Below are 113887 nucleotides of genomic sequence, written 5' to 3' on the forward strand. Positions count from 1 at the left end.
AAGTGGACGGGTTCCCGGCACGATTGGAAGAGCGCCATGACTCAGTTCGCACTGCTTTACCCAGAACGATTCAACATTGGAGTCTGAATCTCAACCCGCCTCACACACTAAATTCCGGATACCTCCCGCCGGTCAAGCTCGCGGCGCATCCCGTGTCGCCGCGTACGGGCCGCGTGCATGTGCCCGATGGCTACATGCCGCGGGAGAAGCCGCAAGCCGCCGATCCTCCCCGAGCGGAAACGACGGCCGCTCCTGTCGGTGGTTACCGGCTCACCTGACACACACCGCCCGCACCGCCTCCCGACTTCACATCCCCGTCGCACGGTTCGTCCTTGCAGCGGTCCTGCCGACATTTCCGGCAAGGCCGTCGCACGTCCCTTTCCTGGAGAACACCATGCGATATCCATTGCAGCACGCCGACCAGGCCGCCGTGACGCGGCGGCCATCCGAACCCGAACCGCACGTACCCGTGCCTCGAACGAATGGCGAGGAGGGGTGAGCCATGAGCACTGAAGCACTGACCCCGCTGCTGCGGCAGCTTGCGGAGAAGCGACTCGGACGGCCTCTCGAGCCCGAAGAACAGGCGTTGCTCGAGCGGCTGCCGAGCCGGCAGGGGAACCCGCCGCCGCCCGCCGGCGGCCCGGCCGCGCAGGCGGGCGCCGCGAAGCCGCCATTGCCGCAATTCAAAACGCGGCAAGAGGCGCGTGAACAGATCAAGCATTTCCTGCAGCTCAACCAGCAAAAGGCGTACGAGAAGATGCGCGGGATCCTGCAGACGATCGATACGCAGAACGAGACGACCCTCAGCATGCTCGCGTCGGAGCAGCGGAAAGTATCGGGCGTACTCGACGCGCACGAGCCGGCGGCCGACGCGCAGGCATCCGGCGCGGTCGAGATCCAGGACAGCACCCGCGAGGCGCTGACGATGATCGGGGAACAACTGACGGGCCTGATCCGGCAGGAAATCGAAGCATGCTTCCGGCAATACGGCGATGCGCTCGCGGAACGGCTCGCCGGAGGGCTCGCCGAACGGCTCGCCGTCAGGCTCGACGCGATGGAGGACCGGTTGCGGAGCATCGGCGCCGGCCCGGCCGAACCGGCCGAACCCACCGCTGCCGTTCACGATACGCCCGGCGCAGCGTCCATGGAGTAGCACGCGGGTCATGCGGCCGAACGCGAAACCGGCCGGCCCCGAAGTGCGACCTCTCAACTACGTGAACCAAGGAGCAACAAATGGCTGATACGTGTCAAGTGTGCCAGGTCAATCCCGCGATTACCGATGCGGTCACACAGGTCAACGTCAAGGTGGTCGCGGAAGCGCCGGCAATGGCGATGGGCTCGCTGTACCAGGCCCAGAGCCATTCGCTCAGCATCCTGTTCGAGAACGCGGTGCAGCAGCAGTCGCAGGCCGCGATCCAGTCGCAAACGTCGACGAACGTGGGGACGATGCAGCTCTACACGATCGGGCCGGAAAGCGCGGGCGCGGCCGCCACGGAAATCGGCGCGAACGGGATCATTTCGATTCTGGCCGACGTGATCGCGATCGGGAAGGCAGTCAAGGGCTGACGCGCCATCGCAACGCCGTGGTCGAGCGGCGGCGCAAGCGGCGTGAGCCGCCCATGCCACCGCCGTGCCGCGAGTCGGCAGCATGGCCGCCGGCGCCTGAACAGCGGTGCCGCGCGGTGTTCCGGAGCAATCGACAGAACGGGCAGCACCGATTCGATGCGGCGCCCGTTCGCCAATCAGGAGAAATACGATGGCAAACGACGTAGACGATCCGAAAGACCCCTGCAACTGCACGACGTGCGCGGTCAACGCCGCGATCACCGACGCGGTCACGCAGACCAACGTCAAGGTGGTCGGCGAAGCGCCCGCGATGGCAACGGGTTCGCTGTACCAGGCGCAGAGCCACTCGCTGAGCGTGTTGTTCGAGAACGCGGTGCAGCAGCAGTCGCAGTCCGCGGTGCAACTGCCGACCTCGACGAACGTGGGCACGATGCAGCTGTACACGCTCGGGCCGGCAAGCGCCGGCGCATCCGCGACGGAAATCGGCTCGAACGGCGTGCTTTCCGTGCTGGCCGACGTGCTCGCGCTCGGCAAGGCGCTTGCCTGACGCATCGCTGGCGCGGACGCCGGGCGGCGGCTCCCATCGGGTGCTGCCGCCCGGCGTCGGCCGCCGTGTCGACACGCCCGCGCACGCGGGCCCCAGCGGGCGCATCGGCGGCGCCGTGCCGCGCGCGGCAGCGACCGACCCACTGATGCTTTCGCCGTGACAGCGCGTCAGCGGCGAACCAACCAGGAGCAACGACATGCCGGAACAGGTTTCTCCCGCGATGACCGATGCGGTCACGCAAGCCAACGTGAAGGTGGTGGGCGAAGCGCCCGCCGTGGCGTTGGGCACGCTCATGCAGTCGAACAGCCATGCGTCCGCGATCCTGCTTCACAACGCGGTGCAGATGCAGGCGAACCAGGCGATGTCCAACCTTGCCGCCACGACCGTCGGCGTCATGCAGCTCTATGCCGGGTCGCCGGCGGCGGCGGCCGGCGCGGCGCGCTCGGCGAACGACAGCTTCGTATCGCAACTCGCCGCCGTCGCGCAGTTGATGAACGCCCTCGGTCACGGGCGCGGCTGACCTTCACCGCGCGCCGCATGACCCGGCGCGCATCCCGCCCGCCCGGCGGCGCTGCCCGACGCACGCGCTTGCCGCGGCATCAATTGGCGTCGACGATGGTCCGGAGCTGCTCCGGTTTCTGAATCGTCACGCCGTGTTCGTGCAGCCGGATCAGGCCGTCGCGCTGCATCTTCCGCAGGCTGCTGTTCAGTCGCGGCCGGCTGACGTTGAGCATCGCGGCGAGGATGCTCTGGTTCTCCGGCAGCGGCACCTCGAGATCGTTCCCTTGCATGCGGTTCAGCAGATGGCGCGCGAGCCGTGCTTCGACCCGGTACAGGCATGCCGACTCGACGAAGTCGCTCAACTGGTGAATGTGCCGGCACAGCTGCTCATGGATGCGCCCCATGAATTCCGCATTCGCCAGCAGCGGCGCGAAGTACTGGCGATACAGCAGCGAAATGCGGCAGTCGGCGCTCAACTGGGCGGTGAAACTGCGCCGGTGCGCGCGAATCAACGTGTTTTCGCCGATGAGTTCGCCGGGCATCGAGTGGCCGAGAATGATCTCGCGCCCGCCGGGTTCGTGCAGTGTCTTGTAGACGCGGCCGCTGTGCACGAACGCGACGAAATCCCCCGGATCGCCCTTGAAGAACAACAGGCGATTGCCGTGTTCGGGCCAGGGCGTGACGTGCCGCTCGATGTGGGCGAGCAGGCTTTCCGGGAGGCCGGCGAGTATCGGTATATTGCGCAGCGTTTGAGCGTTAGCAAGGGCAGGCATGGTTTCCGCGCGAGGTTGTTTGACGATGCGGCCACCTAGCGAAAAACGCTGCCTTCGGCATTGCGTGAAAAATGAATAATGAAAGTATTGAAATAATCGGCAAGCAGTCCGGACAGGGCGGCGCTCCGGCGGCAAGCGCGCTCGATCGACCGACACGGGAAGCAGCATGCCGACGCACGGACGCATCGCGGCGGTAGTCGTTCTTGTTCATCGCAATGCCGTTATTCAGTCAGGTCCGGCGGCGCACCTGAAACGACGGATCGGGCTATGCCGGCTAATTAAAATTTCCGTTCATAATAATCAAGATAATTTACTGCGCCCGATTATCGTTATATCGGTGTTACGCGGGTAACAGCGCCATTCCCGGCGTCGAATCGATTCTGTGTTTTCCATAAAAAAAGGAAGACACGGGATGACAACCTCGAACCAGCACGCTGCCTCGGCGCCCGAGTCTCCGGCGCAGCAGCTCGACCGCGCATGGCGGGAAATGCAGGGGAAATTGCGGCGCCGTGCGCGCCTGTTGTGCAAGGGTGATATTCACCGCGCCGACGAACTGCTTTCCGATACCGCGCTCAAGGTCCACATTTACCTGCAGCGCTCGCCCGAGCGCGTGCGGAATCTGACGGGCTTTCTCTTTCTGGCGCTGAATCACGCGTTCCTCGATGGCGCGCGCCGCCGTGTGCGCGAAAGCGGCATGCTCGAATTCGACTCGGGCTGGGACGACGATCACGCGGTCGAGCTCGCCGGCCACGCGCCGTCGGTGGAGCAGCAACTGCTGCTGCGGCAACAGCTGCTGCGTCTCGAACAGGCGCTGTCGATGCTTTCCCCGCAGCAGCAGATGCTGTTCACGCTGAAGTTCGAGGAGGACCGGCCCTATCTGCACATCGCCGCGACGCTCGGGATCAACGAGCCGCTCGCCAGAAAGCGCGTCGAGCTGCTGCGCAAGAAGTTGCGCGAGGAACTCGCGTGAGCGCGTTCACGAATGCCGGCACGCAGCGTTCCTAACGGCATGCGCGGCGTCGATGGCCTGCCGGCCCGCCCGTTCCTTCAACCGCATGCCGGAGCCGAGATCCGAGGAGGCCTCGTGGCAGACACAGTCAATGAGCAGATTACCGACGCGGTGACGCAGACCAACGTCAACGTCGTCGCGGGATCGCCGGCCCAGGCGCTGGGCATGCTTTACCAGATGTTCAGCCAGGCCGTCGGCATCTCGGCGCAGAACATGACGCAGCAGCAGGCCGCGCTGAACCAGATTTCGAACGCCGTGGTGTCGAAGGCCGTGGCCATGATCCTGTCCGTCGAAGCGTCGCCGAAGCCGGCCTCGGGCGGCGCGTCGCAGCCGGAGGCCGGCGCGCCGAAGACGGGTTCCACGCATTAGTACGCGATGACTCTCGGGATACCTGAATCATGAACATGAAAGGTCTTTTGGGCGGACGCGGCGACGGCGCGACGTCGGCACCGGACGATGGCGCGGACGCCGCGGCCGAAGCAACGACGGCGGCCGATGTCGCATCGCACGCCGCTGCTTCGACAGCCGGCACGCGCACGTGGCCGGTCAACCGGCAGCGCAGGTTCACCGACGCGCTGAAGGCGCCGGACCAGATCGCGGGGGCCACCGGGGCCGCCTCGTCGGCGCTGCAGACCGTGCAGGCGATCAACGCGGAGGCAGCGTCCTACGCGACGACGCAGATCGCCGTCGGCCCGAACATGATGATCACGCAGGCGGGCGGCATGGTCGCGCAGGCGGCGGCCAACTACTTCGAGGCGACGACGTCGCTGGCGATCGCGGGCAAGAGCGTGTTGATGAAGGATCTGGCGCAGAAGACCATCGACGAGAACGTGAAAGGCATGGCGATGGATGCGGTGGGCCTGCTGTTGACGGACTTGTTCGTCGCGACCGCGGCGATCGTCGCCGGCGCCGCGGAGGCGATCGAAGGAGAAGCCGCGAGCGTCGCGCTCGACAAGATCGACGAGAGCCTGCAGAGGTATCAGGCGCTGCTGGACAAGAAGGGCACGTAGGGCGCGCCGGCGGCGCATGACGATGCCATCGCAGGCCGCGCCCAGCACACCGACGACGGTGCGGCGTGCTCGACCGGCATCGATCGACACGACCCGCCGGACCGTCGGGCCGGACGGGATGTGAGCGGCAGGCGCGACGCGCGTTCTTCGTCGAATACGTCGCGGCCTGCTACCGGCAGTGTTGTCCAGTCATGTGAGGAAACCCATGTCCTACATCATTCAGAACGTAAACGGTCCCGCGCCGCTGGGGGTTGGCGAGCGCAAATGGGGAGATGCGACGGAAATCGATTTCGGCGCGATGACGAGCTGCATCGCGCTCGTCGAGCAAACGCCGGGTCAACCGACGTTGGTGCGCGGCATTCATCTGTCGATCGTGAGCCCCGACGGCACGAATGTCTACGATCCGGCGGCGGACGTTGCCGGACAGGTCGAGACGATCATGCAGCAGCAGGGCAACATGCGCGCGTGCCTCGGGCGCATCGATCTCTGGCAGGCCAGCACGTCGCAAGAGCTGCAGGATTTCTTCGTCGCGTTGATGATGAGTCTCGGCATGACCGAATGGGTGCAGGTGCCGGACGGCAACCTGCGGGTGCGGCTCCACGGCGGCGTGATGCAGTATCAGCACGGCACTGGCGCATGGACCAACGTGTAGCCGAAACGATCGGCTGAAGCCGGCGCCCGCCATGCAGGTGGGCGCCGGTGCAGTGTCGTTCGACGGTATCGGTGCTGCGCGCCGGTACGGCCGGCCGTCCAGGCCGTCCCCAGCTTTTTTCTCGTCAACACCAACAAAAATCATCATTTCGCCCCCGGCGGCGTGTCAGCAGAATGTCTCCATTCCAGCTCACGCGACAGCACGCGCGTCGCACCGAGCCGCACTTCAGAAGGAGACAGCCGTGGCAGTCGAAACAACTTCAATCGATACGCTCGTCGTCGGCGCCGGGCAGGCCGGCATCGCGATGAGCGAGCATCTGGGCAAGCTGGGCGTGCCCCATCTCGTGCTGGAGCGCAGCCGCATCGCCGAGCGCTGGCGCACGGGGCGCTGGGATTCGCTGGTCGCGAACGGCCCCGCGTGGCACGACCGTTTCCCGGGGCTCGAATTCGACGGCCTCGCGCCCGATGCGTTCGCATCGAAAGACCAGGTCGCCGACTACTTCGAAGCGTATGCGCGCAAATTCAACGCGCCGATCCGGACCGGCGTCGAAGTGAAGAGCGTCGTGCGCAACACCGGCAAGCCCGGCTTCGTCGTCGAGACATCCGACGGCACGATCGACGCGAATCGCGTGGTGGTCGCCACCGGCCCGTTCCAGCGCCCGGTGATTCCGCCGATCGCACCGGACGACGCGCGCGTCGTGCAGATCCATTCCGCCGACTATCGCAACCCGGGCCAGCTTCCGGAAGGCGCGGTGCTGGTGGTCGGTGCCGGCTCGTCGGGCGTGCAGATCGCCGACGAACTACAGCGCGCGGGCCGGCAGGTTTATCTGTCGGTCGGGCCGCACGATCGCCCGCCGCGCGCATATCGCGGCCGCGACTTCTGCTGGTGGCTCGGCGTGCTCGGCGAATGGGACAAGGAAGTCGCGACCCCGGGCCGCGAACACGTGACGATCGCGGTGAGCGGCGCGCGCGGCGGCCACACGGTCGATTTCCGCGCGCTCGCGAATCAGGGCGTGACGCTGGTCGGGCTGACCAAGGCGTTCGACGGTGGCGTGGCCACTTTCGAACGCGATCTCGCGATCAATCTCGCGCGTGGCGACGAGAACTACCTGTCACTGCTCGACGCGGCCGACGCCTACGTGGCCCGCAACGGCCTCGACCTGCCGGAAGAACCGGAAGCCCGCCGCATCCTGCCTGACCCGGCATGCGTCGCGCATCCGCTCCTCTCGCTCGATCTCGCCGCCGCCGGCGTCACGTCGATCGTGTGGGCGACCGGCTATGCGGTCGACTACGGCTGGCTGAACGTCGACGCATTCGCGCCGAACGGCAAGCCGCAGCACCAGCGCGGCGTGTCGAAGGAGCCGGGCATCTATTTCCTTGGCCTGCCGTGGCTGTCGCGGCGCGGCTCCAGCTTCATCTGGGGCGTGTGGCACGACGCGAAGCACATCGCCGATCACATCGTCACGCAGCGCAAGTACCTCGCGTACCACGACGCGGCGCAGCACTGCGCGGCCGCGCACGCGGCACGGCCCGAAGCCCGCGCGCTCGCCGAAGCGGCGAACTGACCTCCCGACCCAGTCCGCCGCGCCGCGACCGCTTCCGGCGCGGCGGGCGATCATACCGACACTCGAAGGACTTCGATGAGCCAGCCTACCCATACGCGTATCCGCATGTTCAACACGAAGGATACCTACCCGAACCAGACGCTCGACAACGACCTGTGCCAGGCGGTGCGCGCCGGCAACACCGTCTACGTGCGCGGCCAGGTCGGCACCGATTTCGGCGGCAACCTGATCGGCCTCGGCGATGCACGCGCGCAGGCGGAGCAGGCGATGAAGAACGTCAAGCAGTTGCTCGAGGAAGCCGGCAGCGACCTCACGCACATCGTGAAGACGACGACCTACCTGATCGACCCGCGTTATCGCGAACCCGTGTACCAGGAAGTCGGCAAGTGGCTGAAGGGCGTCTATCCGATCTCGACGGGGCTCGTCGTCTCGGCGCTCGGCCAGCCGCAATGGCTGATGGAGATCGACGTGATTGCGGTGATTCCCGACAACGGGCAGCCGAACCGCGCACAGGAGGCGACATGACTTTCTCCATCGTCGGGCGTTGCCCGGAGACGGGCCAGCTCGGTATCGCGATCAGCTCGTCGAGCATCGCGGTGGGCGCACGCTGCCCGTGGGTGCGCGCGGGCGTCGGCGCGGTCGCGACGCAGAACGTCACGCTGCCGGCCCTTGGGCCGCAGACGCTGGACCTGATCGAGCACGAGCAGCTCGCGCCCGCCGCCGCGCTCGACCGCGCGCTGAGCGCGAACGGCTGGAGCCAGTACCGGCAGGTCACGGTGATCGACGGGCAGGGGCAAACGGCGTGTTTCACCGGCAAGGAAGCGCTCGGCACGCACCACGCGGTGCGCGGCGAGCAATGCGTGGCGGCCGGCAACCTGCTGGCTTCGCCCGACGTGATCGGCGCGATGGTGCGCGCGTTCGAGCAGGCGTCCGGCTTGCTCGCCGATCGTCTGCTGGCCGCGATGCACGCGGCGATGGTAGCCGGCGGCGAGGCGGGGCCCGTGCATTCGGCCGCGTTGAAGGTGGCCGGCGACGTGGTCTGGCCGATCGTCGACCTGCGCGTCGACTGGGCCGATACCGACCCGATCGGGCAGCTCGATGCGCTGTGGCGTGCGTATCGGCCGCAGATGCAGGACTACCAGACGCGCGCGCTGGACCCGACCGCCGCGCCGAGCTACGGAGTGCCGGGCGATGAATGACACGTCGAGCCGCGCGTTGCTCGAACGGCTGATCGCGTTCGCGACGGTCAGCCGCGATTCGAACCTCGGGATGATCGGCTTCATCCGCGACTATCTCGCGGGCTTTGGCGTGGTGAGCGAGCTGTTCCACAACGCGGACCGCACAAAGGCGAGCCTGTACGCGACGATCGGCCCGTACGTGCGCGGCGGCGTGGCGCTGTCAGGCCATACCGACGTCGTGCCGGTCGACGGGCAGGCGTGGACGGTCGAGCCGTTCCGGCTGACCGAGCGCGACGGCCGCCTGTACGGCCGCGGCACGGCCGACATGAAGGGTTTCATCGCGTCGGTGCTCGCGGCCGTGCCGGCGTTCGTCGCGCGGCCGTTGCGCGAACCGGTGCATCTCGCGTTCTCGTACGACGAGGAAATCGGTTGCGTCGGCGTGCGGCCGATGCTCGCCGAGTTGGCCAAGCGTGCGCACCGCCCGCGCGTATGCGTGATCGGCGAGCCGACCGAGCTCAAGCCGGTGCTCGGCCACAAAGGCAAGCTCGCGATGCGGTGCCACGTGAAGGGCGCGGCGTGCCACTCGGCGTATGCGCCGCTCGGTGTCAACGCAATCGACTACGCGGCGAAGCTGATCGGCCGGCTCGGCGAGATCGGCGCGGCGCTCGCGCGGCCCGACCGGCACGACAGCCGTTTCGATCCGCCGTTCTCGACCGTGCAGACGGGGCTGATCAAGGGCGGCCGCGCGCTGAACATCGTGCCGGCCGAATGCGAATTCGATTTCGAGGTGCGGGCGCTGCCCGATTTCGATGCGCACGACGTGCCGAGAACGCTGCAGGACTATGCGGAATCCGAACTGTTGCCGAAGATGCGCGCGGTGCAGCCCGATACCGACATCCGGCTGCAGCCGCTCGGTGCGTATCCGGGGCTGGCGACCGCGCCGGACAGCGATGCCGCGCGCCTGCTCGCGACGTTGAGCGGGTCCGACGCGTTCGGCACGGTGGCGTTCGGCACCGAGGGCGGCCTGTTCGGGCAGGCCGGCATCCCGACCGTCGTGTGCGGGCCCGGCAGCATGGATCAGGGGCACAAGCCCGACGAGTTCGTCACGCTCGAACAACTGCACGGATGCGACGCGATGATGGCGCGCCTCGCCGCATATCTCGCTTGCGCCGGCTGAACCGGCGGCCGACACGCACGCATCGCATCGTGCGGCGCGTGCGTGTGCTTGTTCCCGTTCCTGTTTGCGATCGCGGCGCTTACCGCGCCGCTCGAGCGACGATCTGCGCGAGCCGCTCGCGGCAGAAGTCGACGAATGACTGCGCCTGCTTCGTGAGCTGGCCGCGCTTCAGCCGCGCACTCACGAGCCCCGACGGGCTCACCGTTTCGCTGAGCGCGATCGTCACGACGCGCTGGCCGTCGTACGTGTATTCGGAGTGCGGACGCGTGACGAGCAGCGAGAAGCCGAATCCCTGGCCGACCATCCCGCGCACCATCTCGATCGACGGCGAGCCGAACACGATGTTCGGCGTGAGCCCGAGTTCATGAAACAGACTGACGAAGTACGTGCGGCTCGGCTGCACGTCGAGCAGGATCATCGGCTCGACGCACAGGTCGCGCAGCGACACGTGCGTCTGGCCCGCGAACCGATGGTGCTCCGGCAGCAGCACGTACGGCTGCTGTGGCGGCATCAGCGGCTCGGTTTCGATCGTGCCGTCCAGATCGTGGTCGTACATCAGCGCGAGGTCGAACGTGCCCGACGTCAGCCCCTGCACGAGTTCCTGCTGGTCGCCGTCGCGCAGCCGGATGTTCACGCCCGGGTAGCGCTCGCGAAAGCCGGCGATCAGTTGCGGCAGATAGAGCGGCGCGACGGTCTCGAAGCAGCCGATGTCGATCTGCCCGGTGACCACGTCGTTGTCGGCGAGCGCGTTCTGTTCGAACTCGTGCGCGATGCGCAGCAGTTCCTGTGCTTTCCGGTAGAAGCGCGTGCCGCTCGGCGTCAGCGACACGCCCTGCGCGTGATGGCGAATGAACAGCTTCACGCCGAAGCTTTCCTCGAGCCCCTTGATCGCGCTGGAAATCGACGGCTGCGCGATGAAGAGCTGGCGCGACGCCTCGGCGACGCTGCCGGATTCGACCGTCGTGATGAAGTATTTCAGTTGCCGCAAAGTGTAGTGAGCCACAAGCACCTCTGATGCCCGGCCCCGGCGTGCCGCCGCGGGCGCACGTGCGTTCCATAGGGAAACAGACCCTGGCACCTTACCCGAAGTCGTCCGGCGCCGAACATTCCGCTGCAGAGCTTTTTCGTATATCCCGAAAATATTTTTAGTATTTTCCGCTCCCCACCCACGTGGCGCACCATCGTCTCCAACCTGGATCGCGACGAGGCCGCGTACGCCGGCGGGCGTCATCCGCCCCCGTCTGACGCGCATCGCGCATCCGGACCCGATTGCAGGCGCGCATCCCGGCGCGCACCGGCGAAAACGGCCCGCGCGCATCGCCGCGCACGACAGGAGGCATCACCATGACGAACGCGGAACGCAATGCGTCCCCGATGATAGAGAAACACACGATCGGCTACGTGCCGCCCACGGAGCGCCACGGCAAGGTGCGCGACCTGTTCACGCTCTGGTTCGGCGGCAACATCGCGCCGCTGCCGATCGTGACCGGCGCGCTCGGCGTGCAGCTGTTCCACCTGAACCTGATGTGGGGCATCGTCGCGATCGTCGTGGGCCAGGCGGTCGGCGGCGTGCTGATGGCGCTGCATTCGGCGCAGGGGCCGCAGATGGGCATCCCGCAGATGATCCAGAGCCGCGCGCAGTTCGGCTCGTGGGGCGCGCTGCTCGTCACGGTGATCGCGGCGGTGATGTATGTCGGCTTCTTCGCGTCGAACATCGTGCTCGCCGGCAAGTCGGTGCACGGCATCGCACCGTCGGTGCCGGTGCCCGTCGGCATCGTGATCGGTGCGGTCGGCTCCGGGCTGATCGGGATCGTCGGTTACCGGTTCATCCACATCCTGAACCGCATCGGCACGTGGGTGCTCGGCATCGGCATCGCCGTCGGCTTCTGGATGATCCTGTCGCACGTGAGCACGGCCGATTTCCTCACGCGCGGCGGTTTCGACTTCGCGGGCTGGCTCGCGACGGTGTCGCTGTCGGCGCTGTGGCAGATCGCGTTCGCGCCGTACGTGTCGGACTATTCGCGCTATCTGCCGGAGGACGTCGGCGTCGCGTCGACGTTCTGGGCGACCTATCTCGGCTGCACGATCGGCTCGACGCTCGCGTTCATCTTCGGCGCGGTCGCGGTGCTCGCGGTGCCCGCCGGCGCGGACACGATGGATGCGGTCAAGCAGGCGACGGGCCCGCTCGGCCCGCTGATGCTCGTGCTGTTCCTGCTGAGCGTGATCAGCCACAACGCGCTGAACCTGTACGGCGCGGTGCTCGCGGTGATCACGTCGGTGCAGACGTTCGCGTACAAGTGGATTCCGACCGCGAAGGCGCGCGCGGTGGTATCGGTCGTGATCTTCGTCGCGTGCTGCTATGCGGCGATCGGCGCGTCGACGAACTTCGTCGGCAACCTCGTCGATCTGGTGCTTGCGCTGCTGGTGGTGCTGGTGCCGTGGACGGCGATCAACCTGATCGACTTCTACGTGATCCACAAGGGCAAGTACGACATCCAGTCAATCTTCATGGCCGACGGCGGCGTGTACGGCCGCTTCAACCCGCAGGCGCTGCTCGCGTATGCGATCGGCATCGTCGTGCAGATTCCGTTCATGAACACGCCGATGTATGCGGGCCCGATTCCCGCGCATCTGGGCGGCGCGGACCTGTCGTGGCTCGTGGGCCTGCTGCTCACCTCGCCGCTGTACTACTGGCTCGCGACGCGCGACAGCGCGTACCGGCGCCGGCAGGGCGCGGCGCATCTGCCGCCGACGGCGGCGCGGTAAACGCGGCGTCGTTCGACGCGATCGAATGAAACGGCCGCTGCATCGGTAGCGATGCGGCGGCCGCGAGGCCGAGGAGCAGGGCGACAGGCGGGCCGAAGGGCGCGGCGTGTGCCGCGACCCCGCCCGCCCGCGGATCAGACCACCGCCGAGCGCGCGACGCGCACCGGCACCGACTTGTACGACGGCGTGCCGCTTTCCTTGTCGATGTAGTCGAGCGGCACGAGCACGTTCGCTTCCGGATAGTACGCACCGACCGAGCCCGGCGCGATGTCGTACTCGATCGCGGTGATCTTCTCGAGGCGCAGTGTGCGGCCCGACGCGGTGACCGTCTCGATGTCGACGAGGTCGCCGTGCTCGAGCCCGTACTTGTCGAGATCGGCCGCGTTCATGAACAGCACGTCACGCCGGCCGAACACGCCGCGATAGCGATCGTCGAGACCGTAGATCGTCGTGTTGTACTGATCGTGGCTGCGCAGCGTGATGAGACGCAGCACCTGCTCGGCGCCGAGCACGTCCGCGTCCTCCTTCACGCCCTTGTAGACCGAGAACATCGCCTTGCCGGTCGGCGTCGGCCATACGCGCTCGGTGGGCGGCAGCGGCAGGCGGAAGCCGCCCGGCGTGCGGATCCGCTCGTTGAACGCCTCGAAGCCGGATACCGTCTTGTCGATCAGGTCGCGGATGCGGTCATAGTCGGCGATCAGGTCGAGCCACGCGACCTTGCTGTTCGGCAGCGTCGCGTGCGCGATGCCGGCGACGATCGCGGGCTCCGAGCGCAACTGGTCCGACGCGGGCTTGAGCTTGCCGGCCGACGCGTGGACCATCGACATCGAATCCTCGACCGTGATCGACTGCGGGCCGGTGGCCTGCATGTCGAGCTCGGTGCGGCCGAGCACCGGCAGGATGAAGGTTTCCTTGCCGACCAGCAGATGCGAACGGTTCAGCTTCGTGCCGAGATGCACGCTCAGGTCGAGCTTCGCCATCGCCGGGAACGACAGCTCGGGATCGGGCAGCGCGACCGCGAAGTTGCCACCGAGGCACAGCAGCGCCTTCGCGGTGCCGTCGATCATCGCCTGCATCGCCTGTACCGCGTCGTGCCCGTGCTGCGCGGGTGGCGTGAAGCCGCACACGTCCTGGATCTTCTTCAGGAATTCGGCCGACGGCTTCTCGGTGATGCCGACGGTGCGGTTGCCCTGCACGTTCGAATGGCCGCGCAGCGGGCACACGCCGGCGCCCGGCTTGCCGATGTTGCCGCGCATCAGCAGCAGGTCGGCGATCAGGCGCACGGTGGCCGTGCCCTTGTTGTGCTGCGTGACGCCCATCCCGTACGTGATGATCGTCGCGTTCGACTTCGCGTACGCGAGCGCGACCTGTTCGAGCTGCGCCTGGCTCAGGCCGCTCGCGCGCTCGATGTCGTCCCACGACGTCGCTTCGAGGTCGGCCGAGAATGCATCGAAGCCGTTGGTGTGCTGCGCGATGAAGTCGCGGTCGAGCACGCCGCCTTGCTCGGCTTCGAGCTTCAGCAGCGCCTTCATGATGCCCTTCAGCGCGGCCGCGTCGCCGCCCGCATCGACCTGGTAGTACGTCGACGCGATCCGCGTCGAGCCGAACGACGCCATCTCGATCATGTCCTGCGGATCGGCGAAGCGTTCGAGCGCGCGCTCGCGCAGCGGGTTGAACACGATGATCGGTACGTTGCGGCGCGCGCACTCGTGCAGCGTGCCCATCATCCGCGGATGGTTCGTGCCGGGATTGTGGCCGATCGAGATGATCAGCTCGCAGTGGTCGAAATCCTCCAGCGACACGGTGCCCTTGCCGATGCCGATCGACTGCGGCAGGCCGACGCTGGTCGGCTCGTGGCACATGTTCGAGCAATCGGGGAAGTTGTTGGTGCCGAGCTCGCGCGCGAACAGCTGGTACAGGTACGCGGCTTCGTTCGACGCGCGGCCGGACGTGTAGAACTCGATCTGCTCGGGCGGCAGCGCGCGCAACACTTCGCCGATGCGCGCGAATGCATCGTCCCATTCGATCGCGCGGAACGTGTCGGTCGCGCGGTCGTAGGCGAGCGGATGCGTGAGCCGGCCCATGTTCTCCAGTTCGTAGTCCGACATGCGCAGCAGCGACGACACGGTGTTCGCCGCGAAGAACTCGGGCGTCACGCGCTTGGTCGTCGCTTCCCACGTGACGGCCTTCGCGCCGTTCTCGCAGAACTGGAACGTCGACTTGTGCTCCTTGTCCGGCCACGCACAACCGGGACAGTCGAAGCCGTCGGGCTGGTTGGTCCGCATCAGCACGATCGGCGCCTCGATGGTTTCCATCTGCGTGCGCACCGCATCGGCTGTCGCGCGAAGCGCGCCCCAACCGCCGGCGGGCCCGTCGTATTTCCTGATGCCTGGCACTTCGCGTCGATTTGTCATGGTGAATCTCCAATAGCCGGGCCCGATGCGGGTGGCTCGGTTGCGCCGTGTCGCGGCGTGGGGCGGCTCCGTCCGGCGGACGGAGCCGATCATGCGTGCCCCGGGTGGCGGGGCATGCGGTTTTTTAGTGCGCGTCCTTCTTCGCGCCGGACGATTTCTTGCCGGGCTTCGCCGCGGGCGGCGGAGCGTCGGCGGGGGCGTCGTCCGCCGACGCGTCTGCTGCCGCCTTGGCGGTTTTGCCGTTCGGTTTGGCCTTGCCGTCGGCGTCCTTCGCGTCTTTCGCTTCCTTCGCTTCAGGCGCGGCGAGCTTGTTGAACGTCACTTCGTCGCTGTCCTTGTCGTAGTCGACCTCGCACTTGTCGCCCGACTTCAGCCGGTCCGCGAGGATCTCTTTCGCGAGCCGCGTCTCGATGGTCTGCCGGATCTGACGCTTCAACTCGCGCGCGCCGAACTCCGGCTGGTAGCCGGCTTCGGTCAGGTGCGCGACGAGCGAGTCGCCCATCACGAGCGTGATGTCCTGCGCGGCGGCCGTGCGCACCACGCGGTCGAGCTGGATCTGCACGATCGAGCGGATGTTCTCCTTCGACAGCGCGTGGAACACGATCACCTCGTCGATCCGGTTCAGGAACTCGGGGCGGAAATGCCCTTTGAGCACCTGCATCAGTTCGTCGCGGATCGCCTTGTCGGTCTTGCGCTCGGCTTCCGGCTGCGTGAGGTTGTCCATGATGATCGCCGCGCCCAGGTTGCTGGTCGCGATGATGATCGTGTTGCTGAAATCGACCACGCGGCCCTTGCCGTCGGTGAGACGCCCGTCGTCGAACACCTGCAGCAGCACGTTGTAGACGTCCGGATGCGCCTTCTCGATCTCGTCGAGCAGGATCACGCTGTACGGGCGGCGCCGCACGCGCTCGGTGAGCTGGCCGCCTTCGTCGTAGCCGACGTAGCCGGGCGGCGCGCCGATCAGCCGCGCGACCGCGTGGCGTTCCATGTATTCGGACATGTCGATGCGGATGATCGCCTGCTCGTCGCCGAACACGGTCTCGGCCAGCGCCTTCGCGAGTTCGGTCTTGCCGACACCGGTCGGCCCGAGGAACAGGAACGTCGCGATCGGCCGGTGCGTCTGGCCGAGCCCCGCGCGCGACAGCCGCACGGCATCGCTGACGGCGACCACCGCATCGCTCTGGCCGACCACGCGCTCGCGCAGCTGCTCTTCCATCTTCAGCAGCTTCTGGCGTTCTTCCTGCGTGAGCTCGGACACGGGGATGCCGGTCAGCCGCGACACGACCTCGGCCACCGATTCGACGGTCACTTCGAGCGTTTCCGAGCCGGTCTTGCGCTGCCACGCCTCCATCATCTCGTCGACGGCCTTCTGCTTCGCGTTGATCTGCTCTTCGAACTGTTTCGCTTCGTCGAAGCGCTTGCGCGACGTCGCATAATCCTGCTCGCGCTTCAGTTGTGCGATCTGCGCTTCGCCTTCCTGAATGTCGACCGGGCGCGACGTCGCGCCGATCCGCACGCGCGCGGCCGCCTGGTCGATCAGGTCGATCGCCTTGTCGGGCAGGAAGCGCGACGTGATGTAGCGGTCGGCGAACTCGGCGGCCGCGACGAACGCGTCGTCGGCGAACGTCACCTGGTGGTGCGCCTCGAGGCTGTCGCGCAGCCCGCGCAGGATCACGATCGTCTGCTCGACGCTCGGCTCCGGCACGAACACCGGCTGGAAGCGGCGTTCGAGCGCGGCGTCCTTCTCGATGTACTTCTGATATTCGTTGAGCGTCGTCGCGCCGATCAGGCTCAGCTCGCCGCGCGCGAGCGCGGGCTTCAGCACGTTCGCGATGTCGAGGCCGCCTTCGCCGCCGCCCTGGCCCGCGCCGACGATCGTGTGCAGCTCGTCGATGAACAGGATCAGTTCGTCCTGCTTCGCGGTCACCTCGTCGATCAGCTGCTTCGCGCGTTCCTCGAATTCGCCGCGATACTTCGCGCCGGCCACCATCGAGTTGATGTTGACTTCGACGAGCCGCTTGTCGCGCAGCACTTCGGGCACGTCGCCGTTGACGATGCGCTGCGCGAGGCCTTCGACGATCGCGGTCTTGCCGACGCCCGGCTCGCCGATCAGCACCGGGTTGTTCTTCTTGCGGCGGGCGAGCACCTCGATCGTGCTCTCGATTTCCTGCGCGCGGCCGAGCACCGGATCGAGCTTGCCCTGGCGCGCGATCGCGGTGAGGTCGCGGCCGAACTTGTCGAGGTTCGGCGTGCCGGTCGGCGCATCGACGCGGCCGTCCTCGGCGCCCTTGCCGACCACCTTCACGACCTTCTGGCGCAGCGCCTCGGGCGTCACGCCGTATTTCTTCAGCAACGTGCCGGCGACGCTGTCCGGCACCGCCGCGAGCCCGATCAGCAGGTGCTCGGGGCCGATATACGAGTGGCCGAGATCGCGCGACGCCTGGAACGCATACTGCACGGCCTTCTTCACGCGCGGCGAGATCGACAGCTTGTCGAGCGGCGCATCGGGGGCGGCCGTGCCGGTGTGTGCATGCGCGTCGATGTACGACTTGATGTCGTCCGGCGACAGCTTCAGTTCCTTCAGCAGCGCGGCGCAGACGTCGGTGTCCGCGAGCGCGTACAGCAGATGCTCGGAATCGAGTTCGCTGCGGCGCAATTCATGCGCCTTCTCGGCCGCGCGCTGCAGCAGTTCGAGCGTCTGTTCGCTGAACGCGTCGGTCGGGTCGACCGATTCGCGCGGAATCTCGGCGGCGAGCGGCGATTCGTCGCCGAGCCCGCCGAACAGCGACGACGGTCCGCCTCCGCCCAGCAGCGAATCGAACGGATTCAGCATGCTCTGATGCCGCATCAGTTGACGGAAATGGTAATCGCAGATCGAGATCGTCTTGCGCTCGCCGTCCTGCATCACGGTTGCGCGCGCAACGGCCGGCCGCGCGTGGCAGATATCGCAAAGTGCGGGCATGGTGGTCTGGCTCCTGTCGGTGAAGGTGGGTCGAAGGTGCGGCCCGATGCGGTGCGGCGCTCGCGCGTCCCGACCGCACGTGCACGGCGCGCACCGCGGCGGCGCGCGCGCCGCACCCGTGCGGTCGCATGGCGCGCGCCGGCGTGGCGCGCGGTCGCGGTCGGGGCGGGAAGCGCGAGTGCCGCGAGGAGCCCGCAGCATCGCTTCGACTGCGTTCAAAATAACGAATCGGCGTGGGCCATCCAAGACACAGTTCCTGGCCGGGCCGACCGTGAATTGCACCCTCACATGGGCGCGCGATTCGGCGGCAAGGAGTACAGACGGGCAAGCGCGCGGCGGCGCGGGCGTGCGCGGCGTGTGCGGCTGGCGATGGAAGGGGGCGGGAACCGACGGCGTGCGAACGGCACGCGGTGCGACATCGGCGCGCATGGTGCCGGCCGCCGGCAAACGGGGAGCGAAACGGGGCGCAACACGCGATGCAACACGCGGCGCGGGTGCGAACCGGTGACGTCCGACCGCGCCCGCACCGCAGCCGATGCGCGCCGTGGGGCCGGCGAGGGCGGGTTGCACGGTAGACGCCGGGCATCGCGCAACCATGGTGAGCCGCGATCAGTCCGACAGGTTCATCGCGAGCCGTTGCCGTGCGATCTGTTTCACGTCGGCGGACAGTGCCGCATTCGGCAGACCATTGGCCCAGACGGAGAACGAATCCTCGATCAGGTTGCGCGTGTCGGGCGGCAGCTCGGCCAGCATCAGCGACACGACGGTAAACAGCACGGCGGTGTCGCCGGCCTGGCGGCTCGCGTTGGCGTCGACCGTCTGCTTCAGGGTCGCGACGGACGCCTGCAGCGCCTGTAATGCGTCATTTGATTCGCTCACGACATTCTCCATGCAAGATGGGCTGGATCGGCGACGAACCTGCGGCCGGCGGGGCGGCCGTCGCGTGCGGCGCCCGGGCGGGCACCGCGCGCTGGCAACCGCGCTCAGGCGGCCGCGTTGCCCTGCGGCGCCACGGCCACCGATGCCTCGCTCGTCAGCATCAGGAACGTGAACGTTTCGCGCAGATACAGGCGCACGCTCTTGTCGGTGTGGCTCGTGTAGCCGATCGACACGTCTTCGCCGAGGTGCAACTCGTAATCGCCGCCGCGCGTGGACAGCACGCAGCCGCCGCTGATCGCCGGCGCCCAGATGATCTCGCCGCTGACGATGCGTTTGATATGGCCGAGGACCGGATAGCCCTGGTCGCGCGCTTCGCTGAGCGCGGTGTACGCGTCCGACCCGAGCACGACCGAGTACGGGCCGTCCACCCCGGCGAGGCGCAGCGCTTCCAGCGCGTCGCTGATCGCGTCCGGGTACGCGGCGACATCCGCCGGCAGCGTGAGCCGGCGGTTCGACGTGCCTTCGCGGATGCCGACGATGCCGGCCGCGCGGTAGCCGTCGAAGATCGCGCCGTCCTCGGCGAACGCGAGCCGCTGCGCGGCTTCCTTCGCCGGCTGCCAGTCGGCGTCGCGCGCGCCGCGCTCGACGCTGTCGATCGCGTCGCGGCTCAGCTCGAACGGCACCGTCAGCTCGACGATCGTGCGCGCTTCGCGCAGCCGCGCGTTCACGAGCTCGCGCGGCGCGGCGACGTCGAGCAGGTGCCCGGTGCCGACCGCCGACAGTTCGGGGCCTGCGGGGCCCTCGACGTCGACGACGCGGCGCCCGGCCACCGAGCGTTTGAAGGTGCGCGCCACTTCCTCCTCGATTTGTTCCCAGGCGGACGACGAGATCGGGGCGAGTTCGCGGTGCAGGTTATTCATAGGTCGGGGTTCCTTTCAGCGAGCCGATGTTCAGCGAGCCGTCGCGCTGCGGTACGGAAAGCGCGGGCGGCGTGGATTCCGGTTGGGCGGCGTCGGCGGCCGGCGCCGGGCGGTCGGCGAGCGCTTCGAGCAGGTCGGCCGACGGCACGAAGAACAGCGAGCCGGTGACCGCGCGGCTGTAGTCGAGCAGGCGGTCGTAGTTGCCGGGCGGGCGGCCGACGAACATGTTCTCGAGCATCTGCTCGATCGGCGCCGGCGAGCGCGCATAGCCGATGAAATAGGTGCCGAATTCGCCGGCGCCCGGGCGCCCGAACGGCATGTTGTCGCGCAGGATCTTCACCTCCTGGCCGCCCTCGTCGAGCGTGGTCAGCGAGCTGTGCGAGCACGACGGCTTCACGTCCGGCGCGAGCTCGATGTCGGACAGTTTGGTGCGGCCGATGATGCGCTCCTGCGTCTCGACCGCGAGCGCGTTCCAGCCGGCCATGTCGTGCAGGTACTTCTGCACGAGCACGTAGCTGCCGCCCGCGAATTCGGCGTCCTCGTCACCGATCACCGTGAAGTCGACCGCTTCGCGGCCTTCCGGGTTCTCGGTGCCGTCGACGAAGCCGATCATCGCGCGCTGGTCGAAATTGCGGAAGCCGTGCACCTCGTCGACGACCGTGACCGCGTCGCCGAGCGCGCCGAGCAGTTGCGTCGCGAGCTCGAAGCACAGGTCCATCGCTTCGGCGCGGATGTGCAGCAGGATGTCGCCGGGCGTCGCGATGGCGATGCGCTGGCCGGCGCCGAATTCGCGGAACGGATGCAGCGACGCGGGGCGCGGCTCGCCGAACAGCGCATCCCATGCGTCGGAGCCGAAGCCGCATACGCACGTGAGGTTGCCGCCCGGCACGCGCTTGCCGACCGAGCGCACGAGCGCGGCGATGTCGCCGCACCATGAACGGATCGTGTCGGCGTGATCGGCGCCCGGATTGATCGTCGCCACGAGAAAGATCGCGCTGCGCGTGATCGGGCTGTGGACGGCCTGGGAAAGCGGGGGACGGTTGGTTTGCATCGCGGCCTGCCGGTCAGTCATGTCGGGACGGACGGGCCGCGGCAGCCGCGGCGCGCGAAGGCGAACGGTTGGACTGTGTCATGCGACTGATCTCTTTGTGACGTGCGGATGAAGGACGTTGCGCGGGCATCGCGCAACGGGCCGCCGCGGCGGCCGGCCCCCCGGCGCGAAGGGGAGGCAGACGTGGGGGCCGCGCGTTCGCCCGGCGCGTGACCGCCTGCACCGCGTAACGTCGTCGAGCATGCAATCTAGCAGCTTCGGCGGGTCTTTGGAACACGTATCGACGATCTGTCATTCGAATGGGTTGATCGAGGTCCGATTGGGCGCGGCGCGCGTGCAGCTGTACTCCTGAAGCCGGCGACGCTGTGCTCTTGAGCGGGCGTGGCGCATGCAGTAGATTGGGTTCGCTCCGCCCGGCGACGGTCATCATGATGAACCTTTTGGAAGCGATGCGTATTTTCGGTGCAATCGTCGGGCACGGCGGGCCGTCCGGCGCGGGTTTTCCGTTCCCCGAGATCCCTTGCCGCGGCGACGGCGCGTCGATCGCGGCACCTACGACACTGTGAGCGCGTTGAATACATCCACTGCATCCGCCGATACGGCCGCCGAACGCATCCGCCGCCGCTTCGGCCATTTCCTTCATGCGGCCGAGTTGGCCGGGCTGGTCGTGATCGGGCTGGCGACCGCGTTCGCGATGGCGCAGGAGGCGTGGAAGGTCGTGCTCGCGGGCGAGGTGTCGCTGACCGACCTGCTGCTGATGTTCCTGTATCTGGAAGTGCTCGCGATGGACTTGCGCTACCTGCGGCTCGGCCGGTTGCCGGTGCGGTTCCCGCTGTTCATCGCGATGACGTCGCTCGCGCGCGACCTGATCCTGCGCGGCGCGACCGACAGCCCCGAGCGGATGCTGATGACGACCTTCGGGATCGTGCTGCTCGCGGTCGGCGTGCTGATCCTGAGCTTCGGCCAGCATCGCTTTCCGGCGGACGTCGACGATGTCGAGGACGACGTGCATGCCGGCCGGTAACGCGCGGGCGGCGTTCGAAGCGAAGCCCGACGCGCCGTACACGGCGCGGCGGCTCCGTCCTCATTCAATCAAGCGAGGTGTTGCATGACCAGACAATTGATCGTCGCCGTGTTCGGCAGCGTCGAGACGGCCCGCCAGGCCGCGCACGATTTCGACGCGCTGTCGGAGAAGAACGAAGGATTCCACATCGAGAATGGCGTCGTCGTCGAGAAGGACGCGAACGGCAAGCTCGCGGTGCTCGACGCCGAATCGCGGCCGTTCAAGGGCGGCGTGATCGGCGCGCTCGCGGGTGGGTTGCTCGGCCTGCTCGCCGGGCCGCTCGGCGTGGTGACCGGCATGGCGGCCGGCGCGGGCGCCGGCGTGCTCGCGCAGGCGGCCGGCAACGCGCTGCTCGACGGCACGTTCGTCGAGACGGTCGCGGCGCGGCTCGTGCCCGGCAGCGTCGCGGTCATTCTCGAAGCGAAGGAGGACACGCCGTTCTCGGTCGACAACGTCGTGACGGGATTCGGCGGCAAGGTCTTTCGCCAGGCGCTCGGCTGAGCGCGCACCTTTCGAACCGATTCGGGAGAACCGCATGCGCATCGATCAATCGTACCGGCGCTTCGACATCGCGGCGACGCTGTCGCCGCTGCCCGGCAACCGCGCGATCGCGAGCGTCGACGTGACGACCGACGATCCGGCCCGCCTGGCCGATCTCGGCACCGGCCAGTTCCTGCAGATCCGCAAGTGGCTCGAGTCGAACGACGTCGCGCTGCTGACGGTGGTGTTCGACGAGTGCAAGGTCGCGATCGACCACTACGCGGACAACGTCGACGACGCGTGAGGGCGAGCAGGCCGCGCTTCGCGGCGGCCGGCGCGCCGCCATCTGCGATGCATCATGACGTGCGCCGGGCGAGCGGCTGCCGCGCGATCGCGCGCGGGCCGCGCCGTCGCATTCGCATCTGTTCACCACGCCGGCCGGATTTGCCGTTTCCCCGCCAAACTGTCACTTACATTCGCCGAAATGACGCAGTAGGATGCCGAACCTTGTCTTCATGAGATTCGCATTGCTATTCGCCTTCAACTTCGGTAACGGACGAGGTTCCAGCCGGGACACCCGCACCCGGCGACGGCTATCCGGCTTCGTGCGTCGGCGCGGCCGGGCCGCCCATGCCGCGCAGGCCGGTTCATCGCTCGCGGGGCGAGGCGGATGAAGCTCTACGAGAAATTTGCGAACGACGTAGAGCGACTCATTCGGCAAGGGGTATATCGGCACGGCGATCGCGTGCCGTCGGTGCGGCAGGCGAGCCAGCAGCACCGGATCAGCATCACGACCGTGCTGCACGCGTATCTGCTGCTGGAAAGCCGCGGGCTGCTCGAAAGCCGTCCGCAGTCGGGCTATTTCGTGAACCTGCGGCGCGACGACGGCCATGCGCCGGTGCGCGAGCTGCGGCCGTCGAAGCCGATCGCGATCTCGTCGTCGGTCGACGTGAGCCGGCTCGTGCTGTCGACGCTGCGCTCGATCGGCACGGACGACGCGGTGCCGCTGGGTTCGCCGTATCCGGACCCGAGCCTGTTTCCGTTCGAGAAGCTGAACCGCTATGCGTATGCGGCCGGCCGCGACAAGTCGCTGTGGGGCGTGACCGACGGGCTGCCGCCCGGCCATCCGCGGCTGATCCGGCAGATCGCACGCCGCTACCTGGAAAACGGGATGTCGGTGGACCCGAACGAGATCATCGTGACGGTCGGCGCGACGGAGGCGATCAACCTGTGCCTGCAGGCGGTGGCGAAGCCGGGCGACACGATCGCGGTGGAGTCGCCGACGTTCTACGCGATGCTGCACGCGATCGAGCGGATGGGGATGAAGGCGATCGAGGTGGCCACGCATCCGGAATACGGGATCGACATCGCGGCGCTGGCCGCGATCGCGAAGTCGCAGCCGATCGCCGCGTGCATGGTGATGCCGAATTTCCAGAATCCGCTCGGCTTTCAGATGCCGGACGAGCGAAAACGCGAACTGGTCGAGTTCGCAACGAAGGCCGACCTGCCGATCATCGAGAACGGCGTGTACAACGAACTGTATTTCGGCAACACGCATCCGAGCATGCTGAAGTCGTTCGACCGCCATGGCATCGTGCTGCACTGTTCGTCGTTCTCGAAGAGCCTGACGGCCGCGTACCGGATCGGCTGGGCACTGCCGGGTCGCTATCGCGAACAGGTCGAGAAGCTGAAGTTCCTGAATACGCTGGCGACGCCGTCGTTGCCGCAACTGGCGATCGCGGAGTTTCTCGAACGCGACGGCTACGAGCATCACCTGCGGCGGATTCGCAAGGCGTATGCGCAGCAGGCGAACCTGATGCGCGCGATGGTGTCGCGATTCTTCCCGGAAGGCACGCGCATCTCGAGCCCGGCGGGCGGGTACGTGCTGTGGGTCGAGCTGCCCGCGCAGGTCGATGCGATGCGGCTGTACCAGCTCGCGCTGGAGCAGGGGATCACGATCGGCCCCGGCTACATGTTCTCGATCACGGACAACTACCGGAACTTCATCCGCCTGAACTACAGCAGCCCGTGGTCGCAGGAGATCGAGCAGGCGGTTGTCGTCGTCGGCAAGCTAGTCGCATCGTGCATCGACTGAGCGCGCCGCGGCGTGCGGCGCGGCTTGCGCGCCCCGTCGCAGCGCGGCCGGCGTGTTGCGCCGCAACGTCGACCACGTTCCACGCCGGTCATGGAGCGCGTGCAAGCTACAGTCCGCGTTTGCGTGCGCTGCGGGGCGTCTGTACCTGTTTCTTTTCAGGACGAATGCCGATAATGGGATCGTCACCTGACTTTTCGGGAGCCACGTCATGACTGGAAGCGATGCTGCGTCCTCGCCCGATCTCACCCAAGGGATCGCGCTCGACGATCTCGCCGACGGCGCGATGATCGAGGGCCATGTCGGCGACGCGGCGGTGCTGCTCGTGCGCCGCGGCGACGAACTGTTCGCGGTGGGCGCGCAATGCCCGCACTATGGCGGCCCGCTCGCCAAGGGCCTGCTGGTCGGCGACACGATTCGCTGTCCGTGGCATCACGCGGCGTTCTGCCTGCGCACCGGCGAGATGGAGCGCGCGCCGGCGCTCGACGGGCTGCCGTGCTGGCGCGTCGAGCGGCGCGATGGCCGCGCGGTCGTACTCGATGCGCGGCCGGCCGCCGTCCCGCCTGCGTTGAAGACGAGCGGGCTGCCCGCGTCGGTCGTGATCGTCGGCGGCGGCGCCGCTGCGATCGCGGCGGCCGTGACGCTGCGGCAGGAAGGCTATCCGCATGCGATCACGCTGCTGAGCGCCGATGCCGATCCGCCGTACGACCGGCCGAATCTGTCGAAGGATTACCTCGCGGGCACGGCGCAGGCCGACTGGCTGCCGTTGCGCGCGCCGTCGTTCTATACCGACCAGCGCATCGACGTGCGCTGCAACACCCGCGTCGCGCGCATCGATCCGGCGCAACGCGCGGTCGAGCTCGCCGACGGCAGCCGTATCGAGTACGGCGCGCTGCTGCTTGCCACGGGCGCCGAACCGAACCGGCTGAACGTGCCCGGCGCCGATCTGCCGCACGTGTGTACGTTGCGCTCGCGCGCCGATTGCGACGCGCTGATCGCCAGGCTGAAAACGGCGCGCCGCTGCGTGGTGGTCGGCGCGAGCTTCATCGGGCTCGAAGCGGCCGCCGCGTTGCGCACGCGCGGGCTCGACGTGCATGTGGTCGCGCCCGATCCGCATCCGATGGGCCGCGTGCTCGGCGATGCGCTCGGCGACACGATCAAGGCGCTGCACGAAGCGCACGGCGTCGTATTCCATCTCGGCGCGACGCCCGCGCGGATCGGGCCGGACAGCGTGACGCTGTCGAGCGGCGACGTGCTGCCGGCCGACGTCGTGCTGGTCGGCATCGGCGTGCATCCGAACGTCGCGCTCGCGCAGGACGCGGGGCTCGCCGTCGAACGCGGCGTCACGGTCGACCGCTTCCTGCAGACGAGCGCGCCTGGCATCCATGCGGCCGGCGATATCGCGCGCTGGCCCGATCCGCTGACGGGCGAGCGGATTCGCGTCGAGCACTGGGTCGTCGCCGAGCGGCAAGGCATCGTCGCCGCGCGCAACATGCTCGGCCAGCAGCGGCCGTTCGACGCGGTGCCGTTTTTCTGGAGCCAGCATTACGACGTGACGATCCGCTATGTCGGGCATGCGGCGCAATGGGATCGCGTCGAGATCGACGGCGACCTCGGCGCGCACGACTGCTCGATCGCGTACTGGCGCGGCAACACGCGGCTCGCGGTCGCGACGATCGCCCGCGATCTCGACAACCTGAAGGCCGAAGCAGCGTTCGAGCGGCAGATGGCTTCCGCATGAAAGCAGCATGACGATACACACCGAACCTTGAATGGAGGCGAAATGAACCCCGACGTTCGTGCCCGTTTCGAAACCGAGTTTGCGCCGCGCATCGCGACGCGCCTGCGTGGCCTGTATCAACCCGGCGAAGTGAAGGTCGACGTCGTGCCGCACGACGGGCAGGGCAGCCCGACCTGTGTCGACGTGATCGGCCTCACGTCGACGGTCGGCCTGCCGAACCGGCTGAACGCGCGGCTCGCGTGGCGCGACGACGCGATCGCCGGTCTGCTGGCCGAGCCCGACCACAGCCGCTTCGATCGCTATCTCGCGGCGCTGCCGGTCACGATCGAGCGCTGGCAGATGGAGTTGCCGGTCGATTTCAGCACCCGGACGCAGCGCGATCGCGAGATCCTGATCGGCGACCTCGATTTCGATGCGTGACCTGCATCGTGCGATGCCGGCCGACGCTACGCGGATGAGCCGGGTGCGGTTACCGGTCGCGCGTCCGGATCATCACGCGCCCCTGGTCGATACCGCCGCGCAGCGCTTCGTCGCATGTCAGCCATTCGGGCGTGACGAGTTCGGGCGCGGGCAGATCGACGGGCGCGCCGTCGCGGAAGATCCGCACCTGCGCGACCCACGCGCCGTTCGCGTTGCGCGTCGCGTCGACGCGAATCTCGTGACCCATGAAAGTGTCGGTGGCTTGCATCGATCGGGGCCCTCCGTCGTGATCGAACGTCGTGCGTGGATCGTATCAGCATGGCGTGCGCCGCGCATCGAAAACGAACCGGCGTGGGCGTTTCACTTGCCGCGCGAGACGGGAGCGACCCTGTGGCCTTCGACCTGACCTTTTCCGTCAAGGTGTTCGCGGCGCTGTTCGCGATCATGAACCCGATCGCGAACATCCCGGTGTTCCTGTCGCTGACCGAAGGCGCGGCGGACGGCGTGCGCCGCAAGGTCGCGCTCACGGCCGCGATCGGCGTGACGGTCGGCTGCATCGTGTCGGCCGTCGCGGGCGGCGCGATCCTGCGCGTGTTCGGTTTGACGATCGACGATTTCCGCCTCGCGGGCGGGCTGCTGGTGCTGCTGATCGCGCTGTCGATGCTGCATGGTGCGCCGAGCCGCCAGCATGCGCCGGGCAGCGACGAAGGCGCCGATCCGACGGCCGCCGAAAGCGTCGCGATCTACCCGTTGACGATCCCGTTGCTGGTGGGCCCCGGCACGATCGCGACGATGATCGTGCTCGGGCACGGTGCCGTCGCGACCGGGCAGGAACTCGCGTTCGCGCTCGGGCTCGGCGCGTTTCTCGTGCTGCTGGTCGTGTCGCTGCTGTCGGCGCCGGTGATCGGCCATTACCTGTCGCCGCGCGTGACGGCCGTCACGCAACGACTGATGGGGATGATTCTCGCGGCGATCGCGATGCAGATGATCGTCGCGAGCCTGAAGGCCGCGTTCGGGCTGCCGCACTGAGCACGCCCATCCGATTGCATGGAGTCGCCGATGAACACGCTGATCGTGTTGTCCTATCCCGATCTCGACGCGGCCCGTCGCGCGTTGGCCGAACTCGGCACGTTGCGCGACCGGCACGTTGTCGCGCTCGCGGGTGTCGTGATCGTCGCGTGCTCGACCGACGGACAGTTGCGCACGCATGCAATCGACGCAGGCCGCGTGTCGTCCGGATCGCTGCTCGACAGCGTGGTCGCGCACATCGAATCGTCGCTCGACGCGTGGCGCGAGCGGCCGGTGGACGATGCGCTGACCGATCGCGTCGCGCGCAAGGCGCGCCCCGGCACCGTGTCGCTCGGGCTGGCCGCGGCGCAGCTCGACATCTACGCGCTCAGCGCGGCGCTCGCGCCGCTGGGCGGCGACGTGACCGACACGACGCTGTCGATCGACGACGAACTGAAGCTCGTCGAAGCGATCTCGAACGCGCGTGACGTCAACAGCGACAACAGCGGCAACAGCCCACCGACGGACTGACGCGCAGGCGCGATCCCTCCCCGAAACCGAAGCGCTTCCGCTCCGCGCATCGCGGCGCCGCACGCGCTGCACAGGCGCACCCCTTGCTCGATCGGCTCGACGGTCACATTCACCGTTACCGCTTTCGACAAGGAGGGCCTGACATGAAAGCAGTCGTATTTCACGGCATCGGCGACATTCGCATCGACACGGTGCCCGATCCGGAAGTCTCAGAGGCGACCGACGCGGTCGTGCGCCTGACGGCCAGCGCGATCTGCGGCACCGATCTGCACATGGTGCGCGGCACGCTCGGCGGAATGAAGCCGGGCACGATTCTCGGCCATGAAGGTGTCGGCATCGTCGAGGCGGTCGGGCGCGACGTGCGCAACCTGCGGCGCGGCGATCGCGTGCTGATTCCGTCGACGATCGCGTGCGGCAGTTGCGCGTACTGCCGCGCGGGCTACACCGCGCAGTGCGACGTCGCGAACCCGGGCGGGCCGCGCGCGGGCACCGCGTTCTTCGGCGGGCCGGCCGATACGGGCCCGTTCGACGGGCTGCAGGCCGAATATGCGCGCACGCCGCTTGCGCACGCGAGCCTGATCCGGCTGCCCGACGCGATCGACGACGATCGCGCGATCCTGATGTCGGACATTTTCCCGACCGGCTATTTCGGCGCGCAGCTCGCGGAAGTGAAGCCGGGCGATACGGTCGCCGTGTTCGGCGCGGGGCCGGTCGGCCAGTTCGCGATCGCGAGCGCGAAGCTGATGGGCGCGGGGCGGGTGATCGCGGTCGACCGCATCGCGTCGCGGCTCGAGATGGCATGCGCGCAGGGCGCCGAGATCGTCGATTTTTCCGAGGACGATCCGGTGGACACGATATTGCGGCTGACGGGCGGGATCGGCGTCGATCGCGTGATCGACGCGGTGGGCGTCGACGCGATGCGCGCGACGCACGGGCCGGCCGCGGCCGATCGCGACGCCGCGCGCGCGTTCGATGCGGAAGTCGACGCGGTCGCGCCGCACCGCAAGCCGGACGGCCGCAACTGGGTGCCGGGCGACGGGCCGTCGCAGGTGCTGCAATGGGCGGTTCGCGCGGTCGCGAAGGCCGGCACGGTCTCGGTGATCGGCGTGTATCCGCCGGCCGCACGCGTGTTTCCGATCGGCGAGGCGATGAACCGCAACCTCACGATCAAGATGGGCAACTGCAATCACCGGACGGTCACGCCGCCGCTCGTCGAACTCGTGCGCAGCGGTGCGTTCGACCCGCTGTCGGTGCTCACGCGCAGCGAGCCGCTGACGAACGCGATCGATGCGTATCGCGCGTTCGACGTGCGCGAGCCGGGCTGGATGAAGGTGAAGCTGACGCCGTGACGACAGGAACCGAAACGATGCAAACCGAAACCGGGAGCACTGCTATGAACGATCAGTACGACAACTGCATGGCCGCGTGCGACGCCTGTGCGCACGCATGCGACACCTGTGCGGCCGCCTGCCTCGCGGAGCGCGGCGTGCACGCGTTGGCGACGTGCATCGCGCTCGACATCGAATGCGCGCAGCTGTGCCGCTTCGCGTCGGGCGCGATGGCGCGCCGCAGCGGGCTCGCCCCGCGCATTTGCGCGCTATGCGCGCACGCGTGCGATCTGTGTGCGGCCGAGTGTTCGCGGCATGCGCACGAGCATTGCCGCCGCTGTGCGCTCGCATGCGAGGCGTGCGCGGCGATGTGCCGCGCGATGGCCTGAGCGTGAACAGGCTCTACCGCGTGCCCTGAACCTCGCGCGCGACGCGCTGCAGCAGCGCGTCGAGGACGGCCATCTCGACGGGCTTCACGAGATGGTCGTCGAAGCCCGCGCTTTCGGTACGCTCGAGATCGGATGCGCGCGCATGGCCGGACAGCGCGACGCAGGTCGTGTCGCGCAGCGCGTCGATCGCGCGCAGTTCGCGCAGCAGCGTGAAGCCGTCGACGTCCGGCATCGTCAGGTCGAGAATCATCAGGTGCGGTGCATAGTCGCGGGCGAGCGCGAGCGCTTCGTTCGCGTTGTATGCGACGCGCGGCGCGTGCCCTTTCAGTTGCAGCAGCACCGCGAGCGTGTCGGCCGAGTCGCGGTTGTCGTCGACGACGACGATGCGCAGCGGCTCGACGGCCGGCTGCGCGGGCGTGGCAGGCCCGGGCGCGGCGGCGTGCCCGCCGCGGGCCACCTGCGCGATCGGCAGCCATACCGTGAACGTCGCGCCGTGGCCGGGGCCGTCGCTCTCCGCGACGATCCGCCCGCCGTGCAGTTCGACGAACGACCGGCAAATCGCGAGACCGAGCCCGAAACCGCCGGACGGGGAGCGGCCCGTCGCGCCTTCCTGTTCGAATAGATCGAAAATCGTTTCGAGCGCGCCGGCGGCGATGCCCACGCCGTGATCGACGACGCGGATCGCGACCGACGGCCCTTCGATACGCGCGACGACGTCGATGCGGCCGCCGTGCGGCGAGAATTTCGACGCGTTGTCGAGCAGGTTGTGCAACACCTGGACGAGCCGTGCGTCGTCGCCGTGCAGCACCACGGAATCGTCCGTCAGGTCGACGCGAATCCACTGTCCGCGCGCGGCCAGTTTCGGCTGGACGCTCTCGACGCCGCGGCACACGATGTCCCGCACGGTGGTGGGGCGATCGTCGAGTTCGACCTTGCCGGCCGTGATGCGCCCGACGTCGAGCAGATCGTCGACGAGCCGCGTCAGTTGCCCGACCTGGCGGTGTACGGCGTCGCGGCACTGCGCGAGCATGGGCGGCGGATCGGGCAGGCTCTGCAGCACGCCGACCGAATTGCGCAGCGGCGCGAGATGATTGCGCAGCTCGTGCGCGAGCATCGCGATGAACACGCTGAGCCGGTGCGTCGACGCTTCGAGCTCCTCGAGCCGCTTGCGCTCGGTCATGTCGCGCGTGATCTTGATGAAGCCGCACAGCGCATGCGTCGCGTCGTACACCGGCGTGATCGTCACGCTCGCCCAGAACTGCGTGCCGTCCTTGCGCACGCGCCAGCCTTCGTCCTCGAAGTGGCCCTGCGCGGCGGCCCGCGCGAGCCCGTGCGTCGGCCGGCCCGCCGCGACCGCGTCGGCCGGGTAGAAACGCGAGAAATGGTGGCCGACGATCTCGGCGGCACGGTAGCCCTTGATGCGCTCAGCACCGGCGTTCCAGGTCGCGACGTTGCCGTGCGGGTCGAGCATGAACACCGCGTAGTCGGTGATCGACTCCACCACGGTCTGGAACCGGAATTCGGCGAAGCGATGCAGCAGGTCCCGCGCGCCGGGCGAGCTGGCGGGCGGTGGATGCGGGTGAAGATCGGCGTCGTCTTTCTTCATCGGGGCAGCAGGTCGGAAACGCGGTGGGCCGCCCGCCGCCCGACCGCCGCCGGGCAAGCCCGTGGCGGCCATACGGTCGATTGGCACGTCCGAAAGAATAAAGGAACTCGATTCAGCTGATCAATGGGTGCGCATCGGCCGTGCCGTGCAGCGTGCCGGCGACGGCGGGGCGCCAGCGGCCGGCGCGGCATGCCGATTGCACGACCGGGGCAGTACGCCTGCCGCGCGGCGGCCAACCGGCCGATCGCCCGGCGGCAAGCCAGGCAAGGAGGCCGACATGAACAGCACGCTGAATCCCGACAACGAACCGGCCGGCCCGGATGACGACAACGCCAGCCGCGGCCGCGACGGCCGCGCGCTCGGCCCGAGCGACTCGTCCGACAGCGGCAGCGACACGGCGGGCGCGCGGCGCCATCCGTTCGACGTCGATTCGCCGCTGGACGACCACGCGCTCGAACGCGGCGACGCGTCGCTCGACACCGACACGGACCGCGTGGGCACCGGCGAGCGTGCGTCGGCGGACGGCGACTCGACGCTCGAGGAGGGCGCCGACATCGAGCCGGACCGCACCGAGCGGTTGAGCGAGCCCGGCCGCATCGACGAATCGGACGACCCGGACGAAGTGCCGTGACGCCCGGCACGCAAAAACTGCAATCGCGTTGCAGATTGGGGCGCCTGAGGGTGTCCCCGCGCTGCGACGCGCAACCATCGCGGTCCGGCAACCACGCCGGCACGCGATTTGCGTCGCCCCGACCGACGCGCGCGGCGACGCGGCTTGGCGCCGTGCGCGGCGCAGGCGATCAAGGAGAGACACGATGCAACGACGATATCCCGGACGGTACGGCGAGCGTGGCGGCCCGCCCGACTGGCACGCGCGCGACGAGCGCGCGTACCGGGGCGCTGGCGAGCGCGGCATCCCGGACGATCCGGCACGATGGCCGGAAGAGGACGACGAATCGGCTTACCGCCGCTTCGCGAGCGAGGACGTGGGCCCGGAAGACTGGGGCAGCGAATGGACCGAGCGCGCGGCGCGGCCGGCCGAGCAGCGGCGCGGCGCGGCCGACGCGGACCGGCAGGGCGGCGCGCGCCCGCCGGCGCGGGACGCCGAGCGCGGCTACGGCGAACCGGGCCGCCGCGTGGAGGGCCGTGAAGGCCGCTATGGCGGCGAGCGCCCGGAATGGCGCGACCGGCACCGGATGAGCGGGTACGGCGGCGAGCGCGATGGCGGCGACCCGCGCTACGGCGGCGCCCCCGATCTGTCGCGTTTCGGCGGGGATGCCGAACGCGATGCGCTGCGCCGTCGCCGCGGGCCGAAAGGCTACACGCGCTCGGACGAGCGGATTCGCGAGGACGTATGCGAGCGGCTCGCGCATGCGCTGGAGATCGACGTGAGCGACGTCACCGTGCAGGTGACCGACGGTCGCGTCGAGCTGGACGGCACGGTGCCGGTACGCTGGATGAAGCACGGCATCGAGGATCTGGCCGACGGTTGCCTCGGCGTGCGCGACGTCGAGAATCGCGTGCGCGTGCGCCGCGACGGCGAACACGATACGGGCATGGTGCTGCATCCGCACCAGCGGACCGTCACGCCCACGCAGCCCGCCGCGCGTGATCCCGAGCCCGGCACCGTCGTCGGCGGCCGGGAGCGCGAACCGCGCCACTGACTGCCCGTGCGTGAAACGGCGCGCCCCCGACCGCGAGCACTGCCTGCATGACGACCGGAATCGACGAGACGCCAATCAAGGACCGTGATGCGGCCGCGGGCCGCGAGCGCCGGCAGCGCCGGGACGAGCGGGGCTTGAGGCTCAGGATCGCCGTCGAACTCTGGCGCGCGATCTGGCGTTACCGCGCGCGCGTGGTGGCGGCGGTCGTCCTGCTGGTGCTCGCGAAAGCGGCGGCCGTCTCGGTGCCGCTGCTGCTCAAGGACATCGTGGACGGTTTCGGCCGCGCGGCCGCCCAGCCCGTCGCGTGGCCGGTGCTGCTGCTGTTCGCCTACGCGGTGGTGCGCTTCGCGTCGAACGCGCTGAACGAAGTGCGCGACATGACGTTCGTGCAGGTCACGCAGCATACGGTCGCGTCGTTTACCGTGCGCACGTTCGGCCACCTGCACCGGCTCGGCGCGCGCTTTCATGCGCGGCGCGAGACGGGCGCCGTCGTGCGCGATCTCGAGAAAGGCACGGCCGGCATCGGTTACCTGCTCGGCGTCGCGGTGTTTACGGTCGTGCCGACGGCCATCGAGATCGGCTCGGTGCTCGTGATCGTGATCAGCAAGTACGGCGGCGGCTTTACCGCGATCATTTTCGTCACGTTCGCCGTCTACGCGGCGTATACGGTCGTATTCACGCGCCGCCGCATGCGTTACCAGCGGCGCGTGAATGCGCTGGAAGCCGAGTCGAATTCGCGCGTGGTCGACAGCCTGCTGAACGTCGACACGGTCAAGTACTTCGCGCGCGAGGACGTCGAGCGCGACCGGCTCGACCGCGTGCTCGACGCGTGGCGCGAAGCCGGCGTGGACAACCAGTACGCGCTGTCGACGCTGCATATCGGGCAGAGCGCGTGCATCGGCGCGGGGATCGCGGCGGTGATGCTGCTCGCGGGCCAGCAGGTCGCGCGCGGTGCGCTGACGGTCGGCGATCTCGTGCTGATCAACGCGTACATCATCCAGATCAGCCTGCCGCTGAATGCGCTCGGCTTCGTGTTCCGCGAGGCGAACGACGCGATGACGAACATCGAGCGGCTGTTCGGGCTGCTCGACGCGCGCGGCAAGCCGGGCGAGGACGGCGATGCGCCCGGCGCGCAGCCGCTCGTGGTGCGCGGCGGCGCGATCGAGTTCGAGCACGTCGATTTCGGCTACGAGCCGAGCCGGCAGATCCTGTCCGACGTGTCGTTCCGCATCGAGCCCGGGCAGACGGTCGCCGTGGTCGGCGGCAGCGGCTCGGGCAAGTCGACGCTCGCGCGGCTGCTGTTCCGGCTGTATCAGCCCGATGCGGGCACGATCCGCATCGACGGCCAGGACTTGCGGCTCGTCACCGAGCGCAGCCTGCGCGATGCACTCGGCATCGTCCCGCAGGACACCATCCTGTTCAACGACACGCTCGCGTACAACATCGCGTACGGCAAGCGCGACGCGACCCGCGGCGAAGTGATCGCGGCCGCGCGCGGCGCGCAGCTCGACGCGTTCATCGAGCGGCTGCCCGATGCGTACGACACGCGCGTCGGCGAGCGCGGCGTGCGGCTGTCGGGCGGCGAGCGGCAGCGGGTCGCGATCGCGCGCGCGTTGCTGAAGGCGCCGCCGATCGTCGTGTTCGACGAGGCGACGTCGGCGCTCGACACGCGCTCGGAGCGCGCGATCCAGCAGGAGCTGATGCGCGTCGCGCGGCATCGCACGAGCCTCATCATCGCGCACCGGCTGTCGACGATCGTCGATGCCGATCGCATCCTCGTGATGGAGCACGGCCGGCTCGTCGAGCACGGCACCCACGACGAACTGCTCGAAAGCGGCGGCGTGTATGCGCAGATGTGGTCGCTGCAGGCGAAGCAGCGCGAGCTCGAACGCACGGAGGCGAAGTTCGCGCGGCAGCCGGTGCGCATCAATCCGCTCGTGTCGCAGGTGCTCGATTCGCTGGCGGAGGCGGCCGCGCAGCGCGGCGTGCCGGTGTTCCGCCATGTGTCGGACGAGGATCTCGTCGTCAACGCCGATCCCGCCGCGCTGCGGCGCTTCGTGTGGGAACTGTGTCGCGGCGCCATCGAAGCGAGCAGCGGCGGGCAGCTCGAGGTGCGCACGGCGCGCCACGACCCGGAAGCGCGCATCACGATCGCGTGCGCGGGTGTCGACGCGACGGAACTGTCGCTGATCGATCTCGAACGCTTGCAGGACGCGATCGAGGAGGCGGGCGGCTACGTCGTGCGCGAACGCGACGATATCGGCGTGACGCTGCACCTGTCGCTGCCGATGTACGCGGTGGCGCCAGCGTCGATGCAGCCCGGCGACGCCGTGCCGCATCCGCATGCCGGCGCGCCGGCCGCGGCGAAGCCGCTCGACGGGCTGCGCATCGCGTGCGTGGACGACCACGACGAGGCGCGCGACGCGCTCACCGCGCTCTTGAAGGTGGCCGGCGCCGACGTGCACGCGTATGCGTCGGGCCAGGCGTTGCTGGACGACCTGTGGCGCGCGCGCCGGGCCGACTGGCCGGCGCTGCTCGTCTGCGACATCGACCTCGGCGACGACGAGGAGGACGGCTACACGGTGATGGCGCGCGTGCGCCAGCTCGACGCCGCACGCGATCGCGACGGCCGCGCGCCGCTCGAGGCGCTGGCCTTGTCCGGCCATGCGCGCGATCACGACCGCGCGCGCGCGGTCGAAGCCGGTTTTCACGCGTACCTGACCAAGCCCGCGGTAGCGGCCGACCTGATCGCGGCGTTGCGTGCGCTCGCGTTTTCCTCCGGAGAAATCCATGCCGAACCTTCTGAATCCGACGACACCCGAAGCCCCGAACGCGGCGCGTCGCGGCGGTAGTGCGTTCGCCGACCGCCAGGCCGCGGTGGCGGCCGTCGAGCTGCTGTTGCCGACCTTGTCCGCCGCGCTGCAAAGCGATTTCGTCGGCGACAGCGGCTGCCTGCACATCGTGATCATGGACCCGGCGCTCGGGCCGCGCGACGCGGCGTTCGAGGACGCGATCCTGTATGAATTTTCGCTGCCCGACCCGAAGGACTGGGACGCCGACTACCGCGCCTACGCGCGCGCCAAGGCGCGGCTGTCGTGGGAAACGGGCCGCGACGGGCATGTCGTGCAGGCGCTGGAGCCGTACCGGCTGCGCGCGGGCGACACGAACCTGTGGGGCGGCGTCGCGCTCGGCGGCATCGTGGTGGGCGTGTCGGGCGCGCAGCCGTGGTTCGACGAGGCGTTCGCGGGCTGCATCGCGCACTGCCTGCGCGCGCTTGCGAAGCACCGCGCGCAGGCGACGCCCGACGGGCTCGCGATCTGAGGGGGCCGCCTAGGTGGGGCCGCCCAGGTGGGGCCGCCGAGATCGGGCCGCCCACGCGCGGGCGCCCGGACCCGTTTTTACAGCCGGTTATAAAAAAGCCAGCGCGCGCGTGCAGTAGCCCGATGTGGCGCATGCGTGCGCAGGCCGGCACGGTTTTCGCTGTACCTCATGCACGGACGGTTGTCGCGACAAGTGTCGCCGTCAGCCGGATTGTTTTCCGACATCGACAGGAGGTGCAGGTGAACGCGACTCACGATCCAGCCAGACCGCCGCTCGCCGGCCGGACCGCACTCGTGACCGGGGGCGGCCGCGGCCTCGGCGAAGCCATTTGCGAGGAGTTGGCGCGGCACGGCGCGCATGTGGTCGTCGCCGATCTCGACGGCGACCGCGCGGCGGCCGTCGCGCAGCGGCTCGAACGGCACGGCGGGCAGGCGGTGGGCCGGCCGCTCGACGTGCGCGACGAGGCATCGGTGCTGCAGGTCATGCACGATGCGCGCGAGTCGCTCGGCGATCTCGACGTGATCGTGAACAACGCGGCGATCGACGTGACCGCGCCGATCGACGACGTGAGCGTCGACGCATGGCAGCAGGTGCTGATGACGAACCTGTTCGGCCCGTACCTGATGTGCCATGCGGCCGTGCCGATGATGAAGGCGCGCGGCAACGGCCACATCGTCAACATCGCGTCGACCGCGTCGAAGCGGGCATGGCCGAACGCGTCCGCGTATCACGCGACGAAGTGGGGGCTGCTCGGGCTCTCGCACGCGCTGCATGCCGAACTGCGGCCGAGCGGCGTGTGCGTGTCGGCGATCGTCGCGGGCGGGATGCGCACGCCGTTCCTGCTCGACCGCTTTCCGGACATCGACGAGGACACGCTGCAGCCGCCCGAGCACGTCGCGGCCGCCGTGCGCTTCGTGCTGACGCAGCCGCCGGGCACCGTGGTGCCGGAGCTGATGGTGCTGCCGATGAAGGAGACGTCATGGCCCTGAAGCGCGAACGGCGGCTGCCCGGCGCGGTGCTGCTCGACAAGGACGGCACGCTGCTCGACGACGTGCCGTACAACGTCGATCCCGCGCGCATGCGTCTCGCGCCGGGCGCGGCGCGCGCGCTGCGCACGCTCGGCGCGACCGGCATGCCGCTGGCGGTCGTGTCGAACCAGTCGGGTGTCGCGCTCGGCCGCTTTACCGAAAACGAGCTTGGCGCGGTCCGCCAGCGTCTCGCCGAACTGTTCGAAGCGAACGGCGCGACGCTGGCGGATTTTTTTTACTGCCCGCATCACCCGCAGGGCAGCGTGCCGCGCTATAGCGTCGAGTGCATCTGCCGCAAGCCGCGCCCGGCCATGCTGCGCCGCGCGCTGGCCGCGCTCGACGCCGTGCCGGAATGGAGCTGGATGATCGGCGACATTCTCGACGACGTCGAAGCCGGCCGCACCGCGCGCTGCGGTACGATCCTCGTCGACCGCGGCCACGAGACGGAATGGCGTGTCGACGCGGCGCGCACGCCGCACCACGTCGTCGATCGCGTCGACCTGGCCGCCGACATCGTCGTGCGCGAAGCCGTGCGCCGGCACGGCGCGTGGGTGCGGCAATGAACACGGCCTGGAGCCGCGCCCGCCGCATCCTGTGCGTGCGGCTCGACAGCATCGGCGACGTACTGATGACCACGCCCGCGCTGCGTGCGCTGAAGGAAAGCGGCAGCGACCGCCGGCTGACGCTGCTGACGTCGCGCACGGGCGCCGCGCTCGCCAGGCATCTGCCGATGGTCGACGACGTGTGGAGCTACGACGCACCGTGGGTCAAGCATCCCGACGTGCGCGGCGATCCGGTGGCCGATCTCGACATGATCGACCGGCTGCTGGCCGGCCGCTTCGACGCCGCCGTGATCTTCACCGTGTACAGCCAGAACCCGTTGCCCGCCGCGATGATGTGCTGGCTCGCCGGTATTCCGCTGCGGCTCGCGCATTGCCGCGAAAACCCCTACGAATTGCTGACCGACCGCGTGCCGGAAACCGAGCCGGAATCGCACGTGCGCCACGAGGTCGCGCGCCAGCTCGCGCTGGTGCGCGCCGTCGGCGCGAAGACGTCGGACTGGCGGATGGCGTTCGCGCCCGGCGACGCGGCGCGGCATGCGGTGCACGCGCGTTTGCAGGCCGCGTTGCAGCGCGTCGGCGGCGCGCGCGAGCCGGATGCCGGGCGCGCGCGCTGGCTGGTCGTCCATCCGGGCGCGAGCGCGGCGTCGCGGCGCTGGCCGGCCGAGCGGTTCGGTGAAGCGGCGGCCGCCGTCGCGCCGCTGTTCGACGGCATCGCGGTGACGGGCAGCGCGGACGAACGCGCGCTGGTCGACACGGTGTGCGAACGGGCGGGGCCGCGCGCCGTGCCGCTCGCCGGCGCGTTGCCGCTCGGCGAACTGGGCGCGCTGATCGAGACGGCCGACCTGCTGCTGTCGAACAACAGCGGCCCCGTGCATCTCGCGGCCGCGCTCGGCACGCCGGTGGTCGACCTGTACGCGCTGACCAACCCGCAGCACACGCCGTGGCGTGTGCCGCACCGTGTGCTGAACGTCGATGTGCCGTGCCGCAACTGCTACCGCAGCGTGTGCGACCAGCCCGGCCATCCGTGCCTGCGCGGCGTGAGCGTCGACGACGTGGTCGCGGCCGTGCATGCGCTGCTGCGCGGCAGCGCGCGCCATGCGCAACGCGCGGCCGCGCGGGCTGCCGTGCACGGCGAAGAGCCGGCCGCGGCGCACGCATCGAACGTGATTCCGTTCGCGCACGTCATCACGAGGAACTGACGCATGCCAGACCCGATCCATACGCTCGGCATCAACGCCGCCTTCCACGACAGCGCCGCGTGCATCGTGCGCGACGGCGTCGTGATCGCGGCGGCCGAGGACGAACGCTTCACGCACGTGAAGCACGCGAAGCGCCCGGTGCCGTTCTCGACCTGGGAGCTGCCTTTCCACGCGATCGACTATTGCCTCGCGGAAGCCGGCATCACGCTCGCGGATGTCGACCACGTCGCGTATTCGTACGACCCGTGGTTCGAACTCGATCGCGAAGGCACGGCGCCGGCGCTGACCCTGCCGCTGTCGCCGTCCGCGCATGCGCCGCGCGAGGACGGCGCGTCGCCGTGGCATCCGCTGTTCCTGTCGTCGATCGTCAACGCGCCGCGCCAGCTCGCGGGCGGCGCGCCGCATCATCTGCAGCGGCGTTTTCGCGGCGTCACGCACGACGGGCCGTTCCGCTGGCATTTCATCGAGCACCATCTCGCGCACGAGGCGAGCGCGTTTCTCGCGGCGCCGTTCGAGCGCTGCGCGGTGATGACGATGGACGGGCGCGGCGAGCGCGCGACGACGAGCTACGGCGTGTTCGACGGCCGCTCGTACCGGCGGCTCGGGCAGGTGAACCTGCCGCATTCGCTCGGGCTGCTGTACGAGCGCGTGACGCGCTATCTCGGCTTCCTGCACTCGTCCGACGAATACAAGGTGATGGCGCTCGCGTCGTACGGCAAGCCGGTGTTCGCCGACGAGATGCGCAAGCTCGTGCAGTATCGCGGCGAAGGGCGCTATGAAGTGGTCGACGCGGACCTGGCCGCGCTATTCGGTGCGCCGCGCGAGCGCGGCGGCCCGATCGAGCCGCATCACTGCGACATCGCGCATGCGCTGCAACTGGTGCTCGAGGAGACGACGCTGCGGGCGGTCGACTGGCTGGCCGCCGAGACGGGCGAGCGGCAGCTCGCGATGGCGGGCGGCGTCGCGCTGAACTGCGTGATGAACGCGCGGATCCGCGATCGCGGCCCGTTCGACGACGTGTGGGTGCAGCCGGCCGCCGGCGACGCGGGCACGGCGCTCGGCGCCGCGCTGTGGACCGACTTCCGGATGCGCGGCGCGCGCGGCGACTGGCGCATGGATCACGCGTATCTCGGCCCGGCCTACGACGACGACGCGATCGAGGCGTTCCTGAAGGAGGCGCAGTTGCCGTACCGGCGGCTCGCCGACGTCGCCGCGCAGACGGCCGCGCTGCTCGCGGCGAACCGCGTGATCGGCTGGTTCCAGGGGCGCATGGAGTTCGGCCCGCGCGCGCTCGGCGCACGGTCGATCCTCGCGTCGCCGATCGACCCGGACATGCAGCGCAAGCTGAACCGGATCAAGGATCGCGAGGATTTCCGGCCGGTCGCGCCGGTCGTGCTCGAGGATCGCGCGCATCACTGGTTCAGCGGCGGCCGGCGCACGCCGCTGCGCGCGCCGTTCATGCTGTTCGTGTACGACGTCCTGCCCGAGCGCGCCGACAAGATTCCGGCGGTGCGCCACATCGACGGCACCGCGCGCGTGCAGACCGTCGATGAAACCCAGCATCCGCTGCTGCATGCACTGCTGACCGAGTTCGACGCGCTCACCGGCGTGCCGGTGCTCGTCAACACGTCGTTCAACACGCGCGGCGAACCGATCGTGTGCTCGCCGCGCGACGCGATCGAATGCTTCTGGACCTCGCCGCTCGACGCGCTCGTGATCGGCCCGTTCCTGCTGGAGAAGCCGAGATGAACATGCGCGACACGCACGTGGCGCCGGTCGTGTCGGTCGTCGTGCCGACCTACCGGCGGCCCGATCTGCTCGAACGCTGCCTCGATGCGCTGTGCGTGCAGGCGTTCGATCCGGCCACCTACGAGATCGTCGTGGTGGACGACGATCCGGTCGGCAGCGCGCGCGCCGTCGTCGATGCGTGCCGCGCGCGCGTGACCGACGTGCCGGCGATCCGCTACATGACGGCGCCCGACACGCAGGGGCCGGCCGGCGCGCGCAACGTCGGGTGGCGCAGCGCGGACGGCGCGCTGATCGCGTTCACCGACGACGACACGATTCCCGATCCGGCCTGGCTGCGCAACGGCGCGGCCGCGCTGCTGGCCGCGCCGTCGGCGGCGGCCGCGGCCGGCCGGATCGACGTGCCGTTGCGGCCGTGCCCGACCGACTACGAACGCGACGCGGCGGGGCTCGCCCACGCGGAATTCGCGACCGCGAACTGCTTCGTGCGGCGCGCGGCGCTCGAACGCGTCGGCGGCTTCGACGAACGCTTCACGCGCGCGTGGCGCGAGGACGCCGACCTGATGTTCGCGTTGCGCGAGCACGCGGGGCCGATCGTCGAGGCCGATGCCGCGCGCATCGTGCATCCGGTGCGTCCCGCGCGCTGGGGATCGAGCATCGGCGCGCAGTCGAAGGTGTACTTCGATGCGCTGCTGTACAAGAAGCATCGCGCGACCTACCGGCGCCATATCCGGCCCGTGCCGCCGTGGCATTACTACGCGGCCGTGCTCGCCGCGCTCGGCGCGCTCGGCTGTTTCGCGGCCGGCTGGCCGGCGCCGGCCATCGTGTGCGCGGCGGTGTGGGCCGCGATTACCGCCGGGTTCTGCGCGAAGCGATTGCGCGGCACGCAGCTCACGCCGTCGCATGTGGCCGAGATGATCGTCACCTCCATCGCGATTCCGCCCGTGTCGCTGTACTGGCGCATGCGCGGCGCGCTTCACTTCCGTGTGCTTTTCCTTTGACGTCCTCCTCCCTTTCCTTCCCGCCATCCATGGCGGGGTTTCCCGGAGCAGATCGTGATGAAGCTCGATCCAGACCTCGATTCCGACGGCCCGCACGGCCCGAAACGGATCGCGGTGTTCCGCGCGCTGCAGCTCGGTGACATGCTGTGCGCGGTGCCCGCGCTGCGGGCGTTGCGGCGCGGCGAACCCGATGCGCGCATCACGCTGATCGGCCTGCCGTGGGCGCGTGAATTCGCGTCGCGCTTTTCGGACTACATCGACAGCTTCATCGCGTTCCCCGGCGCACCGGGGCTCGGCGAGCAGCCCGAACCCGACGCGGCCACGCGCGAGGCATTCATCGCCGAATGCCGCGCGCGCGACTTCGATCTCGCGATCCAGTTGCACGGCAACGGCGCGCACACGAACGCGATCGTCGCATCGCTCGGCGCGGCGCGCACGGCCGGCTTCGTGCCGGCCGACGGCGGCACGGCCGCGCTCGACTGCGCGCTCGTGTGGCGCGACGACGAGCCGGAAGTGACGCGCTACCTGGCGCTCACGCGCAAGCTCGGCTACGCGGACTGGGGCGACTTCCTCGAATTCCCGCTCGGCGGGCTCGACTACGCGCTGTGGCACGTGCTCTGCGACGAACATGGGCTGGATCCCGGCCGCTACGTGATCGTCCATCCCGGCGCGCGGATGGCGTCGCGCCGCTGGCCGGTCGAGCGCTTCGCGCTGGCGGCGCGGCAGCTCGCCGACGACGGCTGGCAGATCGTGCTGACCGGCACGCGCGCGGAACTGGCGCTGGCCGCCGCATTCGCCGAGCATCTCGGGCGGCCGTGCGTGAACCTGTGCGGCCGCACGCCGCTCGGCGCGCTCGCCGCGCTGATCGCCCGTGCGCGGCTGCTGTTGTGCAACGACACGGGCGTGTCGCACGTGGCGGCGGCGCTCGGCACGCCGAGCATCGTCGTCGCGTGCGGCAGCGATACGGCCCGCTGGGCGCCGCTCGACGCCGAACGACATCGCGTACTCGCGAACTACCCGGCATGCCGGCCGTGCATGTTCGATACCTGTCCGTACGGGCACGAGTGCGCGACGGCGATCGGCGTCGGCGACGTGATCGAGCGGGCGGGCGAACTGCTCGCGGAGGAGAAGCGTCATGTCTGTTAAGCGGTTGCGCGTGCTGACCTGGCACGTGCATGGCAACTATCTGTATTACCTGTCGCAGGCGCCGCACGATTTCTACATCGTGACGAAGCCGCAGCATCCGCCCGGCTATGCGGGCCGGGTCGGGCACCTGCCGTGGGGCGACAACGTGCACGAGGTGCCGGCCGAGTGCGTGCGCGACACCGAATTCGACTGCGTGCTGTATCAGCACGTGAAGCATTACCAGCACGACCGCCTGCGGCTGCTGAGCGAAGCGCAGCGTGCGCTGCCGACGCTGTTCGTCGAGCACGATCCGCCGCGCGAGCATCCGACCGACACGCTGCATCCGGTGCAGGACCCGAACGTGTTGCTGGTGCACGTGACGCCGTTCAACGCGCTGATGTGGGACAACGGCGTGACGCCGACGCGTGTGATCGAGCACGGCGTGCTGGTGCCCGACGGCATCGAGTATCGCGGCACGCTGCCGAAGGGCGTGGCCGTCGTGAACAATCTCGCGCGCCGCGGCCGGCGCCTCGGCGCGGATCTGTTCGAGGTCGTGCGGCACAGCGTGCCGATCGATCTCGTCGGGATGGGGTCGGCCGAACTCGGCGGGATCGGCGAGGTGCCGAACCCCGCGCTCCCGCAGTTCCTGTCGCACTACCGGTTCTTCTTCAATCCGATCCGTTACACGAGCCTCGGGCTCGCGGTGATCGAGGCGATGATGATCGGGCTGCCGATCGTCGCGCTCGCGACGACGGAGATGGCGCAACTCGTGAGGACCGGCAGCAACGGCGTGGCCGATACGCGGCCGGGCGTGCTGATCGACGCGATGCGCATGCTGATCCGCGATCCGGACCTGGCGCGCGAGTGGGGCGCGGCGGCCAGGCGCGACGCGTGCGAGCGATTCGGCATCGAACGCTTCGCACGCGACTGGGACGCCGCGCTGCGCGACATGACGGCGTGACGCGCGGACGTGATGGCGGCGGCGTGACCCGCCGCGCTCACGGCGTCGTCGCGGACGGCGAAGCAGGCGGCGCAGCGGGGCCGCCGCCGCCGTTCGATGCATTCCCGGCCGGTGGCGCGTTGCCGCTTGCCGCGTTGCGCTCGCTTTCGGACAGCAGCGCGAGCCGGTTGTACAGCGTTTTCAGGCTGATGCCGAGCGCCTTCGCGGTGCGCGGCTTGTCGCCGTTGAAATGCCGCAGCGACGCGACGATGAAGCGCTGCTGCGTGTGCGCGAGCGTCGTGCCGATATGCAGCGTCATCGCGTTGTGGCGCACTTCCTCGCGCGGCGGCGGACGGCGCGGCAACTGCAGTTCGATCTGCTCGTCGGCGAGGATGAACGCGCGCTCGAGTGCGTTGCGCAGTTCGCGCACGTTGCCGGGCCACGTGTAGGTGCGCAGCGCCTTCATCGCCTGGGTGGACAGCCGCTTTCTCGTGCGGTGCCGCGCGTTCAGCCGTTCGACGATCTGCACCGCGATGTCGCCGACGTCGTCCTCGCGCTGCCGCAGCGCGGGCACGTGCAACGCGATCGGCGCGATCCGGTAGAACAGGTCCTCGCGCAGCCTGCCGCTGCGCATCGCCTCGACCGGATCGTGATGCGTGGCCGCGACGATCCGCACGTCGAGCGGAATCGGCTCGTGACCGCCCACGCGCACGATCGTGTTGGTTTCGAGCGTGCGCAGCAGCTTGACCTGCAATTCGAGCGGCATCTCGGCGATCTCGTCGAGAAACAGCGTGCCGCCGCGCGCGGCTTCGAACATGCCCACGTGCTGCGCGACGGCGCCCGTGAAGCTGCCTTTCTCGTGACCGAACAACTGCGACTCCGCGATGTCCTTCGGAATCGCGCCGCAATTGACGGGCACGAACGGGCCGCGACGGCGCGGGCTCATGTCGTGAATGAGCCGGGCGACGATATCCTTGCCCGCGCCGCTTTCGCCGACCACCAGCACACTCACGCGGGTGGCGGCGACGCGCGACACTTTCAGCAGCAGATCCTGAATTGTTCGCGAACGACCGAACAGTCGCGTGCCGTCATCGTCGGATTTCGACATGGAGTAGTAACCGGATTGGGAAGTTTTGACCGAATGTGTCGTGGCCAGGTAGAAACGACGTGGCACACGTCGTCTTTCAGGTACTCAGAATACCTTTTATGCCGATTCGCCGACATTGAATCTGGCAATGCGGCTTGCGGCGGCGGATAGATTTATTCGATGGGCGACGAATGCGAGACACCGTTCTTCTATACTGCTAAGCACGCGTTTTCATTGCAGGACAGCTTGTCTGCGATTCGTGTGCAGCGTGGAGGATGCCGTCGTGGGCTCTGTGACGCGCATTGCGCTGCACGTGTCGCGGCGCCGGCCGATGTACGCGCCGGCCCGCATTACAAGGAGCCTCGATGCCTTACGTCCTGATCGTCGAAGACGACGCCGATACGCGAACGATGCTCGCCACGCTCGCACGCACGCAGCAACTCTCGTGCGATACGGCCGCGACGCTTGAAGAAGCGCGCACGCTCGTCTCGACGCATACCCCCGATCTCGTGCTGTGCGACCTCGTGCTGCCCGATGGCAACGGGATGGATCTGTTCGACGCATTGCCCAAGCGCGGGCATTGCGAAATGGTGCTGACCACCGGCCACGCGAGCCTCGAAACCGCGATCGACGCATTGCGGCGCGGCGCGAGCGACTATCTGGTGAAGCCGCTCAACATGCAGCGGCTGAACAGCATCTTCGCGCGCGTGCCGCGCACGACCGCGCTGCACGAGGAAATCGCGGAGCTGCGCTCGGAGCTGCAGCGCCTCGGCCGCTTCGGCCGCATGCTCGGCAGCTCGCCCGCGATGCAGGCCGTCTACGATGCGATCGGCCGCGTCGCGCGCACCGAAGCGTCGGTGCTGCTCACCGGCGAATCGGGCACCGGCAAGGAACTCGCCGCGCAGACGGTGCACGACCTGAGCCTGCGCCGCCGCGGGCCGTTCCTCGCGGTGAATTGCGGCGCGATCGCCGCGAACCTCGTCGAGAGCGAGATGTTCGGCCACGACCGCGGCAGCTTCACCGGCGCCGAACGCCAGCACAAGGGCTTCTTCGAACGCGCCGACGGCGGCACGCTGTTTCTCGACGAAATCACCGAGATGCCGCTCGAATCGCAGGTCAAGCTGCTGCGCGTGCTGGAAACCGGGCGCGTCACGCGGCTGGGCTCGACGCGCGAGATCGACGTCGACGTGCGCATCGTCGCCGCGACGAACCGCGACCCGGAAGCCGCGATGGCGGACGGCAAGCTGCGGCCCGACCTGTTTCACCGGATCAACGTGTTCCCGATCCCGCTGCCGTCGCTGCGCGAACGCGGCGACGACATCCCGATGCTCGCCGATGCGTTCCTGCAGCGCTACAACGAGGAGAGCGGCCGCAACCTGCGCTTCTCGCCGGCCGCGCGCGAAGCGCTGAAGACCTACGAATGGCCGGGCAACGTGCGCGAGCTGCGCAACTTCGTGCAGCGCGCGGGCATCTTCACCGATGCCGACGTGATCGACACGCTGCCGCCGCCGATCATGGACGAGCTGTCGAGCATGGTCGATTCGCACGAGGATCGCGTGACGGTGCCGTTCGGCACGCCGCTCGAGGAAGTCGACCGCAAGCTGATCCTCGGCACGATCGCCCAATGCGGCGGCGTGAAGGCGCAGGCGGCCGAAGTGCTCGACGTCAGCCTCAAGACGATCTACAACCGGCTCGCGCAACTGGAAGACGAAGCGGAAAAACCCGATTCCTGATGCCGCTACGATCGCGTTCATGTTCCCGCTCATGTGCCCCTTCCGGTCTCGCGGCGCGTATCGCGCTCGAGCAGACGGCGCATGTGTTCGATCCGCGGCGGGATCGTGCGTCGTTCGCGCAGAATCCACGGCAGCCCGGCGAACGTGCGCACGATCGCACGTTCGCGGCGCAGGAGCGGCAGCATGCGCACCGTATGCAGCCACGCGGCGGCGGCCGGCCATCTGAGCCACGCGGTCCACACCGCGTTGCGGGCGGCGGTGTGCGCGCGCGTCTTCCGGTCGCGCCGCGTCGACGGATGGTGATGGACGGTCAGGCCCGGCGCATACACGAGCCAGTGGCCGGCGCGATACAGGTCGAGCGCGAGCAGCGCTTCCTCGCCGCCGAGGAAGTAGCGCGGATGGTAGCCGCCGGCGCGCACGAACGCGTCGCGCCGGAATGCGGTCGCACCGGCCAGCAGCCCGAGGATCGGGCGGCCGGGCAGCGCGACGGGCGCGTCGAGCGGGCTGTCGGCCATCAGCCGGCAGGTCGGGTCCTCGCGCTCGTCGGGGCCGACCAGCACGCGCGCGGTGACGGCCGCGACGTGCGGATACGCGTCGAGCAGATTCGCGGCTTCGGCGATCGAGCCGGGCGCCCACCACGTGTCGTCGTCGCAGAACGCGACGTGGCGCGTGCGGGCCGCGGCGACGCCGAGATTGCGGCCGGCGGCGCCGAGATTGCCGGGCGCGTGCACGAGCGCGACATGCGGGTAGCGCTCGCGGATCAGCGTGGCCGTCTCGGCGTCCGCCGCGTTGTCGACGACCACGATCGCCGGCCGGTCGGGCAGCGCGGAAAGGTGGTCGAGCGTGCGCGCGAGTTCGGCCGCGCGCCGGCAGGTCAGCACGATCGCGGTCACGCGCGGCTCGCCCGGCGGCAGCGCGACGCGCGCGGGCGTTACGCGGACGTGACGTCGCATTCGAGCCGCCAGATCGTTTCGGGTTCGCGGAGAGCGGCACGCATATGAGGCTCGAGCAGCGTGACCTGGCTGGCATAGGCGTCGACGGCGGCGGCTTTCGCGGCGGCGCCGTCCGTCCCGCTGCCGGCCGGCGGGGCGACCGGATGCGCGAGCCAGCCGTGCTCGCGCCAGCCGGCCACGCGCTCGGCCATCAGCCCGTCGATGCGGCGGTAGGGCGCGTCCTCGTAGAAGCGCCAGACGCGCGACGCATCGTCGTCGCGCAGCAGGCGCAGCATCGCGTCGTGCACCTGCAGATGATCGCGGTGGAACAGGCCGGCCGGCGCGAGCACGCCGAAGCCCGGCTGGGCGTCGATCGCCGCGGCCACGCGTGTCGCGATCGCGGTCGACGTAGTCGGTATGCCGTACTGATCGTCGAGGAAGTCGAGCCACACGGGGCGGGCGTCGAGCAGCGCGAGCGCGCGGCGGTCTTCGTCGCGGCGCGCGCGCATCGCTTCGTCGGCGTGGCGAAACCCCGCGCGGCGGTCCCACGGCGGCGCGGGCGTGCCGGGTGGCGGCATCCCCGCGAAAACGGTCACGACGATCGAGCCGGGCGCGTGCGCGAGCAGTTGCCCGCAACTGAAGACGGCATCGTCGAGATGCGGCGAGACGACGAGCCAGCGTGTCGGGTCGGGCATGGCGTGAAGATCTCCATCGTGAGCGGCCGGGCCGCCGGTGCGAATCGGCCAGCATGCGGGCCAGCACGCGTCGTGCCTGCCGGCGGCATCCGCGCCGGCCGCCGCCGACTGTCCCCGCAGGAGCGTGTCCGATGACCGAAATTGCACGGCCGCAGGCCGGAAATTACGCGACCGCCGTGATGCTGGTTGCGATCGCGACCGTGCTGCAGACGCTCGCGATCCGCTTCGGCGGCGTGAATCTGCCGTTCGTGTTGTATTACCCGCTGCTCGCCGGCGCCGCGTGGGTGACGTCGTTCCTGTTCGGCATCGTGTCGACGGTGGTCAGCGGGCTGCTCGTGTGGACGCTGTTCCTGTCCGATCCGGCTGCCTATACGGCGCCGCTGCCCGACCGGCTCGTGCAGCTCGGCACGTTCATGCTGATCGGGGCGCTGGTATGCGCGGTCGCGTCGATGCTGCATCGCACGCGCGTCACGAGCGATCGCGCGCGCCGACGCGAGGCCGCCGCGCGCCGGCGGCTCGAAGCCGTGCTGCGCGCGCTGCCGCACGGTGTGATCGCGACCGATCCGACGGGGCGGCTCACCTATCTGAACGCGGCCGCGGCCGAACTCGTCGGCTGCGAGCCGGACGAGGCGATCGGGCGGCCGGTGCGCGACGTATTGCGGATCGTCGATCACGAAGGGCGCCGCGTGCAGACCACGCCGCTCGATCGCGCGCTCGGCGGGGCCGAGGCGACGTCCGACCGGCACTGGCTGCGGGCCGGCGACCACGATCCGGTGCCGATCGTCGCGGTCGCGTCGCCGATCGGCGACGCGGACGGCAACCTCGACGGTGCGGTGCTGCTGCTGCGCGATGCCGGCGCGGAGCGCGCGCGCATCGACGCATCGCGGCTCCAGCAGGCGGTCGTCGAGGCGTCGCCGGATGCGATCGTCGGGATCGACGCCGACGGCCGCATCGCGAGCTGGAACCCGGCCGCGCGGCGGATCTTCGGCTACGACGAGGCCGACGCGCGCGGCCGCCGGCTCGACACGCTGATCGCACGGCGCTGGTTGCGGCTCAATCCGATCGCCGAGACGTTCGACGCGATGCGGGAGCCGGTCGGGCCGGTCGAACTGCTGTGCGTGCGGCGCGACGGGCGGCGGTTTCGGGCGACGGTATCGGCGTGCCCGGTGCAGGGCGACGCGCGGGCCTGCGTCGCGCTGTCGCTGACACTGCGCGAAACCGGTGCGCAGCGCCGCCGCGACCTGCGGGCGCAGCGCTCGCTGCAAGGCGCCCGCGATGCGCTCGACCAGGCCGACACGTCGAATCGTCTGAAGGACGAACTGCTGGCCACGGTGTCGCACGAATTGCGTACGCCGCTGAACGTGATCTACGGGTGGATCGAGGTGCTGCGCAACACCGACGACCACGCGTTGCAGCATCAGGCGATCGACGCGATCGACCGCAGCGCGCGTTCGCTCACGCGGATGGTCGGCGACATCCTCGATGCGTCGTCGCTCGCGACCGGCAAACTGCGGCTCGATGCGACGCCGGTCGACGTCGTGCGGCTGTTCTCCGATCAGGTCGGCACGTTCCAGACCGCGGCGTCGTCGGCCGGCATCATGCTCGAATTCGACTGCGACGCCTCCGCGTGCATCGTGTCGGGCGACGCCGAGCGGTTGCGGCAGATGCTGTCGAATCTCATCTCGAATGCGATGAAATTCACGCCGGCCGGCGGCAGCGTGACCGTCCGGCTCGCGCGCGACGATGCGCATGCGGTGCTGACCGTCACCGATACCGGGCAGGGCATCGCGACGGAGTTCGTGCCATACGTGTTCGACATGTTCCGCCGCGCGGACGATTCGCCCGCGTCGCCGCGGCGGGGGCTCGGTCTCGGCCTGTCGATCGTGCGGCACATCGCGGAGCTGCACGGCGGCCGCGTGACCGTCGCGAGCGCGGGCCGCGATCGCGGCACGACGTTTACGGTGACGCTGCCGGCCGGGTGGCAGCCGGCCGGCGCGATGGCGTGGGGCATCGTGCAGGCGAGCGGCCGCCGCGACGCGCTCACGCTCGATACGCAGCGCATCCTGATCGTCGACGACGACGCGACCACCCGCGCGAGCCTCACGGCCGCGCTGACCACGCTCGGCGCGGCCGTCGCGATCGCGTCGTCGGGACGCGAGGCGCTGGCGATGGCGGCCGACATGCGCCCGACGGTCGTGCTGTCCGATCTCGCGATGCCCGACGGCGACGGCTTCTGGCTGCTGGAAGCGTTGCGGCGCGGCGCGCTGAACGGCGACGGCGGGCCGCCCGACGTGCGCGTGCTGGCCGTCACCGCGCACGCGGGCCTCGCCGACGAGCGCCGTGCGCTGGAGGCCGGCTTCGACGGCTACCTGTGCAAGCCGGTCGACGTGCGCGAACTGGCCCACAAGATCGCGCACGTGACGAAGCGCGACGGCTGACGCGTTTCGTCCAGCGGCGGCCGCCCGCCCGTCAGGTGGTCGGCGCCGGGCGGTTCTGCGTATGGACCTGCGCGAGCAGATGCGACGCGATTCGCGTGCTGCGCACGAGATCGCCGGGCGTGTGGTGCGTGACATGGCGTTGAATGAAGTACCGCGCGGTATGCGCGAGCCCGTTCGCGAGCGTCGTCGTCGCGCGCCAGCCAAGCCGCTTCTGCGCGGCGGCGAGATTCGGCCGCCGCTGGCGCGGATCGTCGGCCGGCAGCGGTCGGAACTCGATCGGCACGGTCGCGCCGACGATCCGCACGACTTCCCGCGCGACGTCGATCATCGCGATTTCGACGTCGCTGCCGAGGTTGACCGGCTCGCTCGCGTCGCCCGCTTCGTCCATCAGCCGGATCAACGCGTCGATCATGTCGTCCACGTAGCAGAACGAGCGCGTCTGCTTGCCGTCGCCGTAGACGGTCAACGGCTGTTCCGCGAGCGCCTGCGTGACGAAGTTCGACACGACGCGCCCATCGGCCGGATGCATGCGCGGGCCATACGTATTGAAGATCCGCGCGATCCGCACGTCGACGCCGTACTGGCGGTGATAGTCCGCGAACAGCGTCTCCGCGCAGCGCTTGCCTTCGTCGTAGCACGCGCGGATGCCGGTCGGATTGACGCGGCCGCAATAGTGCTCGTCCTGCGGATGCACGTCGGGGTCGCCGTACACCTCGCTCGTCGATGCCTGCAGGATGCGCGCCTTCACGCGTTTGGCCAGGCCGAGCAGGTTGATCGCGCCGTGCACGCTGGTCTTCGTCGTCTGCACGGGGTCGCGCTGGTAGTGAACGGGCGACGCCGGGCATGCGAGGTTGTAGATCTCGTCCACTTCGACGTAGAGCGGAAACGTCACGTCGTGCCGCATCAGCTCGAAGTTCGGCGCATCGAGCAGGTGCGCGATGTTGTCCTTCGTGCCCGTGTAGAAATTGTCGACGCACAGCACGTCGTGCCCTTCCGTCACGAGGCGCTCGCACAGATGCGAACCGAGAAAGCCGGCGCCGCCGGTGACGAGGACGCGTTTTCGATCGTAGCCCTTCATTACGTATTCTCCTTGCGGTGTGCGAGCACGCCTTGCGTGGTGCCGACCGGCGTGCGCCGGCCGGTGACCGCCGACGTGCCGGCGCGCTGCGCGCGGGCGACGTCGCGGTAGATGTCGACGAGCCGGTCGGCGACGCCTTGCCAGGTGTAGAAGCGGTGCGCGCGCAGGTAGCCGGCGCGGCCGAGCGCCGCGCACAGGTCCGGTTGCGCGCGCAGTTGCACGAGGCGCGCGGCGAGCGCGGCCGGGTCGCGAGGCGGCACGAGATAGCCGGTGGCGCCGTCGTCGACGGTCGTGCGGATGCCGCCGACGTCGCTGCCGATCACCGGCGTCGCGCACGCCATCGCTTCGACCGGCGTGATGCCGAACGGCTCGTACCACGGCGTCGTCACGAACACGTCGGCCGCGCTGTAGTACAGGTGTAGCGCGTCGCGATCGCGCCGGCCGACGAAGGTTACGCGGTTCGCGATGCCGAGTGCGTGCGCGAGGGCGGCGAGCCGCGCGAGTTCCGGGTCGCGCGCGAGGTCGGGCGTGGGCTGGCTGCCGCCGACCACGTACAGGTGCGTCGGCCGTTGCGGATCGCGCGGCATGCGCGCGAGCGCGTCGATCACGGTATCGATGCCCTTGCGCGGCACGAGGCGGCCCAGTTGCAGTATGACGAATGCGTCCTGCGGCCAACCCAGGCGTGCGCGCGCATCGACGCGCGGCACCGGCCGGAATTCCCGCGCGTCGAAGCCGCACGGCACGATCTCGATACGTGCGGTGTCGGCGCGATAGTGCGTCGTCAGGTCGAGCGCGTCCTGCGGGCATTCGGCGATCAGGCGGTCCGAGCGGCGCGCGAGCGTGTCCTCGATCGCGAAGCGCGCGTCGGGGAAGCCGTCGGCCGTGCCCTGGTGCAGCCGCCGCACGCGGCCGAGCGCATGGAACGTCATGACGAGCGGGATGCCGAGCGCTTTTTTCACGCGCAGCGCGGCGTCGCCGGACATGAAGAAGTTCGCGTGCATCACGTCGACGGGGTCGGGCTCGCGCCGCATGCGCGCGATCATGTACTGCGCGAACGCGCCCATGTACGGCAGCAGCCGCTCCTTGGGTACGTCGGTCGGCGGCCCGGCCGGCACGTGGATCACGCGCATGCGCGGGCCGATCGGCACGACTTCCGGCAAGTGCGGATTGTCGCAGCGCGTGTAGACGTCGACGTCGAGGCCGCGCTCCGCGAGCTGCTTCGCGACGTTCGCGACATAGATGTTCTGGCCGCCGGCATCGACGCCGCCGATCACCCCCAGCGGCGATGCATGTTCACTGATCAACGCGATTCTTTGCATGGTCTTGCTCCCGATATCGGGGCCGCGCACACGGGCCGCCGTTACCCGTCGCTCGGCAATCGGCATGCCCGCTGCATTGCGGGGAAAACCGCTTCCCCGTGTGCCGAAAAAATTACAACGCGTTGGATGAAAGGGCGTCTGATCGCGCTGGCGTGCATGCATGCGGCGCACGCGGCGCGGCACGCGACTTGCGCGGCTCCCGTTCACCTGCCGGCGCGTCCGGCTTGACGAAAAGGAGGTCACGATGAAGGTATCCCCGCTACCAGCCCGCTCCCCGCGAATCCGCCGTCAACGCGTGCTGCGCACCGGCATGGCGGTCGCGATCGCCGCAGCCACCGCGTGCATGGTCGTCGCGCCGAACGCGGTCGCCGCCGGCGACGACGGCGCCGCATCGTCGTCGACGTCGTCGTCGCGTTCGAGCACCGGCACGAAAATCCGTGACGCGACGATCACGACCAAGGCGAAGGCCGAGCTCGTCGGCACGAGCGGCCTGTCGGCCGGCGACATCCACGTGAAGACCCGGCACGGCACCGTGACGCTCACCGGCAGCGTGCCCGACGAGCAGCAGCGCACGCAGGCCGTCGGCGTCGTGAAGCAGGTCGACGGCGTGCAGGACGTGCGCGACCAGTTGACCATCCGGCCCAAATAACCGCGCGTCGACCGTCACAGGAGTCCAGCGATGAACTGCATGCTCAAACCGGTCGGCGAACAGACGATCGTGATTACCGGCGCGACGAGCGGCATCGGTCTCGTCACCGCGCGCAAGGCGGCGCGGCGGGGCGCGAAGCTCGTGCTGTTCGCACGCAACGAGGACGCGCTGAACACGCTGTGCGAGGAAATCCGCCAGCACGGTGGCCTCGCGGTGCCGGTCGCCGGCGACGTCGGCAACATCGAGGATCTGCAGCGCGCGGCCGCGACGGCGGCCGATACGTACGGCGGCTTCGACACCTGGGTCAACAATGCCGGTGTGTCGATCTTCGGGACGGCGGCCCAGGTGCCGCTCGAGGATCAGCGCCGGCTGTTCGACACCAACTACTGGGGCGTCGTGCACGGCTCGCTCGTCGCGGCCGACCATTTCCGGCGCAAGAGCGATTTCCACGGCGGCGCGATCATCAACATGGGCAGCGAGGCATCCGACGCGCCGGTGCCGCTGCAAAGCGCGTACGTCGCATCGAAGCACGCGGTGAAGGGCTTCACCGATTCGCTGCGACTCGAGATGGAGGCCGACCACCTGCCGGTTTCCGTCACGCTGATCAAGCCGGCCGCGATCGACACGATGTTCGTGATGCACGCGAAGAACTACATGAACGTCGAGGCGAAGCTGCCGCCGCCGATCTACGACCCCGACCTGGTGGCCGACGCGATCCTGTTCGCGGCCGCGCATCCGCGCCGCACGCTGTTCGTCGGCGGCGCCGCGAAGTTCACGTCGGCGAGCGCGTACCACGCGCCGCGACTGTTCGATCGCGTCGCGGCCACGCTGTTCTCGCGCGGCCAGCGCACGGTGCGGCCCGCGCGGCCGCGCGACGACAACGCGCTGTACGACTCGCGCCATGCGCTGCACGAGCGCGAAGGCATGGAAGGCCCCGTGCTGCGCAGCTGTGCGTACAACACGGTGGTGCAGCGGCCGAAGGTTGCCGGCGCGGTCGCGCTCGGCGCGGCGGCGCTGATGTTTGCCGCGTTCGCGCGCGCACGCCGTCCGTCCGCGTGATTTTCGTTCATTTTCCAAGGAGGCTTTCATGACATCCCGACAACATACGGGCCACGAATACAGCCACTCGCGTGCGCACGAAGGCGAGCGCACGCAGCAGGACCACGACAAGGGCGGCCATCAGACGGGCCACGGCAAGCCGCCGAGCCCCGTCGACGTGCAGAAGGCGCTCAAGGGCATGGACTACCCGGCGAGCAAGTCGGACGTCGTGCAGTGCGCGGAACGCGCGCATGCGGACCGCGAGGTGCTCGACATGCTGCGCAAGATCCCGGAGCGCGAGTACGACACGCCCGCATCGGTATCGAAGGAACTTGGGCGGCTGATGTAAGTGCCGTCCCGTCGCGCCGCGTGCGCGAGCGCGCGGCGCACCCATCACGAGGAGCACGACCATGGCGATGATCGTCGCAGGCCGTTTCACGACGTTCGATGAAGCGGAAGGTGGGGCGCGTCACCTCTACGAGCGCGCGTTCGGGCCCGACGACGTGTCGATCTTCTTCCTGAACCCCGGCGGCCAGCACGCGCGCTTCCCGATCGGCGGCGACGTGTATGCCGACACGGCGGCGAAACCGGGCGGGCGCGGCGCGATGATCGGCGCGATTCGCGGGCTGCTGATCGGCGTCGTCGCCGGATTGATCGTGTATGCGGTCGGCCTGCGCTACTGGTTCGTGCCGGCCGCCGGCGCGCTGGCCGGCGCCTATCTCGGCGCATTCGGCGGCGCGCTCGGCCGGATGCGCGGCGAGCAGGCCGAAGGCAAGGGCACCCTCGCGCAGAGCGAGACCGGCGTGATCCTCGCCGCGCGCGTGACGCCCGACACCGCGACGGCCGCCGAAGACGTACTGCGCGCGACCGGCGCGAAGTCGATCGAGCGCGTCGAGGGCGACTGGCAGAACGGCGAATGGCGCGATTTCGATCCGGTCCGCCGGCCCGACGAAGCGCCATCCGACGTGCCGCGCTGAATACGCCCTTTTTTCACGCGCTTGCAAAGCACACCGTCGAAACCCGGCCGGCGCGCGCGGGCCGGCGTGCGCCGCGCGCGGCACGCCGCTTGCGCTGCATCGACGGCATTCGTTCAAGGAGGAACACATGACCACCGCACAGACTCCACCGCCGCAGAAACAGTCGCATCAGCCGGGCACCGAGCGCGACATGCACCCGAAGCCGCGCGACGAGGCGGCCGACTACGTCGGCAGCGGCAAGCTCGCGGGCAAGGTCGCGCTGGTGACGGGCGGCGACAGCGGGATCGGCCGCGCCGTGGCGATCGGTTTCGCGAAGGAGGGCGCGGACGTCGCGATCGTCTACCTGAAGGAATCCGACGATGCCGCGCACACGAAGAAGCTGATCGAGCAGGCCGGACGGCGTTGCGAGGCGATCGCATGCGACGTCGGCGATCGCCGGCAGGCGCGCGACGCGGTGGCGCGCACGGTCGAGCGGCTCGGCCGGCTCGACGTGCTCGTCAACAACGCAGGCGAGCAGCATCCGCAGCCCGGCATCGAGGACGTGTCCGAGGAACAGCTCGAACGCACCTTCCGCACGAACGTGTACGGCATGTTCTTCTGCACGCAGGCGGCGCTGCCGCACATGAAGCAGGGCGGCCGCATCGTCAACACGGCGTCGGTCACCGCGTATCACGGCAGCCCGAAGCTGCCCGACTACTCGGCGACCAAGGGCGCGATCGTCGCGTTCACGCGCTCGCTGTCGATCGAGCTGGCCGAGCGCGACATCCGCGTGAACGCGGTCGCGCCGGGGCCGATCTGGACGCCGCTGATTCCGTCGACGTTCACGCCGGAGCAGGTCGAGAAATTCGGCTCGAACGTGCCGCTCAAGCGGCCTGGCCAGCCGGACGAACTGATCGGCTGCTACGTGCTGCTCGCGTCGGAAGGCGCGAGCTACATGACCGGGCAGACGCTGCACCCGAACGGCGGCTCGATCGTCGGCGGCTGATGGCCGTTTCCACGCAAGTACCAGGAGAAAGCAGATGAGACAACCCAACTGGACGATCGCGGCGCTCGCCGCCGGCGTGCTCGCGGTGTCGGCGCTCGCCCGCGCGCAGATGCCGAGCGAGCCGCCCGCGTCGAATTCGCATGTGCCGGGCGGCGTGATCAACCCGTCGTCGGGCGCGGGCGCCGCGGGCGACCCCGGCATCGCGAAAGCGCCGAAGGGCGCCGACGCGGAATTCGTCGACAAGGCCGCGATGGCCGGCAAGGCGGAAGTGCAGGCCAGCCAGCTCGCGCTGAAGCAGGCGCAGTCGGCCGACGTGCGGGCATTCGCGAAACGGATGGTCGCGGACCACGGCAAGGCGAACGCGAAGCTCAGTGAGATCGCCGCGCGCAAGGGCATGAAGCCGCAGGTCGACACGATCTCGGACCCCGACGTGGAGGCGCTGCGCGGCAAGCGCGGGCACGACTTCGACACCGCCTATCTCGCGGCGGCCGGCCCCGATGCGCACAAGAAGGCGGTCGCGTTGTTCGAAGACGAAGCGCGCGACGGCAAGGACGCGCAACTGCGCGCGTTCGCGAAATCCACGCTGCCGACGCTCAAGCATCACCTGAGCATGGCGGAAACGGTCGCACGCAAGGTGGGCGCGCAATAACGCGCGCCCGGTTCCACCCCTGGGCCGCACGTGCGGCCCGCTTTTTCGGAGAAGCAGTCATGGCCCAACGGCAATCGAAGCACGAAGGTATCCTCGAACTGCTCTGCCAGGCATACGAGACCGAGCTTGGCGGCGCGCAGATCTACGAGGCCGCGCTCCAGTGCGCGACCGACGAGGACCTGCACAAGGAATGGGAGAAGTACCATCGGGAGACGCTGCATCACCAGGAGGTGCTGCGCAAGGTATTCGAAACGCTCGGCCTCGACCCGGATACGCAGTCGCCGGGGCGCGCCGCGGTGGCGGCGACCGGCAAGTCGCTGGTGCAGGTGATCGAGCAGGCGAAGAAGCAGGCCGACCCGGCGGTCGCGCAGGTCGTCGCGGCCGAATGCGTGGTGCTGGCCGAAACCAAGGATCACCTGAACTGGGAGCTGATCGGCTACGCGGCCGATCAACTGCCCGACAGTAACGCCGCGAAGGCGTTGAAGGCCGCGCACGACGAAGTCGAGGCCGACGAGGATCATCACCTGTATCACACGCGTGGCTGGGCGCGCGAGATGTGGATCGAGTCGATGGGCTTCAAAGCGGTGCTGCCGCCGCCGGAGGAAGTGAAGAAGGTGGAGTCCGCCGCCGATGCGGCGCGTGCCGAGCGCTCGCGCGGCAAGATGATGTAATGTCGCGGGCCAAGCGGGCGGCGCGGCCGCCCGCTTGCCGGTTCAAGCGGTTGCGCACGCAATCTCGTTCATCCCCGTTCCATCGATCACGTCAGCAGATCGACGATCATCGTGGCCACCGCCGCCGCCATCAGCACGACCGCCAGCCAGCCGAACAGTTTCGACACCGGCCCGCTGCCGGGCTGGCCGGCCGCATCGCGCTTGCGCGACAGCAGCATCACCAGCACGAGCATCGGTACCGCCGCGATGCCGTTGAGCACCGCGCTCCAGTACAACGCGCGGATCGGGTCGATCGGGCCGAAGCAGATCGCGATGCCGACGATCACGCACAGCGCCAGCACCGTGTAGAACGCGGGCGCGCGCTTCACGGGCTCGTTCAGCCCTTCGCGGAACCGCCACGCTTCCGCGCACCCGTAGGCGGCACTGCCTGCGAACGCGGGAATCGCGAGCAGCCCGCAGCCGACGATGCCGAACGCGAATACGAGAAACGCGGCTTCGCCGGCGATCGGCCGCAATGCCTCCGCGGCCTGCGCGGTGCTGCCGATGTCGTGCCGGCCGCGCGCGAAGAAGACGGCCGAGCCGATCACCATGATGCAGAACGACACCGCGTTGGTGACGATCATGCCGGTCCACGTGTCGAACGTGATGCGCCGCTCGGTCTCGCGGCGCGTGCTGCGCTCGCCGTCCTGTTGCTCGGCCGTGGTTTCCTCGACTTCGAGCGCGGCTTGCCACACGAACAGGTACGGGCTCAGCGTCGTGCCGAGCACGGCGACCGCGGTGGTCGCATACGCATGCGTGAACGCGATCTGCGGCAGCACGATCGCATGCAGCAGGCCGGCCCAGTCGATGTGCACGAAGCCGAGTTCGAGTACGTACGCGATCAGGCCGAGCGTCATCCATTTCAGCCAGCGCGCGTAGCGTTCGTACGACAGCAGCACCTGCAACGCGAGCGACGCGATCCCGTAGAGCGGCGCATACCAATAGCTGCGGCCGCCGACGACGAGCGCCGTCGCATCGCCCATCGCCGCGAGATCGGCGCCGACGTTCACGACGTTGACGATCACGACCATCACGATCAGCGTCTTCGCGACGCGATCGGAAAAGTGCTCGCGGATGCCGGCCACGAGCCCTTCGCGATTGCGCCGGCCGATGAATGCCGACGCGAGCTGCACCGCGACCATCATCGGCAGCGTGACAACGATCATCCACAGCATGTTGAAACCGAACTGGCTGCCGGCCTGCGCGTAGACGGCGACGTTGCTCGGATCGGCGTCCGACGCGCCCGCGAGCAGGCCGGGGCCGAGCCGCCTATACCACGGCTTCGCGGCCGGCGGCGGCGCTTCGGCCGCCGGCCGCGCGTCTTCGTCGAGTCCGCTCATCCGGCGTCCCCGTGCGACGGGCGGCCGCCCCCGTGGCGCCGCTCGCGCGCGAGGCGCGACGCCGTGCGCAATGCGTCGACCAGCGTGCGGTAGGCGTGTTCGCGGGAATCGGCGCCGCGCGTGCGCAGCACGTACGACGGATGATAGGTCGCGACGACGAGCCGGCCGTCCTCGGTGCGCACCGGCGCGCGCGTGCGCTCGAGCGTCGCGTCGTTGTCCTGCAGCACCGCGCGCAGCGCCGTCGCGCCGAGCGCGACCACCACGCGCGGCTGTACGGCTTCGAGCTCGCGCTCGAGCCAGTAGTGGCACGCGGCCACTTCGCGCTGCGCGGGTGTCTTGTGCAGCCGCCGCTTGCCGCGCGGCTCCCATTTGAAGTGCTTGACCGCGTTCGTCAGGTAGACGTGCGAGCGTTCGATCCCGGCTTCGTCGAGTGCGCGATCGAGCATGCGGCCGGCCGCGCCGACGAACGGCAGGCCCGCGCGGTCCTCCTGGTCGCCCGGCTGCTCGCCGACCAGCATGATCGGCGCGTCGACGGGCCCGGCGCCCGGCACCGGCTGCGTCGCGTGTTCCCACAGCGTGCAGCGGCGGCACGCGTCGAGCGTAGCCGGCGCATCGTCGTCGGTCGGCGGCGGCGTGGATGCCGGGCGCGCGGGCGGTTTGCGCGTCATGCGGCGCCCCCGGTCCGGGCCGGGCAAGCGGCGCGCCGCGGTTGCGCGGAACATGCCGGCGCGCGTGCTGTCGCACGGGCGGAGGGAAGCAGAGCGGGCGCGGGAAGCCGCATCGTGCGCATGAAAGACTCCTGTGTCGGCGATGCGAAAGAGACAGCAACCGGCATGCCGCACTCGGTCGATATGGGCGCGCGCCTTGCTTGGCAAACCGGTCCAACGACAGGAGAAGCACGATGCAACCCGACCCCGGCGACGATCCGGCCGCCGACGACGTGCTGCTGTGGCGCGCGCCCGACAGCGTGCCGCGCCGCCCGCGCCGCGTGCTGGTCGTCGACGACTATCGCGAAGCGGCCGATGCGCTGCGCCTGCTGCTGGAGGCGCGCGGCTTCGAGTGCCGGGTTGCCGACGATCCGTTCGCGGTGTGCGACGTCGCGCGCGACTGGCAGCCGTTCGCGGTCGTGCTCGACATCGCGATGCCGGGCCTCGACGGGCTGCAACTCGCGGCGCGACTGCGCGGCGATCCGCAAACGGCCGACATGCTGCTGGTGGCGTGCAGCGGGCTCGCGTCGCGCCGGGATCAGGAACAGGCGAAGGAAGCCGGCTTCGACGCGCATTGCGCGAAGCCGCTGACGCCGCACCGGCTGCTGGGCTACCTCGAATCGGCGAGCGGCGGTGCCGCGAAGCCGGACGGGGACGTTACACGCCCCTTGTAAAAAGGCTGGCGGCCCGTGGGGTGCGGCACCTGCCGGCACGGCGCGGCGGACAAAAAAACGCCCCGCGCGGAGCGGGGCGTGTCGCATCAAAGGCGCCGGCGCTGCGGCGCCACGTCGTGGCGCGCTCAGTGGCGGCCGCGCGGATCGTTCAGGTCCTCGGTCGGGTCGGTGAGCCCGAGCTCGTCGCCGGCACTCCAGTACGGTGTGCTGCCGTAGAACTCGTGCAGCGGCTCGGCCCATTGCGGATCGGCCATCGCCGGCCAATGGTCCTTGTCGAACCCCGGCGCGTTGCGGATCCGCTCGGACGACACCGACAGCAGGAAACACTTGCGCTCGGTGTCGAGCGTCAGCGCGCTCCACGGAATGGCGTGCAGCTTGTCGCCGATGCCGAGGATGCCGCCGCTCGACAGCACCGCGTACGCGATGCGGCCGGAGCGCACGTCGAGCATGATGTCCTTGATCTTGCCGACGTCGTCGCCGTCGGTCGTATAGACCTTGTCGCCTTCCAGCGTATCGGCCGCCATCACGTCGGGGCCGGGGCCGGCCGCCGTCGCGGCGCCCTTGCCGATGATGCGGGTCTGACCTTGATTGGAAGTCTGCATGGTTTCCTCCAGGCTGCGTGGGGCGCGACCGTGCCCGGGGCGGGCCCTGCGGGTCGCGCGGGGTGGGCAGGGCGAAGCGGGAATCGCTTCGTCACGTCTGCTTCGGTTGCGACACGCCTTCGAGCGTGTTCGCCACGTCGTCGCGCTCGGGGCTCGCCGTGCGCGTCGCGATGTCCGCGAGCGACAGCATGCCGACCAGTCGCTTGTCGTGATCGACGACGGGCAGCCGGCGCAGTTGCGCGTCGGCCATGTAGTGCTGGATCTCGTCCAGCGAATCGTCGTCGAAGCACCATTCGATCGGGCCGGACGCCACCTCGTGGATTCGCGTCTCCGGCGGCTTGCCAGCCGAGATCGCGCGCACCGCGAGATCGCGGTCCGTCACCATCCCGACCAGCCGGTTGTTGTCGCACACGGGCAGCGCGCCGATGTCGTAGCGCTCCATCAGTTGGGCGGCGTGACGGATCGAGTCGGTCGGCGAGATCCGCACGACGTCCTGCGACATGATTTCGTTGACGCGATGCATGCAATTCTCCTTGCGGGTAGGTGTAGCAGTGTGTAGCAATGGGCCGATGCGGCCGCCGGATTCAGCAAAGCACATGCCGTGCGCGCGGCCGCCGCGTCACGCGTCGTCGCGATCGCGTTTGTCCTGCCACGGCCCGTCGTCGTGCGTGCCGGGCGGCGTGTCGGGTTCGATGCGCGTCACGCCGCCCGTCGCGGGCGCATCGCTCGCCGGAAACGTGTCCTCGAGCTGCTTGTCGATATGCCGTTCGGAATGGCGCGTGCGCGTGCGGTCCTGATCCTTCAGCGGCGGTTGCGGGTCGGGCTGCCGCTCGTGCGCCGGTGCGTTCTGGCCGGGCCGGGTCGAATCCTTCATGACGTTGCTCCGTATCGGTGACGGTGATGCGCCAGTGTCGCAACCGGCGTTCCCGGTTCGCCCCCGGCACGCGACTTGCCGCAGCGAGGCAGACGACCATGACGACGCAGGCGCGACGGCGTGTCTGCTGCGCACACATCAAGCGGAGGCACGACGATGATTCCGAAACGACGACCAGGCGTGCGCTATGAGATCAACGTATGCGGGGGCGGATTCGATTCGGTGAAAAGCCATTTCGATACGTGGAAGCGCGAGCCGCTGATCTACCGCCCCGAGCGCCGGATGTTCGAAGGCAAGGCCGACGTGCGGCCGCTCGGCGACGAGACGTTCGGCGCGACCGAGCCCGCGCGCTTCGCGCTGCAGCGGGCGTGCGAGCCGTCGGATCCGTACGCGCTCGCCGCGCGCGTGCGCGACGACGGCCGCGAGCTGTGGCTGGTGATGGCCGCCTATGACGCGTAGCGGCGCGCTTGCAAGATTTTCAGCGAACGGTGTAGCGAAGGCATGGCGCTTCGCGCCGCACCGCGCGGCTGTGTATCCGCCCGCGTATCGATTCCCGCGCGGTCCCCGTGCGATCTCCGTGTGCGGGCGGCCCGGCCGCACGGCATGCGGCTTGCGAATCCTCGCCATGCGGCTGTCGCGCCGATCCCGACCGAATCCCGCAACGATGGAATTGCCGATGAAAAACGAACCCGCGCAGTGGCTGCAACGGCCCGAACCGCCGCTTCCCGACATCGAGCCGGACCCCGAGCCGCCCGACCCCGACGACGTGCCGCCGGACATGCCCGAGCCGTACCGGCAGCCGGAGGGCGATCCGCCCGGGCATGCGCCGCCGGAACGCGATCCGCCGTCGCGCGAGCCGCCGGTGCGGGCGCTGCCGGTGAGCGCGGCGTCGCGAACGACACCGGCAAGGGAGGGCCTGCGATGAGCATCCGCGTGAAACCCGGCCTGCTGCGCGACATCGCCGAAACGCTGGGCCGCCATTTCGAGGCGCGCGCGATCCCGTTCCATGTCGAGGAGCAACCGGTCGGCGCATTGCATATCGGCTTTCGCGTCGACGGCCATCCGGCGTCGCTGACCGTGACGTTCGACGGCGATGCATTCGCCGCGCTCGAACGGGCCGACGTCGGCCGGCAACGCGGCACGCTCACGCGCGTCGCGGCCGAATTCGACACGATGATGGCGCGCCGCGCACCGACCGCGTACGCGGGCGATTTCCATTTCAACCGGCTCTGAGCCGCGCCGCCACGGCGCGGCCCGCAGCCATGGGAGGAGCATTCGATGAACACGATCCAGACGATCCGCGTGGGCGCGTGTGCGTTGGCCGCCGCGTGCGCGCTGGGCGCATGCACGCAACCGGCCGGCGGCCCGTACGGCACGCGCGCGGCGCCGCCCGCGCCGCCCGACGGCCGCGGCGCGCAATCGACCACGACGATGCCGGACGCGAACACGCGCTACGACACGCGTCCGTCGCCGGGCAACACGATGCCGCCGGGCGCAACCGTCGGCGAACCGGTCGACGCACCGCCGCCCGGCCCGAACGGCACGCAGGGCGATCGGCCGCTGCCGGGCACGCCGCCGCCGATGCAGTACTGACAGGACGTTGCGGTGTGGCGCCGCGCCACGGCATGCGGCACCGCGATGCGGCCGGGGCAACGCGATGGCGAATCCGCACGCGCATCCGGCGCCATCTGCCCGAATCGTCGACCGCTTTACTCGACCGGTCGGAGGGCGACCGCATCGATGCGAATGAGGACGGGCAGTCAGCCCAGGGCGGGGCCGCGTTTGCCCGAGCGAAATACGTGCCCCCAAACTTGCCCCGGCCTTGTAAAAAAGCAGGCTCCGGCGCGGGGCGACACGGGGTGCGAACCCCCGAGAGCCGCGCCCTGCCGCGCTTCGCGCGGCTGGCACGGATGCTGCATGACGTTCGGTAGAAGACACACCCGAACCGAACCGTCAGGAGGCTTTTGATGCCCGTCTCGCTTGCGCTGCAGATGCGACAGCATCTCGCACTCACGCCGAGGCTTCAGCAGTCGCTGCGGCTGCTGCAGTTGTCCTCGCTCGAATTTCAACAGGAATTGCGTCAGGCGCTCGACATGAACCCGTTTCTCGAAGACGGCCCGGGCGACGACGAAACCGCTGCCGCCGTCCCCGAGCAACCGACCGAAGCGGCCGCGCCTGAAACGGCGCCCGAGCGCGACGAAATCCGCCCGCCGGACGGCGAGGTGCCGTTTACCGCCGCGCCCGCGCCGCGCGGCACGAGCCGCCAGGGCGACGACACCGACGGGCTGTCGCCCGGCGAATGGATGGCCGCCGAGCCGTCGCTGCATCAGCAGTTGCACGATGCGCTGCGGCTCTATCCGCTCAACAAACGTGATCGCGAGGCCGCGCGCCTCGTGATCGATGCGCTCGACGACGACGGCTACCTGCGGCAGGAACTTCCTGAACTGCTGGTCGCCGCCGATCCCGCGTGGCTGCTGTCGGAGCAGGATCTGGCGGTCGCGCTGCGGCTCGTGCAGATGCTCGACCGGCCGGGTATCGCCGCGCGTTCGTTATCCGAATGCCTGGTGCTGCAACTGGACGCGATTCCGGCCGGCACGCCGGCGCTCGCGGAAGCGAAAGCGATCGCGCGCGAACATCTGGAGCGGCTCGCGCGCCGCGAGACGGCCGAAATCCAGCGGCGCCTCGGCTGCAATCAGCAGACGCTGCAGGCCGCTTGCGCGCTCGTGCGCGGGCTCGACCCGCGCCCCGGCAATCACTACGGCAGCACGCGCGGCGACTACGTGGTGCCCGACGTGATCGTGCGTCAGGTGCGCGACGAGTGGATCGTCACGATCAATCCGGCCGTGCTGCCGCGTGCGCGGTTGCACGAGCGCTATGCGACGCTGTTCGCGCAGTCGAGCGGCGAGCGTGATTCGCCGCTCGGCCAGCAATTGCAGGAAGCGCGCTGGCTGATCCGCAACGTGCAGAAGCGCTTCGACACGATCCAGCGCGTGGGCGAATGCATCGTCGCGCGGCAGCGCGATTTCTTCCGCTACGGCGAGATCGCGATGAAGCCGCTCGTGCTGCGCGACATCGCGGAGGAACTCGACCTGCACGAATCGACCGTGTCGCGCGCGACCGGCAACAAGTACATGGCCACGCCGCACGGCACGTTCGAGTTCAAGCATTTCTTCCCGCGCAAGCTCGAGGCGGCCGGCAAGGGCGTGTGCTCGGCCTCCGCCGCGAAGGTGCTGATCCGCGACATGATCGCGGCCGAGCGGCATACCGATCCGCTGTCCGACGTCGCGCTCGCCGAAAATCTCGCGGGCCGCGGCATTCTTCTTGCGCGTCGGACGGTGACCAAGTATCGCCAGGCGATGAAGATTCCACCGGCCGACCTGCGGCGCCGCGACGCCGCGTGACGGCCTCATTGTTCCAACCACGCGCGCGCCGTCCGTCGCGTCGGCTCGCGCCAACGAGAGGAGCGCAATCATGCCAGCCAAATCCCAGGCGCAGCAGCGCGCCGCAGGGGCCGCGCTGTCGGCCAAGCGCGGTGACACGAAAATGAAAGACCTGAAGCCGCCGTCGAAATCGATGGCCAAGTCGATGAGCGAGAAAGAGCTCGAGAAAATGGCTTCCACGCCCACGCACGGCAAACCGAAACACAAGCACGATGCGTGAGCGCCGCCGACGTTTAGTGACGACCGCTGTCATCCAGGAGGGTTCCATGCTTCGATACGCCATCATCTTCTTCGTCATCGCGATCATCGCGGCGGTGTTCGGGTTCGGCGGCATTGCCGCCGGCGCGGCCGAGATCGCGAAGATTCTGTTCTACATCTTCGTCGTGATCTTCCTCGTCACGCTGTTGCTGGGGGTCGTGCGCCGATGACGGTCGCGCCCGACCGGTCGCGGCGCGTCGCGGAACTCGAGCACGCGTTCGCGATCGGCTTTCCGTCGCAGTCGACCGTCGTCGTTCACGAGGACGACGCGTCGGGCCGGCTGACGATCCACGTATCGTGGGTGCGCGTGCCCTCCGACGAGGATGCGCGCGAATGGCGCTGCACGGTCGACATGCGGTTCGATGCGGACGTGATCGAGCGCTACGCGCTGCTCGACACGGCCGACCGGCTGCGCGTGCGCACGCAACTGTGCGACCGCGCGCGGCGCGCGGTGGACGAGCACAAGCCGCGCGTCGAGGATGCCGTGATCGAATGCAACGTGGCGCTCGACGTGACGGCCGTCGAATTCGACGCGGCGCTGCGCGCGCCCTGACGCCGCCGGCCCGCGGGCGCCCATCGGGCGCCGGGCCGGCTTTCCCCGCCGTTCGCACGCGCGCGCCGCGGCGCGCCGGCGTGCATGGCGGCTCTCGATTCGAATACCAAGAGGACACCTGACGATGACGAATCCCCCATCCGCCGGCAAGACGCCCCCGACGCAGCCGCACGACAGCGCGAAGTCGCGCCAGCTCGAAGCGAACCGTGCGCGGCCCGACGGCGAGGCGTTGCGCACCAACCAGGGCGTGCGGATCGCCGACAACCAGAATACGCTGCGAGGCGGCGCGCGCGGCCCGTCGCTGCTCGAAGACTTCATCATGCGCGAGAAGATCACGCATTTCGATCACGAGCGCATTCCGGAGCGCGTGGTGCACGCGCGCGGCTCGGGCGCGCACGGCGTGTTCCGCGTCTACGAGCCGATGGCCGACTACACGAAGGCCGCGTTCCTGCAGGACCCGGCCGCCGAAACGCCGGTGTACGTGCGCTTCTCGACCGTGCAGGGGCCGCGCGGGTCGGCCGACACCGTGCGCGACGTGCGCGGCTTCGCGGTGAAGTTCTATACCGAGGAAGGCAACTACGACCTCGTCGGCAACAACATGCCGGTGTTCTTCATCCAGGATGCGATCAAGTTTCCCGACTTCGTGCATGCGGTGAAGCCCGAGGCGCCGAACGAGATGCCGACCGGCGCGTCCGCGCACGACACGTTCTGGGATTTCGTGTCGCTGGTGCCGGAAACCACGCACATGGTGCTGTGGCTGATGTCGGATCGCGCGCTGCCGGCGAGCTATCGCGCGATGGACGGCTTCGGCGTGCACACGTTCCGCTTCGTGAACGCGGCCGGCGTCGAGCGTTTCGTGAAATTCCACTGGCGGCCCGTGAGCGGCGCGTATTCGCTGCTGTGGGACGAGGCGCAGCGCATCGCCGGCCACGACCCGGATTTCAACCGGCGCGACCTGTGGATGGCGATCGAGCGCGGCGACTATCCGGAGTTCGAGCTCGGCGTGCAGATGATCGATCCGGCCGATGCCGACAAATTCGACTTCGACCTGCTGGATCCGACCAAGCTCGTGCCGGAAGAACGCGTGCCGGTGCGGCCGATCGGCCGGATGACGCTGAACCGCAACCCCGACAACTTCTTCGCGGAGACCGAGCAGGTCGCGTTTCACCCGGGCCACGTGGTGCCGGGCATCGATTTCACGAACGATCCGCTGTTGCAGGGGCGGCTGTTTTCGTACACCGATACGCAACTGAGCCGGCTCGGCGGCCCGAATTTCCACGAGATTCCGATCAACCGGCCGGTGTGCCCGTTCGCGAACAACCAGCGCGACGCGATGCACCGGCAGACGATCAACGTCGGGCAGGCGTCGTACGAGCCGAACTCGACGAGCGGCGGCTGGCCGAGCGAGACGCCGCCCGCGCCGTCCGGCGGCGGCTTCGAGACCGTGCCCGAGCCGCTCGAAGGCCACAAGGTGCGCGTGCGCAGCGAATCGTTCGCCGATCATTTCTCGCAAGCCGCGCTGTTCTACCAGAGCATGACCGAGATCGAGCAGCGGCATATTCGCGATGCGTACTGCTTCGAGCTCGGCAAGGTGACGCAGCCGCACATTCGCGAGCGGGTGGTCAACGAGATCATCGCGCGCTTCGACGCGGGGCTCGCCGCGCAGGTCGCCGAACGGCTCGGGCTGCCCGCGCCGCAGGCGGCCGCGACGCCGTCCGTCCCGCGGCCGTCGCCGGCGCTGAGCCTGATCGGCCGCGCGAAGCCCGGCATCCGCTCGCGCAAGATCGCGCTGATCGCGACGCCGGGCGTGAACCCGGTGCTCGTCGAGCAGGTGCGCGACGCGTTGCAGGCCGCGCACGCGGTGCCGACGATCGTCGCGCCGACGCTCGCGCCGATTGGCGGCATCGTGCCGGAGGCGACGCTCGCCGGCATGCCGTCGGTGATGTTCGACGCGGTGTTCGTGTGCGGCGGCGACGGCGATGGCCGCGATCTCGCGCACAGCGCCGACGCCCGCCATTTCGTGCGCGAGGCGTTCAAGCACCTGAAGCCGATCGCGGCCGTCGGCTCGGGGCGGCAATTGCTCAGCGCCGCGCACTTGCCGGATCCGGCTGAAGGCGTGTGCGTCGGGCAGGCCGTCGATCTCGACAAGGTGCTGAACACGCTGTCGGATCACCTCGGCCAGCATCGTGTGTGGGCGCGCGAACAGCAGGCGGCGGAACTGCCGGCATAGGGCCGGCGGCGGTTCGCGCCGGACGGCGCGCCTGCCCTCGGGCGGGCGCGCATCGGGCAAGGAGGAACAGCATGGCACCGCGGATGATATGGAAAGGCGCGATCAGCTTCGGGCTCGTGCACGTGCCCGTGCAACTGTTTCCGGCGACGCGCACCGTGAAGCCGTCGTTCCGGATGCTCGACAAGCGCTCGATGGACCCGATCGGCTATCGGCAGATCAACAAGCGCACCGGCAAGGAGGTCACGCGCGAGGACATCGTGCGCGGCTACGAGTACGAGAAGGAGCGCTACGTCGTGCTGACCGACGACGAAATCCGCGCGGCGAACCCGGAATCGACGCAGACCGTCGACATCCTGACCTTCGTCGACGAGGACGCCGTGTCGTTCCTCTATCTCGACACGCCGTACTACCTGGTGCCGGACCGCAAGGGCGAGAAGGTCTATGCACTGCTGCGCGACGCGCTGAAGGACAGCGGCAAGATCGGCATCGCGCTCGTCGTGATGCGCGACCGCCAGCACCTGGGCGCGCTGATCCCGGTCGGGCCGATGCTCGCGCTCGATACGCTGCGCTGGCAGGAGGAACTGCGGCCGCTCGACGAGCTGTCGGTGCCGGCCGACGACGCGAAGGGCGCGGGCGTCACCGCGCGCGAACTCGCGATGGCGAAGAAGCTGATCGACGACATGTCCGGCAAATGGACGCCCGACGAATATCACGACACGTTTCGCGACGACATCCTCGAACTGGTCGAGCGCAAGGTGCGCGCGGGCAAGGTCGAGGAGATCGAGGACCGGCCCGCGCAGACGGGCCGCGCGGCGACCAACGTGGTCGATCTCACCGAGCTGCTGAAGCGCAGCCTCAAGGGTGGCGCCGGCGCGCGCGCGGCGGATCTGCGTGACGAGCGCGACGAAGCGGAAGAGGAGGCGTCATCGTCGTCATCGTCACGCCGCAAGTCGCCCTCGAAATCCGCGTCGAAAGGCGCGGCGACGAAAACCGCGGCGAAGCGCGGCACCGCGAAACGCGCGGCGAGCGAGCCTGCGGCGAAGAAGACCGCCGCGCGACGCAAGCACGCGGCGTGAAGCCGATGACGCCGACTCCGATTTCGACGAGGTGACGCGATGGCCGGCAAGCTCGATCCGTATCGCCGCAAGCGCCATTTCGGCGCGACGCCCGAGCCCGAAGGCGCGCACGAGAAGCGTCGCGCGAAGGCGGAGGTGAAAGCGGGCACGAAGGCGAAGCCCGCCGCGCGCGCCCGCCACCCGCTGCGCTTCGTGATCCAGGAGCACCACGCGCGCCGGCTGCACTACGATTTCCGGCTCGAGCTCGACGGCACGCTGAAGTCGTGGGCCGTGCCGAAGGGGCCGAGCTTCGATCCGCAGGTGAAGCGGCTCGCCGTGCATGTCGAGGACCATCCGCTCGAATACGCGTCGTTCGAAGGCGAGATTCCGGCCGGGCATTACGGCGCGGGGTCGGTCGTCGTCTGGGACGAGGGCACGTGGACGCCCGACGGCGGCGTCGCGCAGGCACGCGAAGGCTACCGGGCCGGCAAGCTGACGTTCCGGCTCGACGGCGAGAAGCTGCACGGCGGCTGGGCGCTCGTACGCAGCGGGCGCCAGGAAGGGCGCCAGGACCAGTGGCTGCTGATCAAGGAGCGCGACGACGACGCGCGCAGCGCCGATGAATTCGACGTGGTCGGCGAGCGGCCGGGCAGCGTGCATGACGGCGCGTCCGACGGCGCGGCGCGCAAACAAGCGGCGCGACGCGGCGGCTCGACCGGCGCGACCGGCGATTCACGGGCAACGCAACCTGCAAGCCGCGAAGGCAACGAAAGCCAGCACCCCACCGATCCGTTGCAAGTCGAGGGCGCGGTGCGCGCGCCGCTGCCCGAGCGCGTCGCGCCGCAACTCGCGACGCTGGTCGACGCGCCGCCGACCCACGGCGGCTGGTGCTACGAACTGAAGTTCGACGGTTACCGGATCCTCGCGCGCATTGCCGGCAAGGGCGCGCGCCGGCGCGTCACGCTGATGACGCGCGAAGGCCGCGACTGGACCGCGAAGCTGCGCGCGCAGCGCGACGCGCTCGCGGCGCTCGACGTCGACGACGCGTGGCTGGACGGCGAGGCCGTCGTGCTCGGCGAAAACGGCCTGCCCGATTTCCAGGCGTTGCAGAACGCGTTCGGCACGGGCCGCTCGGATGCAATCACGTTCTTCGCGTTCGATCTGCCCTATCTCGACGGATACGACCTGCGCGACGCACCGCTCGCGGCCCGTCGCGCGCTGCTCGAACCGCTGCTCGCGAACAGCGACCCGACGCGCGTGCGTTTTTCGCCCGATCTCGGCGAGGACGTCGCGTCGCTGATCACGAGCGCCTGCAACACGGGCCTCGAAGGGCTGATCGGCAAGCGCGCGGAGTCGCGCTATCGCGCCGGCCGTTCGCCCGCGTGGATCAAGCTCAAATGCCGGCGCCGGCAGGAATTCGTGATCGGCGGCTTTACGGAACCATCGGGCAGCCGGCACGGCTTCGGCGCGCTGCTGCTCGGCGTGCACGAACCGCCGCCGGCCGGCAAGCGGCGGCACGGGCCGGGGCCGCTGCGCTACGTCGGCCGCGTCGGCACGGGATTCGACGCGCGCATGCTCGACCGTCTCGCCGCGATCCTGCGCAAGCACGAGCGCGACACGATGCCGTTCGACGCACCGCCGCGCGAACGCACGCGCACGCGCGTGCACTGGGTCGAGCCGACACTCGTCGCCGAATGCGAATTCGCGGAATGGACCGGCGACGGCATCGTGCGGCAGGCCGCGTTCATCGCGCTGCGCGACGACAAGCCGGCGGAGCAGATCGTCCGCGAAATGCCGAAACACACGGATACGGAGGTGACGATGGATCGACGCGAAACCACGCACGACGACAAACGCAAGCGCGCATCGCCTGCCGCTCACGAAACGGCCACTCGCAAGCGCCCCGCACGTTCCGGCGCGGCCGCGCGCGCCGAAGGCGACGCGGCTGCGCCAGACTCGCTCGGCGGCGTGCGCATCACGCATCCCGAGCGCGTGCTCGACCCGCAAAGCGGCACGCGCAAGATCGATCTCGCGCGGTACTGGCAATGGGTCGCGCCGTGGCTGCTGCCCGACCTGAAAGGCCGGCCCGTGTCGCTCGTGCGCGCCCCGGGCGACATCGCCGGCGAGCTGTTTTTCCAGAAACACGCGGAGCGCCGCGAGATTCCGTTCGTCACGCAGCACGAAGGGCTCGACCCCGGCCACGGGCCGCTGCTGTCGATCGACAGCGTCGACGCGCTGCTCGGCGCCGCGCAAATGGGCACGGTCGAACTGCACACGTGGAACGCGCATGCGGCGAACGTCGAGCGGCCCGACCGCATCGTGTTCGACCTCGATCCCGATCCGGCGCTGCCGTGGCGCACGATGATCGACGCCGCGCAACTGGTGCGCGGCCTGCTCGACGAGCTGGGGCTCGTGTCGTTCTGCAAGACGAGCGGCGGCAAGGGGCTGCACGTCGTCGTGCCGCTCACGCGGCACGCGGGCTGGGACGACGTGAAGGATTTTTCGCGCGCGGTCGCGCAGCACGTCGCCGGCACACTGCCCGAGCGTTTCACCGCGACGATGGGGCCGCGCCACCGGCGCGGCAAGATCTTCGTCGACTACCTGCGCAACGGGCGCGGCGCGAGCACGATCGCCGCGTATTCGGTGCGCGCGCGGCCCGGCATGGGCGTGTCGGTGCCGCTCGAGTGGGACGAGGTGCCGCAGACGACGGGCGGCGCGCAATGGACGATCGACACGTTGCACGCGCGGCTGGACGCGCTGAAGCGCGACCCGTGGGAAGGCTATGCGAAGGCGCGCCAGCGCATCACCGCGGCGATGCGGGCGCGGCTCGGCGCGGACACGTGAACGGTCAGCGCCGACGCTGCTGCAACCGGTAATACCAGTTCATCAGCGGCGTCGCGGAGACCCCGTGCGCCACCACCGACGCGGACACAACGGCCAGCACGGGCGCCGCCAGCGGGCGCACGGCCTCGGACGGCCCGTGCTCGAGCGCGAACAGCAGATAGTAGAACGAGCCGATCCCGCGGATGCCGAACCACGCCATCAGCCGCCGCTGCGCATGCGTCGCCCGCGACCCCACGAGCGTGACCAGCACCGCGAGCGGGCGCACGGCGACGAACAGCACGGTGGCCAGCGCGGCGGCGCCCCACGTGAACAACGGGCCGGGCAGCGTCGACAGCACGCTGCCGATCATCGTCATCACGATCGCCTCCGCGATCCGTTCGAGCTCGATCGTGAAGCCGAGCACCGATTCGGCCATGAATGCATGTGCCTTGTCCGGATGCTTTTCGGTCGCGACGACGTCTTCCGAATCGATCTGGCCGATCACTTCGCGCGGCGGACGGTCGCCGCTCGCACGATGCTCGACGCGCCGCATCGCGACGCCGGCCGCGAACGTCGCGATGAAGCCGAACGTGTGCGCGAGCTGCGCGGCGCCGAACGACAGCACGATCAGCGCGAGCGCGAAGAAGCCTTCGAGGCCGAGCGCCTGCGCGTGGCGCGTACGCAGCCAGCCGATCGTCTTCGTCATGGCCCAGCCGAGCCCGCCGCCGATCGCCGTCGCACCGGCGATGCCCCACAGCGCGACCAGCGCGAACGTGCCGGACAGCGGCGGGATGCCGTGCGTCGCGCCCGGTGCGCCGCACAGCGCGAGCCCCGCGAGCGCGAACGGCAGCGCGATGCCGTCGTTCATCCCGCCTTCGCCGGACAACGCGAAGCGCACCAGGTCGCGATCGCCCGGGTCGTGCACCTGGACGTCGTGCGCGAGCACGGGATCGGTCGGTGCGAGGATCGCCGCGAGCAGCAACGCGGGGCCCCAGCCGACGCCAAGCGCGAGCACCGTGCACGCGGCGAGCAGCGGCACGGTGACGACCATCGCGAGCAGCCCGAGGCGGCACGGCACGAGCCACAGCTTGTCGGACAGCGGCACGCGCAGCCGCAGCCCGATCGCGAACAGCGATACGAGCAGCGCGACTTCGACGATCGCGCGCAGCAGGGGGCCGTCGCGTTCGAGGTCGAGATGCAGCAGGCCGGCGCCGCTCGGGCCGAGCGCGACGCCGAGCACCAGGTAAATCATGGCCGAACTGCAGGGCAGGTGGCGCAACGCGGACGTCACGACGCCCATGCCCAGCAGCACCGCGCCGATGATCAGGTACCAGAGGGTTTCGTGCATGTGTGATCGCAGCGGAGGGAGACGGGCGGCGCGCCGGCCGTCAGGGCTTGCGGCCGAACGCTTCGCGCAGCTTGCGCTTCGCGCGTTCGAGCGTTGCACGGCGCGTTTTCGGCAGGTTGCGGCCCGCGCGGTTCACGTAGAAGTTCAGCATCGACATCGCCGACTGGAACGGCGATGCCTTGCGGCGGCGGCTGTGTTCGGCCGAGTGCTTCAGCGACGCGGCGATCGCCGCCGGATCGTCGGATTTGAAGATGTCCGGCTCGATGTCGAGCGCATCGCTTTTTTGAGTAACTTCGCCGGACCAGCGCTGGCGGTGGTTCGGGTCGGCGCCGCGCGCGCGGCCGGGGCGGCGCGTGTGGCGCTTGCCGTGCGCGTGGGAAGCGGAAGCAGAAGCGGAAGGCATAAGGCGGAGGCTCCGTATGGGTCACGGACAAGTCGTGCGCGGAAGGGGAGCAAACCGCGTGCCGCATCTCGAACGTCGCCGGCGCGGCATGGGCCTTGCTGAAAGACCGGAGCAGGAATTTCCATCACGCGATCGTCCATAGGGAGAAAACGCCATGAAGTCAGTATTCGAATCGAAGTTCGTCGCGCGCCACGTGCTGGGCTGCGCGGCCGTCGCGATCGCCGCGGCTGCACCGGCCGCATGGGCGCAGAACTCGCAGCGCTCCGACGAGGGCACCGGCGCGCCAAATCCGTCGATGGACATGTCGACGCCGGGTACCAACGGCAATACGGCCGCGCCGCCGCCGCCGGCGGGCACGCAGCGGCATGGCGCGAAGCACGGGATGCGGTCGCACAGCGGATCAGCCGGCCATGTGAAGCCAGGCGGCGGCCCGAACGGCGCGGGCCAGGGCGGTAGCGGCTCCCCCGGCGGCGGCGTCGGCGGGTCCGGTGGGGCCGGCGGCACGGGCGGCTCGGGCGGCTCGGGTGGCACGAGCGGGACGGGCGCCGGCAACGGCGGGTCGGCGGGCTCGACGGGCACGGGCGGCGGTGGGGCCGGCGGGACGGGCGGCGGTTCCAGCGGTTATTGACGGTGTCGTGCCGGCGCGGCCGGCACGGCGCGATGGCGGCGCGGTTACCCGGGACGGGCGCGCCGCCACCACGCAGGAGGACATCATGCAATCGAATTCCCGGATTTTTCTGGAGCACGACGAGATCGACGACGATGCAGGCGACATGGACGATCTCGACACGACGGTCCACGTGGACGTCGAAACGGGCAGGGTCATGTTTCATGCGGCGTGGGCGAACGCGGTCGAGGCGCCACCCGAGGCGGCGCGGCATTCGGTCGTGCTCGCGCTCGAATGCTCGACGATGGAACGCTATGCGGACCTCGACGACGGCGCGCGGATGCGCGTGCATGCGATGTTGCATGACGCCGTGCAACAGACGCTCGAACAGTTGCCCGATACCGACGAGAATCTGACGCTGACGGTCGAGCTGACCGACGCGATGCTCGACGCCGCGCGTCATTTGCAGTGATCGCGGCGCATCGAACGGGCGCACGGCGTCGGCTTACATCCCGTTGAAAAGTTTGCACCCCGACTGTGACGAACGAGGCAGGCGAGACGACGAGAGGCATACGCACGTCGGCGCGCGGGTCGTTCCCCGATTGCAGGGCAATACAAGCGCGCGTGGTTGCCGCGGCGTGTGGCCGCCTGCAGCACCTTGAGCACGCGGCACGCCGATTGCTACGCGACGAACGCGGCACGACGTGTGCCACACCTTCCACGGAGGCATTCATGAGCGGCAGGCTGGATCATTGCAAGGTAGCGATTCTCGCGGTCGACGGCTTCGAGGAAGCCGAGCTCGTCGAACCGCAGCGCGCGCTCGCGGCAGAAGGCGCGCAGGTGGACGTGATTTCGCAGAAGGGCGGCGAGATCCAGGGCTTCAGGCATGTCGACAAGGGCGAGCGGGTGAAGGTCGATCGCACGTTCGACGAGGCGCGCGAAGGCGACTACGACGCGGTCGTGTTGCCGGGCGGCGTCATCAACGGCGACGCGATCCGGATGGTGCCCGCCGCGCGCGAATTCGTGACGGCGGCGGTGGGCGCCGGCAAGCCGGTCGCGGCGATCTGTCACGGCGGCTGGCTGCTGGTATCGGCCGGGCTGGTCGACGGCAAGACGATGACGAGCTGGCCGAGCCTGCAGGACGACATTCGTCATGCGGGCGGCAAGTGGGTGGACGAGGAAGTCGTGCGCGACGGCAACCTGATCACGAGCCGCAAGCCGGCCGACCTGCCCGCGTTCAACGGCGCGCTGGTCGAGCGTCTCGCGGCGCGGGGGGCGTGAGCCGATGCCGACAGGTTCCCCGCGCGCCGTCACGCTGACCGACGAACCGCCCGCGTTCGACGGCGCGGCGCTGCAAATGCGCTTCGTCGTTGAGGTTGGTGGCGTGCCGCATGACTGCGCGATCACCGTCGAGGCGCTCGAAGACCATTTCGGCGCGCGTTCCGCGCTGGAAGCCGACTTGCGCGACGCGTTCGACCGCGGCCGTGCGCGGATCGAAGCCGCATGCGCGGACGTGCTGGCGAGCGGCAACCACGACGTGGTGCTGCACAGCGGGTATTTCCGTGCGCCGGCAGGCGCAGCGAGGGCCGGGCTGTTTCGCTCGCGGAGATCGTGAAGCGAGCGCGTTTCCCGAAGCATCTGCTCGGTACGTTGTCCAGACGGATCGACGCCGGTCGCATCCGGCGGCCTGCCATTACACGCCGTTGAAAACTTTGCAGCGGCTCGAACACGTCGTCCGGCGCCACATCGCGCGGCGCGCGCACCCTGCGGACACCGGCCGCACGGGAGTGGTTGGCACGGTCCCTGCATGCCCCTGACGTCGCCGGCGCACGATACGCGCCGCATGCCGATGCGACGCCGTCGTCGCATCGAGCGCAGCCGTCAACCGGGGAAACGAGCATGCTGACTGCCCACGAATTCGCCGCACTGTTCCTCGCGCATCACGCGCCGGAACAGATCCAGATCGATCGCGACGACGTCGTCGCGCTCGTCGAACGACGCCTGATCGTGATGGAGCACGACGACGCGTCGGGCGCGCACCGACCCGCGCTGACGGCCGACGGCCTGTCGGTGCTGCGAGGCGTGCAGCGTCATGACGCCGCGGGTGCCCACGCGATCGGCCTGCACGATGTGACCGACGGGTGATGCGCAGGGTCGCGCACCGCGCTCACCGCGCGACCGCGACCGGCGCATTGACCTGCACGACGGGCGGCTCGCCTTCGAATGGCGGCGCGTACAGGAAGCGGTCGATTACGCCGGGCTCGAACAGCAGGCAGTAGGTCGAGCCGCCGAACTGGAAGTAACCGATCTCGTCGCCCTTGTCGACGCGCTGCCCCGGCACGACCTCGACCACGCACGATGATACGTCGCCCATCCCGACGAACACGGCCGCCACGGTGCCGATGCCCGGATCGTCGCTCGCGATCGCGATCACCGCGCGTGCGGCCACCGCCGTCATGTAGCCCTGCGAGTCGTTGAGCCCGGCCGGGTCCGGGCCTTCCGCTTCGGCGACCGAATAATAGGCGCCGTCTACCCGATACGCGTGCGTGACGACGCCGCGCACCGGCGCATGCCAGCGGTGATAGTTGTACGCGCTGAGGTAGGCCTGATAGACGTCGCCGCCGACGAAGCGCTCGGCGAGCGGCAGCCAAGCGGGCGTGAAGAGGTCGCGCAGCGAATACGGCTGCGACTTGATCCAGAACGTGTCGCGTAGCTTCACGTTGGTTTCGGCGTGATAGGGCGCGGCTTCGCACGCGCTGACTATCACGTGTGGATCGTCCGGAGCCGCGACGGGTCGCGCGCCATCGCGAAAGCGCCGCGTGAAGAAGTCGTTCCACGAATCGAAGCCCCAGTGCGGCTGGTCTTCGCGATACTGGAACTGCGACAGCCCCAGACGCTTGCGTGCTGCGTCGCAGAACCAGCCGTCGGGCGCGGACGTGTCGAGATGCGTGCGCGAGTGCGGGCCGCCAAGGAAGTCGCACCAGACGTTCAGCACGCGCTTCAACTGCGCGTTCACGGCCGCGTCGCGAAACACCGCGTGGCCCGACGGCATGCACATCGGCCAGTCGAAGAACGCGTTCAGCGGGCACACGATCAGGCTTTCCTCGCTGAACGGCGGCGTGTAGGTCATCAGATGGTCGAGCACGGTCATCAGCTCGCCGATCGACGCGTAGCCGAGCCGGTATCCCGATTCGCACGCTTCGTCGATCGCGCGGGTCAGGCTCATGCGCAGCACCGCGTTGTCGTCGAACAGCCGCGCGAGGTCCTGCACGGCCGGCGTGCGCAGCCGCTCGCCGGCATGCGCGCGGGCTTCGTTCGCGATTTTTTCGCGGAACGCGGCCATGCGGGATTCCTCGGTGGCCATCCATCCGCCGAGGCGGCGGCGTGTGGCGGGCGGCGTGTTGCGATTCGTCGGCATCGTCACCTCCGGAACGGTTTCGGTCGAATCAGCGGAGCAAGATGCTTGCCCGGCGGGCGGCACCGAAATTGCTGCGTTCGGGCGACCGGTTTCTTTCGATGACTCAGGAGAACGGAATGGCTACAGCTTCGAATGCACGACAGACCCACGATGCAGGCTCGACGGAAGAGCGTCGCCGCGACGGGCAGCGTACCGTGACGCCGACGCGTACGCGGACTCGTGTGCGAGCGCAGGCGGTACCGCGCGACGGCGCGCGGCGGGCCGAGCGAGCTGACCGCGGCGCAAGCGGAAACGGGCCGGTGACGCCGAGCCGCGGAGAAGAGGCGGCAAAACCGCTGTGGGAAGACGACCGCGGCGAGATGCCGCCGGAAGAGTGGTCGTAAGGTCGTTGACGCAGATCGTCGGCTAAACGAAGTAGCTTGCGGTCGGACGTTGCGGGTGAAAGTCGATTACGCATTTGAACGATCGATTATTCACGGCACGTTTTGCACAAAATCGATCGCGGGCCCGCTCCCTGGCTACCGTCAATCGGACATCGCCTTCAGTTTTCATGCCGCGCCGCGACGAGCACCGCCACAGGCAACTCGGCCAGACAGCGATCGAGCGCCAGCACACCATCCGGCGCATCGATCGCGTCCCCGGCGTTCAACGCGTCTGTCCAGGGCCCTTCAACGCCGCGCGGCAGCACGACGGCCGTATCGCCCCATCGCGCCGGTTCCACGCGCGGCAATCCGGGCGCTTCGCCCAGCAACCGGCACGCGAGCCGCGTCGCGACCACCACCACGGTCGCCGCATCGTCGCACCGCGCGAACGCCACCGCATGCCGTGCCAACTTGCCGCGCACGCGCAGCGGAACGTACGCGCCATCCGCGAACGTCGCCGGCCATCGCGCGCGCAGCGCCAGCATCCGCTCGATCAGCGCGCGCTTCACGCGCGCGTCGGGCCATGTCGGCAGATACGACGCAACGGGCGCGTCGATCGCTTCGGCCGCCAGCGTCGCGAACGGTACGTCGCGCCGGTTGTCCGGATCGACGAGCGAGTGATCCCATGACTCGGTACCTTGATACAGATCGGGCACGCCGGGCGACGCGATCCGCAGCGCCGTCTGCGCGAGGCTGTTGACGACGCCGGCCGGCGCGATCCGCGCGACGAACGCATGCAGCCGATGCGGAAAATCCCCGGCGCCGCGCGGCGTCAGGATCGCGCGAACGAATGCCTCGCAGCCGCGCTCGTAGTCAGGCTCGGGCGCGAGCCAGTCGGTGTGCTGCTTCGCTTCGCGCAGCGCCTTCGTCTGCCATTGCACAACGCGCGTCGCGAGCGCGTCGAGGCCGGCCGCATCGTCGGGTGCGAGCGCGGGCGGCCAGCAGCCGACGAGCGTCTGGTACAGCATCGCCTCGGCGGCCGGCCCGGGCGTCCACGCGAGGTCGCGGTGCGCGCCGCCGCGATACGGCAGGTTCAGCGCCGACCAGTCGAGCGATGCCGCGCGCCACGCATCGGGCGCCTCGCTGAGCACCGCCAGCCGCGCACGCGCGTCCTCGCCGCGCTTGTGGTCGTGCGTGGCCGTCGCGACGAGCCCGTGCGGCACGGTGCGCGCGCGACGCCGGTTGCGCGCATGGAACGCGCCGCGCGACAGGCTGAAGTCGCCGGCGTCGGCGCCGACCTCGTTACGCGACAGCAGCCGGCCATAGCGATAGTTGGCCGTATCCTCGACACCCTTCGCGGCCAGCGGCGCGGTGAGCTGCGCGAACGCGACGCGCGCCGCGAGCAGCGCGTCCGCGTTCGCGCGCGGCACGCGCACGACCGGCAAGCCGAGCCACGCGGCGACGCGCTCGAGCGCGAACCGGTCGGTCGGATCGACGGCCGCATACGCACCGTCATACGCGTGGGCGAGCACGCGCCGGTCGGCGTCGGCGAGTTCGTCGCCCGGCGCCGGATACAACCTGTACACGGGCAGCCGCACCGCGAGTTCGCCGAGCACGCGCTGGATCGCGAGCCGGCTCACGTCGCGCGTCGCGGGCGACGCCCGCGCGATCCCGTGCAGCAACCGCGCGACGCGCGCATGCTCGACGGCGAGCTGACGCATCAGCACGCGCCGCTTGCCGTCGAGCGCTTCCTCCGCGAACGTGCGCGCCGAACCCGACACGGCCGCCCAGTGCGCGGCGAGCGGCGCGGCGCCGGCCGGGTCGTGCAGCAGCGCGCCGACGTCGTTCATGAAGTCGTAGCCGGTCGTGCCGTCGACGGCCCAGTCGCTGCGCAGCGCCTCGCCGGGCGCGAGGATCTTCTCGACCACGACGTAGGGCCGCGCGTCGCGCTGCGCGGTGAGCCGCGCGTGCAGCCGCCGGCAGTACGCGCGCGGATCGGCAAGGCCGTCGACGTGATCGACGCGCACGCCATCGACCAGCCCGGCCGCGTGGAGGCGCAGCGGCAGCGCATGAACGGCGTCGAACACCGCGTCGTCTTCGACGCGTACGGCCGCGAGCGTCGCGATGTCGAAGAAGCGCCGCCAGTTCAGCTCGTCGGCGGCCGTGCGCCACCACGCGAGCCGGTAGTGCTGGCGTTCGAGCAATCGATGCAGGCAGGCGCGCGAGCGGGCGCGGCGCGGGTCGGCGCCGCGCAATACCGCGTCGAGTGCATGCGGGCCGTGCGCGGCCGAATGATCGCGCAGCGCCGCATGGGCGGCGGCCAGCCGCGCGCTGCCGCGTGCCGGCGCGGCATCGAAGCGCTCGGCGAGCGCGTTCAGGTCCGCGCGGTTCGCGATGCGCAGGATTTCCGCGTAGGTGGCGGCGGCCACGGGCAGCCGCCGCCCGGGACACGCGATGTAGAAGCGGCCCGCGGCCGGATCGGCGCGCAGCGTGATGTCGCCGGCCGCGAGCGCATCGCCGTACGGCGCGCCGAGGCACGGCAGCAGCACCTTGCCGTCGAGCGCCGGGTCCGGCGGATGCCAGTCGATGTCGAAGGTGCGTGCGTACGGGCTCGCCGGCCCCCATTCGAGCACGTCGTTCCACCAGCCGTTCGACGACCCGCCGACGCCCATGTGGTTCGGCACGATGTCGATGATGATGCCGAGGCCGCGCGCGCGCAGCGCATCGACGAGCCGCAGGAAGCCGGCTTCGCCGCCGAGTTCCGCGCTGAGCGCGCCGTAGTCGACGGTGTCGTAGCCGTGCAGCGAGCCGCGCTCGGCCGTCGACACCGGCGACAGGTACAGGTGGCTCACGCCGAGCCGCGCGAAGTAGTCGGCGTGCGCGGCCGCGTCGTCGAACGTGAAGCCCGCGTGCAACTGCAGTCGCAGCGTCGCGCGCGGCGTCATGAGCGGCGCCCCCGCGAACGGCGCGCATGCACGACGGCGGCGATGCGCGTGCGCACGTCGGTGTCGAACAGCGTGTCGACCGTGCGCGGCAGACGCTGCCGCCAGTTCGGATGGCCGCACGGCGGCCCCGGCAGGTTTGGCTGCGCGTCGAGAGCGAGCAGATCCTCGAGCGGCAGCAGCGCGAGCGGCGACGGGCTGATCGCGACGTAGCCGAGGATCGCGTTCACCGGCGGCATGTCGGCCGGCGGCACCGCGGCGCCGGCCGGCGCGCACCCGGCCTGTTGCAGCGCGTGCCACAGCGCCGCGCGCTCGGTGGCGCGTTCCGCGTGGGCGGCGAGCAGCTCGGGCGGCGAAGCCGGCGGCGGCGGCTTGCCCGGCTCGGGGCGCTGCACGGTGTCGTGTCCGAACGCCATGCGCTGCACGATCTCGTCGGAATCGTGCGCGCTCGCATCGTCCGGCGCCGGGGCGGCCACGTCGCGCGGCGGTGTGTCGTCGCGCCGTTTACCGGCTTCGGCGTCGGCGGCGACGCGCCGCCATCCGAGATCGACGCCGCGCCACCAGCCGGCCACGGTCGGCAAGTCGTGCGTCGAGGTGGTCGCGATCGCATCGCGATCCCATGCGGACGGCGGCCGGAACGCGCCGTTCGCGTCGCGCTCGAACCACAGGACGCGCATGCCCGCGACGCCCTGCGCGCCGAGCCGTTCGCGCAATCCGGCCGGCACGGTGCCGAGATCCTCGCCGATCGCGATCGCGCGATGGCGGGCCGCCTCGAGCGCGACGAGCCGCACCAGATCGTCGAGCGGATAGCGCAGGTACGCGCCGCTGCGCGGCGAGCCGCCGTCCGGCACGATCCACATCCGCGCGAAGCCGAGCACGTGATCGATGCGGATGCCGCCCGCGTGCGCGAACGCGGCGCGCAGCAGCTCGATGAACGGCACGAAGCCGTCCGCGCGCAGCGCGGCGGGCGTCCACGTCGTCACGCCCCACGCCTGGCCGGCCGCATTGAACAGGTCGGGCGGCGCGCCGAGCGACACGCCGCGCAGCAGCGTCGTGCCGTGCGCCCACGCGTCGCTGCCGGCGCGATCGGAACCGACCGCGAGATCGGCGATCAGCCCGGTCGCCATGCCCGCGCCGCGCGCCGCGTGCTGCGCGTCGCCGAGCGCGCGCGACGCGCACCATTGCAGGAAGGTGTGAAACGCGATCGTGTCGGCATGCGCGTGCGCGAACGCGTCGACTTCCGCCGATCCCGGCATGCGCCATTGCGCCGGCCATTGCCGCCAATCCGCGCCGATCCCGTGCTCGATGCAGAACGCCTGCAGCGCATCGAAGCGCGCGTGCGCGTCGAGCGCCGCGCCGCCCGCCGCGCGAAACCGCTGGTACGTGTCGCGCGACGGGTCGTCGCTCGCTCGCCATGCATCGAAGCATGCACGCAGACGGCGCAGCTTCGCCGGCAGCACGCGGGGCCAGTCGATCAGTGCGGCGTCGGCGTCGGCGTCGGCGACGGCGGCCGATGCGCGCGGCACGGCATCGGCGCCCGGCACCGCGTCGCAGTCGAGATACGCGACGTTGTGCCAGCGCCTCGACGACGGCGAATACGGGCTGTCGTGCGCGGGGAGGGCCGGAAAGCCGGCGTGCGTCGGGCTGATCGCCACGGCCTGCGCGCCGTGTCGCGCCGCGTGCGCGGCGAGCCGCGCGAGCGTCGTGTAGTCGCCCGCGCCGTCGTCGCCGGTGCGGCGCAGGCCGTAGAGCTGCGCGGCGATGCCCCAGCGGCTGTTCGCGTCGCGTGTGCGCGCGAACGCGTCGAACGGCCGCGCGCGCGGCGGTGCGATCGCGAGCCCGATACGCTGCTCGCCGACGTCGAGCGCGTGATAGCCGGCCATCGCGAGCGGCGGCAGCGTGCCGTGTTCGCCCGTGCCGCCCACGCGCCCGTCCACGTGCCCGCCGCTTTCGAGCGAGATCCTGAAGCGCGCGCCCGGCGCCGCGACGGTCGCGGGCAGCGTCAGCGGCAGGCCGGCGTCGCCGGTCACGGTACGCGGCGGCGCCGCGTTCGCGTCGGCGAGCGCCGCCGCGCTGTCGACCCGCTGGATCGCGGTGCCGCACGGCCAGCCGAGCGCATCGACGAGCGCGACGAGCGCGTCGTCGTCCACGCGCCGCGCGACGCCGCCCGCGTCGGTCCAGTCGGGCTCCAGCCCGGCCGCACGGGCGAGCGCCGCGATCGGAACGTCGGTCGTCATGATGAACTCCGTCCGTTCGCGCGGTGATGCCGCGCATCCTGGTTGACCGCGCCGTCGCGCCACGCGATACACGCGCGGGGCGGCACGTGCCCGCCCGGCAGCCGGTCGCGCGCGCGCGGCGGCGTCTCGAACACGATCTTGCCGACCGGCAGCGCGGGCAGCGTCGCGTCGTGCGAGCCGAGATTCAGCGCGATCGTCAGCGTGCTGCCGTCGCCGAGGCGCCAGCGCGCGGTGAGCGCGGGCGGGTCGCCGTCGCCCGCGAGCAGATCGACGCCGAGCGACCGCGCGCCGGCCAGGTGCGGCGTCACGAGCGCCGCGCGCACGGCCAGCGCGCTGCGGTAGAAGCGCCGCCACGCGGCCGCGTCGGGCCACGATTCGTCGGGCGGATGGTGCAACGACGAGCGCACGAACGTCGCGATGTCGTTCGGATCGGGAATCGCGTCGCGATGCGCGGCATCGGCGAACGCGGGAAACGCGGCGAATTCGCGGCGCCGGCCTTCGCGCACCGCGTCGGCGAGCGCGCCGCGATAGTCGGTGAAGAACTGGAACGGCTGCGTGCTGCCGTCTTCCTCGCCCATGAACAGCAGCGGGATCGACGGCGCGAGCAGCATCAGCGCGGTGGCCGCGCGCACCGCGTCGTCGTTCGCGAGCGCGCGCAGCCGTTCGCCGAACGCGCGGTTGCCGATCTGGTCGTGGTTCTGCAGAAACACGACGAACGCGGTCGGCGGCAGGTGCGCGCTCGGTTCGCCGCGCGCGGCGCCGTCGTGCAGCGGCGACGGTTCGCCCTGATACGCGAAGCCTTCGCCGAGCGTGCGCGCGAAATGGCGCAGCGGCGCGTCGGCGTACGCGCGATAGTAGCCGTCGCGCTCGCCGGTCAGCAGCACGTGCGCGCTGTTGTGGAAATCGTCGTTCCATTGCGCGTCGAAGCCGCCGGGGCCGAGCAGGCTCGCGGTATTGCGCTCGTTCTCCAGCACGAGATGCACGTGGCGCGCGTCGCCCGCGTGCGCGCGTACGCGGCGCGCGAGTTCGCGCAGCCATGCGTCGTCGCCGATCGCGTGCGCGGCGTCGATGCGCAGCCCGTCGAAACGGTATTCGTCGAGCCAGTACAGCGCGTTGTCGATGAAGAACGCGCTCGTCTGCGGGCGGGAGAAGTCGATCGCCGGTCCCCACGCGGTCTGCCGGTCCGCGCGGAAGAATTCGGGCGCGTAGCGCGGCAGCAGGTTGCCGTCGGGGCCGAAGTGGTTGTAGACGACGTCGAGGAACACCTGCAGCCCGAGCCCGTGCGCGGTGTCGACCAGCGACTTCAGCTCCTCGGGCCGCCCGTACGACGCGTCGGGCGCGAACGGCAGCACGCCGTCGTAGCCCCAGTTGCGCGCGCCCGGGAACGCGTTGACGGGCATCAGCTCGACGGCGGTCACGCCGAGTTCGGCGATCGTCGGCAGCCGCCGCTCGACGGCCGCGTAGCCGCCGCACGCGCCGACATGCAGCTCGTACAGCACCGTCTCGTGCCACGGGCGGCCGCGCCATGCGTCGTGACGCCAGCGGTACGCGGTTGGATCGACGATCTGGCTCGGCCCGTGCACGTCGTACGGCTGGAAGCGCGACGCGGGATCGGGGACCGCGAGCGCGTCGTCGAGCAGGTAGCGGTACAGCGTGCCGGGGCCGCACGGCGCGACCGTCTCGAACCAGCCGTCGCCGGCCGGCGTCATCGGAATCGCGCGGCCGCCTTCGTCCTGCAGCTCGACGGCGGCCGTGCGGCTCGCGGGCGCCCACAGCCGGAAACGCGTGTGGTCGCCATCGACGCAGGTCGCGCCGAACGACGATTCGAATGCGTGCGTGCCGGTTGGGCGGGCGGAACGGGATGTCATGGCGATCCTCGGGAAGGAGACTGATCGGGCGGCGGCACGGCCGCGACCGCGATCGCGGCCGCATGCGCGGCGACGTCGAGGCCCGCTTCCGGCCACCAGCGCGGGCCCGAGTCGGGCGTCGCGGTGTCGAGCAGGATCCGGTAATCGAGTACGGGCGCGGGCGGCATGAACGTGATGGTGTCGGCCGATGCGTTCAGCATCACGAGCAACGCCTCGGTGCGTCCGGTGCGGCCGGTGCCGACGCGCCGCATCGTCAGCGCGCGGCGTTCGCCGTCTTCCCACGCGGGGACGGTCAGCGCGTCGCCGCGTTCGTCGAACCATTCGATCTCGCGCATGCCCGGCGCGCCGTCGCGGTCGCCCGACGGGTAGCGCGGCGCAGACATCACCGGGTACATGCGCCGCAGCGCGGCGAGCCGCGACACGAAGCGGGTCATCTCGATGCCTTCGTCGCCGTGCGCCAAGTCCCAGTCGAGCCAGGACAGTTCGTTATCCTGGCAATACGCGTTGTTGTTGCCCTGCTGCGTGCGGCCGAATTCGTCGCCCGCCACGAGCATCGGCGTGCCGAGCGCGGTAAACAGCGTCGCGAGCATCGAGCGCGCGACGCGCCGGCGCACGTCGCGGATCGCCGCGTCGTCGGTCGGCCCTTCGGCGCCCCAGTTCGCGCTGCAGTTGTCGTCGCGGCCGTCGCGGTTGTCCTCGCCGTTCGCGTCGTTGTGCTTGCCCGCGTACGACACCAGATCGGCGAGCGTGAAGCCGTCGTGCGCGGTGACGAAATTGATCGATGCCCAGGTGCGGCGCCGCCCGTGATTGAACAGGTCGGCCGAGCCCGACAAGCGTGCCGCCAGTTCCGGGCGCTGGCCAGCGTCGCCGCGCCAGAAGCGTCGCACGGTGTCGCGAAACCGGTCGTTCCACTCGGCGAAGCCGGGCGGATGGCGGCCGAGCTGATAGCCGCCGGGGCCGAGATCCCACGGCTCGGTGATGAGCTTGCGCTGCGCGAGCACGGGGTCCTGCCGCAGCGCGTCGAAGAACCCCGCGCCGGGTTCGAAGCCGTGATCCTCGCGGCCGAGCGTCACGCCGAGATCGAAGCGGAAGCCGTCGATGTTGAACGCGGTGGCCCAGTAGCGCAGCGAATCCATCACCAGCTGCACGACACGCGGATGCGACATGTTCAGCGTGTTGCCGCACCCGGTTTCGTCGACGTGGTAGCGCGGATCGTCGGGCCGCAGCCGGTAATAGCTCGCGTTGTCGAGGCCGCGCCACGACAGCGTGGGCCCGAGCTGGTTGCCTTCGCACGTGTGGTTGTAGACGACGTCGAGCACGACCTCGATGCCGGCCGCGTGCAACTGGCGCACCGCGATGCGCATTTCGTCGAGTCGCCGCGTCGTCAGATACGACGGCTCCGGCGCGAAGAACGCCGCCGTGTCGTAGCCCCAGTAGTTGCGCAGCCCGCGTTTCACGAGCTCGCGCTGCTGCAGGAACGCGTGAATCGGCAACAGCTCGACCGTCGTCACGCCGATCGACAGCAGATGATCGATGAACGCCGGATGCGCGAGCGACGCGAACGTGCCGCGCTCCGGCGGGCGCAGCCCGGCGCGGCGCATCGACGCGCCGCGGACGTGCGTCTCGTAGATCACGGTACTGCGCCACGGCACGTTCGGGCGCCGGTCGTTGCTCCAGTCGAACGCTTCGTCGACGACCACGGCCTTCGGCATCGCGGGCGCCGAATCGCGGCGGTCCATCGACAGATCGGCCCGATTCGAATGCACGCGATAGCCGAACAGCGCGTCCGACCAGCGGAACTGGCCGACCAGCTTGCGTGCGTACGGATCGAGCAGCAGCTTGGTCGGATTGAAGCGATGGCCGTTCTGCGGCTGGTACGGGCCGTCCGCGCGAAACCCGTACACGGTGCCCGGATGCGCGTTGGGCAGGTAGCCGTGCCACACCTCGTCGGTGCATTCGGGCAGGTCGAGGCGCGCGAGTTCCTTGCGGCCGGTCGGATCGAACACGCACAGCTGAATGCGATGCGCGTGCGCGGAAAACACCGCGAAATTGGTCCCGAGGCCGTCCCAGGTCGCGCCGAGCGGATAGCTGCGGCCGGATTCGAGACGGGTGGGGAGGGCGGTCGGCATGGGGCGGTTCTCCGTGTCGAGGGCGCGAGTGAGTGATCAGGCAGGGGTAAGCCACAGCGTCGCGAGCGGCGGCAGGCGCAAGGTCGCCGACCACGCCTCGCCGTGGGCCGGCACGGCTTCGGCCCACACGGCGCCGTCGTTGCCGGCGTTGGTGCCGCCGTACGTCGCGGCATCGGTGTTCATCAGTTCGCGCCAGTGCCCGGGCGCGGGCAGCCCGAGGCGGTAGCCGCTGCGCGGCACGGGCGTGAAGTTGCACACGGCGACGACGAGGTGCCCCGCATCGTCGCGGCGGGCGAACGCGAACACGCTGTTGTCGCGGTCGTCGCCGATCAGCCAGGAGAACCCGGCCGCGTGGCAGTCGAGCGCATGCAGCGCCGGTTTGGCCGCATACGTGCGGTTCAGATCCCGCACCAGCCGCTGCACGCCGCGATGCGCGGGCGCGTCGAGCAAGTCCCAATGCGGTGTCGCATCGTGCGCGAACTCCGACCATTGCGCGAATTCGCTGCCCATGAACAGCAGCTTCTTGCCGGGATGCGCCCACATGAAACCGAAATACGCGCGCAGCGTCGCGAGCCGCTGCCACGCGTCGCCGGGCATCTTCGCGACGAGCGAGCCCTTGCCGTGCACGACCTCGTCGTGCGACAGCGGCAGCACGAAGCGCTCGGAGAATGCATACACGAGCCCGAACGTCATCCGGTCGTGGTGATAGCGGCGGTGGATCGGGTCTTCGTGCAGATACGCGAGCGTGTCGTGCATCCAGCCCATGTTCCATTTGAAGTCGAAGCCGAGCCCGCCGTCGGCGGTCGACGCGGTGACGCCCGGCCATGCGGTCGATTCTTCCGCGACGGTGACGACGCCGGCCGGCGCGGACGCACCGTGCAGCGTGTCGTTCAGCCGGCGCAGGAACGCGACCGATTCGAGGTTCTCGCGGCCGCCGTGCACGTTCGGCACCCACTCGCCTTCCTTGCGCGAATAGTCGCGGTACAGCATCGACGCGACCGCGTCGACGCGGATGCCGTCCACGTGATAGCGGCGCGCCCATGCGAGCGCCGACGCGACGAGGAATGCACTGACTTCGGTGCGCCCGACGTTGAACACGCACGTGTTCCAGTCGGGATGCATGCCTTCGCGCGGATCGGCATGCTCGTACAGCGCGCTGCCGTCGAATTGCGCGAGCCCGTGCGCGTCGTTCGGAAAATGCGCGGGCACCCAGTCGACGATCACGCCGATGCCGGCCGCATGCGCGCGATCGACGAACCGCGCGAAACCCTCGACCGGCCCGAAGCGCGCGGACGGCGCGAACTGCGCGAGCGGCTGGTAGCCCCACGAGCCGCCGAACGGGTATTCGGCGATCGGCATGAACTCGACGTGCGTGAAGCCCATCCCCTTCACGTATGGAATCAGCCGCTCGGCGAGTTCGTCCCACGTCGCGCTGCGGTCCATCTGTTCGGGGATGCGCTGCCACGATTCCGGATGGACCTCGTAGATCGACCACGGCACGCGATAGCGGTCGTCGTTGCGCGGCCGCGCGTGCATCCAGCCGTCGTCGTGCCATGCGAACGCGTGGAGCGCCGCGACGTCGGCGACCACCGATGCCGTGCTCGGCGGCGCCTCGGTCGCGCGCGCGCACGGGTCGGCCTTGTGCGGCAGCACGCGCCCGTCGGCCGCGCGCAGCTCGTACTTGTAGCGCTCGCCCGCGCCGATGCCCGGCACGAACAGCTCCCATACGCCCGACGGCCGCCGCAGCCGCATCGGATGGCGGCGCCCGTCCCATGCATTGAAATCGCCGACCACCGATACGCGCTGCGCGTTCGGCGCCCAGACCGCGAAGCGCACGCCGTCGGTATCGTCGATGCGCACCGGCGTCGCGCCGAGGCAGTCGAGCACGGCATCGGGATCGCCGGCCGAGAAGCGCGCGAGCGCCGCTTCGTCGAGCAGCGTGCCGAATGCATACGCGTCGTCGGTGACCTGGTGCGCGTTCGGCCAGTCGATCGCGAGCAGGTAATGCGGCCAGCCGCCGTCGTGCGCGATCGTCCCCGCGAAGCAGCCGGCGCGATCGATGCAGGCGAGCGCGCCGAGCTCGGCGCCGTCCGGCGACAGCGCGCGCACGCGCTCCGCACCGGGCAGCAGCGCCCGCACGACGATCCGGTCGGCCTGTTCGTGCGGGCCGAGGCATGCAAATGGGTCGGGATGGCGGCCGGCGAGCAGCGCGTCGATATCGGCGCGTTCGAACAGCGTGTCGGTCATGGGTGTCCTCCGTCGTCGGGCAGCACGCCGTCGCCGAGCAGCCGGTCGACCAGCGCCGCGAGCCCGCCGACCGGCACGCTCAGCCAGTCGGGCCGGTTCGCGGCTTCGTAGCACAGCTCGTACGACGCCTTGTCGATGAGAAACAGCGCGAGCAGGCGGTCCGCGTAGTGCGGATCGACGAAGCGCGCGGGCGCGTGGTCCGCGGCCGCGCGATAGCATTCGACGAAGCGGTCGGCGGCGGCCTGCCCGAAGCGGTCGAACAGCGCGCGCTTGCGGCCGGCGGCCTGGGGCGGCGCTTTTTCGATCGCGAACTGCGCGGTCGCGCTGACGTATGACAGCGAGCGCAGCAGGCCGGCCACGTCGCGCAGCGGATGCGATTTCGCGCGACGCCGCTCGAGCGGGCGCGCCGGTTCGCCTTCGAAGTCGATCAGCAGCGCGTCGCCCTGCACGTCGAGCACCTGGCCCAGATGGAAATCGCCGTGAATCCGCGTGCATTGCGCGTCGAGCGTGCGCGGCACGAGCTCGCCGAGCGCCAGCACGGCCGCGTCGCGCGACGCGAGCAGCGCATCGGCCGACGCGCGGGTGGGCGCATCGAGCGCATCGAGCCGCGTGCGCAGCACGTCGAGCGCGCGCTCGAACGATGCGATCGCGTCCATGCACCAGCCGTCGATGTGATCGGGCGTCGCGCGCGCCGGCGCGAACGCGGGATCGTCGGACGGCTGCGCGAGCGCGACGTGCAACTGGCCGAGCCGCGTGCCGATGATGCCCGCGAACGCCGCGTAGCCGAGCAGCGCGTCGGGTTCCTCGTCCGTTTCGGCCGCCTCGCCTTCGTCCGCGGCCGGCAGCGCGAGTTCGTCGATCGCGCGCCGCAGGAAGTCGAACGAGCGCGTCCACGCATCGCCCTGGTTGTCGACGTAGCGCTGCAGGATCGCGACCGTATGCGGCGTGCCGTCCGGATCGACGTGCACGACTTCGCCGGCCAGCGTCGCGGTGTTCGCATAGCCGATGCGCGTCAGGTGCCGGCTCATTTCCGCTTCCGGATGAACGCCGTGCGCGACCTTGCGCACCAGCTTCAGCACGATCGCGTCGCCGATCACGAGCGAGCTGTTGCTCTGCTCGGCCGCGAGCCAGCGCACTTCCGCGTCGTCGCCCGGATCGAGCCCGGCGAGCGCGTCTTCCGGCAGAAAGGTGAGCCGGCCGCCGTCGGACGTGGGCACCGTCGCGCCGTCGCGCAGCTTGCGCAGCATCCCGCGCGCGAACGCCGGCAGCGCGAACGCGTCGGTCAGGTAGCCGACCGTATGGCCACGCCGCACGCGCGCCAGCGCGAGTTGCGCGAACAGCGGATGGGACGTCTCGCCGCCCCACGCGGCCGCGAGCGGAACCACGTAGCGTTCGACGCCGCCGTCGCTCGCCGACACCCATGCCTCCGCATACTGGAACGGCTCGTCCGGAATCGGCGTGACGACGTTCAGCCACGCGTCGCCGATCTTGCGGTCCTTCGATGCGAACCAGCGCCGCCGCGCGAGCCATGACGCAAGCGCGTCGTGCGCGAGCGTGTGCAGCTGCGAGACGTCCGGCCGCGTGTCGCCGCGCCGCATCACGAGCGTCACGTATTCGGGCAACGGTTCCGCGTGCGGCTGCCGCCACGACGGCTCGCGGCCGTGCTCCGCGAGCACGAACCAGAGGAATCCGTACGGCGGAAAGGTGAGGAGATACGGGAGCTGGCCGATCGGCGGAAACGGCGAATCGGACGTCATCTCGATCGGCACGCGGCCCGCGAATTCGGACAGGTCGAGCTCGACCGCCTGCGATGCGCGCGACAGGTTCGCGACGCACAGCAGCGGTTCGTGGCCGTCCAGCTCGCGCAGATACGCGAGCACCTTGCGGTTGTCCGGGCGCAGGAAGCGGATCGTGCCGCGCCCGAACGCCTGCGACGCCCGGCGCGTCGCGAGGATGCGCCGCGTCCAGTTCAGCAGCGAATGCGGGTCGCGCGTCTGCGCCTCGACGTTGATCGCGTCATAGCCGTACAGCGAGCCCATCACCGGCGGCAGCACGAGCAGTTCGGGGTCGGCGCGCGAGAAGCCGCCGTTGCGGTCCGACGACCACTGCATCGGCGTGCGTACGCCGTCGCGGTCGCCGAGGTGGATGTTGTCGCCCATCCCAAGCTCGTCGCCGTAGTAGATCACCGGCGTGCCGGGCATCGACAGCAGCAGCGAATTGATCAGCTCGATGCGGCGCCGGTCGCGCTCCATCAGCGGCGCGAGCCGCCGCCGGATCCCGAGGTTCAGCCGCGCGCGCCGGTCGCTCGCATAGGTCTGCCACAGCAGGTCGCGCTCCGAATCGGTGACCATCTCGAGCGTCAGCTCGTCGTGGTTGCGCAGGAACACGGCCCACTGGTTGCTCGGCGCGAGCGCCGGCGTCTGGCGCATGATGTCGAGGATCGGGAAGCGGTCCTCGCTCGCGATCGACATGTAGATGCGCGGCATCAGCGGGAAGTGGAACGCCATGTGGCATTCGTCCTCGTTGCCGAAATATTCCTGCACGTCTTCCGGCCACTGGTTCGCTTCCGCGAGCAGCATCCGGTTCGGGTATTCGGCGTCGATCGTCGCGCGGATCCGCTTCAGGATCGCATGCGTCTCCGGCAGGTTCTCGTTGTTGGTGCCTTCGCGCTCGACGAGGTACGGCACCGCGTCGAGCCGCAGCCCGTCGATGCCGAGGTCGAGCCAGAAGCGCATCACCTGGATCACTTCGCGCACGACGGCCGGGTTGTCGAAGTTCAGGTCGGGCTGGTGCGAGTAGAAGCGGTGCCAGTAATACTGGCCGGCCACCGGGTCGTGCGTCCAGTTCGACGTTTCGGTATCCAGAAAGATGATCCGCGTGCCCGCGTACTTCGTATCGGTGTCGGACCACACGTAGTAATCGCGATACGTGGAGCCCGGCTTCGCGCGGCGTGCGCGCTGGAACCACGGATGCTGGTCCGACGTGTGGTTGATCACCAGCTCGGCGATCACGCGGATGCCGCGCGCATGCGTTTCGCGGATGAAGCGCCGCACGTCGGCCAGCGTGCCGTAGTCGGGATGCACGTCGCGGTAGTCGGCGATGTCGTAGCCGTCGTCGCGTCGCGGCGACGGATAGAACGGCAGCAGCCAGATCGTGTCGACGCCGAGCTCGGCGATGTAGTCGAGCTTCGCGATCAGGCCGGGGAAATCGCCGATGCCGTCGTTGTTCGAATCGTAGAACGACTTCACGTGCACCTGGTAGATGATCGCGTCCTTGTACCACAGCGGATCGTCCGCGCAGAGCGCGGGTTCGCGGCGGCGCGCGCGGCGCCGGCGCGGCGTGCCGGCCGGCGCGAGCGACGGGAATTGCGCGCGGCGCACGTCGTCGAGGGAATCTTCGCGTTTCATCATCCGTGGGCTCCCGAGGAAGATCGGGCGTCGTCCGGCGCGGGCGTCGCCGCCCGCGCGGTGCCCGGAGGCGGCGCGAGCCGCCAGATGGCGTACGGCCGCACGTGCGGATCGAGCGACACGTACTGGCGCTGGCCGCGCCAGGTTTGCGCGTGCGCGGCGTCCTGTTCGAGCGCATCGAGCGGCTCGCCGTCGGCCAGCCCGAGGCCGCGCCACAGCGCCGCATCGAGCGTGAAGTTGGCGGCCTGCGGATGCCACGGGTCGAGGCTGATCGCGACGACCACCACGCTGTCGAACGCGGGCGTCGCCTTCATGAACACGAGCACCGAATCGTTGTCCGCGTCGACGAACGTGAGCCCGAGATGCGTCTGCAGCGCCGGGTGATCGCGCCGCGCGCGGTTCAGCCGCGCGATTTCCGCGCCGATGTGCGCGGCCTTGCTCCAGTCGCGCGCGCGCAGCTCGTATTTCTCCGCATCCGCGTATTCCTCGCTGTCCGGCAGCGGCGCCGATTCGCCGAGCTCGAAGCCCGAGTACAGGCCCCACGAGCCGGCCAGCGTCGCCGCGAGCGCCGCGCGGATCACGAACTGCGAGCGCGGCGCGTTCTGTAGGTGGCGCGGGTTGATGTCGGGCGTGTTGACGAAGAAGTTCGGCCGGAAGAATTCGCGCGCGGGGCCGGCCGTCAGTTCGGTCAGGTAATCGATGAAGTCGCGCTTCGATTCGCGCCACGTGAAATACGTGTAGGACTGCGAGAAACCGACTTTCGCGAGGCGATACATCATCCCCGGGCGCGTGAACGCCTCGGACAGGAACACGACGTCCGGATGCCGGCCGCGCACGTCGTCGATCATCCACGCCCAGAACGGCAGCGGCTTCGTGTGCGGGTTGTCGACGCGGAAGATCCGCACGCCCGCGTCGACCCAGAACAGCACCGCGTCGCGCAGCGCGAGCCACAGGTCGGGCAGCGCGTCCGGCGCGTAGAAATCAGGGTTCACGATGTCCTGGTAGCGCTTCGGCGGGTTTTCGGCGAAGCGCAGCGAGCCGTCGGGCCGCCACGCGAACCAGCCCGGATGCGCGGCGAGCCACGGATGGTCGGGCGAGCACTGGATCGCGAAATCGAGCGCGATCTCGAGCCCGTGCCCGCGCGCGGCGTCGACCAGCGCGCGGAACGAATCGAGCGTGCCGAGCTGCGGATGCACGGCCGTGTGCCCGCCGTCGGGCGAGCCGATCGCATACGGGCTGCCGACGTCGTCGGGGCCCGCGGTCAGGCTGTTGTTGCGCCCCTTGCGGGCCGACGTGCCGATCGGGTGGATCGGCGGGAAATACAGCACGTCGAAACCCATGTCGCGGATGCGCGGCAAATGCGCGATCACGTCGTCGAACGTGCCGTGCCGGTGCGGATCGTCGCTCGCCGAGCGCGGAAACATCTCGTACCAGCTCGAGAAGCGCGCCTTGCGGCGTTCGACGTCGACGGGGTAGGTCGTCGCGTCGTGCGTGACGAACGGGCGGTAGCGCAGCGCCGCGTACGCATCGGCGAGTTCGGGCGCGCCGATCAGTGCGAGGCGGTCGTCGGGCGACGCGTCCTTGAGCTCGGCGGCGAGCCGTTCCATCTGCTTGCGCGCGCGCGGATCGGCCGGCTCGGCGTGCTTCAGCGCGGTCGCGAGCAGCAGTTGCGCTTCGCGCACCTCCAGCGTGACGTCCTGGCCGGCCGCGCGCTTCTTGGCGATATCGGTGACGAGCGATGCCCAGTCGTCGCGCCACGCGACCACGCGGAATTCATGACGGCCGAGCCGGTCGAGCGAGACGCGCGCGTGCCAGCGGTCGTTCGGCTCGGCTTCGAACGGCACTTCGCGCCAGGTATCGTCGTCGGCGGCGCGCCACTGAAGCACGGCCGCCAGATGCGCGTGGCCGTCGGTGAAGATCGACGCACCGACGACGAGCGGCTCGCCGATCACGCGCTTGATCGCGAAGCGGCCGCCGTCGACCGACGGCTCGACGCGCTCGATCGCGATCCGGTCGGCCGCGAGCGCCGCCGACAGCACGGTGCGCTCACGTGCGGCGTCCGGGCGTGTCGTGACGGGCGGCGCCCGCCACGCGTGCAGCAGCGCATACGCGCCGGGCGCGAGCGCGAACGGTTCGAGCGCGGCAGGCGGATGCGCGTGCGCGCCGGCCTGCGTGACGACGCGCGTGAAGCCGCCCGGCACGCCGGGCAGGATCGTCGCGGGGTCGAGCGTGGCGGGCGCGTCGAGATCGGGATTCAACGCGATCAGCAACGCCGCGTCGTCATGGTCGAGCGACGGGCCCGTACCGCGCAGCAGCGCGGTCGCGTGCGCGGCCGGTGCGCTCAGTTGCACGATTTCGCCGCGCGTCGCCGCGACCGGGGTGGCGCGGCGCCACGCATTCGCATCGGCGAGCGCGCCCGACAGGTCGAAACGCGCGTGCTCGAATGCGGCGCGGTAACGTTCGGCATCCGCGTCGCGCGCCATCAGCGGCACCGTCACGCCGCGCTCGAATCCCATCGGCACGAGCCAGCCGGTGCCGACGGCCGCGGCCGTCCACAGCGCGCGGCGATACGCGCGGGCGACGGTGTCGTCCGACGCGTCGGGCCAGTCGTCAGCGAGACGCGGGCCGTCCGGCGCATCGGGGCACGCGATCGGCGCGCCGATCCGACGCAGCAGCCGGTGTTCGTCCGCGAACCACGGCGCGCGCAAGTCCCACCAGCGCACCGATGAAAACACCGCGTCGAACCCGGCGCCTTCGAGCTGCGCGAGCGCGTCGCGCGCATGGCCGGGCACGCCGGCGAGCACCGCGGCGTCCGGGCGTGCGCGGCGCAGCGCCGCGCGCCACCCCGGCCACCAGTCGGCCGGCAGATGATGCGGCGCGTCGATCAGGAAGCCGGCCGCGCCCGCGTCGGCGAACGCCGCGAGATGCGCGCACCACCATGCCGACAGCGCGTCGCGTACCGCTTCGTCGCCGGCGTTCGCATGCGCGATATCCAGCGCGTGCGCGGTGCCGCGCGGATCGATCAGCGCGTCGTCGTGCGTGCGCTCGACGTACCAGTCCGGATGCTCGGCGCGCAGCGGGTTCTCGCGTGCGATGCGATCGGGCACGACTTCGAGCAGCAGGCGCAGCCCGTGGCCTTTCGCCAGTTGCGCGAGCCGCGAGAGGGTTTCGAGCGCGCTCGCGCGCGTCTCGAACGAGCGGGCCGGCCGCCGGAAATCGGCCACGTGGCGCGGAAAGCCGGCGACGCTCGCGGCCCAGAACGCGCCGACCAGCACGTGGTCGAAGCCCATCCCGGCGATATGCGCGAAGGTCTGCGGCCACGCGTCGAGCGGCCCGACGAGGCGGGCGTCGCAGAAGTAGAGGTGTGGAGCGAACGGCGGTGTGGAGTCCATGGCGTGGCGCGGGCGGATGGCGGCGAGCGGTAACGCAGCGGCATCGCAATCGGTGTGCCTGCTGCGCGATCACCGGCGGAACAGGGCGTGCACGGGAAGGCGGTTTGAAGGGGCCTGTCGTTTTTACATGACCGCCGAGGCCGCACCTGTATTACATGCGCGGGATGGACCGAATATCCGAGCTGTCGCCCGTCGCCGGATCATCGTCCGTATCCGGAATCGGCACACCGGGGTCATAGCGCACCACCTTGCCGTGTTCGATCCGATGCGGGAACGACGGCGGCGCGTCCACGTCATCGCCGAAACGCGCACGCACGAACGCGCGCAGCAGCGCCACGCGCGCGTCGCGGCCGTGGGCGCCGCAGGTCGACGGGCCGTCGACGAAGGTGGCGTCGCATTCGACGTCGTCGCCGTGACGCGCGATCCGCAGGTCCTCCACGCGATCGAGCACCGCACCGGCGTCGGCCCACGACGCCGACGGCGCGAACGGCGCGTCGAGATGCCGGAACGCGTCGCAGGCGGCCGTCACGACGACGGTCGGCGCGACGGCCGTGAAGCGCAGCGTGTCTTCATCGTCGGCGCACAACGCGCGTGCGCACCAGTAGTCGAGATCCTTTCCGTCGAGTGCGTCGGTTCGCATGGGCTGCCTCCGTCGGAGCGAGAAAAGGCTCACCGTGCAAGCGCCGTGCCCGTCGCGGGCGTCGCGCGCATCCGCGCGACCAGCGGATAGTGATCCGATGCGTGCCGCGCTCGCGCGCTGCGATGCACGACCACGTCGACCAGCAGCTCGCCCGGATGAATCCAGATCCGGTCCAGCGAGAACACCGGGCACACGGTCGGGAACGTGCGCGGCGCCGGCGCGCGCCGGAACCGGGTGACCAGCGCCTGCAGCGCGCGGCCGCGCACGAACCACTCGTTGATGTCGCCGAGCAGGATCACCGGCATCGCGCCCGTGTCGAAGGCCGCGAGCAGCCGCTGCACCTGCGCGCTGCGTTCGCTCGCCGACAGCCCGAGATGGGTCGCGACGACGCGGATCGGGCCGGCGCTGCACTCGATGTCGGCGTCGAGCGCGCCGCGCGGCTCGCGCGGGTGGAACGACAGGTCGAGCGTGCGCGCCGCGCGGATCGGGCAGCGCGACAGCACCGCATTGCCGTAGCGGCGCTCCGGCGTGTCGATCGTCGGGCCGGCCACCGCGTGCATGCCGGTCGCGTCGCGCAGATGCGCGAGCACGTCCGGCGCGCGCGTGCCGCCGAGCGGTACCTCCTGCAGCGCGATCACGTCCGCGTCGAGCTCGTCGATCACGGCCGCGATCCGGTCGGCCGCGCGCGCGGGCCACGCGCCGTAGCCGCCGCGGATGTTGTAGGTGGCGATCCGCAGATCGCGCCCGCCCGGCGCGGCGGCAGGCGCCTCGTCGGCGGTGACGACGTGCGGCGGTGGAGCCGCGTGTTTGCTCAGCGCCATCGTCGCAATATCCTCACGAGCAGGATCGACACGCCGACCAGCGCGAGGCCGATCGCCGCGAGCCACCCGAACGCGCCAGGGCCGGGATGGCTGAGCGCCGCGGTCAACTGATGCGCGAACGTGACGGTCAGCACGATGCCGGGCAGCATCCCGAGCGCCGTGCCGATCAGGAAGTCGCGCAGCCCGATGTGCGACGCGCCGGCGACGAGGTTCACGACGGTAAACGGCGCGATCGGCAGCAGCCGCAGCACGGCCATCGCGACCACGCCGCGGCGGCCGATGTGCTCGCTCAGCCGGTTCGCGCGCGGGCCGGCGAGCCGGCGCACCGCGTCGCGCCCGAGCCAGCGGCCGAGCGCGTAGGTCGCGGCGGCCGCCGCCATCGAGCCGACGCCCGCATACGCGAAGCCTGGCCACGCGCCGAACACGAGCCCCGTCGCGGCGATCAGCAGCGTGATCGGCACCGCGAAGGTCGCCGCGACCACGTAGGCCGCGAGCAGCAGCGCCGGCGCGGCCGGCAGCCGGGCGATGGCGGCCACCGCGTGCGACAGCGACGCGACGTTCAGGTGCGCGCCCAGCGGCGTGAAGCGCCACGCGAGCGCGAGCGCGGCGATCGCGAGCACGATCGCTCCGAGCACGAAAAAGCGCGCGGTCAGCGAGCGATGCTGCTCGTGCGGCACGAATTCGCGGACGAACCGGTCGGGTTCGATCGGCTGCTCGGGGTCGAGCCGCGCGCTGACCGGCACGAGCGCCTCGAATTGCGGCGACACGGCCGGATCGAGCGTGCGCAGCGTGCGGCCCGGCTTCGCGCGCAGCCGGTCGAGCACGACGTTCGGCCGCTCCCCGCCCGCGAACGCGTCGGCCACCGCGGCGGGCGTCGTGCCGAGATGTTCGGCCAGCAGCCGCTCGCGCATGCCGGCGATCGCCGCGCGAATGCGTGGATCGCCTGCCGCGACGAGCGCGATGCAGCATTCGGTGTCGAGCAGCATCGAGCGGTTGTTCAGGTTCGCGCTGCCGATCACGATGCATTCGTCGTCGACGATCGCGACCTTGCTGTGCACGTTCACGCACGCGTCGCCGAGCGCGTCGACGTGCGGATACAGCAGCCGGTAGCGGTCGAAGCGGTCGGCCGACGCGAGCGTCGCGTGCAGCCGCGCGCGCAGCACGCCCATCGTCGCTTCCTGCAGCCAGCCGCTCTGCACGCGCGGCGCGACGACCGTCACGTCCGGCCCGTGCGCGTCGGCCAGGCGCGCGGACAACGCTTCGCGCACCACCGCCGCGGTGAAGTACTGGTTTTCGATATACAGGTGCCGGTGCGCGGCGCGGATCGTGTCCTCGACGAGCGCGCGCACCTGCAGCACCGGCTCGCGGCCGCCGTGGCGCGGCGCCGTATACGCGATGCCGAGCCGCACGTCGCGCACGTCGACGCGCGCATCGGGCGGCCACGGATCGTCGTCGGCCGCCCGCTCGAGATGCCGCTGCGCGCGGATCGCGATCGGGCGCCCGCACGCCTGCAGCCAGCGCGAGCGCGCCTGTTCGCCGATCGCGGCGGCCGCGTCGCCGTCGAACATCGCGTGCACGTCGTGGAACGGCGCGTACGGCATGCCGTGCTCGTCGCGGCGGCGCGGGTCGTCGGCCGCATGGGCCGGCGTGTCCCAGCGGGCGCGCGTCAGGTCGAGGCCGCCGACGAACGCGAGCCGGTCGTCGATCACGACGAGCTTCTGGTGATGCGACGCGCCGCGCGGATGTGCGTCGTCGAGCCGGAACCGGATGCCGCGATGCGCGCGCCAGCCGGCCCGGTACACGGGCGGCCAGTCGCGCTCCAGCGCGTAGATCATCGCGAAGTCCCACGCGAGCACGTAGATGCGCAGGTTGTGGCGGGCGGACGCGAGCGCGTGCAGGAAGGCCGCGAGCGTATCGGGCAGCGTGTCGCCGGCGCCCGCGGGCGCGAGCCGCATCCGGCTGTCCACGTCCCAGCCGACGATGAACACGGTATGGCGCGCGCGCAGCAGCGCCGCGCGTAGCGTCGAGAAGTACGCGTCGCCGTCGACGAGCATCGCGAAGCGGTCGGCGCCGCGGATCGCGTCGCAGTTGCGCCCGCGCTCGAGCAGGCCGTGCCGCGGCGGGCCGTCCGCCGGCGCGGCGTCGATGCGCCGGTCCTCGGCGCGGGTCACGCGGTCCGGCACGATCATCGTGCGCCGACGTCCCGGTCGCCGTCGATCCGCTGCAACAGTGCGTCGCAGCGCGCACGCAGCGCCTGCAGTTCCGGCGAATGCGCGTCGAGCCGCACGCGTTCGCCGTGCACGACCGCGATGTCGTAGATCTCCTGCGCGATCGTCGCCGACGCGTATGCGATCCTGATCCGGTCGAGCCAGTCGCATTCGGCGCGCCGGCACGCGAGCCACGCGCGCAACGCGCCGACCAGCTGGCTGGTCGTGAGCCAGGCGCCGGTGCGCATACGCGCGGCGAGCTGGCTCGTCACGAGATAGGAGAGCAGGTCGGTCTGGGTCACACGAAACTCCTTGACGAGGTGTCGGGTTGACAGGTCCGCACGCACGCGATGTTTTGCAGCGTCTCGCAGATCGCCGCGAATTCCGGCCCGCTCGTGCGCGAGAACGAGACGGAGATGTCGTCGGTGTCCGGATCGTCGTCCGACTGCTGGACGATGAACCGTTTCACGCGCACGCGGCCGGGGCCGAGCGCTTCGTGCAGCGTGTTGAGCGTCAGGCCGCCGCGCTCGGCCACCAGCAGCAGCGTGCGTTGCTGGCGCTGCGCGATGAAACGGCGCTCGAGCGGCTTCACGCCTGCGAGGATCGCGAGCACGATCGCCGTCGCGCCGACCGACGCAACGACCATGCCGCCGCCCGCGGCAAGCCCGACGCCGGCCACGGCCCACAGGCTCGCGGCCGTCGTCAACCCGCGCACCACTTCGCCGCGCAGCAGGATCGAGCCCGCGCCGAGGAAGCCGATACCGGACACGACCTGCGCGGCGACCCGCGACGGATCGACCACGACGCCGTTCTGCCCGCGCACGTCCTCGAAGCCGAACGTCGACACCAGCATCACGAGCGCGGAGCCCACGCACACGAGCATGTGCGTGCGCAGCCCGGCGGCCCAGTTCAGGCGCTCGCGTTCGAGCCCGATCACGCTGCCGAGCAGCGCGGCCAGCAGCAGGCGTCCAAGCAATTCGAGGTGACTGATCATGATGTGCATCCGTTCGGGCCCTGCGTGAGGCGGGCCCGGTAGCGCTTCGATGCGGAAAAGGGACGCAAGCAGCGTGCCGGCCGGGCACGGTCCGTGCGCGCAAGGACCGGGGTGCGCGCGGCGTGCATGCGGCGCGCATTTTTTGCATCGCCATCGCAGATAAGACAGGAGGCCACCTTGGCACATCAACAGGACGCACAGGTTCGGGACCCGTATCGCGGCCACGAGATTCTCGTGTGGGCGCGGCCCAACGAGCGCGGCGCATGGCGCGACGAGGTACAGGTATACGTCAACGGCGCGCGCATCGAGCTGGTGGTGCCGGAGGCAGCCGGCCCCGAATGGCTGACCGAGGTCGAGGCGCTGCGGGCAGGCGTCGAACGCGGCCGCTATTTGATCGATAAGCGCGTCGACGACGACTGATCGGCATGGCGCTTGCGGCGCCGCGTGCCGCGACAGTATCCCGCAGCACTCCGAGAACCCATGCCGGCTGGCGCCGGGAGGAAACGATGAGCGATTCGCGCACCCTGCATATCTATCGTTACGACCCCGATCGCGATGCGCAGCCGTACCTGCAGCGCTACGAGATCGACGTGGACCCGGCCGACCGCATGCTGCTCGACGTGCTCGGGCGCGTGAAGCGCGACGACGAGACGCTCGTGTATCGCCGCTCTTGCCGGGAAGGCATCTGCGGCTCGGACGCGATGAACATCAACGGCAAGAACGGTCTCGCGTGCCTGACCAACATGCAGACGCTGCCGCGCGAGATCGTGCTGCGGCCGTTGCCGGGGCTGCCGGTGGTGCGCGACCTGATCGTCGACATGACGGACTTCTTCAACCAGTACCACTCGATCCGCCCCTACCTGATCAACGACACGACGCCGCCCGCGCGCGAGCGGCTGCAGTCGCCGGAAGAGCGCGACCAGCTCGACGGGCTGTATGAATGCATCCTGTGCGCGTGCTGTTCGACGTCGTGCCCGAGCTACTGGTGGAACCCGGACAAGTTCGTCGGCCCGGCCGGGCTGCTGCAGGCGTACCGGTTCATCGCCGATTCGCGCGATCTCGCGACGGCCGAGCGGCTCGACGATCTGGAGGATCCGTACCGGCTGTTCCGCTGCCGGACGATCATGAATTGCACGGACGTGTGCCCGAAGGGGCTGAATCCGACCAAGGCGATTTCGGAGATCCGGACGATGCTGGTCAGACGGACGGTGTGATATGCCACGTCTGAATGCTTGCTCCCGGACTTATGAAAATACCGAGATCAGTCGTTGGAGCAAAGGCATTTGGGCCGTCCACCGGTCCATCCGGGAAGGCGGCATGGCGATGAAGCGCAAGGGCGACGACTTCGATTGGTCGTAGTAGAAAATCGTGTCGTCGCCGTACTCCAGTTCCCGAGGAACTGCATCGTTGATCGTGCGCACCGCGAAATACCTCTCCGCCAGCACATTTCCTGCCGACCCTATCACCCGGAGACGAATTTCGTCGCCGTCGCCAAGAGAGCGAGGTGCCCCACACAGCTCGATTTTGTATTGCTCGCCACCGAACTCTTTCGTTCCCCCGTTAAAAGCTTGAGTATAGTTTTCGCAACCCCCATATGATTCGCGCAACATAAGAGACGGAATCGCCAAGACCAAAACGGCCGAGATCGCGATTAGATTTTTTCTGGTGACCTGCATATTTCGCCCAGACTTAATTATGGCAACGGGAATATATCAGGCTGTTTCGCTGCCGGACGATGCTGGTCAGACGGACGGTGTAGGGTCGTGCGTTCGGCGGGCGCGCCGCGTACATTCCTCCCTTGGCTATTTTTCGGCAACCGTGTCCGCATGCGCGGCCGGGCGCCGCGCCGCGGGCCGCTCGACGCCCGGATAGAACTGCCGCGCCCAGCGCTGAAACACCGGGTACGGTCCGTCACCGGCGCCCGGCGTACCGTAGCCCGTGTAGTCGCGATTGTTCCACACCATGATGTCTTCCTTGAACACGGGTACCAGCCACAGCCGGTGCAGCACGCGGCCGAGCGCGGCGTAGACGAGCCGCTGCAACGGCCCCGGCCACCTCGCCAGCCACGAGAAGCGGAATGCGATGCCGTCCCGGAAGGTCCAGCGCAGCGGCGCGATCTGCACGCCGCACGCGAAGATCTTCGCTTCGAGGCCGATCGCCTTCATTTCATGGTCGGACGACACGCAGCCCAGGCCATGAACGCCAATCAGCGTGCTCCATCTGATGTTCTTCCACGCCATGTCCACCTGCATCGAAATGCGCGGCCCGTCGATCACGGGCGCATGCGGTTTCATGTCCTTCCAGCGATGCAGCGCGCCGAAATGTTCGAGGTCGTAGCCGTTTTCCGGCAGGTTCTGCATCACGCCGCGCAGCGTGAATGCCTGGCCGACCGGCGCCGAGAAGCCGGTCATGTCCACTTCGGGCAACTCCCACGTCGGCGCCAGTCCGTTGGCGTTCTGCCACACGAACACGAAGCCGTTCCATTCGCGCACGTGCCATGTGCGAAGCACCAGTTCCTGGCTACCCTTCATGCAGCGGGCCGTGGTGCGCCGGCCGTCGGGGCCGTACGCGTAGTGATGGAACGGACAGACGATCTGCTCGCCGTCGACGGTGCCCCCGTGGCCGAGATGCGCGCCCTGATGCGGGCAATATGCGTCGACCGCACACGCGACGCCCGAGGCCGTCCGGTACAGCACGACATCGCGTCCCATGAAAGGCGTCGTGAGCACGGCCCCGCGCTTCAGCTCGCGGCTGAAACACAGCGCGAACCATCCGTCCGGATAGGGCAGCGGGGCGGTTTCGTCGACGGGGCTGGCTGCATTCATCGCGCGCTCCTGCGTTGGCATGGCGCTCATCGCGCGAATGCCCGGTCGGCGTGGGCGACGGCCGCCGGCACGGTGCCGTGTTGCCCGTGTTGCCCGTCGGGCGCGTCGCCGCGGGCTTCCGGATAGAACTGCGCGGCCCAACGTCGGAACGTCATGATCGGCATCTCGCCGGCCATCAACGTCGGGCGCGCGTCGTAGTCGCGGTGGTCCCAGATGCGCAGGTCGCGCTTGAATTGCGGCACGAACCACAACCGGTACGCGGCGCTCACGAGCATCTCGTGCAGCGCGCGGCGCAGCGGCGACGGCCACGCCGACGCGCGTTCGACGCGCAGCGCGATGAATTCGCGGCAGGTCCAGCGATCGGGTTCGATCTGCGTCGGGAACAGCACGACGCGCGCGTGTAGCCCGAGGTCGGGCAGTTCCATGCGCGCGGCCATGCAGCCCAGGCCGTGCATCGTGATGTCCAGCAGCAACCGTTGCCCGAGCAGCACGAGCGTCGAGCGCATCGTCATCCGGTGGCCGTCGGCTTCCGGTGGCTCCAGCACGGGATTCGACCACCCGTGCACCGGGCTGAAATGATTGACGTCGACGCCGTTCTCGGCCGGATTCTGCAGGCTGCCGTTCAGCGTGTGGCACCGGCCGCGCGGCCGCGAATAGCCCGCGAGGTCCAGCTCGGGCAGCGACCACCGCGGCGCGGCGCCCGCACGGTCCTGCCACGCGAGCACGACGCCGTTCCATTCGCACACGTGGCGCTGCCGCAGCACGGCGGCGGGCGGCTTGCCGTCGCGCCCGGCCCGCACGCAAGTGCCGTCCGGCGCGAACGCGAGGTGATGGAACGGGCACACGATCTCCTCGCCGCGCACGATGCCGCCGTGCCCGAGATGCGCGCCGAGGTGCGGGCAATGCGGCGCGACCGCACGAATCAGGCCGGATGCCGTTCGATAGAGCACGACGTCCTCGCCCATGAAGCGCGTGACGACGAGCGCGCCGGGTCTGACGTCGCGGCTGTATGCCAGCGCGAACCAGCCGTCCGGGTAGCGAGGTCGCGCCGCCGCGGCGGGGTCGGGCAGGTAATGAATCGATGAATGCATGCGCATGTCTCCGTTCACCAGCGCGAATCGCGACGGTCGCGCACGGCGATTTCGTCGAGTGTCGGGAGCGCCGTCATCGCGATTTCGCCCCCTGTGAAGCGCCCGCCACCGAAATCGTCGCCGTGGTAGCGGGTGCTGAACGCGTGAAACTCCGCATTGCCCGCACTCATGTAGCCGAGCTCCGCCACGTACGCGTGCGCGTCGGCGTCGCCTGCCAGCACGCCGGTCGCTACCGCCTGCTGTGCGTCGATCAGGCGGCGTTCGTTCGCCGTGCAGAGCGCGGCCAACCGGTCGAGCGCCGCCTGAACGCCCAATTCCTCCACGCGCATCAGGATCCACACGGCGTTGAAGCGCTCGCGCGCGGACCGTTCCTTGCGAAACGAAAACAGGTCGTTGACGAGGATCACCGAATCGATCGCGGCGTTACGCGCGTCGGCCAGTGCCGCGTATTGCGCGAGGCGCTGCCCCATGTCGACGTCGAGCGCATATTCGGTGAGCAGCGTGATCCAGTGTCCGAAGCCCTCGACCCGGCGAAACGCCAGATAATCGGCGAGCGACAGGCGCGCCGCGTCGGTCGCCGTCGGGTCGGCCTGCGTGCGGATCTGTTCGCGGATGCATTCGACGAGCCGCTGCCGGAACGCCGGACGCGCGTCGAGTACGGTGCGCATCGCGCGCAGCGTGTCGTACAGCAGTTGCGCGGCAGGCGCATCGGCCGGCGGCGGCGTGCCGTCGACCGCGGCGAGGAAATGAGCGTGCAACGCGTCGAGCCCCGCCTGATCGCCGGTGCGCGCGAGATGCGTGAAGGCATCGTCCATCAGCGTCGTGACGTTCATCATGCGATGGATCGCGTACACGCGATCGGGCCGCGCGTTCGGGTAGCACAGGCTGCCGTATGCGGGAATCCGCTGCGCGAGAAAACGGCGAGCCGCCGCGTCGCTGCGATAGTGCCGCAGGATGTACGGGTAGTCGTCGATCGCAAGCTGCTGCTCGATCGCTTGATGCTGAGGGTGCCGGGCAAGCGGCAGCGACAGACGCGGCAGCGGCAGCACCAGCGTGTCCGTCGCGCCGGACGGGGCGGCCGCGGTGGGCGGCGTTCCGGATGCTTGCATGCGGATCTCCCGGTTACGCGTCGGGTTTGACCGCGACGATGCTGTAGGTCGACACCTTGTTCTTGATCAGCGCGACGGACCAGTTTTCCGCGAGCACGCGCAACTCTTCCAGCGTGTCCGGCGCGCGGTGCGGAAAATGGCGGTCGATGTTGGCCTTGGCATCCATCAGCCAGCGCGCGACGTCGATGTTCGACGGCAGCACGCGCATGTCGCGGATCGCGAACCCGGCGTCGATCAGCACCTGCCTGAAATAGTCGGGCGTCTTGCGATGCTTGCACGCGATCCGGTCGACCTCGTCCGGCGTGTCGGACTGGTATTCGTTCAGATCGACGTTGTACAGATTGTCCGAGATGACGACCGAGCCGCCGCCGCGCACACGCGCATGCAGCGCGCGCATCGCCTTTTCGTACAGCGCGTTCGGGAAATGCGAGATCACGCCGCGAATGATCACGAGATCGTACGGCGTCCCGGGATCGGGCAGTCGATCGACGTCCTGCGCGTTGCACTGATACAGGTTGATGCGCCCGGCGAGCCCGTGCTGCGCATGAAAACGTGCGCAGTACTCGAGCTGTTCACGACTGACGTTGACGCCGTCGAGGCGGATGCAGCCCGGGAAACGGTCGGCGAGATACTTGAGGATGTAGCCCCAGCCGCAGCCGATGTCGAGAATGCGCTCGACGCGCGCGGGAACGGGACCGTCGAAGCCGGCGAGGCCAAGCTGGCGTTCGAAGTAGCGAATGCCCGACTCGTCGAGCGAGATCGGCGGCGTGGAGCGCGGATCGTCGTAGACGCCGAACTGGAACAACAGATATTCGCCGATCGCCTTGCGCCAGTCGTCCGGGCTGCCGGCGTAGGTCGTCTGCACTTTCCGCTCGTAATCGCTCACCGTGTCGCCGTGCAGCACCCGGATCGGCAGGGCGGGCGCCGGATGCGCTGCCCGCATGTCGACGATCGCCTGTTCGCTGACCTGATTCATCGGAATCCTCGCGTCGTTTATTTTCGTCAAACTGGACAAAAACAACACCCGCCGATCGAGCGGCAGCACACGTATTCACGAAACGCCGGAACGAAAAAAAGCGCGTGCCGATACGTACGATCGTGCGATTGAATAAATCGATGTAATGCTTTCGTTGAAACGTTATGAAGGTGAAAGATCCGTGCGCATTTATAGAATCCCCGGATAAATGGCGGAAAGGGCGCCGTGACGCGGCATCGCGAGGCAGGCCCGATCATGCGCGGGATGCCTGGCGACGCGGGTTGCACCGGCTGGCCGGTTCGGCTCCGTATGTGACTCGCATTTTCACGATTCGGATACTGCGACCGTGAACCGGAAACGAAGTGTCTTTGTTATATGAGAGGCGATTCGATTTTTCAAGAATCTTCCCGTCTGTTTTAAAAACACGGGAAAACGGGCGCCGATAAAGATATTGAAATCACGATCGTCAATGGCGGTGGGGATTGTTTCGATTCGATGAATCGAAAAAGCAGCCGCGCCGTGAACGAATCGCGCACGCGGCTGCCTCGGCCGGACGAGGCCGTGCGGACACACGGCGTCCGGCTCGACTGAAACGCCGTTCACGCATGAACGGACCGGGCGCGACCTGACTGCGCCTACGGCCGCGCGGCGACCTCGTCCAGATGCCACAGCAGATCGGCCGGATCGTCGTACACGCGCAGCGCGCCCGCCCGCTCCAGTTCGTCGCTGCCGTAGCCGCCCGACAGCAGCCCGACGCCCAGCGCGCGGCAGCGGGCGGCGGCGAGCATGTCCCAGATGCTGTCGCCGACCACCACCGTATGCTCGATCGGCACGTTCAGTTTCGCGGCGGCGGTCAGGAACAGGTCCGGGTCCGGCTTCGCATACTTCACCTGATCGCGCGTGACGACGACGTTCTTCGCCGGATCGACGCCGAGCGCCTCGAGATTGATCGCCGCGGTTTCCATTCGCCCGCTGGTCGCGATCGCCCAGCGAATGCCGGCATTCGACAGCGCGGCCAGCAATTCGCGCGCGCCCGGCAGCGGCCGGACCTGCGCGCGCAGCCGCTGGTACGCGGCCGCATGCAGCCGTGCGAGCCGCTCGACGCGCTCGGCGTCGATGTCGCCGGCCGTCTCGCGCAGCAGCTGATTCAGGAACAGGCCGCCGCTCATCCCGATCTTGCGATGGATGCGCCACACCGACAGTTCGATGCCTTCGGCATCGAGTGCTTCCTTCCACGCGAGCACGTGCTGATAGACGCTGTCGACGAGCGTACCGTCGAGATCGAACAGAAATGACGTTTCAATGCGCATGTAACTCTCCTGGCCTGATGGTGGTCGGGCAAATCGTCGGTAAAACCCGATTCGTCACATTATCGGCGCGCGGCCGTGTCACCGCCATGTCCCGCGCCGCACGCGCCGCGCCCGGCGGCGGCGTGTCGAACAGCGCTGGTACAATCGCGCCGATGCGCCGGGCGGGCCGCCCGCGCGCCCAACCTTCGTCGAATCCCCGTATGGCAACCCCCGACGCCGTCAGTTCCGAACAATCGTGGTGGGGCGTTCTGGCCCTGGCACTCTCCGCCTTCATCTTCAATACCACCGAATTCGTGCCCGTCGCGCTGTTGAGCGCGATCGGCGACAGCCTGCAGATGCAGCCGACCGCCGTCGGCCTGATGCTGACGATCTACGCGTGGGCCGTCGCGGTCGTGTCGCTGCCGCTGACCTTCGTCACGCGGCACGTCGAGCGCCGCAAGCTATTGAGCGTGGCGCTGCTGGTGTTCGTCGGCAGCCACGTCGTGACCGGCTTCGCGTGGAATTTCACGGTGCTGATGATCGGCCGGCTCGGCATCGCGTGCGCGCATGCGGTGTTCTGGTCGATTTCGATCCCGCTCGCGGTGCGGCTCGCGCCGAGCGACCGCAAAAGCCGCGCGCTCAGCCTGATCGCGATGGGCTCGGCGATCGCGATGGTCGCCGGCATTCCGCTCGGACGCGTGATCGGCGAGGCGTTCGGCTGGCGCATCACGTTCCTGATCATCGCGGGCGCGGCGGGCGTCACGCTGCTGTTGCTGCGCGCCACGTTGCCGTTGCTGCCGAGCCAGGGCGCCGGGTCGCTGAGCAGCATCGGCGTGTTCCTGCGCAAGCCGGCGCTGGTCGCGCTGTACGCGATCACCGTGCTGGTCGTGTCCGCGCACTTCACGTCGTACACGTACATCGAACCGTTCGTGCAGAGCGTCAACCATGCGAGCAACAGCCGGATCACGTACGTGCTGATCCTGTTCGGCGTCGCCGGCCTGCCGGCCGCGGTCTGCTTCAATCGCGTCTATCCGCACCGGCCCGACGATTTCCTGCTGGCGTCGATCGTCGCGCTGTCGGGCTGCCTGCTGATCCTGTTCCCGTGCGCGCTGAACATCGTCACGTTGTCCGTGCACACGCTGGTGTGGGGCGGCGCGATCGTCTGTTTCGGGCTGGCGATGCAGGCGTGGGTGCTGAAGCTGGCGCCCGAGGCGACCGACCTGGCCGTGTCGATCTACTCCGGGCTGTACAACGTCGGGATCGGCGCCGGCGCGCTGCTCGGCAACCATATCGCGGGCGACTTCGGGCTGCCGTGGATCGGCACCTTCGGCGGCGTGGTCGCGATCTTCGCGGCCGGGATCGCGTGGGCCGCGTTGCGGCTGCATGAGCGGCGGGCAGTGGCTTAGCGCCATCGCCACACCGCACTTCATCCCGCATGGTCAATGCGCTTCGCCGTGCCTGATCCCCGCCGCATCGCGCTGCCGCAGTTTCGCATACAGCGTCGTGCGTGAAATGCCGAGCTGCCGCGCGGCCGCCGACACGTTGCCGTCATGCTCGTCGAGCGCGCGCCGGATCGCGTCGAGCGACTGTTCGCGCAGGCTGGCGTTGGCGTGAGGGCGGCCGGCCGGCGCCGCGTGGCACACGTCATCCGCGTCGGCGAGTACGTCGGCGTGCCGCGCCGCGGTCGTGCGATCGAGCGGGGCGCGCACGGTGCGCACCCATACGTGGCTGCCATCGTCGCGCGCGATCCGCTGCGGCGTGCGCGACGGTGTCAGCAAGCGACGCTGCTGCGCGGGTGTCGCGCCGGGAAACAGTTGGCGGTGACCGACCGGGGCGACCGGCCCTTCGGGCGCGAGATCGAGCATCCGGCGCGCCAGGCGGCTCACCGCACGCACGCGGCCCGCTTCGTCGAGCGCGATGGCGCCGGCGAGCGGCGTGCCGAGCCAGCGCGGATCGAATTGCACCTGCAGCAGATGGCAGTCGCGCAGCATCGCATAGAGCCGCTGCTCGGCCGACAGCGACGCATGCCGGAACGGCTCGTGCAGTTGCGCGACGTTGCGCCGGCCGATGCCGGTGATATCGAGCGCGCCGATCACTTCACCGTCGAAACCGACGAGCGGCACTGCGAGACAGAACACCCGCGCGAACGCGTCGAGATAGTGCTGCGCGCCCGCGACGACGGCTTCGGCGCCGTCGTGAATCACGCAGCTCGGCGCGGTCGTGCCGATGTTCGGCTCGACGATCCGGCGGCCAGCGACGATCGGCGTCAGCAGCGCGTCGTCGCATTGCGGGCTGCGCCGCGCATGCACGATCGTGCCGCGTGGGTTGACGCACATGATCGCCCATTCGCGGCCGCCGAACGCGGCCCACAGCGGCTCGATCTCCTGCGCGACGCAGCGATAGAGCCGCCGGTCGTCGCGGGATTCGTCGCGCTCGCGCTGCATTTCATAGCGGGCGGCTTCCCACGGCCGCAGCCCCGCCTCGCGCGAACGCAGCCACGAGCGCGCGACGCTGGCCGGCAACGCCGTTTCCGGCAGCGGCTCGCCCGCGGCGAAGCGGGCGCGAAGCCGGTCGAGGTCGACCGGCCGTGCAGGGGATTCGGGGGCTGTATTCACGCTGCGCTCCAGTTGGGGTCGAAAGTCGGGGCTGGACGTGCAGGCCCCGTGTCGCGCGAATGCGTAATATAGCCCGGCGCCTCCGGCGCGGTATTTTCGCGACGGCTACGCGCGGCCCCCGGCGGTCGCGATCTATTGCGCGGACGGCGGCGCATCGCCGCTCAATGCGGCAACCGCAGGATCGGCTTGAGCGTGCTTCCGTTGCTGCTGTCTTCCGCCGCCTGGTTGATCTGGTCGAGCGGATAGAACTTCACCAGCCGGTCGAACGGAAACCGTCCTTGCAGATACAGCTGCACGAGCTGCGGAATGAACGTCTGCGGCACGCTGTCGCCTTCGACGATGCCGCGGATCGTGTGGCCGCCGAGCAGCAGGCTGTTCACGTCGAATTCCGCCTTTGTGCCCAGCTTCGGCGCGCCGACCACGCCCATCGTGCCGCGCGAGCCGAGTGCGTCGATCCCTTGCGACAGCACGGCCGGCAGCCCGGTCGATTCGAGCGCGTAGTCGACGCCGCCGTCGGTGATCTCGCGGATCGTGCCGACGACGTCCACTTCTCGGCTGTTGATCGCATGCGTCGCGCCGAGCTCCAGCGCCAGCGCGAGCCGTGACGGCACGATGTCGACGGCGATGATCGTCGTCGCGCCGGCGATGCGCGCGGCCATCACGGCGCTCATGCCGACCGCGCCCGCGCCGAAGCTCGCGAAGCTGCTGCCCGGGCGCACCGCGAGCGAATTGATTACCGCGCCCGCGCCGGTCTGGATTCCGCAGCCGAGCGGGCCGAGCAGTTCGAGCGGCGCTTCCTTCGGCACCTTGATCGCGTTGTTCTCGCGTGCGAGCGCGTAGCTCGCGAACGACGACTGCGCGAAGAAATGATCGTGCAGCGGTTGCCCGGCCTCGTCCCGCATGGCCGTCTGGCCGTCCGAGTCGGCGCCACCGAAATTCAGCGCGAAGAACTGCCGGCAATACGCGCCGTGACCGCCGACGCACGACGCGCAGTGGCCGCACGCGCCGTAGGTCAGCACGACGTGATCGCCGGCCGCGAGCGTCTTCACGTTCGGGCCGACCGCCTCGACCACGCCGGCCCCTTCGTGACCGAGCACGGCCGGCAGCGGCACCGGATAGTACTGGTCGCGCACGATCAGGTCGGTATGGCACAAGCCGGTCGCGACGACGCGCACCCGCACCTCGTCGCCGCGCGGCGCGCGGATCCGGGCCGCTTCGATCGAGAAGGGCGCGCCGGCGGCGCGCGCGACGGCCGCGGTGACGGCGCGTGTATCGTTGTCGGTGTACATGGTCGGTCTCCTCGTCAAATCGGATACAGCGGCGCTTCGCCCTTGATCGTCAGCCACTGCCACTGCGTGAATTCCTCCCAGTTTGCCGCACCGCCGATGCTCGAGCCATTGCCCGATGCGCCGACGCCGCCGAACGGGTTGATCGCTTCGTCGTTGACCGTCTGGTCGTTGATGTGCAGCAGCCCGGTGTTCAAGCGCTCGCCGATCCGCAGCGCGCGGCCGACGTCGGCCGACAGGATCGCCATCGACAGCCCGTATTCGGTTTGATTGGCGAGTGCGATCGCGTCCTCGTCGGTATCGAACGGCACGACGATCGCGACCGGCCCGAAGATTTCCTCGTCGAATGCCGGATTGCCCGGCGCGACGCCGCTCAGCACGGTCGGCTCGAAGAACAGGCCGCGATGGCCGCCGCCCGTCTCGACACGCGCGCCCGCGCGGCGGGCCGCGTCGACCACGCTCGCTGCATGGTCGCGTTGCGCGGCGTTGATCAGCGGGCCGAGGCCGACGTCGTCGCTGGCCGGATCGCCGACGCGCAGGCTGCGTGCCTTCTCGACGAGCTTCGCGACGAAGCGGTCGTGAATCGCGCGCTGCACGAGCACGCGGCCGGTCGC

107 protein-coding genes and 1 pseudogene (1 of these 108 cut by a window edge) are annotated in these 113887 nt (G+C 69.6%); 65 read left to right on the forward strand and 43 right to left on the reverse strand.

Features of this window, described 5'->3' with window-relative positions; all coding sequences use genetic code 11:
* From LGM42_RS33280 to LGM42_RS27230, 5 genes and pseudogenes are all read left to right on the forward strand, one after another.
* Positions 1–278: pseudogene (locus LGM42_RS33280) on the forward strand (hypothetical protein); the annotation flags it as partial.
* Between the two features lie 224 nt (positions 279–502).
* Positions 503–1153: a hypothetical protein gene (locus tag LGM42_RS27215; protein ID WP_226233793.1), complete on the forward strand. Its 651-nt coding sequence runs from the start codon at positions 503–505 to the stop codon at positions 1151–1153.
* Positions 1154–1233: 80 nt separating this feature from the next.
* Entirely contained in the window at positions 1234–1566 is a 333-nt protein-coding gene (locus LGM42_RS27220) for a RebB family R body protein (RefSeq protein WP_059574945.1), read from the forward strand.
* A gap of 190 nt (positions 1567–1756) precedes the next feature.
* On the forward strand, positions 1757–2113 hold the full coding sequence (locus tag LGM42_RS27225; protein WP_059574947.1) for a RebB family R body protein: 357 nt from the start codon (positions 1757–1759) through the stop codon (positions 2111–2113).
* A 220-nt stretch (positions 2114–2333) separates the two neighbouring features.
* Positions 2334–2633: a RebB family R body protein gene (locus tag LGM42_RS27230; protein ID WP_226093981.1), complete on the forward strand. Its 300-nt coding sequence runs from the start codon at positions 2334–2336 to the stop codon at positions 2631–2633.
* A gap of 79 nt (positions 2634–2712) precedes the next feature.
* Here LGM42_RS27230 and LGM42_RS27235 read toward each other — a convergent pair whose 3' ends face one another.
* On the reverse strand, positions 2713–3555 hold the full coding sequence (locus LGM42_RS27235) for a Crp/Fnr family transcriptional regulator (RefSeq protein WP_226233795.1): 843 nt from the start codon (positions 3553–3555) through the stop codon (positions 2713–2715).
* Positions 3556–3799: 244 nt separating this feature from the next.
* Here LGM42_RS27235 and LGM42_RS27240 point away from each other — a divergent pair, with 244 nt between their 5' ends.
* The 8 genes from LGM42_RS27240 to argE all read left to right on the forward strand — a co-directional run bounded on the left by LGM42_RS27240 (position 3800) and on the right by argE (position 9977).
* Positions 3800–4357 carry an RNA polymerase sigma factor gene (locus LGM42_RS27240; protein WP_059574953.1) on the forward strand — a complete coding sequence of 186 codons (558 nt, stop codon included), beginning with the start codon at positions 3800–3802 and terminating at the stop codon, positions 4355–4357.
* A gap of 114 nt (positions 4358–4471) precedes the next feature.
* Positions 4472–4765 carry a RebB family R body protein gene (locus LGM42_RS27245; RefSeq protein ID WP_059574955.1) on the forward strand — a complete coding sequence of 98 codons (294 nt, stop codon included), beginning with the start codon at positions 4472–4474 and terminating at the stop codon, positions 4763–4765.
* Between the two features lie 35 nt (positions 4766–4800).
* On the forward strand, positions 4801–5406 hold the full coding sequence (locus tag LGM42_RS27250; RefSeq protein ID WP_226233797.1) for a hypothetical protein: 606 nt from the start codon (positions 4801–4803) through the stop codon (positions 5404–5406).
* 205 nt (positions 5407–5611) lie between these two features.
* A complete protein-coding gene (locus tag LGM42_RS27255; RefSeq protein ID WP_060310465.1) occupies positions 5612–6058 on the forward strand; it encodes a hypothetical protein in 447 nt (148 codons plus the stop codon).
* 241 nt (positions 6059–6299) lie between these two features.
* Positions 6300–7622 carry a flavin-containing monooxygenase gene (locus LGM42_RS27260; protein ID WP_059574961.1) on the forward strand — a complete coding sequence of 441 codons (1323 nt, stop codon included), beginning with the start codon at positions 6300–6302 and terminating at the stop codon, positions 7620–7622.
* Between the two features lie 75 nt (positions 7623–7697).
* A complete protein-coding gene (locus tag LGM42_RS27265; RefSeq protein WP_059574963.1) occupies positions 7698–8147 on the forward strand; it encodes a RidA family protein in 450 nt (149 codons plus the stop codon).
* Complete coding sequence (locus tag LGM42_RS27270; protein WP_059642824.1) at positions 8144–8821, forward strand: DUF1028 domain-containing protein; 678 nt, start codon at positions 8144–8146, stop codon at positions 8819–8821. Before LGM42_RS27265 ends, LGM42_RS27270 begins: the two co-directional genes overlap by 4 nt.
* Positions 8814–9977 (forward strand): acetylornithine deacetylase, encoded by a 1164-nt coding sequence (gene argE / locus LGM42_RS27275; RefSeq protein WP_226233799.1) that lies wholly within the window; start codon positions 8814–8816, stop codon positions 9975–9977. The genes LGM42_RS27270 and argE overlap by 8 nt, the downstream gene beginning before the upstream one ends.
* Positions 9978–10056: 79 nt before the next feature.
* Here the strand turns inward: argE and LGM42_RS27280 are convergent, their stop codons facing one another.
* The gene (locus LGM42_RS27280; protein ID WP_059574969.1) at positions 10057–10980 is read right to left on the reverse strand and encodes a LysR substrate-binding domain-containing protein; all 924 of its coding nucleotides are present in this window, start codon (positions 10978–10980) and stop codon (positions 10057–10059) included.
* 341 nt (positions 10981–11321) lie between these two features.
* On the opposite strand from LGM42_RS27280, the gene LGM42_RS27285 reads away from it, so the two are divergent.
* The gene (locus tag LGM42_RS27285; RefSeq protein WP_059642907.1) at positions 11322–12743 is read left to right on the forward strand and encodes a purine-cytosine permease family protein; all 1422 of its coding nucleotides are present in this window, start codon (positions 11322–11324) and stop codon (positions 12741–12743) included.
* A gap of 134 nt (positions 12744–12877) precedes the next feature.
* Here the strand turns inward: LGM42_RS27285 and LGM42_RS27290 are convergent, their stop codons facing one another.
* From LGM42_RS27290 to LGM42_RS27310, 5 genes are all read right to left on the reverse strand, one after another.
* Positions 12878–15157, reverse strand: coding sequence for an FdhF/YdeP family oxidoreductase (locus tag LGM42_RS27290; RefSeq protein WP_060310461.1), 2280 nt, complete (start codon positions 15155–15157; stop codon positions 12878–12880).
* Positions 15158–15281: 124 nt separating this feature from the next.
* Entirely contained in the window at positions 15282–18119 is a 2838-nt protein-coding gene (locus tag LGM42_RS27295) for an ATP-dependent Clp protease ATP-binding subunit (RefSeq protein WP_226233801.1), read from the reverse strand.
* A 609-nt stretch (positions 18120–18728) separates the two neighbouring features.
* Positions 18729–18998: a hypothetical protein gene (locus LGM42_RS27300; protein WP_060310547.1), complete on the reverse strand. Its 270-nt coding sequence runs from the start codon at positions 18996–18998 to the stop codon at positions 18729–18731.
* Positions 18999–19102: 104 nt separating this feature from the next.
* Entirely contained in the window at positions 19103–19918 is an 816-nt protein-coding gene (locus tag LGM42_RS27305) for a family 1 encapsulin nanocompartment shell protein (RefSeq protein WP_124864268.1), read from the reverse strand.
* On the reverse strand, positions 19911–20990 hold the full coding sequence (locus LGM42_RS27310; RefSeq protein ID WP_060310458.1) for a Dyp-type peroxidase: 1080 nt from the start codon (positions 20988–20990) through the stop codon (positions 19911–19913). Before LGM42_RS27310 ends, LGM42_RS27305 begins: the two co-directional genes overlap by 8 nt.
* A 407-nt stretch (positions 20991–21397) precedes the next feature.
* Here LGM42_RS27310 and LGM42_RS27315 point away from each other — a divergent pair, with 407 nt between their 5' ends.
* The 7 genes from LGM42_RS27315 to LGM42_RS27345 all read left to right on the forward strand — a co-directional run bounded on the left by LGM42_RS27315 (position 21398) and on the right by LGM42_RS27345 (position 26765).
* Positions 21398–21535: a hypothetical protein gene (locus LGM42_RS27315; protein ID WP_179231822.1), complete on the forward strand. Its 138-nt coding sequence runs from the start codon at positions 21398–21400 to the stop codon at positions 21533–21535.
* A gap of 5 nt (positions 21536–21540) precedes the next feature.
* Complete coding sequence (locus LGM42_RS27320) at positions 21541–21993, forward strand: phosphate-starvation-inducible protein PsiE (RefSeq protein WP_059575194.1); 453 nt, start codon at positions 21541–21543, stop codon at positions 21991–21993.
* 84 nt (positions 21994–22077) lie between these two features.
* Complete coding sequence (locus tag LGM42_RS27325; protein WP_060009250.1) at positions 22078–22533, forward strand: DUF1269 domain-containing protein; 456 nt, start codon at positions 22078–22080, stop codon at positions 22531–22533.
* 34 nt (positions 22534–22567) lie between these two features.
* The gene (locus LGM42_RS27330) at positions 22568–22816 is read left to right on the forward strand and encodes a hypothetical protein (RefSeq protein WP_060310456.1); all 249 of its coding nucleotides are present in this window, start codon (positions 22568–22570) and stop codon (positions 22814–22816) included.
* A gap of 366 nt (positions 22817–23182) precedes the next feature.
* The gene (locus LGM42_RS27335; RefSeq protein ID WP_099318414.1) at positions 23183–24607 is read left to right on the forward strand and encodes a PLP-dependent aminotransferase family protein; all 1425 of its coding nucleotides are present in this window, start codon (positions 23183–23185) and stop codon (positions 24605–24607) included.
* A gap of 208 nt (positions 24608–24815) precedes the next feature.
* A complete protein-coding gene (locus LGM42_RS27340) occupies positions 24816–26345 on the forward strand; it encodes an FAD-dependent oxidoreductase (RefSeq protein ID WP_226233802.1) in 1530 nt (509 codons plus the stop codon).
* A gap of 42 nt (positions 26346–26387) precedes the next feature.
* Positions 26388–26765 carry a DUF5594 family protein gene (locus LGM42_RS27345; RefSeq protein ID WP_059574984.1) on the forward strand — a complete coding sequence of 126 codons (378 nt, stop codon included), beginning with the start codon at positions 26388–26390 and terminating at the stop codon, positions 26763–26765.
* A 49-nt stretch (positions 26766–26814) separates the two neighbouring features.
* Here LGM42_RS27345 and LGM42_RS27350 read toward each other — a convergent pair whose 3' ends face one another.
* Entirely contained in the window at positions 26815–27033 is a 219-nt protein-coding gene (locus LGM42_RS27350; protein ID WP_059574987.1) for a DUF6566 family protein, read from the reverse strand.
* Between the two features lie 122 nt (positions 27034–27155).
* Here LGM42_RS27350 and LGM42_RS27355 point away from each other — a divergent pair, with 122 nt between their 5' ends.
* From LGM42_RS27355 to LGM42_RS27370, 4 genes are all read left to right on the forward strand, one after another.
* Positions 27156–27794 carry a MarC family protein gene (locus tag LGM42_RS27355; RefSeq protein WP_226233804.1) on the forward strand — a complete coding sequence of 213 codons (639 nt, stop codon included), beginning with the start codon at positions 27156–27158 and terminating at the stop codon, positions 27792–27794.
* 30 nt (positions 27795–27824) lie between these two features.
* On the forward strand, positions 27825–28304 hold the full coding sequence (locus LGM42_RS27360) for a hypothetical protein (protein WP_226233806.1): 480 nt from the start codon (positions 27825–27827) through the stop codon (positions 28302–28304).
* A 143-nt stretch (positions 28305–28447) separates the two neighbouring features.
* Positions 28448–29653 carry a zinc-dependent alcohol dehydrogenase gene (locus LGM42_RS27365; RefSeq protein WP_059574991.1) on the forward strand — a complete coding sequence of 402 codons (1206 nt, stop codon included), beginning with the start codon at positions 28448–28450 and terminating at the stop codon, positions 29651–29653.
* Between the two features lie 44 nt (positions 29654–29697).
* Positions 29698–30021: a four-helix bundle copper-binding protein gene (locus LGM42_RS27370; protein ID WP_226233808.1), complete on the forward strand. Its 324-nt coding sequence runs from the start codon at positions 29698–29700 to the stop codon at positions 30019–30021.
* Positions 30022–30034: 13 nt separating this feature from the next.
* Here the strand turns inward: LGM42_RS27370 and LGM42_RS27375 are convergent, their stop codons facing one another.
* Positions 30035–31627, reverse strand: a complete 1593-nt coding sequence (locus LGM42_RS27375) for an ATP-binding protein (RefSeq protein ID WP_226233810.1) — start codon at positions 31625–31627, stop codon at positions 30035–30037.
* 277 nt (positions 31628–31904) lie between these two features.
* Here LGM42_RS27375 and LGM42_RS27380 point away from each other — a divergent pair, with 277 nt between their 5' ends.
* The 11 genes from LGM42_RS27380 to LGM42_RS27430 all read left to right on the forward strand — a co-directional run bounded on the left by LGM42_RS27380 (position 31905) and on the right by LGM42_RS27430 (position 44235).
* Positions 31905–32258: a chemotaxis protein gene (locus LGM42_RS27380; RefSeq protein ID WP_226233811.1), complete on the forward strand. Its 354-nt coding sequence runs from the start codon at positions 31905–31907 to the stop codon at positions 32256–32258.
* A 184-nt stretch (positions 32259–32442) separates the two neighbouring features.
* Entirely contained in the window at positions 32443–33291 is an 849-nt protein-coding gene (locus tag LGM42_RS27385; protein ID WP_060310450.1) for a BON domain-containing protein, read from the forward strand.
* A 47-nt stretch (positions 33292–33338) separates the two neighbouring features.
* Entirely contained in the window at positions 33339–36143 is a 2805-nt protein-coding gene (locus tag LGM42_RS27390) for an ABC transporter transmembrane domain-containing protein (RefSeq protein WP_226233812.1), read from the forward strand.
* The gene (locus LGM42_RS27395; RefSeq protein WP_060310449.1) at positions 36082–36612 is read left to right on the forward strand and encodes a hypothetical protein; all 531 of its coding nucleotides are present in this window, start codon (positions 36082–36084) and stop codon (positions 36610–36612) included. The genes LGM42_RS27390 and LGM42_RS27395 overlap by 62 nt, the downstream gene beginning before the upstream one ends.
* A 239-nt stretch (positions 36613–36851) precedes the next feature.
* Positions 36852–37601, forward strand: a complete 750-nt coding sequence (locus tag LGM42_RS27400) for an SDR family oxidoreductase (protein WP_060967507.1) — start codon at positions 36852–36854, stop codon at positions 37599–37601.
* The gene (locus LGM42_RS27405; RefSeq protein WP_226233814.1) at positions 37592–38203 is read left to right on the forward strand and encodes a D-glycero-alpha-D-manno-heptose-1,7-bisphosphate 7-phosphatase; all 612 of its coding nucleotides are present in this window, start codon (positions 37592–37594) and stop codon (positions 38201–38203) included. The genes LGM42_RS27400 and LGM42_RS27405 overlap by 10 nt, the downstream gene beginning before the upstream one ends.
* A complete protein-coding gene (locus LGM42_RS27410; RefSeq protein ID WP_060011143.1) occupies positions 38200–39402 on the forward strand; it encodes a glycosyltransferase family 9 protein in 1203 nt (400 codons plus the stop codon). Before LGM42_RS27405 ends, LGM42_RS27410 begins: the two co-directional genes overlap by 4 nt.
* A 3-nt stretch (positions 39403–39405) precedes the next feature.
* Positions 39406–41151 (forward strand): carbamoyltransferase, encoded by a 1746-nt coding sequence (locus tag LGM42_RS27415; RefSeq protein ID WP_089466123.1) that lies wholly within the window; start codon positions 39406–39408, stop codon positions 41149–41151.
* The gene (locus tag LGM42_RS27420; protein WP_226233816.1) at positions 41148–42149 is read left to right on the forward strand and encodes a glycosyltransferase family 2 protein; all 1002 of its coding nucleotides are present in this window, start codon (positions 41148–41150) and stop codon (positions 42147–42149) included. Before LGM42_RS27415 ends, LGM42_RS27420 begins: the two co-directional genes overlap by 4 nt.
* Positions 42150–42206: 57 nt before the next feature.
* Positions 42207–43295 carry a glycosyltransferase family 9 protein gene (locus tag LGM42_RS27425; protein ID WP_226233818.1) on the forward strand — a complete coding sequence of 363 codons (1089 nt, stop codon included), beginning with the start codon at positions 42207–42209 and terminating at the stop codon, positions 43293–43295.
* On the forward strand, positions 43285–44235 hold the full coding sequence (locus tag LGM42_RS27430; protein WP_060310446.1) for a glycosyltransferase: 951 nt from the start codon (positions 43285–43287) through the stop codon (positions 44233–44235). Before LGM42_RS27425 ends, LGM42_RS27430 begins: the two co-directional genes overlap by 11 nt.
* Positions 44236–44272: 37 nt before the next feature.
* Here the strand turns inward: LGM42_RS27430 and LGM42_RS27435 are convergent, their stop codons facing one another.
* Complete coding sequence (locus LGM42_RS27435; protein WP_059575011.1) at positions 44273–45322, reverse strand: sigma-54 interaction domain-containing protein; 1050 nt, start codon at positions 45320–45322, stop codon at positions 44273–44275.
* Positions 45323–45666: 344 nt separating this feature from the next.
* On the opposite strand from LGM42_RS27435, the gene LGM42_RS27440 reads away from it, so the two are divergent.
* Positions 45667–47034 carry a sigma-54-dependent transcriptional regulator gene (locus tag LGM42_RS27440; protein WP_060310445.1) on the forward strand — a complete coding sequence of 456 codons (1368 nt, stop codon included), beginning with the start codon at positions 45667–45669 and terminating at the stop codon, positions 47032–47034.
* Between the two features lie 29 nt (positions 47035–47063).
* On the opposite strand, the gene LGM42_RS27445 is transcribed toward LGM42_RS27440, so the two are convergent.
* Together LGM42_RS27445 and LGM42_RS27450 are read right to left on the reverse strand one after the other, a co-directional pair.
* A complete protein-coding gene (locus tag LGM42_RS27445) occupies positions 47064–47987 on the reverse strand; it encodes a glycosyltransferase family 2 protein (RefSeq protein ID WP_226233820.1) in 924 nt (307 codons plus the stop codon).
* Positions 47966–48661, reverse strand: a complete 696-nt coding sequence (locus LGM42_RS27450) for a PIG-L family deacetylase (RefSeq protein WP_226233822.1) — start codon at positions 48659–48661, stop codon at positions 47966–47968. Before LGM42_RS27450 ends, LGM42_RS27445 begins: the two co-directional genes overlap by 22 nt.
* A gap of 131 nt (positions 48662–48792) precedes the next feature.
* Here LGM42_RS27450 and LGM42_RS27455 point away from each other — a divergent pair, with 131 nt between their 5' ends.
* Entirely contained in the window at positions 48793–51099 is a 2307-nt protein-coding gene (locus LGM42_RS27455; protein ID WP_226233823.1) for an ATP-binding protein, read from the forward strand.
* A 31-nt stretch (positions 51100–51130) separates the two neighbouring features.
* On the opposite strand, the gene LGM42_RS27460 is transcribed toward LGM42_RS27455, so the two are convergent.
* The gene (locus tag LGM42_RS27460; protein ID WP_226233825.1) at positions 51131–52177 is read right to left on the reverse strand and encodes a UDP-glucuronic acid decarboxylase family protein; all 1047 of its coding nucleotides are present in this window, start codon (positions 52175–52177) and stop codon (positions 51131–51133) included.
* Positions 52177–53496, reverse strand: coding sequence for a glycosyltransferase family 4 protein (locus tag LGM42_RS27465; protein ID WP_060310441.1), 1320 nt, complete (start codon positions 53494–53496; stop codon positions 52177–52179). The genes LGM42_RS27460 and LGM42_RS27465 overlap by 1 nt, the downstream gene beginning before the upstream one ends.
* 244 nt (positions 53497–53740) lie before the next feature.
* Between LGM42_RS27465 and LGM42_RS27470 the strand changes: the two genes are divergently transcribed.
* The 7 genes from LGM42_RS27470 (at position 53741) to LGM42_RS27500 (ending at position 58465) form a co-directional block, all read left to right on the forward strand.
* Positions 53741–54145, forward strand: coding sequence for a BON domain-containing protein (locus LGM42_RS27470; protein WP_060310543.1), 405 nt, complete (start codon positions 53741–53743; stop codon positions 54143–54145).
* Positions 54146–54175: 30 nt separating this feature from the next.
* A complete protein-coding gene (locus LGM42_RS27475; protein ID WP_059575019.1) occupies positions 54176–55204 on the forward strand; it encodes an SDR family oxidoreductase in 1029 nt (342 codons plus the stop codon).
* 28 nt (positions 55205–55232) lie between these two features.
* Positions 55233–55532, forward strand: a complete 300-nt coding sequence (locus tag LGM42_RS27480) for a DUF2795 domain-containing protein (RefSeq protein ID WP_034209262.1) — start codon at positions 55233–55235, stop codon at positions 55530–55532.
* 61 nt (positions 55533–55593) lie between these two features.
* Complete coding sequence (locus tag LGM42_RS27485) at positions 55594–56160, forward strand: hypothetical protein (RefSeq protein ID WP_059575020.1); 567 nt, start codon at positions 55594–55596, stop codon at positions 56158–56160.
* Positions 56161–56287: 127 nt separating this feature from the next.
* Positions 56288–57145: an SDR family oxidoreductase gene (locus LGM42_RS27490; protein ID WP_059575021.1), complete on the forward strand. Its 858-nt coding sequence runs from the start codon at positions 56288–56290 to the stop codon at positions 57143–57145.
* Between the two features lie 34 nt (positions 57146–57179).
* A complete protein-coding gene (locus LGM42_RS27495; protein WP_060310438.1) occupies positions 57180–57794 on the forward strand; it encodes a DUF4142 domain-containing protein in 615 nt (204 codons plus the stop codon).
* A 59-nt stretch (positions 57795–57853) separates the two neighbouring features.
* Positions 57854–58465: a hypothetical protein gene (locus tag LGM42_RS27500; RefSeq protein WP_060310437.1), complete on the forward strand. Its 612-nt coding sequence runs from the start codon at positions 57854–57856 to the stop codon at positions 58463–58465.
* An 86-nt stretch (positions 58466–58551) separates the two neighbouring features.
* Here LGM42_RS27500 and LGM42_RS27505 read toward each other — a convergent pair whose 3' ends face one another.
* Both LGM42_RS27505 and LGM42_RS27510 read right to left on the reverse strand, forming a co-directional pair.
* Complete coding sequence (locus tag LGM42_RS27505) at positions 58552–59844, reverse strand: Nramp family divalent metal transporter (protein WP_060310436.1); 1293 nt, start codon at positions 59842–59844, stop codon at positions 58552–58554.
* A complete protein-coding gene (locus LGM42_RS27510) occupies positions 59841–60512 on the reverse strand; it encodes a UdgX family uracil-DNA binding protein (protein WP_060967423.1) in 672 nt (223 codons plus the stop codon). Before LGM42_RS27510 ends, LGM42_RS27505 begins: the two co-directional genes overlap by 4 nt.
* Positions 60513–60745: 233 nt before the next feature.
* On the opposite strand from LGM42_RS27510, the gene LGM42_RS27515 reads away from it, so the two are divergent.
* Entirely contained in the window at positions 60746–61225 is a 480-nt protein-coding gene (locus LGM42_RS27515; RefSeq protein WP_059575025.1) for a response regulator, read from the forward strand.
* 125 nt (positions 61226–61350) lie between these two features.
* On the opposite strand, the gene LGM42_RS27520 is transcribed toward LGM42_RS27515, so the two are convergent.
* The 3 genes from LGM42_RS27520 to LGM42_RS27530 all read right to left on the reverse strand — a co-directional run bounded on the left by LGM42_RS27520 (position 61351) and on the right by LGM42_RS27530 (position 62701).
* Positions 61351–61827, reverse strand: coding sequence for a PRC-barrel domain-containing protein (locus LGM42_RS27520; RefSeq protein WP_059575026.1), 477 nt, complete (start codon positions 61825–61827; stop codon positions 61351–61353).
* 91 nt (positions 61828–61918) lie between these two features.
* Positions 61919–62350 carry a CBS domain-containing protein gene (locus tag LGM42_RS27525; protein WP_059575027.1) on the reverse strand — a complete coding sequence of 144 codons (432 nt, stop codon included), beginning with the start codon at positions 62348–62350 and terminating at the stop codon, positions 61919–61921.
* Between the two features lie 96 nt (positions 62351–62446).
* Complete coding sequence (locus tag LGM42_RS27530) at positions 62447–62701, reverse strand: hypothetical protein (protein WP_060310435.1); 255 nt, start codon at positions 62699–62701, stop codon at positions 62447–62449.
* A 156-nt stretch (positions 62702–62857) separates the two neighbouring features.
* Here LGM42_RS27530 and LGM42_RS27535 point away from each other — a divergent pair, with 156 nt between their 5' ends.
* The 11 genes from LGM42_RS27535 to ligD all read left to right on the forward strand — a co-directional run bounded on the left by LGM42_RS27535 (position 62858) and on the right by ligD (position 73081).
* Positions 62858–63160, forward strand: coding sequence for a hypothetical protein (locus LGM42_RS27535; protein WP_059575029.1), 303 nt, complete (start codon positions 62858–62860; stop codon positions 63158–63160).
* A 217-nt stretch (positions 63161–63377) separates the two neighbouring features.
* On the forward strand, positions 63378–63626 hold the full coding sequence (locus tag LGM42_RS27540) for a hypothetical protein (protein WP_060310541.1): 249 nt from the start codon (positions 63378–63380) through the stop codon (positions 63624–63626).
* The gene (locus LGM42_RS27545) at positions 63623–63934 is read left to right on the forward strand and encodes a hypothetical protein (RefSeq protein ID WP_060310434.1); all 312 of its coding nucleotides are present in this window, start codon (positions 63623–63625) and stop codon (positions 63932–63934) included. Before LGM42_RS27540 ends, LGM42_RS27545 begins: the two co-directional genes overlap by 4 nt.
* A gap of 45 nt (positions 63935–63979) precedes the next feature.
* Entirely contained in the window at positions 63980–64294 is a 315-nt protein-coding gene (locus LGM42_RS27550) for a hypothetical protein (RefSeq protein ID WP_059575031.1), read from the forward strand.
* A gap of 374 nt (positions 64295–64668) precedes the next feature.
* Complete coding sequence (locus LGM42_RS27555; RefSeq protein ID WP_226233827.1) at positions 64669–66102, forward strand: RNA polymerase factor sigma-54; 1434 nt, start codon at positions 64669–64671, stop codon at positions 66100–66102.
* Between the two features lie 70 nt (positions 66103–66172).
* Positions 66173–66361, forward strand: coding sequence for a DUF3008 family protein (locus LGM42_RS27560; protein WP_006498333.1), 189 nt, complete (start codon positions 66173–66175; stop codon positions 66359–66361).
* Positions 66362–66407: 46 nt separating this feature from the next.
* A complete protein-coding gene (locus tag LGM42_RS27565) occupies positions 66408–66569 on the forward strand; it encodes a DUF1328 family protein (RefSeq protein ID WP_006498332.1) in 162 nt (53 codons plus the stop codon).
* Complete coding sequence (locus LGM42_RS27570; protein ID WP_060310432.1) at positions 66566–66952, forward strand: DUF3022 domain-containing protein; 387 nt, start codon at positions 66566–66568, stop codon at positions 66950–66952. Before LGM42_RS27565 ends, LGM42_RS27570 begins: the two co-directional genes overlap by 4 nt.
* Positions 66953–67076: 124 nt before the next feature.
* Complete coding sequence (katE, locus tag LGM42_RS27575) at positions 67077–69182, forward strand: catalase HPII (RefSeq protein ID WP_226233829.1); 2106 nt, start codon at positions 67077–67079, stop codon at positions 69180–69182.
* A 71-nt stretch (positions 69183–69253) separates the two neighbouring features.
* A complete protein-coding gene (locus LGM42_RS27580; protein WP_059575035.1) occupies positions 69254–70258 on the forward strand; it encodes a Ku protein in 1005 nt (334 codons plus the stop codon).
* A 39-nt stretch (positions 70259–70297) separates the two neighbouring features.
* The gene (gene ligD, locus LGM42_RS27585) at positions 70298–73081 is read left to right on the forward strand and encodes a DNA ligase D (RefSeq protein WP_226233831.1); all 2784 of its coding nucleotides are present in this window, start codon (positions 70298–70300) and stop codon (positions 73079–73081) included.
* A gap of 4 nt (positions 73082–73085) precedes the next feature.
* Here the strand turns inward: ligD and LGM42_RS27590 are convergent, their stop codons facing one another.
* Together LGM42_RS27590 and LGM42_RS27595 are read right to left on the reverse strand one after the other, a co-directional pair.
* Positions 73086–74408 (reverse strand): cation:proton antiporter, encoded by a 1323-nt coding sequence (locus tag LGM42_RS27590; protein ID WP_060310429.1) that lies wholly within the window; start codon positions 74406–74408, stop codon positions 73086–73088.
* Between the two features lie 40 nt (positions 74409–74448).
* Positions 74449–74811: a DUF3175 domain-containing protein gene (locus LGM42_RS27595; protein ID WP_060310428.1), complete on the reverse strand. Its 363-nt coding sequence runs from the start codon at positions 74809–74811 to the stop codon at positions 74449–74451.
* A 154-nt stretch (positions 74812–74965) separates the two neighbouring features.
* Between LGM42_RS27595 and LGM42_RS27600 the strand changes: the two genes are divergently transcribed.
* The 5 genes from LGM42_RS27600 (at position 74966) to LGM42_RS27620 (ending at position 77563) form a co-directional block, all read left to right on the forward strand.
* The gene (locus tag LGM42_RS27600; RefSeq protein WP_226233833.1) at positions 74966–75439 is read left to right on the forward strand and encodes a hypothetical protein; all 474 of its coding nucleotides are present in this window, start codon (positions 74966–74968) and stop codon (positions 75437–75439) included.
* Between the two features lie 85 nt (positions 75440–75524).
* The gene (locus tag LGM42_RS27605) at positions 75525–75890 is read left to right on the forward strand and encodes a DUF3022 domain-containing protein (protein WP_059575213.1); all 366 of its coding nucleotides are present in this window, start codon (positions 75525–75527) and stop codon (positions 75888–75890) included.
* A gap of 260 nt (positions 75891–76150) precedes the next feature.
* A complete protein-coding gene (locus LGM42_RS27610) occupies positions 76151–76699 on the forward strand; it encodes a type 1 glutamine amidotransferase domain-containing protein (protein ID WP_059575215.1) in 549 nt (182 codons plus the stop codon).
* 4 nt (positions 76700–76703) lie between these two features.
* On the forward strand, positions 76704–77033 hold the full coding sequence (locus tag LGM42_RS27615) for a DUF1488 domain-containing protein (RefSeq protein ID WP_226233835.1): 330 nt from the start codon (positions 76704–76706) through the stop codon (positions 77031–77033).
* A gap of 284 nt (positions 77034–77317) precedes the next feature.
* Positions 77318–77563, forward strand: a complete 246-nt coding sequence (locus LGM42_RS27620; protein WP_226233837.1) for a hypothetical protein — start codon at positions 77318–77320, stop codon at positions 77561–77563.
* Between the two features lie 22 nt (positions 77564–77585).
* Here LGM42_RS27620 and LGM42_RS27625 read toward each other — a convergent pair whose 3' ends face one another.
* The 13 genes from LGM42_RS27625 to LGM42_RS27685 all read right to left on the reverse strand — a co-directional run bounded on the left by LGM42_RS27625 (position 77586) and on the right by LGM42_RS27685 (position 102082).
* Positions 77586–78836 (reverse strand): phosphatidylserine decarboxylase family protein, encoded by a 1251-nt coding sequence (locus LGM42_RS27625; protein ID WP_226233845.1) that lies wholly within the window; start codon positions 78834–78836, stop codon positions 77586–77588.
* Positions 78837–79377: 541 nt separating this feature from the next.
* The gene (gene treY / locus LGM42_RS27630; protein ID WP_226233846.1) at positions 79378–82143 is read right to left on the reverse strand and encodes a malto-oligosyltrehalose synthase; all 2766 of its coding nucleotides are present in this window, start codon (positions 82141–82143) and stop codon (positions 79378–79380) included.
* Entirely contained in the window at positions 82140–84377 is a 2238-nt protein-coding gene (gene malQ / locus LGM42_RS27635) for a 4-alpha-glucanotransferase (protein ID WP_226233848.1), read from the reverse strand. Before malQ ends, treY begins: the two co-directional genes overlap by 4 nt.
* Positions 84374–86245, reverse strand: coding sequence for a malto-oligosyltrehalose trehalohydrolase (gene treZ, locus LGM42_RS27640; RefSeq protein ID WP_226233849.1), 1872 nt, complete (start codon positions 86243–86245; stop codon positions 84374–84376). The genes malQ and treZ overlap by 4 nt, the downstream gene beginning before the upstream one ends.
* Positions 86242–88374, reverse strand: coding sequence for a glycogen debranching protein GlgX (gene glgX, locus LGM42_RS27645; protein WP_226233850.1), 2133 nt, complete (start codon positions 88372–88374; stop codon positions 86242–86244). Before glgX ends, treZ begins: the two co-directional genes overlap by 4 nt.
* Positions 88375–88410: 36 nt before the next feature.
* Complete coding sequence (gene glgB / locus LGM42_RS27650) at positions 88411–90621, reverse strand: 1,4-alpha-glucan branching protein GlgB (RefSeq protein WP_226233852.1); 2211 nt, start codon at positions 90619–90621, stop codon at positions 88411–88413.
* On the reverse strand, positions 90618–94028 hold the full coding sequence (gene treS / locus LGM42_RS27655) for a maltose alpha-D-glucosyltransferase (RefSeq protein ID WP_226233868.1): 3411 nt from the start codon (positions 94026–94028) through the stop codon (positions 90618–90620). The genes glgB and treS overlap by 4 nt, the downstream gene beginning before the upstream one ends.
* Positions 94028–97420, reverse strand: a complete 3393-nt coding sequence (locus LGM42_RS27660; RefSeq protein WP_226233854.1) for an alpha-1,4-glucan--maltose-1-phosphate maltosyltransferase — start codon at positions 97418–97420, stop codon at positions 94028–94030. Before LGM42_RS27660 ends, treS begins: the two co-directional genes overlap by 1 nt.
* A gap of 151 nt (positions 97421–97571) precedes the next feature.
* Positions 97572–98060: a phage protein NinX family protein gene (locus tag LGM42_RS27665; RefSeq protein WP_060310417.1), complete on the reverse strand. Its 489-nt coding sequence runs from the start codon at positions 98058–98060 to the stop codon at positions 97572–97574.
* 29 nt (positions 98061–98089) lie between these two features.
* Positions 98090–98881, reverse strand: coding sequence for an endonuclease/exonuclease/phosphatase family protein (locus tag LGM42_RS27670; protein ID WP_060310416.1), 792 nt, complete (start codon positions 98879–98881; stop codon positions 98090–98092).
* Positions 98872–101070: a VTT domain-containing protein gene (locus LGM42_RS27675; RefSeq protein WP_226233856.1), complete on the reverse strand. Its 2199-nt coding sequence runs from the start codon at positions 101068–101070 to the stop codon at positions 98872–98874. The genes LGM42_RS27670 and LGM42_RS27675 overlap by 10 nt, the downstream gene beginning before the upstream one ends.
* The gene (locus LGM42_RS27680) at positions 101067–101390 is read right to left on the reverse strand and encodes a hypothetical protein (protein ID WP_059575052.1); all 324 of its coding nucleotides are present in this window, start codon (positions 101388–101390) and stop codon (positions 101067–101069) included. Before LGM42_RS27680 ends, LGM42_RS27675 begins: the two co-directional genes overlap by 4 nt.
* The gene (locus LGM42_RS27685) at positions 101387–102082 is read right to left on the reverse strand and encodes an MgtC/SapB family protein (protein ID WP_060310538.1); all 696 of its coding nucleotides are present in this window, start codon (positions 102080–102082) and stop codon (positions 101387–101389) included. The genes LGM42_RS27680 and LGM42_RS27685 overlap by 4 nt, the downstream gene beginning before the upstream one ends.
* A gap of 177 nt (positions 102083–102259) precedes the next feature.
* On the opposite strand from LGM42_RS27685, the gene LGM42_RS27690 reads away from it, so the two are divergent.
* On the forward strand, positions 102260–102502 hold the full coding sequence (locus tag LGM42_RS27690) for a DUF6566 family protein (RefSeq protein ID WP_059637224.1): 243 nt from the start codon (positions 102260–102262) through the stop codon (positions 102500–102502).
* 86 nt (positions 102503–102588) lie between these two features.
* Positions 102589–103296, forward strand: a complete 708-nt coding sequence (locus LGM42_RS27695; RefSeq protein ID WP_226233858.1) for a succinate dehydrogenase/fumarate reductase iron-sulfur subunit — start codon at positions 102589–102591, stop codon at positions 103294–103296.
* A gap of 30 nt (positions 103297–103326) precedes the next feature.
* Here the strand turns inward: LGM42_RS27695 and LGM42_RS27700 are convergent, their stop codons facing one another.
* From LGM42_RS27700 to LGM42_RS27725, 6 genes are all read right to left on the reverse strand, one after another.
* The gene (locus LGM42_RS27700; protein ID WP_144029784.1) at positions 103327–103758 is read right to left on the reverse strand and encodes a hypothetical protein; all 432 of its coding nucleotides are present in this window, start codon (positions 103756–103758) and stop codon (positions 103327–103329) included.
* 126 nt (positions 103759–103884) lie between these two features.
* A complete protein-coding gene (locus LGM42_RS27705; RefSeq protein WP_226233860.1) occupies positions 103885–104907 on the reverse strand; it encodes a Rieske (2Fe-2S) protein in 1023 nt (340 codons plus the stop codon).
* 26 nt (positions 104908–104933) lie between these two features.
* Positions 104934–105998: a Rieske 2Fe-2S domain-containing protein gene (locus LGM42_RS27710; protein WP_226233862.1), complete on the reverse strand. Its 1065-nt coding sequence runs from the start codon at positions 105996–105998 to the stop codon at positions 104934–104936.
* 14 nt (positions 105999–106012) lie between these two features.
* Positions 106013–107107, reverse strand: a complete 1095-nt coding sequence (locus LGM42_RS27715; protein WP_226233863.1) for a terpene synthase family protein — start codon at positions 107105–107107, stop codon at positions 106013–106015.
* A gap of 13 nt (positions 107108–107120) precedes the next feature.
* A complete protein-coding gene (locus tag LGM42_RS27720) occupies positions 107121–108083 on the reverse strand; it encodes an SAM-dependent methyltransferase (protein ID WP_226233864.1) in 963 nt (320 codons plus the stop codon).
* Positions 108084–108718: 635 nt separating this feature from the next.
* Positions 108719–109393 (reverse strand): HAD family hydrolase, encoded by a 675-nt coding sequence (locus tag LGM42_RS27725; RefSeq protein WP_027785977.1) that lies wholly within the window; start codon positions 109391–109393, stop codon positions 108719–108721.
* 200 nt (positions 109394–109593) lie between these two features.
* On the opposite strand from LGM42_RS27725, the gene LGM42_RS27730 reads away from it, so the two are divergent.
* Positions 109594–110778, forward strand: a complete 1185-nt coding sequence (locus LGM42_RS27730) for a sugar transporter (RefSeq protein WP_060967444.1) — start codon at positions 109594–109596, stop codon at positions 110776–110778.
* Between the two features lie 33 nt (positions 110779–110811).
* On the opposite strand, the gene LGM42_RS27735 is transcribed toward LGM42_RS27730, so the two are convergent.
* From LGM42_RS27735 to LGM42_RS27745, 3 genes are all read right to left on the reverse strand, one after another.
* Positions 110812–111987 carry a helix-turn-helix domain-containing protein gene (locus LGM42_RS27735; RefSeq protein ID WP_226233865.1) on the reverse strand — a complete coding sequence of 392 codons (1176 nt, stop codon included), beginning with the start codon at positions 111985–111987 and terminating at the stop codon, positions 110812–110814.
* Between the two features lie 161 nt (positions 111988–112148).
* Positions 112149–113276: an NAD(P)-dependent alcohol dehydrogenase gene (locus tag LGM42_RS27740; protein ID WP_226233866.1), complete on the reverse strand. Its 1128-nt coding sequence runs from the start codon at positions 113274–113276 to the stop codon at positions 112149–112151.
* 14 nt (positions 113277–113290) lie between these two features.
* Positions 113291–113887, reverse strand: the 3' end of a protein-coding gene (locus LGM42_RS27745; RefSeq protein ID WP_226233867.1) for a benzaldehyde dehydrogenase. It continues 876 nt past the right edge of the window; 597 of the gene's 1473 nt are visible here — the last part of the coding sequence; its start codon lies beyond the right edge, outside the window — the gene reads right to left on this strand; the stop codon is at positions 113291–113293.

Source organism: Burkholderia sp. AU39826 (assembly GCF_020419965.1).
In the GTDB taxonomy this organism is placed as follows: Bacteria; Pseudomonadota; Gammaproteobacteria; order Burkholderiales; family Burkholderiaceae; genus Burkholderia; species Burkholderia semiarida.

Excerpts from the sequence above, each read along its gene's own strand:
- LGM42_RS27430 (WP_060310446.1), top strand. The coding sequence starts at position 43,285 with ATGTCTGTTAAGCGGTTGCGCGTGCTGACCTGGCACGTGCATGGCAAC.
- LGM42_RS27715 (WP_226233863.1), bottom strand. The coding sequence starts at position 107,107 with ATGCAAGCATCCGGAACGCCGCCCACCGCGGCCGCCCCGTCCGGCGCG.
- LGM42_RS27565 (WP_006498332.1), top strand. The coding sequence starts at position 66,408 with ATGCTTCGATACGCCATCATCTTCTTCGTCATCGCGATCATCGCGGCG.
- LGM42_RS27700 (WP_144029784.1), bottom strand. The coding sequence starts at position 103,758 with ATGCAGGTCACCAGAAAAAATCTAATCGCGATCTCGGCCGTTTTGGTC.
- LGM42_RS27470 (WP_060310543.1), top strand. The coding sequence starts at position 53,741 with ATGAAGGTATCCCCGCTACCAGCCCGCTCCCCGCGAATCCGCCGTCAA.
- LGM42_RS27620 (WP_226233837.1), top strand. The coding sequence starts at position 77,318 with ATGCTGACTGCCCACGAATTCGCCGCACTGTTCCTCGCGCATCACGCG.
- LGM42_RS27590 (WP_060310429.1), bottom strand. The coding sequence starts at position 74,408 with ATGCACGAAACCCTCTGGTACCTGATCATCGGCGCGGTGCTGCTGGGC.
- LGM42_RS27360 (WP_226233806.1), top strand. The coding sequence starts at position 27,825 with ATGAACACGCTGATCGTGTTGTCCTATCCCGATCTCGACGCGGCCCGT.
- LGM42_RS27445 (WP_226233820.1), bottom strand. The coding sequence starts at position 47,987 with ATGCGACGTCACGTCCGCGTAACGCCCGCGCGCGTCGCGCTGCCGCCG.
- LGM42_RS27740 (WP_226233866.1), bottom strand. The coding sequence starts at position 113,276 with ATGTACACCGACAACGATACACGCGCCGTCACCGCGGCCGTCGCGCGC.
- LGM42_RS27485 (WP_059575020.1), top strand. The coding sequence starts at position 55,594 with ATGGCGATGATCGTCGCAGGCCGTTTCACGACGTTCGATGAAGCGGAA.
- LGM42_RS27370 (WP_226233808.1), top strand. The coding sequence starts at position 29,698 with ATGAACGATCAGTACGACAACTGCATGGCCGCGTGCGACGCCTGTGCG.
- LGM42_RS27675 (WP_226233856.1), bottom strand. The coding sequence starts at position 101,070 with ATGATCGTGCCGGACCGCGTGACCCGCGCCGAGGACCGGCGCATCGAC.
- LGM42_RS27625 (WP_226233845.1), bottom strand. The coding sequence starts at position 78,836 with ATGCCGACGAATCGCAACACGCCGCCCGCCACACGCCGCCGCCTCGGC.
- LGM42_RS27570 (WP_060310432.1), top strand. The coding sequence starts at position 66,566 with ATGACGGTCGCGCCCGACCGGTCGCGGCGCGTCGCGGAACTCGAGCAC.
- LGM42_RS27525 (WP_059575027.1), bottom strand. The coding sequence starts at position 62,350 with ATGCATCGCGTCAACGAAATCATGTCGCAGGACGTCGTGCGGATCTCG.
- treS (WP_226233868.1), bottom strand. The coding sequence starts at position 94,028 with ATGAAACGCGAAGATTCCCTCGACGACGTGCGCCGCGCGCAATTCCCG.
- LGM42_RS27560 (WP_006498333.1), top strand. The coding sequence starts at position 66,173 with ATGCCAGCCAAATCCCAGGCGCAGCAGCGCGCCGCAGGGGCCGCGCTG.
- LGM42_RS27510 (WP_060967423.1), bottom strand. The coding sequence starts at position 60,512 with ATGACGCGCAAACCGCCCGCGCGCCCGGCATCCACGCCGCCGCCGACC.
- LGM42_RS27545 (WP_060310434.1), top strand. The coding sequence starts at position 63,623 with ATGAGCATCCGCGTGAAACCCGGCCTGCTGCGCGACATCGCCGAAACG.
- LGM42_RS27290 (WP_060310461.1), bottom strand. The coding sequence starts at position 15,157 with ATGACAAATCGACGCGAAGTGCCAGGCATCAGGAAATACGACGGGCCC.
- LGM42_RS27705 (WP_226233860.1), bottom strand. The coding sequence starts at position 104,907 with ATGAATGCAGCCAGCCCCGTCGACGAAACCGCCCCGCTGCCCTATCCG.
- LGM42_RS27255 (WP_060310465.1), top strand. The coding sequence starts at position 5,612 with ATGTCCTACATCATTCAGAACGTAAACGGTCCCGCGCCGCTGGGGGTT.
- LGM42_RS27385 (WP_060310450.1), top strand. The coding sequence starts at position 32,443 with ATGCAACGACGATATCCCGGACGGTACGGCGAGCGTGGCGGCCCGCCC.
- glgB (WP_226233852.1), bottom strand. The coding sequence starts at position 90,621 with ATGACCGACACGCTGTTCGAACGCGCCGATATCGACGCGCTGCTCGCC.
- LGM42_RS27305 (WP_124864268.1), bottom strand. The coding sequence starts at position 19,918 with ATGAATAACCTGCACCGCGAACTCGCCCCGATCTCGTCGTCCGCCTGG.
- LGM42_RS27580 (WP_059575035.1), top strand. The coding sequence starts at position 69,254 with ATGGCACCGCGGATGATATGGAAAGGCGCGATCAGCTTCGGGCTCGTG.
- LGM42_RS27460 (WP_226233825.1), bottom strand. The coding sequence starts at position 52,177 with ATGAAGGGCTACGATCGAAAACGCGTCCTCGTCACCGGCGGCGCCGGC.
- LGM42_RS27520 (WP_059575026.1), bottom strand. The coding sequence starts at position 61,827 with ATGCAGACTTCCAATCAAGGTCAGACCCGCATCATCGGCAAGGGCGCC.
- LGM42_RS27295 (WP_226233801.1), bottom strand. The coding sequence starts at position 18,119 with ATGCCCGCACTTTGCGATATCTGCCACGCGCGGCCGGCCGTTGCGCGC.
- treZ (WP_226233849.1), bottom strand. The coding sequence starts at position 86,245 with ATGACATCCCGTTCCGCCCGCCCAACCGGCACGCACGCATTCGAATCG.
- LGM42_RS27710 (WP_226233862.1), bottom strand. The coding sequence starts at position 105,998 with ATGCATTCATCGATTCATTACCTGCCCGACCCCGCCGCGGCGGCGCGA.
- LGM42_RS27440 (WP_060310445.1), top strand. The coding sequence starts at position 45,667 with ATGCCTTACGTCCTGATCGTCGAAGACGACGCCGATACGCGAACGATG.
- LGM42_RS27235 (WP_226233795.1), bottom strand. The coding sequence starts at position 3,555 with ATGCTGCTTCCCGTGTCGGTCGATCGAGCGCGCTTGCCGCCGGAGCGC.
- LGM42_RS27600 (WP_226233833.1), top strand. The coding sequence starts at position 74,966 with ATGAAGTCAGTATTCGAATCGAAGTTCGTCGCGCGCCACGTGCTGGGC.
- LGM42_RS27350 (WP_059574987.1), bottom strand. The coding sequence starts at position 27,033 with ATGCAAGCCACCGACACTTTCATGGGTCACGAGATTCGCGTCGACGCG.
- LGM42_RS27455 (WP_226233823.1), top strand. The coding sequence starts at position 48,793 with ATGACCGAAATTGCACGGCCGCAGGCCGGAAATTACGCGACCGCCGTG.
- LGM42_RS27310 (WP_060310458.1), bottom strand. The coding sequence starts at position 20,990 with ATGACTGACCGGCAGGCCGCGATGCAAACCAACCGTCCCCCGCTTTCC.
- LGM42_RS27325 (WP_060009250.1), top strand. The coding sequence starts at position 22,078 with ATGACCAGACAATTGATCGTCGCCGTGTTCGGCAGCGTCGAGACGGCC.
- LGM42_RS27450 (WP_226233822.1), bottom strand. The coding sequence starts at position 48,661 with ATGCCCGACCCGACACGCTGGCTCGTCGTCTCGCCGCATCTCGACGAT.
- LGM42_RS27415 (WP_089466123.1), top strand. The coding sequence starts at position 39,406 with ATGCCAGACCCGATCCATACGCTCGGCATCAACGCCGCCTTCCACGAC.
- LGM42_RS27475 (WP_059575019.1), top strand. The coding sequence starts at position 54,176 with ATGAACTGCATGCTCAAACCGGTCGGCGAACAGACGATCGTGATTACC.
- katE (WP_226233829.1), top strand. The coding sequence starts at position 67,077 with ATGACGAATCCCCCATCCGCCGGCAAGACGCCCCCGACGCAGCCGCAC.
- LGM42_RS27425 (WP_226233818.1), top strand. The coding sequence starts at position 42,207 with ATGAAGCTCGATCCAGACCTCGATTCCGACGGCCCGCACGGCCCGAAA.
- LGM42_RS27660 (WP_226233854.1), bottom strand. The coding sequence starts at position 97,420 with ATGGACTCCACACCGCCGTTCGCTCCACACCTCTACTTCTGCGACGCC.
- ligD (WP_226233831.1), top strand. The coding sequence starts at position 70,298 with ATGGCCGGCAAGCTCGATCCGTATCGCCGCAAGCGCCATTTCGGCGCG.
- LGM42_RS27720 (WP_226233864.1), bottom strand. The coding sequence starts at position 108,083 with ATGAATCAGGTCAGCGAACAGGCGATCGTCGACATGCGGGCAGCGCAT.
- LGM42_RS27695 (WP_226233858.1), top strand. The coding sequence starts at position 102,589 with ATGAGCGATTCGCGCACCCTGCATATCTATCGTTACGACCCCGATCGC.
- LGM42_RS27605 (WP_059575213.1), top strand. The coding sequence starts at position 75,525 with ATGCAATCGAATTCCCGGATTTTTCTGGAGCACGACGAGATCGACGAC.
- LGM42_RS27285 (WP_059642907.1), top strand. The coding sequence starts at position 11,322 with ATGACGAACGCGGAACGCAATGCGTCCCCGATGATAGAGAAACACACG.
- malQ (WP_226233848.1), bottom strand. The coding sequence starts at position 84,377 with ATGACGACCGACGTTCCGATCGCGGCGCTCGCCCGTGCGGCCGGGCTG.
- LGM42_RS27555 (WP_226233827.1), top strand. The coding sequence starts at position 64,669 with ATGCCCGTCTCGCTTGCGCTGCAGATGCGACAGCATCTCGCACTCACG.
- LGM42_RS27505 (WP_060310436.1), bottom strand. The coding sequence starts at position 59,844 with ATGAGCGGACTCGACGAAGACGCGCGGCCGGCGGCCGAAGCGCCGCCG.
- LGM42_RS27225 (WP_059574947.1), top strand. The coding sequence starts at position 1,757 with ATGGCAAACGACGTAGACGATCCGAAAGACCCCTGCAACTGCACGACG.
- LGM42_RS27490 (WP_059575021.1), top strand. The coding sequence starts at position 56,288 with ATGACCACCGCACAGACTCCACCGCCGCAGAAACAGTCGCATCAGCCG.
- argE (WP_226233799.1), top strand. The coding sequence starts at position 8,814 with ATGAATGACACGTCGAGCCGCGCGTTGCTCGAACGGCTGATCGCGTTC.
- LGM42_RS27615 (WP_226233835.1), top strand. The coding sequence starts at position 76,704 with ATGCCGACAGGTTCCCCGCGCGCCGTCACGCTGACCGACGAACCGCCC.
- LGM42_RS27730 (WP_060967444.1), top strand. The coding sequence starts at position 109,594 with ATGGCAACCCCCGACGCCGTCAGTTCCGAACAATCGTGGTGGGGCGTT.
- LGM42_RS27725 (WP_027785977.1), bottom strand. The coding sequence starts at position 109,393 with ATGCGCATTGAAACGTCATTTCTGTTCGATCTCGACGGTACGCTCGTC.
- LGM42_RS27365 (WP_059574991.1), top strand. The coding sequence starts at position 28,448 with ATGAAAGCAGTCGTATTTCACGGCATCGGCGACATTCGCATCGACACG.
- LGM42_RS27315 (WP_179231822.1), top strand. The coding sequence starts at position 21,398 with ATGATGAACCTTTTGGAAGCGATGCGTATTTTCGGTGCAATCGTCGGG.
- LGM42_RS27685 (WP_060310538.1), bottom strand. The coding sequence starts at position 102,082 with ATGATCAGTCACCTCGAATTGCTTGGACGCCTGCTGCTGGCCGCGCTG.
- LGM42_RS27340 (WP_226233802.1), top strand. The coding sequence starts at position 24,816 with ATGACTGGAAGCGATGCTGCGTCCTCGCCCGATCTCACCCAAGGGATC.
- LGM42_RS27330 (WP_060310456.1), top strand. The coding sequence starts at position 22,568 with ATGCGCATCGATCAATCGTACCGGCGCTTCGACATCGCGGCGACGCTG.
- LGM42_RS27265 (WP_059574963.1), top strand. The coding sequence starts at position 7,698 with ATGAGCCAGCCTACCCATACGCGTATCCGCATGTTCAACACGAAGGAT.
- LGM42_RS27535 (WP_059575029.1), top strand. The coding sequence starts at position 62,858 with ATGATTCCGAAACGACGACCAGGCGTGCGCTATGAGATCAACGTATGC.
- LGM42_RS27420 (WP_226233816.1), top strand. The coding sequence starts at position 41,148 with ATGAACATGCGCGACACGCACGTGGCGCCGGTCGTGTCGGTCGTCGTG.
- LGM42_RS27530 (WP_060310435.1), bottom strand. The coding sequence starts at position 62,701 with ATGAAGGATTCGACCCGGCCCGGCCAGAACGCACCGGCGCACGAGCGG.
- LGM42_RS27250 (WP_226233797.1), top strand. The coding sequence starts at position 4,801 with ATGAAAGGTCTTTTGGGCGGACGCGGCGACGGCGCGACGTCGGCACCG.
- LGM42_RS27375 (WP_226233810.1), bottom strand. The coding sequence starts at position 31,627 with ATGAAGAAAGACGACGCCGATCTTCACCCGCATCCACCGCCCGCCAGC.
- LGM42_RS27540 (WP_060310541.1), top strand. The coding sequence starts at position 63,378 with ATGAAAAACGAACCCGCGCAGTGGCTGCAACGGCCCGAACCGCCGCTT.
- LGM42_RS27410 (WP_060011143.1), top strand. The coding sequence starts at position 38,200 with ATGAACACGGCCTGGAGCCGCGCCCGCCGCATCCTGTGCGTGCGGCTC.
- LGM42_RS27550 (WP_059575031.1), top strand. The coding sequence starts at position 63,980 with ATGAACACGATCCAGACGATCCGCGTGGGCGCGTGTGCGTTGGCCGCC.
- LGM42_RS27380 (WP_226233811.1), top strand. The coding sequence starts at position 31,905 with ATGAACAGCACGCTGAATCCCGACAACGAACCGGCCGGCCCGGATGAC.
- LGM42_RS27345 (WP_059574984.1), top strand. The coding sequence starts at position 26,388 with ATGAACCCCGACGTTCGTGCCCGTTTCGAAACCGAGTTTGCGCCGCGC.
- LGM42_RS27610 (WP_059575215.1), top strand. The coding sequence starts at position 76,151 with ATGAGCGGCAGGCTGGATCATTGCAAGGTAGCGATTCTCGCGGTCGAC.
- LGM42_RS27240 (WP_059574953.1), top strand. The coding sequence starts at position 3,800 with ATGACAACCTCGAACCAGCACGCTGCCTCGGCGCCCGAGTCTCCGGCG.
- LGM42_RS27515 (WP_059575025.1), top strand. The coding sequence starts at position 60,746 with ATGCAACCCGACCCCGGCGACGATCCGGCCGCCGACGACGTGCTGCTG.
- LGM42_RS27670 (WP_060310416.1), bottom strand. The coding sequence starts at position 98,881 with ATGGCGCTGAGCAAACACGCGGCTCCACCGCCGCACGTCGTCACCGCC.
- LGM42_RS27220 (WP_059574945.1), top strand. The coding sequence starts at position 1,234 with ATGGCTGATACGTGTCAAGTGTGCCAGGTCAATCCCGCGATTACCGAT.
- LGM42_RS27335 (WP_099318414.1), top strand. The coding sequence starts at position 23,183 with ATGAAGCTCTACGAGAAATTTGCGAACGACGTAGAGCGACTCATTCGG.
- LGM42_RS27270 (WP_059642824.1), top strand. The coding sequence starts at position 8,144 with ATGACTTTCTCCATCGTCGGGCGTTGCCCGGAGACGGGCCAGCTCGGT.
- LGM42_RS27480 (WP_034209262.1), top strand. The coding sequence starts at position 55,233 with ATGACATCCCGACAACATACGGGCCACGAATACAGCCACTCGCGTGCG.
- LGM42_RS27215 (WP_226233793.1), top strand. The coding sequence starts at position 503 with ATGAGCACTGAAGCACTGACCCCGCTGCTGCGGCAGCTTGCGGAGAAG.
- LGM42_RS27390 (WP_226233812.1), top strand. The coding sequence starts at position 33,339 with ATGACGACCGGAATCGACGAGACGCCAATCAAGGACCGTGATGCGGCC.
- LGM42_RS27435 (WP_059575011.1), bottom strand. The coding sequence starts at position 45,322 with ATGTCGAAATCCGACGATGACGGCACGCGACTGTTCGGTCGTTCGCGA.
- LGM42_RS27665 (WP_060310417.1), bottom strand. The coding sequence starts at position 98,060 with ATGCGAACCGACGCACTCGACGGAAAGGATCTCGACTACTGGTGCGCA.
- LGM42_RS27405 (WP_226233814.1), top strand. The coding sequence starts at position 37,592 with ATGGCCCTGAAGCGCGAACGGCGGCTGCCCGGCGCGGTGCTGCTCGAC.
- LGM42_RS27465 (WP_060310441.1), bottom strand. The coding sequence starts at position 53,496 with ATGCAAAGAATCGCGTTGATCAGTGAACATGCATCGCCGCTGGGGGTG.
- LGM42_RS27500 (WP_060310437.1), top strand. The coding sequence starts at position 57,854 with ATGGCCCAACGGCAATCGAAGCACGAAGGTATCCTCGAACTGCTCTGC.
- LGM42_RS27395 (WP_060310449.1), top strand. The coding sequence starts at position 36,082 with ATGCCGAACCTTCTGAATCCGACGACACCCGAAGCCCCGAACGCGGCG.
- glgX (WP_226233850.1), bottom strand. The coding sequence starts at position 88,374 with ATGCCGACCGCCCTCCCCACCCGTCTCGAATCCGGCCGCAGCTATCCG.
- LGM42_RS27230 (WP_226093981.1), top strand. The coding sequence starts at position 2,334 with ATGACCGATGCGGTCACGCAAGCCAACGTGAAGGTGGTGGGCGAAGCG.
- LGM42_RS27495 (WP_060310438.1), top strand. The coding sequence starts at position 57,180 with ATGAGACAACCCAACTGGACGATCGCGGCGCTCGCCGCCGGCGTGCTC.
- LGM42_RS27595 (WP_060310428.1), bottom strand. The coding sequence starts at position 74,811 with ATGCCTTCCGCTTCTGCTTCCGCTTCCCACGCGCACGGCAAGCGCCAC.
- treY (WP_226233846.1), bottom strand. The coding sequence starts at position 82,143 with ATGACGCCGCGCGCGACGCTGCGACTGCAGTTGCACGCGGGCTTCACG.